This window comes from Clostridium sp. DFI.1.208 (assembly GCF_024463855.1).
In the GTDB taxonomy this organism is placed as follows: Bacteria; Bacillota_I; Bacilli_A; order Erysipelotrichales; family Erysipelotrichaceae; genus Clostridium_AQ.
This window is the reverse complement of record NZ_JANGCA010000006.1, coordinates 1-115,343: the sequence shown is the minus strand read 5'-3', so window position 1 is coordinate 115,343 and position 115,343 is coordinate 1. Positions and strand designations below refer to the sequence as shown.

The following is a 115,343-nucleotide window of genomic DNA, read 5'->3' as shown; positions in this document are numbered from 1 at the left end:
GGCAAGAAATAAACAATATCGCTTCTATGTACGAGTGGCGGCAGGAGACGGCTATGAAGCTGGAACATGGAGTCCGGCGGCAACAGCAACGACTCTGAAAACAAATGTGACAGGAAGTATCAGTCTGGGAAATGCAGTCAATAACGGTTCAGAATTGACCATGTCCATCGATAAACTGAACGGTCAGACAGGAACATGGAAAGTAGAAAGGCTTGACGCATCTACAGGAGAAGTAAAGGCGACCCCTGTCAGCACCACCACCAGTGCCAACTCCTACCGCTATACTCTGCAAACGGCAGATGTCGGTTCAAAGATACGCGTAACCTTTACAGGTTCCGGAGATTATCAAAATTACAAGACAGCAACAACCGCAGTCATCAAAAAATCATTAACTTCATTACCAGACAATCATGGTGAATTTACTGCAGTGACTACGACGGATACATCACTCACTGTCAAGACCCCTGATAAGCCAAGTGGAAAGATCGATGTGGGATATTCCAGTTCTGCTGGTGGAGACATCCAAAGCGTGAGTGCAACTGGAGGAATCACACCAGGATTGAATGTCACAGTGAGTGGTCTTGAGCGAAATAAGGAATACGACTTCTGCTATAGGATAGCGGAAACAGACGGTGCAGAAGCGAGTTCATGGAGCAAGCGTACCCGATTGACGACTGCACAGACGGCAGTGAAAGATGCGATAAATGTAACAGGGACACAGAAGGTGGATCAGACGATCGTATTCACATTGACGGATACCAACAAGCCAACCGGAACATGGGTACTGAGCAGTACGAAGAATGGAAAGACCATCACGATCTCCCCGGAACGCTATACCGTCGATACAACAAAAAATACACTGAGCTATACGGTACAGCCAAAGGATGCAGGGGGAATACTGACAGCGACTTTCAATGGTACAAAAGACTTCAAGGAAAGCGCAACGAAAGCTTCCACAACGATCGGTAACGCATCACAGGACATCACGACCGATATGCCGTCAGGGCTGAACGTGACAGAGGTCAGCGACAATTCCATGAAGATCAGTGCTAAAGATGGCGCAGTCAACTATCAGTTTGCCTATCGAAAGTCTGGTGAGGCATGGACCCCAGTCGAAGCATCGGTAACTTCCGGAACAGTGATCACGATGGAAGGACTGGATCGTAATACGACGTACGAGATAGGGATCAGAAAATCCGCAAAGATAGGCTATGATGCAAGTGGATATAGGCAGATGGCGACCGCACAGACAAAAAAGACAAGGCTGAACGGTCTTATCGATTATGTGAAAGTCGTCGATGGTGCGGATAAACCGCCGAAGATAGGTGTGGCAGAAGTCGATCAGACCTATAGGGCGACCTATCATAAGGGAAGCTATCCGCAGACAGCGGAAGATGATAAGGCAGGTCGCTGGCAGTGGTATTATGGCGATGCTCCGATCGAAGGAGCGACGACGGATACGTATAAGATCAGTGCACTGCTGGGAAACAAGGAGATATCCGTACGCTATATCGCAACCGATAGCTCAGATTTCACGAACGAGGTCATAGGGCGTGTCGGAACACTGACGAAGCCGGTATATGATGCGCCAGCTTCACTTCCGACAGTGACAGCACTAGATGAGGATGGAGAGATCAGAAGCAAGCTGAAGATCGAGAATACAGGAGACATCAAAGCAGTCTACTACTTCGTACAGAAGGCATCGGATCAGAAAGTACCGAATCGGATCCCTGCAGAAGATGCTGACAAGAATACTACACCGGTAGAAGGCAAATGGTTCAAGGCAACAGCAACTGTCACATTGACACTGGATGCCGATACAGACTATGTGGTGTATCTGGCTAAACTGGAGGATGGAAGCCATCAGGCCAGCGGTGTGGTCTCACAAAGAGCAGTGAGAACGAAGAAAGAGGATCTGAGCAAGATCCCTACCGCAAAGATCACAGAAACAAATAAAGATATCTGGAAGGTAGAGGAAACAAAAGAGATCCGTCTGACGAATCATAAGGAAGCGCCAACCGGTATCTGGCAGTATTATGTGAGTCCGGATAAAACAAAGGATGACAGCTGGATCAATATCACAGCACAGATCAAGGCAGCTGATACATCGAAGGACGGCAATACAGCGACGACCTTCTCTGTACCTGTGAAATACAATAAATACTATGTGAAAGCCGTATTCAGTGGGAGAGGAAACTATGAAGGAAGCCAGACGTATATTTCAGAAGAGCAGCTGATCGGAACCCAGATCAAAGGACACGCTGAAATCACGGACGGAGATACGAGTAAAGTTCTGGTACCTGTAGAAGTGAACTATGTTTTCGCAAAGGAAGAAGGCAAAGATGTCGTCGATGAAAAGAGCGGACAGTGGACATGGTATCGTGTAAAGGATGGAACGACGACTCCGATCGTGAATGAGGACGGGACGCTATATGGAAAGACCGGAATCAGTGACAGCTATACACCGGGGAAAGACGATGTCGGCGCTAAGCTGTATGCACGATATACGAGCGCAAGAAACGGCAGATATTCCGGCAGTGTCAATACAAGACAGCTGGCCCCGATAGCTCGTGCACCACAGAAAAAACCGGATGCACCGACAGTGAAACAGATCCGCGGTATCACGATACAGATGAATCTGCCGACGAATTACCGTGAGGATGGAACGACGATCCCAGAGACCGTTCTGAAATATCGAGTAAAGGAAACAAAAGAGTGGAAAGAGAATACAGTAGGCGACTCATGGATCGGAAGAGGATCCGAAAAGCTGAAGGCCAATACGATCTATGAAGTGTGTGCGATGTATAAAGTAACGAGTGAATATCTGCCAAGTGAAGACTCTGCTGTTACCGATGTGAAAACCGGAAGCATACCGTTAGAGGAGAAGAACCTGAGCATCACGCAGAGGGATGTTCTGGAAGCTGGTCAGACGATCACCGCGATCTACAGCGGAGACGGTTATGACGAAGGCGTCTTCACGATCGAGAGAAGTGATGGAACCACTCTAAAAACAGATCAGACAGGAACGACGATGGGGACAAGCACTTCGCTGCTGTATGAAAGTACGACAGCCGATATCGGACAGCGCATCGTTGTGAGATACAGTGCGAAAGCAGATGCCGCAAACTACGGCGGCAGTGTGGAAAAGAGCAGCTCTGAAGTCGTGAAGGCAAAAAACACAGGAACTGCAGTGAAGCCAGTCATGGAAACAGAACTGGATACGAATCTGTATGTGACGAATGTACAGGCTACGCAGGAATATATCCTGTTAGAAAGTGGAGAGAGCATTGCGGATAAGAAAGAAAGCGATTGGACGCCATTGAAAGCAGACAGTACAGGAAAGTATGAATTCACACATCTTGAGCGAGATACTTCCTATGTACTTTATACACGCCTAGCCGAAACGGAAACATATACTGCAGGAAATCCGAACGCATCAGCAGAGATTAAGACACTTCCATATAACGATGCAGGCAGTGTGGAAATCACCAATAAAAATGATGGATCAGCTTCTAGTAATGAAAGTGGTAAGATCACGATTCCTCATAGTCTGAAGAGAGGAAGCACAACGATCACTGCACTGAGTATTGCGAAAGACAGTACACCCCTTCATGTTCAGCCGGTCAGCGTGTTTGCGAACAGTGATGGGAAGGCAACGAAAGACACGATGGAAAAGGGAAGCAGATGGGCGAATGAGAATTTTGCTTTGCTTGTGAAGGTGTATGATGCATCAGGAAATCTGCGCGACAGTGGTGAAGCAGGTGAGACTATAACGGTGCCGACAGAGGCTGATCATATAACGATAGAAATCTATCGTGCCAATGCCGTATCCGATGGTGGAGCGTATACATGGAGCCTGATGCTGGAAGATAGTGAGAGGGAAACAGCCGTGTATCAGGGGGAAGTGACCATGATCACGCAGTTGAAGAGCCTGTCTCCTATCAAAATCGACCTGAATCTGGATGGACAGCAGATCAAGCAGAGTACGAACGATGCCAAGGTAAGCAATGAACTGAACTACATGCCGGTAACACTGAGTGTCGATCAGAAGGTCACAAAAGGAACTGACATGCCAAAGCTGATGGGAAGTATGGATATAGGTCTAGGTCAGATCAAGAACGATGAGGCCTATCTGAAACTGAGCAATGATGGCAGTGACTACAATAAGAATGCTGGCGTATGGTTCACGACAGATGGCATGTCAAAGACACAGCCGATCTATGATCTGGGATATAAGGGAAGCGGCGGCTTCTATATCAGTGGAGCCGTCAGCGATGAACAAAGCTGGCCATGGGACGCCGATGGAGCGAAGAAAACAGAACAGGCCTATCAGATCAGCTTCAAGACCGGAATCTCAGAGAACGATACGAAGCAGTATGAAGATCGAGCGAAGAAGTGAGGGATGAGATGACAGAGAAGAAACGGAAACAGCGGATCGGGATCATCCTCATCCTGATCGTACTTGCAGGAGCAGGCATTGGCTGGACATTCCTGCAGGATGACGGCTTTCACTTCGATGAGGCTGCGGAGGATGGCAGTCTGGATGGCATGAGTGAACAGGAGATCAAGGACATGCTGAAGGATAAGGTCGACAAGAGTATGCTGTCGATCTCGATCAATGCGAACCCGGTATTTGAAAACGGGAAGAGCAAGGGTACCTTACGGATCGAAAACCCACCGGGAAACAACTACAACATCCGGGTGAGGATCGTAAAGGATGAAGACCAGAAGGAGATCTACTACAGCGAAGGTATCAGACCGGGACAGGTGATCAAAGAAGATCATCTGGATGAGGCGCTGAAGAAAGGGAGCTATGCCTGTACAGCCATATTCGAGGCATACGATACAGAAACAGATAAAAAGGTAGGGGAAGCAAAAGCACAGCTCAACATCGTAGTAGAAAGATGAGTGACGTATCCCAGGAGGAGGAGCGGGGATGTAAAAGATACGCTGCCATGAGAAAAGGAAGGGTAAGGACATGAAAAGATTATTGGCGATGAGCATGGCTGTCATGATGATGCTAGGAGTAACGAGCGTAGTATCAGCGGCAGAAGATGGAGACACGAAGACGACAGGAACGACAGACACGGAATCAAACCAGAGTGGTGAAGTGTGGGCAACACTATCCGGGGAACCATTGAAGCAGATGAAGGTGACCGTACCGATCCGTATGGACTTTGCGGTATATCACAATGAAGGTGATGCAGATGATAAGAATATATTTGCAGCAGGAAACTACAAGATCAAGGTGGAAGCAGATTCTGAGGTGGGTGTGCAGCTGACAAAGATCCAGATCGAGAATGCGGAAGGTGGCGCATGGACACTGACGGATAGTGCTGGAATTGCAGCTACCAAAGGTCAAACAGATGTGGCGTCAATGAAGACGGTGGCATTGAACATCGCCGGTACGGATCTAAAATATGGATCTGGAGAAACGATCACAGACTTTAAGGTAGGCATCGGTGCAGAGAAATCGCTGAATGTGAAAGGGACACCTACATCCGCAGCACTGAGCGGTGAGGGAGAAGATGTGAAAGCAGCATTGAACGGGAATGCAGAGCGAGCATTCGATGTGGTCTATACGATCACGCAGGTAAAATAAAGCAAAGGAGCACGAGACATCGTGCTCCTGAACAAGGAAGAGAAGAACTCTCTTTCTTATTCAGAAGCATGAGACAGGAGACTATATGAAAGAGAACAGGAAGATAAAAACATATGGATCTCTGATAACGATCCTTCTGATCCTTATCGTGGCAGTCATCGGCTGGTCATTCAATGAAAAGGGAGGCTTACAGTTGGATCCGGATCAGGAGGAAGGCACTCTGGATGGCATGAGTGAGAAAGAGATCAGGGAGCTGATGGAAAAGAAAGCAGCCGAAGGAGAGTTCATCATCTCCATCAATCAGGAACCGAAGTTTCCAAATGGAAGCAGTGAAGGAAGTCTGCGTATCGAGAACAGCCCACAGAATCGCTATCTCATGGTCGTAGCGATCTATGAGCGCAAGAGTGATGGAACACCGGGGAAGAAGCTGTATGAGAGTGGTGCAATCAGACCCGGAAGTAAGATCGAAAAGGATACGCTGGATGTGAAACTGAAAAAGGGCAGCTATCCGGTACAGGCGGTGTTTTCCGCCTATGATGTGGAAACAAAAGACTATGTAGGAAAAGCGATCGGAGAACTGACGATCGTGGTTGAGGAATAACAGAATGAAGAAAAACAAGAAGAAGATAATCCTAATCATTTCCTTATTTCTGCTGGGAATGTCTCTGGTCATGTATAAGCTGAGCTGGAAATCAGAGGAAGGTCTAATCAGAGAAGGGGAAAAGGGAGAGCTTCCCGGCATGAGCGAAGAGGATATTCAGAATATGTTGAATGAAAAGGTGGAAGAAGGCAGCTTTCAGATCAATATCAATAGCGTGCTAAACTTTGAGAATGGAGCAGCAAAGGGAGATATGAGGATTTTGAATTCTCCGAACAATCACTATCTTCTAGTCGTAGAAATGTATCTGAAGAAGGATAACCAAAGAATCTATAAGAGTGGCGCTATCGAACCGGGATATTATATCGAGCAGGATGCACTGGATGTGAAGCTGGAAAAAGGGGATTATCCGGTCAGTATCCATTTTAAGAATTATGATGTCAAGAGTGAACAGTTCGTCGGCGAGGCAGTCGCAGAGAATGTTGTACATATAAAACACTAGGAGGTGTAGAGAATGAGAAAAAGGGTAAGCATTCTGATGATCCTGTTCATGATCGTCTGCATGAGCATGAGTTCGATCCACGCAGAAGATAAGGATCAGAAAAAAGATACTGATGAGGAATACTATGAAGAGGTGCAGTCGAATCTGCCATGGAAGCAGGAAGTCAATGGAGGTATGTATGGGTATATGCTGGGCGTGATCAAAAAACCAGAACCAGTGCATCCGGAAGACCCTGATCAGCCGCAGGAACCGGATAAGCCGGGAGATGATGATATCATCATCGTCGTCCCGACAGAACCGATCAATCCAGTAAAACCGGGAACAGGGAATGAAGCATCGAAGAAGGATCCATCATCAAATGCAGGCAAGGTTACCAATAAGCAGTCAGAAACAAATGAGGATAAATATACAGAAGCATATAAGCAGCAGGAACTGGAAAGAGTCGGTTATTACTGGAATGACAGGACAGGGGAGCTGACCATCAGCAGAACGCTGTTATCGAGGGCAAAGGCGGATAGACAGGATATCTATCTGTATGTAGAAGCACAACAACAGTATCGAATTCATATCGTATATAGTGATATCAAGAGTACAGAAAAGGATATCACGATCGATCTTGGTGAGTGCAGGCATTTGGAAAAGATACAGAAGATCGCAGGGAAGGATGTACTATGGATCCTGCAGTGTGAAAAAGAACCGATCGGGATGAGGGTGCATATCGCAGTCAAGGTGCCGGAAAGCTGGAAGGACAAGTATCTGTATCATTATATATACGAGGATGGGAAGTTCGTTCTAAAAAAGATGATGCTGAAAGCAGATGAAGATGGGTATGTAGAAGTCGTGTTAACACCGAAAACAGATCAGGTGATCACAGACAAGCCGATCATACAAACAGATTTCTGGGATTGGGTGAAGGGCCTTTTGGGACAGAATGAAAAGGTCGATCATACATATGCGGCTGTCGCTATCGGAAGCTTTACGATAGCATTGGGTGGATTGTCCTATGTGTTCCTAAAAAGAAGATGGGGAAAGAAGCATGACAGTCAGGATTCAGAAAAATAAAGAAAAGCAGAAAGAAATGAGATACGATCGATAGCGGACAAGATTGAAGGATATCACATGACGAAGTAGAAATGATAAGGCCTTCTAGTAGGAAGACCTACGGAAGCAGAAGATTCCTTGGGCAGTATCAGAATAGATAAGAATGGAGAAGACAGGATATGAATAAGTTTAAGAAAAGAAAGGCGATCAAAGAAGGAAAGATTATCGTAGATCACGGAGATAACGATATACGGATCTATCGAACACCGAAGGACTTAATCAATATGGGGCAGGAAAGTGAGGAGAAGGAGAAGACAAATCGCGAGCAGCGAACGTGAAAGAAGCAACAGGCGAATGGGACGCACATCAAAGGGGGAACAGCAGCAGATAAATAAAATAGGAGAGTGGAAACATGGATTCTAGGATAAGAATTGATATGGATTCTCTATGGGAACTGGGAAGGGATCTGACAGAGGTAAGGAGCGCATTACGCTATTATCAGAAAAAGCAAGCGATACTAACATTCGATGAAGAAGAGATAGAGCCGATATTCCTGCAGCAGTTTCTTGAGCATGTGCTGTCTTTACAGAAAGAGAAATTGAAAAAGTGCCAGCGAAAGGGGATCAATCTGGCATTGAAAAGAAAGTATGAGGGGAAAGGTACGTATGGGAGACCGAAAACGATCCTGCCGGAAGACTTTGATGAGCGAATAGAGGAGTGTCTCAAAAGAAACCTTTCATTGAGTGAGTATTGTGAAGAAATCGGGATGAAGAAATCAACGTTTTATAAATATGCAAAAAGAGTACAGGAGGGGAAGAAAAAGAAAGGAAAGGGAACAGATACATAGGGGGAAGACCAAAATATATAGCGGAAGATATGCGAGATAATAGAGGGGATGTCTTTTCTGGTAATCATGAAAAACAGCGAGTTATTCTTTTTTCTTCTTAGTATATAAACAAAAGCCACATTTAATTTAAATAATGTGGTAGTTTTAATGTACATAAGGTTAGTTGACAGTAAGCGTAGGTATTGTGCTAAGGAGCAGATGAACGAACTATGTAGATGTAAATAAATGTATTGCAGATGATTTTGTTTTAAAAAAACTTTTTAGTATAGGTCTAAGGGGCTTGCTGAAGAATTCAGTATTCATAGTGTAATAGCTGCCATTTTTGTTAGATTGAAAGCCTGTTAAAGGATAGTGACATTATAGATGTTTTAATATTCCGACACCTGTATATAAATATGCTGTTTCCAAGGCTGGTTCTCTTACTTTAGAGTGTTTGTGAAAAAGGGAATTCAATTTTTATTACTGAACACGATTGTTTTTGAATTCCCTATTTCAGGCTGTGCCCACAAGCGAGTAAGAGCCTTAATGCACATTTTAGATTTTATAATGAATCGAGTTAATACATTCAAACAACGGTTAAGTAAAAACTACAATGATATGGCTAGTAAAGGATTACAGCAGATTGCTATTGTATATCACGTTGTAAGCTATGTGTCCGTGGAAATATGCTATTCGATCACCATGTATATTTGAACAGGGTGTTTGTTTTGTGCGAAAGAGTGCGTAGCCTAATCAGTGCTGTATTTCGTTTTAACTATCAGCTAGGGTAAGGGATGGATAAACAAAAAAAACGTCCCGTATGGGACGTATACTATCAATGGCGGAGAGCATGAGATTCGAACTCACGGTAGCTTTCACTACGCCACCTTTCCAAGATGGTGCCTTAAACCGCTCGGCCAACTCTCCAAGGTTACCTCTATTATTTTACTTATTTTCAAAGAAATGTCAACAATAAATTGCATAATTTCCTATTTTTTTTGTGTGCTCAAAATATACAGGAGATAATCGACAATCTTACTTCTGCGCTGTTGTAATTCCTGTTCCATCATCAACTATCTTCTGCGTCCGCTGTTTTGTCTTAGGCCAGCACTGGAAATCACGATACGATAAGAGCATATATGCTGTATTACAGACCACGTTATCCTCCATGAAATTTCTCCATACCAGAGCTGGCTCATGCAAGCGGGCAAACCGAAGAAGTCTGTTCCCCGTAAAAAACAGAAGCTTATCAAAGCCTCTGTCAGTTATGGTCCTGGAGGAGATTGAGGTTTGCACTCAACAGCTTCTGCAGCGGCGCATTATCACTGCTCACCACCCAGACATCCTCTGTTTTTTTCAGCTGAATCTGTACCTCCGTAGTTTTCATGGTATCCGTTTTCTGCAAGCTTTCAAAGAGAACAGTTGCTATGGCAGCCTCGGTTTCCGCATCACTGACATCCTTTTTGCTAAGCTCCTGTACCTTCTTCTCCGCCTGTTCCATACCGGCTTTCAGACTATTTGAAAAATCATACTGCTTGATTTCCACGGTGACGCTTGCCTGATCACCCTGAATGGTTTCCTTGCCTTCCGTATGCTCAAAATGTGTCATTTTCTCATATGCCTGCTTCTGCAGCTCTTTGTCCACAGAATCCATATAATCACTGTCTTCCATCGTAAATGCTTTTATATTGAAATCCTCCCAGTCGCTGGAAGCTTTTACTGCATCACTGCTCTGATTCTGAATGCCGTTTAAAAAGGCAGCCGTTGTTTCCACAGGGGAACGCGGTGTTTCTTTTTCTGTACAGCCGGATAGAACACAAAGACAGGTCAGTGTTAGCAGTGCAATCCATTTTTTCATATTGGTACCTCCACATTCGTAATTGTACCACAGCTTTCCGCTTTTTTGACATCTGTGACGGGAAATGTGGAAAGATTTACATGAATTTGCGAATTTTTTAGGAGTTTTCCAATTTTAAATCGTATAGATATAGCGTAAGGAGGTGTTTTATCCTTTCCTGTCGAATGAGGTATGTGTCAAATGCAGCGGGCATATGGTTAGGGTGAGGTGATGCATGTGGAAAATAAACGGCTGATAATGCTGTTCGGCATTCTGTTTTCCGTGGTATTCTGTCTGATGTATTATGTGCTGTTTTCCTTTACGCTGGGGAAAACGAATGATGCTAAGCGCACGCTGTATATGAATCAGGTGGGCTTGTATGAGAAGGCGCAGAGCGTGCAGGATATGCAGGAAAAGCTGGAAAAGGAGGGGCTGAAAAGCTATACGATGAAGCAGGATAAGCTGACGGCTGTTGTCTGTGGTGTCAGCAGCGATGAAAAAGAAAGTCAGCAGGTCCAGCAGAAGCTGAAAGCATTAAAATACAGCTACATTCCGAAAAATGTAACCGTAGAGAATTCCGATGTGGTCAAACTGATCGATGAGCAGGCATATGACAAGGCACTGGAAAGGATTGGAAAATGAAAGTAAAGGAATTAAACAAGGAGGAGCGTCCACGAGAAAAGGCGCTGCAGTATGGGATTGCGGCGCTTTCCAATCGGGAGCTGCTGGCACTGGTTTTACGCAGCGGCACGCGTTCTCTGTCCGCACTGGAGCTGGCGGATGAGGTGCTGAGGCACTGGAGCTCCATGGGCGATTTAGGAAAGGCGAATATGCAGGAGCTGATGGGACTATCGGGAATCAAGGAGGCAAAGGCCATTTCTCTTTTGGCTGCATTCGAGCTGGGGCGCAGAATTGCCTTTGATGATGTGCTGCATGCGCCGGGAATTCACCATCCCCAGGATATTTTGGAATGGATCAATCAGCAGATCGGCTACGAACAGCAGGAGCATTTTCTCGTACTGTTTCTCAATCAGAAAAATCAGCTGATCAGCAGCCGTGTCATGTTTGTCGGTACACTGACCAATGCGAGTGTGCATCCCCGAGAAATCTTTCGGGAAGCGATGCAGCTTGGCTGTGCGAAAATCCTGTGTGTACACAACCATCCATCCGGTGATCCACAGCCTTCCTCGGCGGATATCACGTTGACCAGAAGCATTGAGGAATGCGGTATCATGACGGCAATTCCACTGATCGACCATATCATTGTCAGCCGCAATACATATTTCAGCTTTGCACAGAAGGGACTGCTGCAGCCGGGACTTTCCTAAAGTTTTCTTAAGATTTTGACAAAAACCAGATTGTCATTGAACTATTTTTCTTTCCCCTATATAATATATGAGAAACATTAAGAAATAGGTGAGAGCATGTCAAAATTGAATCGTTTTCAAAAAATAATCTTAGGCGTTATCGCGTTCTTTGTGATGATAGGAATCCTTTTAAGGAGCATGAGCGGCTCTGTAACGAGCAATATCGGCTATGATGTTGTCACGATGCTGAAATATGCACTGATTGATTATCCGACAGAAACTGTGAAAAATCTGTTCAGTGATTTTGCGAATTTATGGAGCGTGAATGAGGAAAATGACCGGCTGCGGTATGAGCTGAGTAAAAATCCTTCCTACAAGGCAAAGTATGTCGATGAGAAACAAAAAAATGCAGAGCTAGAGGAAGCATTGGGAATCAAAACGAGTGATGATACATATGAGCGCACGTGGGCGAAGGTTATTCTGCGTGATCAGGCTACCTGGAACAATGAAATCACCATTGATAAGGGCAGCAAGGAAGGCATTAAGGTCGGCATGGCAGTGGAAAGCACGAATGGCATGGTTGGAAAGATCAAGAGTGTTTCTGCCCATACCAGCGTTGTCAAGCTGCTGACCAGTGAAGATAAGCTGAATTCAGCGTCCATTAAGATTCTGCTGGATGAAAAGAAGAGCTCTCTGGGTGTTTTGCAGAGCTATGATGTCAAGCGCGGCTGCTATATCGTTCTGCTGTTTGATGACAGCAGCGAAATCAAAAAGGGAATGCAGGTTGTCACAAGCGGCAAGGGCGGCGGCTATCCAAGCGGCTTGCTGATCGGCACCGTAGACAGCGTGCAGGCGCTCTCCAACCAGACCGGACAAACTATTTATGTTCGGCCAATTGATGATTTTCAGACATTCTCTGTTGTCAGTGTCATCGTTGAAAAGGGAGATGAGTAGGCATGGCGCATATCGTCTTTGTCATCATCTGTTTTCTGATCGATGAAGTGCTGACCGTGATTTTCCCCAACAGCTATCTGATAAACGATCTGCTGTTCATACCGAATCTTGGCTTCTGTGCCATGGTGCTGACCATCCGTAAGTTCAGCTTTCTGGATTCCTGCCTGTTCGCCTTTGGCTGCGGCATGATTTATGATTTCTGTTTTGCGAACACGTTTCTGCTTTATGCGATAATCTTCACTGTCATTGCGTGTTTATTGCAGCTGTGGAGCAAGCATATGACAGAGACGCTGATTGAATCGCTGGTTCTCTGTATTGTGACAATTTTCGTCAAGGATCTTCTGATATACTGCTATATGAACTTTCAAAGAATTACCAGTATGTCGCTGATGCTGTGGGCGGAGCGTTATGAGCTGATGACACTGCTCGCCAATGCGATCCTTGTCATGGTTATCGTATTCCTCATTCGTATTAAGGACGACTATCTGGAAATGAAAGCACTCCGTATACGAAAAGGGGAGAAGGTCGAATGGTTCAGATTAAAATCAAAGGAATAAATGAAGCCTATCACATCTATGCGCAGTATGATGATGCATCTGCGTTTTTCCAGCAGCTGAAGGAAAGACTCAAATTCTGTCAGAATAAAAACGGACAGTATTTTGAGGCTTTTTTTCATATCGAGGGCTTGAAGCCGCAGCATCTAAAGCCGCTGTTTCAGCTTTGTGCGGACTGTCATACCCTAATTGCCGGCATCAATGAGCTGCCACAGGTTAAGCCAAGACGCATTCTGGAACAGGAGCTGCGAGGAGGCGAGCACTATCGCTTTCATGAGCCACTGCTTTTGCTGGGCAACATCCGTAAGCAGGCCTTTGTGACAAGCAGTGAATCGCTGTATGTACTGGGAAGTGTGCAGGGAAGTGTGGATTTGCTGCATGAGGATTGCGTGCTGGCGGCTTCGCATATGGATGGAAATGTGCGGATATGTGATACTCATTTCCAAAATATGACATCCTTTGCGCCCTGCAAAGTCTATTATGAGAACAGACATTTGGAAATGAAGGAATATAAGGAGGAGAGAATGTGGGAGAGGCAATAGCAATTACTTCCGGAAAAGGCGGCGTTGGAAAAAGCAGCGTTTGTATCAATATGGGCATGGTCCTGGCACAGAAGGGCTACCGGGTTTGTTTGATCGATGTGGATTTGGGATTGAAAAACCTGGATGTTATGCTGGGCCTGGAAAATCGTGTCATCTATGATTTAAAGGATGTGATGGAGGGTCGCTGTACGCTGGCAAATGCGATGATACGCGATAAGCGTCAGGATAATCTGTATCTGCTTCCGGCATGCAAAACCATACATATACAGTATTTTCACGGAGAGGATTTAAAAATCGTCGTGGAGGAGCTGAAAACCCAGTTTGACTATATACTGCTGGATACACCCGCAGGGATTGAAAGCGGCTTTGTACACTCGATCGCCTGTGTGAGCAGAGCAATCGTTGTAACGACTCTCGATGTGACGGCATTGCAGGATGCAGATCGCATTATCGGTATTCTCATGAAAGAGGGAATGGAGCATATTTCCTTTATCGTCAACCGCATGAACGTGCATCATATGGACAAGGGAATCAGCGTATCGCTGGAGGAGGCAAAGCAATGGCTGTCCATCGATTTTCTCGGCTACGTATTCGATGATGAGAATATGATGCGCTCCAACAATCATGGCAAGCCGATCGTATTGCAGCGGGAAACACAGACCTACAGCTGCTTTGACTGCATTGTCCGCCGTATGCTGGGACAGCGCTGTCCGCTGCCGAAATACCGGGAAAAGAAATTTTTGCAGAAGCTGTTTGGCTGAACGGCTGCGCGCGCACTGCAGAGCAGAGGCTTCTGACTTGCACACAAGGGGTGAGTCAGAATTTTTATTTGTCTTATAGAAAATATGCTTCTCTGGTTTTTTTCGCTTTGCCATGGTAGAATAGTAACGTGAAAGTATGGTGGCGTTATGTTAAAAAGGTTTCTGAAAAAAATAGATCAGAGGTTTTCTATTTATACCCTGTGCAAGGTGATCTGCGTTTTACTGATTCTGTTTCTGCTAATCAAGACACAGGTCGTATGGGGAAGCTGGTACAGAATGCTGCGATCCATTCTGCAGCCGTTTATCATCGGCTTTGTCCTTGCCTACGTTATGCATCCCCTTGTGGAATTTCTGGAAAAGAAGGGAATCCCGAAGAATTTTTCCATTATCGCCATATGGGTATGCGTGCTGGTTTTTCTGATCGTGATGCTTGTTATGCTGATGCCGGTTCTGTATGATAAAATCAATGAATTTATGACCAGCATGATTGATGGAGTTGTCTGGATTTCCAATAAGATCAAGACTCTGGGAAATATGAAGGATTTCTCACTGGTAAACAGCATTACCAATAATATTGTCAATATTCTGCAGTCCTATGATGACTGGGTCCCGCAGCTGGTATCCAGCCTGCCGGGACTGATGAATACGGTATTGAATGTAGTGACGAATGTCTTGTTTTCCATCATCATCGCGATTTATATGCTGTTTGATTTTGAACGCATCAAGCGTGGTCTGCGAAAATTTGTGCATCTGTTTTTCAAAAACAGTGATGTGTATCTTCATGAAATCGACCAAAATGTCACCGTTTATCTGAAATCCCTGATTATTCTGATGCTAATCAAATTCATCGAATACTCTGCCTTCTATTTTATGATTGGCCATCAGGACTGGCTGATTATCGGTTTACTGACATCGTTTGGTGTTATCATTCCCTATCTGGGTGGTACGATTGCCAACAGCATCGGTATTATCACTGCACTGACACTGCCGCCAAGCAACATTGTGGCATTGATTATCGGCATTATGATCTTATCCAATGTGGATGCCTATGTCATATCGCCGCTGGTTCATGAAAAGCGCAGTGCCATGGGGCCGCTGATCACGTTATTCGCTGTGTTCGCAGGTGGTGTGATCATGGGAGCCGTTGGAATCATGGTGAGTGTACCTGCTGCCATCGCCATCAAAACTGCAATCGAGGTGTATGAGCAGAAAACAGACCGCAAGCTGTACGATAATACAGAGGAGCCCAAGGCAGAAACATAAGTGCCGGGCTGCCTGCAGTCATCACAGAAATAAGAGGGTGCAATATACATATGAAAGCATAGACCTGTCAGTATGTACTGGCAGGTTTTTTTACATTGTGGCGATCATTTAGGGCAGTGCAGTTAGCGGCATGCGCAGGTCTTTTTGCGTCAATGCCTCACAGCTTCCTGTATCCCTTGCTTGCATCCGCAGCAGTATTCACATTTGTTTCCGTTATACATGCATCCGCAGAAACACAAGCTGGAAAGTGGCAGCGTACTTCTATTTCCAACCGTGTGCGCATATAGTGATAGCAGGAGGGATGATATGGACGATTTAAGAAGAGTAAGGAAACGAATCAGAGGCCGCAGATTTGACGGAGCAGGGGCGCAGGAACAGAAGCAGCGTCCGTTCATCCTGTTTCGTATGATTTATCATGTGGTCATGCTCATGATGTGCATCTGTGTTGTCGTACTGGCTCTGCTGCTTAATCAGAAGCTGAATCTAGTGAAAATGCCGGCGGTGATACAGCAGCTGAATCTGGAGGATCTGGGGAGCTGGCTGCCCTTTGAAAGCTGGTTTTCGCTCAAGGATGAAGCTGTTTCCACATCTCCTGTGTATACGCTGCTGAAGGATGATCATTATTCCAACGGTACCAATCAGGCACGCAACGGCTATGCCGGTATCGTGCTTCATGTGCAAAAGCAGGCTGATAAAAAAAGCAGCGTCACCATAAAGCAGGACAATGGTGTAGTGGTAACCTATGGAAACCTCAATGAGGTCAAGGTAAAGCAGGATGACCGCATACTCAAGGAGGCTGTTCTGGGGACGGCTGACAGCTATGTCACCATCAACGCATTAAAGGATAATGAGAAAATCAAGGTGAGCGATGCATTTTCATAAGGTGCGGATACGGATTTCTCTGCTTTGGCTGCCGTATCTGCTGTTGCTGCCTTACCTGCCTGTAGCCCGTCTGGTCGGATGGATTTTTATCATGCTTACCATTCATGAGATGGCACATATGTTATGTGCCATTCTCTTTCATTACCCGATTGAGCGAATCAATATCTATCCCTTCGGGCTGGCGGCAACCATACCGCATATCGGACACGGCTCTTTGATAAAGGAGATTCTGATCATTTCCGCAGGACCGCTGATGCATGTTCTGTTTCCTTCGCTGTTCCAATTCTGCGTTGTAAAGGGGATTCTGTCGCCATCCTTTGCCGTTTATCTGCATACGATCAATGCCTCCATCCTGCTGTTTAATCTGCTGCCGATCTATCCGCTGGACGGAGGCCGGCTTATGCAGACTTTTTTTCACTGCTTTTTACGCTTTCGTACAGCGGAGCATGCAACCCTGATGTGTTCGCTAATTTCCATTGCAGCTGTCTGTTACTTTCATCTGCTTCAGGGAGTGAGTGCGCTTATCGTACTGATCTTTCTAATCCTACAGATTTTCCTCTCCTGGCACTCGCTTCCCCTGACACAGCTGCAGTTTTTTCAATACCGCCGATTGCATCCGGTTGCCTACGCTCCCATCCTCAATGAATCCTTCGATTTATACCGTGGCCGCCGAAACTTCATAAAGTACGGCAGAGGCTGGATAGATGAGAGAGACTGGCTCAGGCAGCGCTTCAGCAGCGAGAAAAACAGTAGGCGCCCGTAAAGAAATGTGATATACTCAAGGGGGATGCGGTACCCTTGCGACACATGCTGCAAAGACTATTGTCGTGCAGGGGCATGTAATGGTATAATGGAACGCAAGGGAGGCAGGATCTATGAAGATAAAACTATTTCTTGTATCTGTACTGGCGCTGTTTCTTGTCAGTGGCTGTGAAGAGAAAAATCCAAGCATTGCCACAACCGTATATCCTGTACAGTATCTGGTGGAAAGAATCGGCGGTGATGATGTAACCGTGAGCAATATAACAGAAAATACGATGATTCAGCGTGCCCAGATCAAATCCAGCTTTCAGGATATTTTAAAGAACAGCGATGCTCTGTTTTATATCGGTGGCCTGGAGCCGTATATGGATTTGTATGTGGATGACATCCGGGATACCGGAGTGGATATGGTGGATCTTGCGACAAAGAGTGCGATTTATAAATTTGAACGCTATACCTCAACAACGATTGACGGCATAACGGCAGGAACGGAAGGTCCTTATTACGAAGGTGAGGAATTTGCCAATCTGGATACCTATGATGCAGACCCCATGCTTTGGATGGATCCTGTAGCAATGACCAGCATGGCGAGTGATATTCGTGACTATCTGGTACAGAAGTATCCACAGTATAAGGATATTTTCGATGAGAACTACGATGCTCTGGAATTGGATCTTGCCCGGCTGGAGGCAGACTTTCAGGCTATTCCGGATGGCAAGATGAACATTAGCTTTGTATCCATGACGCCATCCTTTGGAAACTGGCAGAAATCCTATGGCATTAAGGTATATCCGGTAACCTTGTCCAAATACGGAGCACTTCCGACAAGCGATCAGCTGGCGGCTATCAAAAAGCGTATCAAAAGCGATCATGTGCGATATATTGCAATCGAACAGAATCTGAGTGAGGATATGGAGAAGCTGCAGCAGCAGCTAATCGATGAGCTGGCACTGATACCAGTAAATTTGAACAATCTCTCCAGCATTTCAAGCGAAGATAAAAAGGCCAGCAAGGATTATCTGACGATTATGTACGATAACCTGAAGGCACTGGAATCCATAGCATCCTAAAGGTCATAACCGGACCTTTTTCTTTTGAGTTGGATAATTTATCAGGCATCCTTCTTCTAAGAAACAAAAACTGTGGTAAAATAAGAACGTATGGAGGAACCCCCAATGAAAAAACTTTTACTGATTGATGGAAATTCCATGCTGTTTCGTGCATACTACGCAACAGTATATGGAAGAATGATGAAAACGAGCAATGGTGTGCCGACCAATGCAGTATATGGCTTTATCACGATGATCAACAAGGCACTGTCCATGGTGGAGCCGGATGCGGTGCTGGTCGCATGGGATGCAGGCAAGCCGACCTTTCGGCATGAGACGTATACGGAATATAAGGGAACCAGAAAAGAACTGGATCAGGAGCTGATCGTACAGTTTCCGATTGCCCGTGAATACCTGGATGCCTATGGTATGAAGCGCTATGAATGCGAGGGAATCGAAGCGGATGATATCATCGGTAGTATGGCAAAGCAATATCCGGATGTGGAAATACATATCTTATCCAGTGACCGTGACCTCCTGCAGCTGATCGATCCGACAACGGATGTCTATCTGATGAAAAAGGGTATCACGGAAATGGAGGTCATGGATGAGGCAAAGCTGAAGGAAAGCATGGGAATTGTACCGTCACAGATTATTGATCTGAAGGCGCTGATGGGGGATACTGCGGATAACATACCGGGTGTGAAGGGCATTGGTGAGAAGACGGCACTGAAGCTTTTGAGTGAATATGAAACCGTGGATAACGTGTATGCGCATATCGATGAAATCAAGGGCAAGCTGAAGGAAAAGCTGGAAACGGATAAGGAAAAGGCATTTTTATCCAAGTATCTTGCGACCATCAAGGTGGATGCTGAAATTCCGCTGCCTTTTGCGGATATGATGCTGAAGGAGCCGGGGGAAGCGCTGCATGAGTTCTTCGTGAAATATGAAATGAAGAGCTTTGTGAAGGATACCATGGACACCAGAGAGGTGAAAAAGGAAGGCAGCCGCACGATCGTGAAGCAGATTTCGCCTGATCTTTTACAGGATGGGGCATTGGTGTATGCCAATGTGGATAATGAAAGCTATTATGATGCCCAGCTGTATGGCTTTGCCATCAGTCTGCAGGATCGCACGGAATACATAGAGCTGTCAGATGCCCTGCAGGACGCAGCCCTTTTGGGATGGCTGAAGGAAGAAAACGGTAAGGCGGTATATGATGCGAAAAACTTCTATCACGCTCTGCATAAAAATAAAATCCCCTTTGCGGATGTAACGTTTGATGTCATGATTGCGGCATTCCTCGTGGATGGAACACTGTCGGATTACGATAAGCTGGCAGAGAAATATCAGTTTGACCGCAGTCTGTTAAAGGATGATGTGTTTGGTAAAAAGGGCAAGGGAAAGCTGGTGGACAGTGAGGAGGCTGCCCGCTATGCCATGGTGCAGGCCGATCATTTGCAGGATTTAGTTGCTGAACTGGATTCAGCGTTACAGGAAATGGAAATGAAGGAGCTGTTTACTACCATTGAAATGCCGCTGACGCATGTGCTGTATGCGATGGAACAGGAGGGGGTTGTTACCAGCCTTTCCACTCTGGATGAAATCGCAAAAGCGACCAGTGATAAAATCGATGCCCTGAGTGCAAAGATATACGAGATTGCCGGTATGGAATTCAATATCAATTCCCCGAAGCAGCTCGCCGGTATTCTGTATGATGAGCTTGGCTTGAAGGCAGGCAAGAAGCGAAGCACGGCAGCGGATGTATTGGAAAAGCTGGCATCCCAGCATCCCATCATTCCACTTTTGCTGGAGCATCGCAAGTATCAGAAAATCTATTCGACCTATGCGGTAGGCTTGAGCAGACATGTTTTAAAGGATGGAAAGATTCATACAATATTCAATCAGATTCAGACACAGACCGGCCGTTTGTCCTCCTCGGAGCCAAACCTGCAGAATATCTCTGTGCGGGATGAGGAGGGAAAGGAAATTCGCAAGGCGTTTGTTGCCAGTGAGGGACATGTGCTGCTATCTGCGGATTACTCCCAGATTGAGCTTCGCATGCTGGCACATATGGCCAATGAAGAAGTGATGATCGATGCCTTTAACCATGGCATTGATATTCATACAAAAACGGCAATGCAGATATTTGATGTGGAACACGATGCAGTGGATGCCAATATGCGAAGAAGTGCAAAAACGGTAAACTTCGGTATTGTTTACGGACAGAGTGATTTCGGATTGAGTGAGCAGCTGGGTATTACCCGTAAGGAGGCACATGCCTTTATTGATAAGTATTTTGCATCCTATCCGAATATTAAAAGCTTTATGGATACGACGATAGCATTCTGTGAGGAGCATGGCTATGTGAAAACGCTGTTCAACCGCCGCCGCTATATCAAGGAAATCAGCGATAAGAATTATATGATGCGGGAATTCGGAAAGCGTGCGGCCATGAATGCACCGATTCAGGGGAGTGCTGCTGATTTGATCAAGCTTGCCATGATTCATATATATAAGCGGATGCAGGAGGAACAGGTGAAATCCCGTATGATTCTGCAGATTCACGATGAATTGATTTTTGATGTCTGGGAAGAGGAACTGGAACAGATGAGGACCATTGTCGAGGAGGGCATGCAGACAGCGATGAAGCTGCGTGTACCGCTGATTGCCGAGGCGAATATCGGCAAGACCTGGTATGATGCAAAGTAGGTGAAGAATATGCCGGAGCTTCCAGAGGTTGAAACGGTTGTCAGAACATTGGAGCACCAGCTGGATCACGTGATGATTACCGGCTGTGAGGTGTTCTGGAATAACATTATAGCTTATCCGGATGCAGCGACCTTCTGCAGGGATATTGCTGGAAAAACGATACAGGGATATCACCGCCATGGAAAATATATGCGCTTTGATTTGGGGGATATGGAATGGATCTGCCATATGCGTATGGAGGGGAAGTTTTATGTCCAGCAGCCGCAGGAGCCCTATGATAAGCATGTCCATGTGATCCTGCAGCTAAGTGATGGACGGCAGCTGCGTTATCATGATACAAGAAAATTCGGTAAGATGTATCTGTATGAAAAGCGTGCGGATGTTTCATCCTATCCATGCTTTAAAAATATCGGCTATGATGCCTTCGATGAGCGTATTACGGCAGAGTGGCTGTATCACACACTGCATAAGAAAAAGACCGCGCTGAAGGCTGTGCTGCTGGATCAGCGCTATATTGCCGGTATCGGCAATATCTATGCGGATGAAATCTGCTTTGCCATGCGTATGCATCCCCAAACTATGATCAGTCATTTGCGGAAAAAGGATTTTGAGGAGCTGATCTATCATATCCGCCGCATCCTAAGCGGTGCGATACGGGCCGGAGGAACAACGATTCGTTCGTATACCTCACAGCTTGGTGTGGATGGCCGCTTTCAGCTAAAGCTGAAGGTGCACGCAAAGAAAGGAGAGGCATGTCCGGTATGCAAAACGACAATTAAGAAAATTGTTGTCGCAACACGGGGAACCTGTTTCTGTCCGACATGCCAGCGCAGAAGATGAGAACAATTGGACTGACCGGTGTCATGGGTGCCGGAAAATCGAGTGTGATCCGGATATTGCAGGAGGAGGGCATTACGGTGCTGGATTGTGATGCCGTGAATGCACAGCTGCTGCAGAAGCAAGAGGAAGGCTATACAGCGCTGATCCAGATGTTTGGGTCCGATATTCTGGATGACGAGGGCAATATCATGCCCCAGCGGATGAGTGATCTGATCTTTTGTGATCCTGAGAAAAAAAGACAGGCAGAGGGGATTTTGCATCCACTGATAAAGAAACGTATTTTTGAAGAGCTTGCATTCCATGCGACGGAGGCACTAGTCGTTGTGGAGGTGCCGCTGCTCTTTGAGGTACACTGGGAGAATGCCTTTGATGAGGTCTGGGTTGTGGCCTGTGATGAGGAGCTGCTGTTATCCCGTTTAAAGCTGTATCGCCATATTTCCAAAGAGGAAGCGCTGCGCCGCTTACGGCATCAGCTGCCGCAGCAGGAAAAAATAAAGCGGGCGGATGTCGTTTTTTACAATAACAGCGATTCAGCAAGTCTGAAAAGACAGATTTGTGATATACTGAACATGAAGAGGCAGTTGAGGTGAGTGTGTGAACAGAAAAGAGGATAAATGTCGTATTGAGGTACAGGGCGAAATGACGGCGGAGCGCTATGCTTCCTTTACCATGCTGTATGTTCCCCTAATCGGCAGCGATGCAGCGGCACTGTATCATACGCTGGTCAGCATCGGTACGAGAAATCAGAAGATTCGCAATCATATCCTGATTCAGACAATCAGTAAGCTGAGCATGGAAAACATGGAGAAAAGCCGTCATGTGCTGGAGCAGTATCTGCTGGTGAAAACCTTTTATGATGCTGCGAAAAACAGCTACCTGTATCAGGTGTTCATGCCCAAGGACGGCAATGAATTTCTAAGACATGAGGTGTTTGGACGTCTGTATCTGAAGGAAATGGGGAAGGATGTATATGAGTTCAACAAGCTGAGCTTCGCCAAGCCCTATGAGGATAAGTCGGAGTATCAGGAAATTACTATCCCTTTTGTGAATGTTCTGAAGGAGGACTGGCAGGATGTGCAGGAGGAGGATTTCCGCAAGCTGAAGCCGCAGCAGGATCTACTGCACCACAACGATATCCCTTTAAGCTTCAATTATGATCGGTTTTTAACCGGTCTGCCGCAAATGGTGTTTCCCTCTTCGGCCCGCAATGAGAAAAATCTGCGAATCATTGGGGAGCTAGCGACGATTCACGGCATTGATGAGATTACCATGCGCAAGCTGGTTTCCCAGAGTATGAACCTGAAAACAAATGATCTCAATATAGAGCAGCTGAAAAAGAAGGTGCGCAGCTGTAAATCCGAATTTCACACGGAGGATAACCGCGATCCGTACCGTCTTCCACCGGTTCGCTTTCTGCAGAACCTGCAGCATGGTGTGGAGGTTAGCCGCAGCGATAAGTATCTGATTGAAGCGCTGATTTCCGATTTCAAAATGAAGCCGGAGGTTGTCAACGTATTGATTGAGTACGTGCTGAAAACGAAAAATCAGCAGTTTCCGAAGGCGTATGTCGAAAAGGTTGCCAGTACCTGGGTGCGTCTGGAAATCGATACGAGTGAAAAAGCGCTGGCGCAGATTCAAGGCGAGGCGGAAGAAAAGAGCAGCCGCCGTAAGCCGGCACAGAAAAAGGAGCTGCCGTCCTGGTATCATAATCAGGAGGAGATCAAGGTTGATGTAGAAGATTTCGATGAAGATGAGCTGCTGCAGAAAATGAAGAAACTGAGAGGTGAGTAAATGGAAAAATTATCATTTGCATTTACACTGAGCGAGGAACAGAAAAAGAAAAAAGAGGCACTTGTTGCGCAGCTGATGAAAAATGACCATGTACTTGCCTGGCTGAAACGCTATGGCTGCGATGAGGACTTTGTGTGGGATCACAGTGGAAAATTTGCGGATTGGACAGCTGTGATGGAAAAGTGTGAAAGCTGTTGCGGCTTGGATTTCTGCCGGCAGCCGGAAACGGGGACACGCATCGATCTGTATCTGGATGGAATGCTGATGAATCGAGTTGAGCATTGTACATATTATAAGGAACAGCAGAAGCAGTATGCACATCGTTGCTACTATAAGCAGATGGATATGCTGGAGGATTACCTGCTGGTGGATGTTCCGTGCCTGAGCCTGCAAAATGAGGCTGTTGAATATAAGACATCAGTTGCGAAGGTTATTGACCTGTTAATGAATGAACATCCGCAAAAGGGTCTATACTTATGGGGAAAGCCGGGTGCCGGAAAAAGCTGGCTGGCGGCCGGCATGTGCAACTATTATGCCAAGCAAAAGAAACGTGTGGCATTTGTCAATGTTCCCAAGCTGATTTCCGATTTGAAGCTTTTGTTTCATGATCCGGATGCTATGGAGGCAAGGCTTCGCAGCATTCGCAATGCTGAGGTTGTTGTGTTTGATGATATCGGCGGTGAGAGTGTCACAGCCTGGAGCCGGGATGACATTCTGCTTCCGCTGATGGATGCTCGTATGGAAAAACGGCGCCTGACGATCTTTACAAGCAATTATTCCATGGAGGAGCTGAAGCAGCGTCTGTGTGCGGCAGCAAGCAAAAGCAGTGAGCCAGTAGCGGCTGAGCGGCTGCTGGAACGCATCCGTGCATTGTCTTGTGAAATATTTATAAAAGGCGAAACAAGACGAAAATAATGCTAGTAAAAATTGTAATATAATGGTATCATAGTAACCGTGAATGGAGGAATTTTTATGGTAAAACGTATTGGTGTTCTTACTTCCGGTGGAGATGCACCTGGAATGAATGCTGCAATTCGCGCCGTCACAAGGGTTGCACTCAACAGTGGAATCGAAGTCTTTGGTATTTACGATGGATACAAAGGAATGGTGGAAGGCTATATTGAGCCTTTGACAAAAGCCAGCGTCGGTGAGATCATCGACCGCGGCGGAACGATTCTAGGGTCTGCCCGACTTCCCGAATTTAAGGATATTGAAGTGCGTAATAAAGCAGTTCAGCAGTTAAAAAAACGTGGAATTGAGGCTATCGTAGTCATTGGTGGTGATGGTTCTTATCGCGGTGCTCTAGCACTGACGGAAATGGGAATCAACTGTATCGGATTGCCGGGTACCATTGATAACGACATCACATGCACAGACTTTACGATAGGGTTTGATACAGCTCTGACGACAATCGTAGAGGCAGTCGATAAACTGAGAGATACATCAAGCTCTCATCATCGCTGTTCGATTGTAGAAGTTATGGGAAACCGCTGCGGGGATCTGGCGATCTGGTCAGGAATAGCATGCGGTGCTGAAATTGTTATTACATCCTCTACAGGCTTCGAGGAAGGTGAAGTGCTGGAGAGACTGCGTGATTTTGATTTAATCAAGAAAAAGCGTCATGCGATTGTAGTCATTTCAGAAAAAATTACAGATGTTCACCAATTTGCCAAAAAGGTAAGCTTAAATACTGGATTTTCAGGTAGAGCCACGGTGCTTGGACACGTTCAGCGTGGAGGGTCACCGACACCGACAGATCGAGTATTGGCATCCCGTATGGGAGAGAAAGCGGTGGATCTGCTGATGCAGGGTGTAGGAGGCCAGTGTGTCAGCATTAAGGACAACCAGATTGTATCAGTACCAATCGAAGAGGCGTTGAATATGCCAAGAGAATCACGCAAGAGATTGCAGAATTTATTCGACAGACTGGTATAGAAGGTTGCTTCTCGCAGTTTTTATTAGGTAATTAGGAAAGGAAATTAACATGCTAGCAAACAGAAAAACTAAGATTATTTGTACGATTGGCCCTGCTTCCGAAAGCAAGGAAATGATGACGAAGCTCGTCGAAAACGGAATGAACATCATCCGTTTGAATTTCTCCCACGGAGATTTTGAAGAACACGGAAACCGTATCAAGAACATCCGTGAGGTCGTTAAGGAAACAGGAAAAAATATCGCAATTCTGCTGGATACAAAGGGACCAGAGGTTCGTCTGGGCGAATTTGAGAACGGCGTGGAAACGTATGAGAAGGGCGATATGGTAACCATCGTTCGTGAAAAGATATTAGGAACACACGAGAAATTCCACATTCAGTGTCCGGAAATCTTCGACGATGTTGAAGTTGGCGGAACCATACTGATCGATGATGGAAAAATGCGTCTGACCATTCTGGAAAAGAAGGAAGGCGAGCTGAAGTGCCGTATTGAGAATCCGGGACAGCTGAAGAGCAAAAAGGGCTGTAACCTGCCAGGTGTGAAGCTGAGTATGCCATTCATCTCTCCGAAGGATGATGCAGACATCCGTTTCGGATGTCAGATGGGTGTCGATTACATCGCTGCATCCTTCACAAGAAGAAAAGAAGATATCCTGGCGATCCGTAAGATTTTAAGAGAAGAAGGAAAGCCGGATATTCAGATCATTCCAAAGATTGAAAACCAGGAAGGCTTTGACAATCTGGAAGAAATTCTGGAGGTAGCTGATGGTGTCATGGTAGCTCGTGGTGATCTTGGCGTTGACGTTTCCTTTGAGCTGGTACCAATCTATCAGAAAAAAATCATCAAAACAGCAAATGCAATGGGAAAACCTGTTGTTACTGCGACACATATGCTGGAGTCTATGCAGGGAAATCCAAGACCGACGCGTGCAGAGGCGAGTGATGTTGCCAACGCCGTGCTGGACGGAACGGATGCAATTATGCTGAGCGGAGAGTCTGCTGCAGGTCTGTATCCGATTGAGGCTGTACAGACAATGGATCGCATTGCGAAGGCAATGGAGCCAACCATTCCGTTTAGAGACCGTCTGAAGGCAAGTATTAAGACAAGCCAGAGAACAAAGAATGATGCCATCGCTATTTCCGTAGCAGATACAGCTATGGCATTGGATGTTGCGGCAGTTATTGCATTCACACAGAGCGGTACGACAGCAAGAAGAATTTCAAAATTCCGTCCGGAAGCACCAGTTATCGCCGTTACATTTGACGAAAAAACACAGCGTTCTCTTGCTATGAACTGGGGTGTTACGACTGTTCTTTCAGAAGTAGCGAACAACCAGAATAACGAGTGTGAGCTGGCTAGAGCGATTGCGAAGGAAATGGGTATCAAGGTTGGTGAAACCATTATTATCGTTGCCGGATATCCGGTCGGAAATGGCGCTACCAACACAATGAAGATTATCGAAGTAAAATAAGACATACCGGGCATGAGAGATCATGCTCTTTTTTTGCGTTGTATGTGCGTGTTTTTTGCTTGAAATTTGCGTGGGAGCTGCACGACATTCCATGGTATTATACTAATGTAAAGAACTGAAGGGAGCATGAGGGAAGCATGTTCCCTTTTTGGAAGGGAGGCTGTAGGAATAAAAGAGGTATTGCGTCTCGTGGAATCTATAGTATAATGGATACGTGGGAATGAAATGGAGGAAGAAGTTATGAAGAAGAGATTTTTTTCAGCAGGCTTGCTGACAACACTGTTGCTTATGGGCTGTTCATCCACGCCGGTATTAAAGAGCGGGGAGATTGAAGTACCTGTGCATAAGGAACTGGATTTGTCTGCGTCCTGCTTTTTTGATTCTGTTGACAAGAACGATAGGGTGACGGTAAAAAGCGGAAATCTGGATATTCAGAAGCTGGGAACCTATACTGTTACTATAGCTTATGGGAAAGAGGATTATAAGCTGAAGGTGAAGGTTGTGGATAAGGAGAAGCCTGTTTTAAAATGGAAGAAGAAACGTCTGGTTTTCAAGCTGGATACAAGGCTTGATAAAGTAAATGCTGCTATACGCGATAATGCCGTTATCACAGATAATTATGATAAACAGTTTCAGGCCTTTACTGGCCTCAAGAGCATTCCAAAATCTGAAAAGGAAGTCGTGTTTGATGTGCAGGTCAAGGACAGCAGTGGCAACGTGTCAGAGAAAAACAGTCTGCTAGTGCAGTTCACAAGTGATGGCAGAGAGAAAGCCGGGTTAAAGCAGGAGCATGCTTCCACAGAGATTTCCAGTGATACAGCAAACGCAGAGAAAAAGGAAACAAAGAAAGAAGCAAAGAAGAAGACTGAGAAGAAGGATAATAAAGAGAGTGGAAAGGCTTCCGAAAGCAAGGGGACAGAAAGCACGAATACAGAAGCAAAGGTGCAGCAGCCTGAGCAGGGTCAAGCATCGTCAGCTGTTTCAGGGAAGCAGGAAGGCAGTGGTGAGGTGAATAATGCAAAGCCAGAGCCGGATTCGCCAAAAGAACCAGCCGGTAATGCTGAGAAGAAGGAGCCTGTGTATCCGCCGGAAAAAGAAAAGCCAATTATGACTGTGAATAACTTCCCTAGCTATCATTTAGGTAATTCTGGTAAGGTTTTTTCCACTTATGAAGAAGCTTATAACTGGGCGAATGAACAAATTAAGTTAGAGGGAAGTCCTTGGTATGGCTGTCAAATGGAGCTCTCGTCTCCAAGTTCAGGTTCAGAGTTCGCTCCAAGCGATAATAATCCTTGGACAATCAATTTTTATTAGATAGTAAAACAGAAGTCATGCGACTTCTGTTTTCAGAAAAGGAATGATTTATGATAAACAAAAAAATTCAGGTTTGCACATATATTATATTTATGTGCTTTTTTGTATGCATGCAAGTTATGCGAATTGATGCATCTGTATTAAAATATGAAAGTTTTAAACCAAATAATGAAGAAGAAAGAGTTATAGACCATACAGCTATAGGAAGCTGGAATAATGGCGAATTTTTTGAGACAGTAACCTATCAAAGAGTGGGATTTGATGATGATTCTATGACAATGAAGTATAGATTTCGTTATTATATAACACATAAGGGAATCAAAGGCTCTTATATTTATCAAAAAGTTCCTGTTGGTATTTTTGTAAATGATAAAAAAATCGCTTCATTTTCTAGCTGGATAGGTAAAAATATTTCAAATAAGACTCAATTATGCGGAGAGAAAACAGTGACTATTCATCAAGGCAAGCATTTAGTTGAGTTAAAAGATATAAAAGATGGTGCAATAACTGTAGTAAATGTAAAAAAAATGATTGTTATCGCGATTCCTACCTACTCCGTAAAATTTTTGGATTCTGATGGAACAGTATTGAAAACACAAACAGTAGAGCGCTATAAAAGTGCGACAGCTCCAGCTGTATCGGATAAAACCGGGGCGAGCTTTACCGGCTGGGATAAGCCATTTAACAATGTACGTGAGGACCTTATAGTTACCGCCCAATATGCTGTAAATACCTATTCTGTGAATTTTCTGGATTGGGATGGGCGAATTTTGAAAACGCAGACAGTGCAGCATGGCGGCAATGCGTCACCTCCTTCCTCCCCCTCCAGAGAAGGGTATGTTTTTCAGGGATGGAAAGGTGATTATACAAATGTAACAGGAAACAGAACCATTACTGCTGCCTATAAGATTAAGACCTTCACAATCACCTTTGATTCCAATGGAGGGTCTTCCATAGCACCGCAGATCATCACCTATGGAGATAAAGCAGGAGTTCCGGCTATTCCGATAAAAAAGAATAACAAATTTATGGGCTGGCACACTGCTGCAGGTGTGCGATATGATTTTTCTCAATCGGTAAAGGAATCCATGACGCTGTATGCCTATTGGGATGAGGAACCGATAATCACGGCACAGGATATTCATATCTTTGAGGATTTGTATACAGAGCAGGATTGGAAGCGGATACGTCTGGAACGGGCAAAGGCGCTGGATAAGGAGGATGGTGATATCAGTGCGCATCTGACAATTCTCAAAGACACGACAAATCTGAAGAAGCAGGGAACCTATGAGCTGACCTATGAAGTAAAGGACAGCGCAGGTAATCGTGCAAAGAAGAGCATCAATGTTATCGTTTTGGATAAACGTGCGCAGGAGGATCGTTCCAGAAAATATATTCGATCCATATCAGAAAACCATATTCAAACTCTGCATCCAAACAGCTATTGGAGAATGACGGAGCGATTTCAAAGATTGACACAGTCCCTGCAGAAAACCACTGCGCAGGCTCGATACACCTGGCATCTTACAGGACAGGATATTGCGGAAATTCGCAGATTTAATGCGGAGCATGGGTATTCAGAACAGGAGAACAAGGCTTTTATGGAGAAATTTTCATATCTTAGGAGGTGAGTATGAAATCTGTTATTAAATATAGTATATTGTTCATTTGCTTTTCCATCACCATTCTGCTTATGATGGATATCAATTCTATATCACAGAGAAAAAGTGAGATGGAGGATGCTGTAGAAATCAGTATGCGCAATTCGCTTAAGGCAGTTGGCATCCATAAAATGTATCCTGTGGATGAAGCCGGTATGGAGGCTGAGCTTCTGCGTGAATTTGCATCCAATATCAATTCGGATACGGATTATACCCTGCGTATTATGGATATCAGCAGGGATGGATTACTGGATGTAGAGCTAGTCGCGGACTTTGCACATATGAATGGTGTCAGAGATCAGCGCACGCTGCGTAAAACAATGCTTATTGAAGCTTATGATCTTCCCTGATCACATACAGGTTATGTCTTCCTGTCAAAAAGCGCGCACATAAAAATGTGCTTTTTTTGTGGCAACCCCACTGAAAGGATAAAGAAAATGGAAAATGCACCTAAAATAGCTGTTCTTGTTGTATTGGCACTCGTTGTTGGAAGTATTTTTATCGCTACAAGTAAGGAATACTCAAAAAGTGTTTCTGATAAAACCGTAGAGCAGACGAATAATCTATTTAATTCAACAGGAGCAGGCAGCTAATATGGCCTTTGATTTTGGAATCCTGCAGCCATATGTGAACGATGCAATGATTACGGATATCGACAGCAATGGAAGAACCGTTTATACAACGCACGTGCAGAAAGGAAAAAGCAGAGCGGCGCTTTTGGAGCCAGGGTATCTGGAGCAGCTGCTGAACAGGCTTTGCAATGCCGGTGCCATCAATGATCAATTTAACTATGAGCATCCCAAGCTGGATGGTGAGATAGATGGCTTGCGCATACATGCGACACATCAGTCCTTTTCCACATCAGGCTTTACATTGAGCATACGAAAAAATCCGGTGGAGCTTGTGATTACACAAAAGACGGCAAAGAAAACGAAATACTGCAGCTCTGCCGTATTCGATTTTCTACAGGCCTGTGTAGCTGCAAGGATGAGTGTGATTTTCGGGGGTGAGGTTGGTACCGGAAAAACACAGCTTATGAAAACAATGCTGAGTATGTGTGATGAGCAGGCGAGTATCGTCCTGCTCAGCGACATCGATGAAATGCGCATGCTTGAGCTGTATCCGCACCGAAATTTCCGACAGTACATAGTAAATGATGTTATGTCGTATACTGCGGCAACTTCATGTATCCTGCGTGACAATGCAGATTATGTCTGCTTTCAGGAGGTGCGTGATGAGGCTGTGGATGATTTGTTTCTCGTACTGAGCAGCTCTGCAAGAGTAACGGCGACGCTGCATCTTAAGGATGCTTTGTTAATGCCGCAGCGCATGATACAGCTTTCTTCTAACAAGAATGATCATCATCTGCTCTCGACCATACACGACTATATTCAGGTATGTATTGCCCCCTGCAGAGTAATGAAGAATGGAAGACTGCGCCGTTTTATCGGGCAGATTGCCCTGTTTTGGAATGATGCAGACAGAGTGCCGCAAAAATGTCTTCTCTATGAGCAACGTGAGGAACAGGCGATTCATTATGCGATGCCGGATTATTTTAAAAAGTATTTTGCGAATCAGAATATTCAACTGAATTGGAGGGAAGGAATTGAAAACCTATAGCTTATCGAAGAAGCCGTTAATAGAAACCTACGGCTGTGATTACTCCAAAAGGGATCTTGTGCTGACCATCAGCGGATCCTGTCTTTGTGTGGCTGCAATTTGCTATATGCAAAAGCTGCAGCTGTTGTATACATGTGTTGTCATCGTAACATTGATCCTGCTGCTCCCGGCAGTGATCTCGTCCTATTTTATCTATCAGAGCGAAAAAAAACGCTTTGAGGAATACTGTCATTACTTTGAAGGGATGCGAATGTATTTTAAGGTATACGGAAAATTGAATACCGCACTTAAAGAGACATGCAATATGTTTGCGGAGGGCTCGCAAATGGCAGCGTGCATCCGCCGTGCTGTTGTGGAAATCGAAGACAGCGGAGATTATGCCAAGGCACTTGGCTGCATTGAGGAATCCTACGAAAACACCTATTTAAAGCGACTGCACTCGTTACTTATCACCGGAGAGAAGCAGGGGGGAGATTCTGTATACTACAATTTGGATTTGATTGATTATGATGGCTGGAAAAACAGTATGCTGCTGTTTCAGAAAAAGAAGAGGTCTGCGAAATATATGTTTTATCTCATGACAGTACTATCCTTCGCCATCAGCGTATATTCCGTATTTGCCTATCAGGATGCGCAGGTACAGGCAGGCATCATAGAGAATGCACAGTATCAGCTTTTTACATTTCTTGAGCTTGAGATACTAATGCTTTTATTTCTTGTGGTTTATATGTCACTGGTAAATAAGAAATGGCTGAGGAGGGATGAATAAATGAATCAGGTTTTGCAATGGATGACGCATGACACAACGCGATACGGCTATCTGCTTGCACATAAAGAGGAATGGCGTTATTCACTCATACGCTTTGCTTTTATGCTTATCATGGGATGGACGGGAGTGCTGCTGACTGTTCTTGGCCGCTCCTCGCTGCCTGTTTGCATATTTTGCGCGGTCGGATTCACCTATGGCGGCTACAAGCTTCCCTGGCTGTGGCTCAGACTTCGCCATAATCAGCGCTGTAGACAGATCAGTGACGCAGTCATCCTCTGGGTTAATACGATATACGCGTTGATTGGAGAAAACAATATCTATAATGCAATCGCACTCTCCTATACCTCTGCACCGGAAATCCTTAAACCGGATCTGGAGTGCTTTCTACAGCAGATTACGCTGGATCATTCCGATAAGGATGCTTATTTGAATTTTCTTTCCATGTATGAAATCGACGGATTTCAGGATATCATGATGAAGCTGTATGAATACCGCGGACTCTCGAAGGATAAATTGAAATATGAGATTGCGGCACTGACGAAAGCTCTTTCGAGAATTGAAAGGGATAAGCGTGAGCGACGTTATCGCAGCGAGCTGTTTACAGCCGATACGCTGACAATGATTATGATGAGTGTGCCCTGTATGTATATGTTCTTTGTGTCTCTGATATTATCCCAGCTGATTATGAGCTGATGGAACATGCAGCGGAAACGGCCGTTGAGGTCGTAGTGATGTTGATTTGTGCAAGTGCCATGCTTACTGTATTCTTTTATCTGTTTACGTCCATGCCACAGCTGGGAGTATAAGATGGACACGACAGTAAAAGAAAGCGTGGAGCTGATTGTGGAGCTGCTATGTGCCTTGTCTGTTATGGCGATGCTTTCCATAGCAATGTACACAAACGTTATCAGCGGACTGCTGGAAAGGTTGTTTTGATGGAAAATGCAATCAGAATCAGTGTGCCTGTCTGGATCACGATGTTAATCCTGACGGTAATCCTTTCTGTATTCGGTGGATGGAGCCTGAGCGCAAGGACCTATATGGAACAGGAAAGTGAACAGATGGAAAATACGCAGCTGCACATCAATCAGAATCTGCTGGAGCATTCCTTTCCGCAGATAATTGCACAGAATCAGCGCATACAGCAGGGGAGCAGCTATCAGATCAAAGAACATGTCAGAGCGATCGATCATCTCGACGGAGATATCAGTGACAAGCTGGAATTTTACGGACAGGTAAACCCGACGAAAAAAGGAGTGTATACGGTTCGCTGTGTTGTCCGTAATTCCTTCGGTATGAAGAGCGTGAAGCATATTCAGGTGCTGGTGGATTAAGGAGGCGTTATGAAAATAAGTATAACAAGTGCTATATCGATGATATTTTTAACCTTTGTTTGTGTTTTGTTTATCAATGTGATGTCTGCACAGATGCAGATTGCCAAGCTGAATGATTTTCATTATGGAGTGGTGCATGAATTGGAAAGCAGTGATTTTTCACCTGCTGTTATCGATCAGATGACACATGCAGCAAATTACGATGTTCGTGTTGAAAACAGGGGGGTGAAGGATGATTTGCGAATTTATCAGGTCATAACCTCCGGAAGTGTCCGTATGCCGCTTTTTCATTATGAGAAAACCTATGTGAAGGAGAGTAGTGCACGCTGAGAAATTTGTTATATTTAAGGAAAAGCTCTTTCAGATATGATACAATATAGACAAGTCTTAAAGGAGGAGTTTTTTTATGAAAACGTATATTGGTGTTGATTTGGGCGGTACGAATGTCAGAGTGGCAAAAGTCGATGAAACAGGTGCCATTTTGCAGATTGTAAAGGAACCGACTGAAATCGGCAAAGGTGTGGAGCAGGTTGTCAGTAAAATCATATCCATGATCGAACGTATCGAGGGATATGAAGCAGTTGCCGGTATCGGAATGGGGGTACCGGGACCTGTGGATACGAAAAACGGTAAGATGATTCTGGCTACCAATCTGCCTGGTTTTGAGGGATATCCGATAGCTTCGAGAATCGAGGAGCATTTCCATGTGCCGACATTCCTGGATAATGATGTGAATGTTGCCGGTATGGGGGAAGCCCTGCAGGGAGCTGGAAAAGGGAAAGATATCGTTTACTATGTTACGATTTCCACTGGCATCGGCGGTGCGCTGGTTGTGAATGAGAAGGTGATTGCCGGCAGAAACGGACATGCTGGTGAAATTGCCAATTTGATTATTGACAGAAACCGTGAGAAGGTAAATTATCTGAATGTCGGTGCTGTGGAAAATGAAGCAAGCGGTACGGCGATTACCCGAAAGGGGAAAGCAGTGTTTGGTGATGATGCTGTTCAGCATGCTGGCGATGTATTTGATCTGGCACGCAAGGGGAATGCTAAGGCGTTGGAAATTTGTGATGCGGTGGCATATGATCTGGCAGTGATGTTTTCACAAATTGCGCATGTTGTGGATCCGGAGGTCTTCGTCGTCGGTGGTGGCGTCATGAAGGGCAAGGATGTGTTCTTCGCTAAGATGGAGAACTATTTCCGCAATATGATTCATAAGGGAATGCAAACTGTGGTATTTATGGAGGCTGAGCTGGATGAACCGGGTATCATCGGTGCTGCCATGCTGCCAATGGCATACGTGAAGGAGTGAGACAATGGATGCACGTTTACAGAAGTACGCAAAGCTTGCTATTCGCAAGGGGGTCAACCTGCAAAAGGGACAGACGCTGATTATCAACACCTCCGTAGAAGCACTGGACATGACACGTGCCTGCGTGGAAGAGGCATATCAGGCAGGAGCAAAGGAAGTTATCGTTTTCTATAAGGATGATTACATTTCCAAGCATCATTATCAGTACCAGGATGAGGAAACCCTGTGTACGGTACGTCCCTGGCAGATTGACAGTAAGCTGGATTATATGAAAGAGGGAGCCTGCATTCTTCACATTATCAGTGATATTCCCGGTATTTTAAAGGATGCAGATGCAGAAAAAATCAGCAAGGCGCGTCTTGCCATGGCGAAGGCAGGAAAAGCATTGCAGTCTTATACCATGATGAATAAAACACAGTGGTGCATCGTGGCGGCCCCGAATAAGGAATGGGCGGATTTGGTGTTCCCTGAATTTGAAGGGGAGGAAGGTGCTGTAGAGGAGCTGTGGAACCGGATTCTGAACGCCGTACATGTAGAAGCAGATAATGATCCTATTCAGGAGTGGACTAATCTGCAGGAAAATTTTGCACGCAGAGAGCAGATTTTAAATACGCACCGATTCCAGAAGCTGCATTTTGAAAATGAGCAGGGTACAGATTTATGGGTTGAGCTTGTTAAAAATCATCTGTGGGCCGGAGGAAGCGAGAAAACGGTAGCCGGTGTAGAATTTAATCCGAATATGCCGACAGAGGAGATATTCACCATGCCGAAGAAAACCGGTGTAAATGGCAAGGTATTTGCCACAAAGCCGCTGGATTATAACGGAACACTAATTGAGAACTTCTGGTTCCTCTTCCAGGATGGAAAGGTTGTTGATTTTGGTGCTGAGCAGGGATATGACACATTATCCTCACTCGTTCATTTTGATGAAGGCAGCTGCTATCTCGGTGAGGTTGCTTTGGTGCCCTACGAATCACCAATCAGTAAAAGCGGTATTCTGTTTCTGAATACGCTGTTTGATGAAAATGCCTCTTGTCATCTTGCTTTGGGGGATGCATATCCAATGAATGTTGCAGGTGGCGTCGATATGAATGAGGAACAGCTGAAAGAAGCAGGGGCAAATCACTCGATGACTCATGTGGATTTCATGTTTGGCAGCCCGGATATGAAAATAACCGGTGTCTGTGAAGACGGGGCAGAGGTAGCAGTGTTTGAGCAGGGAAATTTTGTATTCTAGACCGAAGCTTTCGGTCTTTCTTTTATCTATGCATAGTATATGAATAAGCAGAATTTCAAATCGAATTCTGCTGTCTGAAAAAGAATTTCTGGTGAACCCCTGTCTTCTATGATATAATCTAGCTAATAAAAGGAGGGAATATCTATGATAATGATTATTATTGCTATTGTAGTCGTGCTTATTCTGGTATGGGTTATCACAACCTATAATAAATTCGTAAAGCTGCAAAATAAAGTAGAAGAGGCATTCTCTACAATGGATGTATATCTGAAAAAGCGTTATGATCTGATTCCGAACCTGGTGGAAACCATTAAAGGCTATGCAAAGCATGAATCAGAGACACTGGAAAGGGTTATCAGTGCACGTAATCTTGCTGTGAATGCGCAGTCCTTGGATGAAAAAATAAAATCTGAGAAAAACTTTCAGTCCATGCTGGGGCCTTTGTACGCAATCAGTGAGCAGTATCCGAATCTGAAGGCGGATCAGCATTTTGCGCAGCTGCAGACCGAGCTGCAAAATATCGAGTCTGAAATTGCAAATTCACGTAAATACTATAATGCGGTATGTGTGAAATTCAATAATCTTGTGGAAATGTTTCCAAGCAATCTGCTTGCCGGCATGTTTCATAAGACCAAGAAGCCGCTATATGAAATCGATGATGCTGCCCAGCGTGAAAACGTAAAGGTACAGTTCTAAAGGGATAGCACAGCTATTCCTTTTTACCCTTTGGGAGATATGGAAGAATTCGCAATATCTGTAAAGCGGGTAGAAGGAAACGCTGTATTTGGAAAGCGGCATAACGGCGCTTGGAAAACATGCTACGACATGTTCTTGTGAGGGAAACAAAATGAAGAAAATAAAACGATGGATTGCGGTCTGCTGTTTGCTGTTTGCGGCAACGCTGGTGCCGGTTGATGCGCAGGAGGCTTTCATTATTGACGATCTGCATGTGTCTATGGAGGTGCATGAGGATGGTGGTATTGATATCACAGAAACCTATGTGCTGGATTTTACAGAAGCAAAGCATGGCTTTTTTCGTAATATTCCTACCTCCTATGATATGGAATGGTCTGTAGATGGCAAGCTGGAGAAGAAGAGCTATTATTTTCCGGTCAGTGAAGTAACCTGTAACAGGACCTGTTCACTGGAGGGCAACGCCGATGCAGTAGTAGTCAAGCTTGGTGATCCGAATAAAACGGTATTTGGAAAACAGAAATATGAAATTTCTTATCATGTGAAGACAAAGGATCTGGATTTAAGCAATCATGCACAGGCATTGTATTGGAATCTTGCATCCGGTTTTGATACCCAGATTCGTCATTTATCCTATGATATTAAAATGCCGAAGGATTTTGATGAGAATGCGGTGTTTACCTACAGTGGGGCATTCGGTGAAACAACAACAAATCTTTCTCATGAGGTGGAGCAGTTGCACATCAAGGGCGAAACAAGCAGATTTCTGCTTTCCAATGAAAGTGCAACCATAAAGGTAAATCTGCCGAATGGATATTTTATTTATCCAAAGCCGAAGGATTATTCCGTGCCGGTGAGTATCGCATCCGGTATACTGCTGCTGGTGGCTCTTCTTCTGTTCTGGAAATACGGACGGGATGATGAGGTGATCGCAACTGTTGAATTTAAGGCACCGGATGGTTTGGATAGCGCCGGTGTGGGATATGTGATAGATAATACAGTAGAAAACAAGGATATACTCTCTTTGATTATTGACTGGGCTAATCGCGGCTTTATCAAAATATATGATCAGAAGGATGGATTTCAGCTGGAGAAGCTGCAGGATATGACAAAAGAGAATAGCCATGCCTATGAGCGGGCATTCTTCGATTCAATTTTCCTTACGGAAACGGTAGTCCGGGAAGAGGGAATGAAAAATGAGGATGTGCGCAAAGGACTTGCCAGTGCCAAAAGCATGCTGCGGAATTATTTTAACAGAGATCCTAAGAAACGAATCTTTACGAATACCTCTGTGGTGCTGCAGGTCATTATGATTGTATTGATTGCCCTTCCGGGTCTGCTGCTGTCTTTCTTCTGTGCGAAGGCTAAATATGAAATGAATCTGTTTGCGATACCATATGTCATTCCATCCCTGCTTTTGATGGTTTCCTGTATTCCATGGATTATTATCATGCGCAAGCGTTATGTGATGAAGAAGCCTACATTTATTCTGGTTTTGTGCCTTATGGTCTTTATCAATGGGATTATGATTGCCGTGAATGCTGTATTGCAGCTGCTTGTTGGCGGCAGCCTATGGGCGGTGCTGCTTCATGCCGCTATTTCCATTTTTCTGATTCTGATCATGATTTTTATGGATAAACGAAGTGAGCAGGGAACCCGCTGGCTGGGACAGATTCTTGGACTAAAAGAATTCATCCTCACCTGTGAGAAGGATCGTCTGGAGCTTCTTGCAAAGGATGATCCCTATGCGTTTTTCTCCATTCTTCCTTATGCATATGTATTGGGAATCAGTGATGTATGGGTGAAGAAATTTGAATCCATTGCGGTGGCGGCACCGGATTGGTATCAGGGCTATGATTCTACTGGTGTCTTTACCACGATGCTGTGGTGGAATCATTTCCATTACTGCTTCCATGATATTTCGGCTGCAGCTACCTACGTTCCTGCTCCAAAAGGCGGAAGCGGCGGGGGAAGCTTTGGCGGTTTTGGCGGCGGTGGCTTCTCGGGAGGCGGTTTCTCCGGCGGTGGCTTTGGCGGCGGAGGCGGCGGAAGCTGGTAAATAATTATAAAAAACAAGTCCCTACGGTTTATGGACTTGTTTTTTTATCCCTTTTACCAGATGTGCATTATCGTGATGTCTCGGAATTCAGCTTGCCGTCCTCCAGCTCCTTGACCTTCTTATAGAAGGTTGAATATTTCAAGCCGGAAATAGCGATTGCTTCCTTGCTTTGCAGCTCCCCCTGCTGCCATAAATAAACAATCTCCTCAAAATCCTCCGGCAATGCGATTTTGGGCCGGCCAAAACGCACACCCCGCATTTTTGCTGCACGGATTCCCTCTGCCTGCCGCTGATGGATGTTAACACGCTCATTCTCCGCAACAAAGCTGAGCAGCTGCAATACGATATCCCCAATCAGCGTTCCGATCAGATCCTTTTTCTGATCGGTGTCAAGAAGCGGCATGTCCAGAATCTTAATATCCACCTTTTTGTCCTTGGTTATGTATTTCCATTCCTGCAGAATCTCATTGTAGTTTCTGCCGAGACGGTCAATACTTTTTACGACAAGCAGATCCCCCTGTTTCAGTTTCTTATAGACAAGCTTATGATACGCAGGCCGATTAAAATCTTTACCACTCAGTTTATCCATGTAAATATACTTTTTGTCAATTCCCATGTCCAATAATTCCAGATACTGTCTAGCTTCATTTTGGTCCTGACTGGAAACGCGGACATAACCATAAGTTTTTCTCATGTACATACTCCTTTCCATGCATGTGAAAATTATACTAGACTTCAGTAGAAATTAAACTGTTAAAATTTACCAATTTGTAAGCGTACTACATAAATGCTGTAAAATGCGGAATTTTCTGAAAGTGTGTTTACAATTCATGGATACTATGACGATTATGTTTTTATGGGAGAAGTATTTGACATATTGTCTGGAATGGTGTATAAAATAGACAGGAGTTAAATACGAGGAAGAGGATACGGGATCTTTATTCTGATGCAGAGAGAAGGACGGCTGGTGAAAGTCCTTTGAAGGAATGCTGATCTTACTACCTTGGAGTAGCACCCGAAAGGGAAAGCCGCATGCCTGCGTTACGGGTTTGAGTGCATATGAGTCATCATATGAACAAAGGTGGTACCGCGTGTAAGACTGAACGTCCTTTGGATGCAGTCTTTTTTTGTTGAAGGAGATGATGATATGCAGCTTGTATTGGCGCAGCTTTCTGATGCTGAAGCCTTGCAGCGCTATGAAAATGCCTGTAAGGCTGCACAGGAAACAGATGTTCTGCCGTTTCGCCTGCAGTATGCGGATATGTCTGCTTTTCTAAAGGCACAATCGGATTGGCATACAGGTACCAATCTGCCAAAGGGTATTGTATCCAGCAGCTTGTACGTTATCAAACAAAATGATGAAATCGTTGCCACACTTGTATTGCGGCATGAACTCAATGCATACCTGAGAAAATATATCGGACACATCGGCTACCGTGTACATCCGGCGTATCGCAGACAGGGAATTGCTACTGAGATGCTGAAGCAGGCAGTTGTGCTTGCAAAACAAGAATTTGGACTGCGTGCGGTTATGGTCAGCTGCCGCGATGATAATATCGCGTCGAAAAAAACAATACTGCGTGCTGGTGGATGCTGGGAATCAAGCTATTGCATACCTGAAACAAATGAATGCTATGATATATTCTGGATAGGAGGAAATGAATATGATTGATATTAAAGAACATGAGGAATTAAGCAGGTTAAATCATTCCTGTGCACATATGATGGCACAGGCGGTGAAGCGTTTGTATCCGCAGGCAAAATTCTGGGTAGGGCCGGTAATCAGTGAAGGCTTCTATTATGATATTGACCTGGGGGATGAAGTAATCAAGGAAGAGGATCTTGCGAAAATTGAGAAGGAAATGAAAAAAATTGCCAAGGACGGCAAGCGTATTGTACGGAAGGAGATTTCCAAGACGGAGGCTCTGGAAATGTTCCATGACGATCCATACAAGATTGATTTGATCAGTGATTTGGAGGATGGAACAATTACCTGTTATCAGCAGGGAGAATTCATTGACCTGTGCCGTGGTCCGCATGTGGATACGCTTAAGCAGTTGAAAAACTTCAAGTTGCTGAAGCATTCTGGTGCCTATTGGAAGGGAGATGCCAGCAATAAGATGCTACAGAGAATCTATGGTATCTGTTTTCCTACAGCGGAAGAGCTGCAGGAGCATCTGCACCTGCTGGAGGAAGCGAAAAAGCGAGACCATAAGAAGCTTGGAAGAGAGCTGGGGCTGTTCATGATGAGCGAATTTGCTCCAGGTATGCCATTTTTCCTGCCAAACGGAATGATTATCCGCAATCTGCTGGAAAACTTTTGGTATGAAGAGCACACAAAGGAAAATTATCAGTTTATCAAAACACCAATCATGATGAGCAAAGAGCTGTGGGAAGTGAGTGGTCACTGGGAAAATTATAAAGAGAACATGTATACTACAATGGTGGATGATCGTGAATTTGCAATCAAACCGATGAATTGTCCGGGTTCTCTGCTGGTGTTTAAAAACGGTCTGCACTCCTATAAGGATCTCCCGTTGCGAATGGGAGAGCTTGGACAGGTACACCGTCATGAGGCAAGCGGAGCATTAAATGGATTGTTCCGTGTCCGTACATTTACACAGGATGATGCACATATCTTTATGCGTCCGGATCAGATTGAAAGTGAAGTTATGCAGCTGATCCAGTTTATTGACCGTGTATATTCCGTCTTTGGATTGAGTTATCGCATTGAGCTTTCTACACGTCCGGAAAAGAAATACATTGGAGATCTAGCAATATGGGAACAAAGTGAAAAAGCATTGGCAGATGCCTGTGTTCATGCAGGAAAGGATTATAAGGTAAATCCGGGAGACGGAGCATTCTATGGTCCGAAGCTGGATTTCCATATCAAGGATTCTCTGGGAAGAGAATGGCAGTGTGGTACCATTCAGCTGGATATGAATCTGCCGGAGCGTTTTGATTTGACCTATGTTGAAAAAGACGGCTCCAAGGTACGTCCGGTCATGCTGCATCGGGTAATCTTTGGTTCCATAGAACGCTTTATCGGTATCCTGATTGAGCATTTTGCAGGACATTTCCCGGTATGGCTGGCACCGCAGCAGGTCAGTGTGGTTCCGGTACATCATGAGAAGCATCTGGAATATGCAAATGAGATACATGAGAAATTATGTGCGCTTGGCTTCCGCAGTAAGCTTGATGCAAGGAATGAAAAGCTGGGATACCGTATTCGTGAAGCTCAGCTTTCCAAAATACCGTTCCAGCTTGTGATTGGTGACGGGGAAATTGAAAACCGAAGTGTTACCCTGCGCCGTGCACAAAGCAAGGAATCTATGACAATGTCACTGGAGGACTTCATCACGATGATGGAGGAAGCAGTGAAGGAGAAAAAACTGTAATGAAGCTGATTAAGGGGGGGCTTGCAGTATTGATGGCTGTATCCTTGACAGCCTGCAGCACACAGAGCGGCAAGCCTGAAGAGAAAGAGACGAAAAAGGAAGAGCCTATTAAAATTCTGGCACCTATGGGAGCACCATCGTTATCCATGCTCGGGCTTTACGGCAATGAACATGTAACCATTGATACGGTTGATGGAACAGATGTATTGCGGGCACAGCTTGCGAAAAAGGATGGCGAATATGATGCAATCATTGCACCAATCAATCTGGGAGCAGCGCTGTTGTCCAAGGATAAGAGCGAGTATCTCCTGGATTCTGTAGTCACATGGGGAAATCTCTACATTATAGGGAGTGATGAAGCGGCTTTACAGAAAGAGGGAATGTTTGCGGCCTTTGGTGAACAGGCTGTTCCACAAAAGGTATTAGAAAGCAGTATAGAGCTGTCTACACTTACGCCTGAAATCCGCTATTTCAATTCTGCAAATGAAGTGCAGGCGCAGCTGCTGAGTAAAAAGGCTGCTGTTGGTCTTTTGGCGGAGCCTGCCGCTACAGCCACCATTGCAAAGGCGAAGGAAAAAGGAATCGAGCTCAAGGTTTTGAAGGATTTGCAGAAGGAATATAAGGAAGCAAACAAGATGGAGCAAAGCGGATATCCACAGGCTGCATTATTCATTAAAAAGGGCAGTGAGGATAAGGTTGCTGCATACAAAAAAGAGGCAGAGGAATTTGTGAAAAAAGCAGATGATGCTTCTATTGCCAAGGCTGTTGAAACAGCAACCGTTGAAAAGCTGGGTATTCCAAGTGTACAGATAGCACAAAAAACCTGGGAACGCCAAAATATTCGCTTTGAAAAGGCGAGGGATGTGCAAAAGGATATTGCACTATTCCTGAAGCAGTTTGCAATCACATTAAAGGAAGCTGCCTATACTAAGTAACCCCATGATTGGCTTTATCACCATTACCTTCGTTCAAACAGCAGGGGGTTGATGGCATGGGGTGTAAATAACATGTAGAAGTAGAAATCGTTATTTGTAAAAAGCAAAGAGGTAAATTTCAAGTGAAAGAATCCGTTATGCGAGACGGATTCTTTTGCATATACAGGGCGGCTCTAGCATAGAATAGTGCGAATAAGCCTTGTAAGAGGCTTACAGAATTTACCGAAATGCTGTAAAATTCCAGCATCCGGAATTTGCAATAAAAATTTTCTCATCTTTTTTTAGCAATCCTCTTGCCAAAGTGCTAAATTTGAGTATAATAGTATGTGTTAGCAGTTAACAACTGCGAGTGCTAAAAGACAAGGAGGTATTTTTATATGTTGAAACCATTACACGATAACGTCATTTTGAAGAAAGAAAAGGCAGAGAAGGAAACGACGACAGCGAGCGGAATTATCCTGACTGACAACGCAAAAAATGTACCAAGCTACGCAACGGTGGTAGCAATCGGTCCTGAAAGCAAGGCTGATATCAAAGAGAATGACAAGGTGGTATATAAAGAGTACTCTGGTACGAATGTAAAGCTGGACGAAGAAGAATACATTATTATTGAAGCAGAAGATATCTTAGCAGTATTAGCATAAAACATAACAGGAGGTAAGGAACATGGCAAAAGAAGTACGTTTTTCAAAGGATGCAAGAACAGCAATGCTGAATGGTGTGAATGTACTGGCAGATGCAGTACGTGTAACACTTGGACCAAAGGGACGTAATGTCGTTTTGGAGAAAGAATACGGATCACCGCTGATTACCAATGACGGTGTCAGCATCGCAAAGGAAATCGAGTTGGAAGACAAGTTTGAGAATATGGGTGCTAAGCTGGTATATGAGGTTGCGAATAAAACCAACGATACTGCCGGTGATGGTACAACCACAGCAACAATTCTGGCACAGAGCATGATTAGCAACGGTCTTCGTCAGGTGGAAAAGGGAGCAAACCCAGTCCTGATGAGAGAGGGTATTGAATATGCAAGCAAGGAAGCAGCAAAGCATATCCTGGAAAAATCCCGTAAGGTGGAAACAAGCAATGATATTGCAAGCGTTGCAGCTATTTCCAGCGGAAGCAAGGAAGTCGGTAAAATCATCGCTGAGTCAATGGAAAAGGTTGGACGCAATGGTGTGATTTCCGTTGATGAATCCAATGGATTTGATACGGAGCTGGAAATCAGCGAAGGTATGCAGTATGACAAGGGCTATGTATCTCCATACATGGTAAGCGATCATGAAAAAATGCAGGCTGAGCTGGAAAATGCATATGTATTGATTACTGATCAGAAAATCAATAATGTACAGGAAATTCTACCGGTTCTGGAGCAGGTAGTACAGACAAACAAACCGCTGCTGCTGATTGCAGATGATATTGAAAATGAAGTTACTTCCACATTGGTTGTAAACAAGCTGCGTGGTACCTTCAATGTGGTAGCTACCAAGGCACCTGGCTTCGGTGACAACCAGAAGGAAATTCTGAAGGACATTGCAATTCTGACAGGAGCAAACTTCTACTCCAAGGATTTAAACATGGATCTGAAGGAAATGAAGCTGGAAGATTTGGGTACTGTTAAGAAGGTAGTTGTAACAAAAGACAACACAACGATGATTGGCGGTAACGGCTCCAAAGATGCTATTGATGCACGTGTAAAAGAAATCAGTGCACAGATGGAAAACTGCAAGAGCGATTATGACAAGAAGCGTTATGCAGAGCGTCTTGGTAAGCTGAGCAATGGTGTTGCCATTATTAAGGTTGGGGCAACAACAGAAAGCGAGCTGAAGGAAAAGAAGCTGCGTATCGAGGATGCGTTAAATGCAACGCGTGCTGCGGTTGCGGAAGGTATCGTAATCGGCGGTGGTGCTGCTTTGGTTGAAGCTTATATCGCATTAAAGGATGAGCTGAAATCTGACGTTGTGGATGTACAGAAGGGTATCAAGGTTGTTATGGATGCATTGCTGGCACCTATTGCACAGATTGCAGAAAATGCTGGATACAATGCAGAGGAAATCGTTGAACAGCAGAAGACTGCAAAGGAAAACATCGGTTTCGATGCGAAGAACGGAAACTGGGTAGATATGTTCAAGGAAGGTATCATTGACCCTACAAAGGTAACAAGAAGCGCACTTCTTAATTCTGCAAGTATTTCCGCTCTGTTCCTGACGACAGAGGCTGGTGTTGCGGCTATTAAAGAAAAAGAGGCACCGGTACCTCCAATGCCTGCCGGACCAATGTACTAAGAACTAGTATCGTATGATGAAACTGCTACGGATGCATATTCGCAGCAGTTTTTTTTCATTGCTCATGCAGCAGCTTTTGAAAAATTCTTTCAAAAAGGGATGTGTGATATGCAAGGGGCGAAAGGAGAAAGGCATAAAATATAGAATCTTTTCTTTTGCATCATGCACATCAATAGAATATAAGGGATAGCAATGCATTTCTCTTATATTTATAAAAGGTAAGTATTTCGTCATTTCTTTAGAAAATCTTTTGTTTTTTTTACCGGGTTCCTTAAACTTCGTTATATATAATGCAAATAGGGGGAAAAGGAGGTTTTATGGAACAAGAAAAAAAGGAACGAGGGCAGTATATGTTTCATCCGCTGCAGGATATCGGACAGCTGTTTCTATGTCTGTATAATGGTATGAAAAAAGGAGTGCACGGTATAGGGATGCTCATTTCTTTCATGAAGCAGAATGTATGCGATCGACTAGAGGATCGCCAGCTACGCCAGAGGAATCAAAGAGACAGAAAACAGATTCTGCGGATGGAGGATGAGCAGAGTCAGCAGGTGAGGGATATTTTATTTCCCAGAAACGCAAGAACAGGGCAGCATGCAACGATGATTATATTGTTTGCCACCTTTGCACTGCAGCTGATATCGCTGACAACCACCTATCGCGGCGCTCGCTATTATCTGCTGGACCTCAATCCGCTGGCACCGTTTTTATTTGCACTGGTCGTTCAGATTCTGCTGTTTTACTTCAGTAAGCAGGCTGGTCAGCATGCACATATGAAGCCGACACGCTACATGATATTCCTGGTGATTGTCTGTATTTCCGTACTTACATCCTATGTCGGTATAATCAATAATACGATATCACCGCTGAATGACTATAAAAATCAGTATAAGGAATATCAGAGCAGCTTTGCGGCAGCCAAGGATGAGCTGCGCACCCTATACGGGGATTACGTGTCCTATGAGCGGGCATTGAATTCCTTGCAGAATCAGGCGAATCAGCTGATACAGGTCACGAACAGCTCGATTGCCTCCATTCAGAAAAAATCAGGAACCTTGCAGACTATCCAGCCCTCCACCTCTGTGACGACATCACAGCAGAGCGATGGAGGAAGCAGTGTTACACAGACTACGGATCAAAAGGAGCTGGCAAGGGCGCTGGAGAAGATTGCAGATAATGAGGAAAAGGTAGAAAAACTGAAAGCAGCCATCAAGCAGCTGCAATCCGCAAGCAGTGCAGCTGGTATGAAGCATATGAAAAAAGAGCTGGAGGAGCTGTCCGCCGGTACTCGTCAGCAGCCTTCTCAAAAGGTATATACCGAATTTCAGAATCTGACGCTGTCCTATAATCATCTGCTGGATACCCTGAATTCCTTTCTGAAGGAAGCAGGGGCACAGGGGATGCAGGATGTAAAGCCACTGGAGGTAACTCTGGATCAGATGATTCAAATGGTGGATCAGTACCGTGAATTTCAAAAGCTTACTCTGACAGATATCCAAAAGCTGCAGCAGAAGCACAATATTCTAGGTGTTAATCAGCAGGAGCAGGAATCAACGTTATCCAATCTGCTGAGTGCCTTTCTTCCATTTCGCAATATGCATCAGGAGGAATATCAGAAATTCCGCATTGATTTGGAGCTTCAGATATCAGACAGCTATTTTGCGTTAAAGGAGCATGCCAAGGTGTTGCAGGCTCTGGATAAAGAGGCGGTAGCTAAGATTATGAAAACACTGGATGAAAGCTATCAGAAGCATCGCTCTTTTACGGATATAACGGTTATTGCATTCTCACGCTTTACACAGTCGCAGGCAGCACGCAATACAGCGTTGATTTGCTTTCTGATCGCATCACTGGTTGATGTCATATCAGCGATTCTACCGTTTTTCTGGATCAATCGCTATACCTCTGCACTGCATGGCAGAAAAAAATACGGTGGTGACCCAGAAGAGGAACTGCTGGAACAGCTGTATTATGCCGCAGCCTCTCAGCTTACGGTACAGCATAAGGATATTCGCAGCTACGTATGTGATGTTCTTACCTATGTAAACACCTATATTCAGCTTTATCAGGAGGTACCTTTTGCAAAGGAAGACGGCTATGTGATGATGGCTACGCGCCAAAGCGTAGAGCAGCCGGGCTATCATGCAATCAATGCTGTTCTGCTGACCCTGCATCAGCTGAATACCATATCCATACAGGATTTGAATCAGATGAAAATACAGTATTACAGCTTTCAGGAGGAAGTAGGGCTAATGCAGGAGGACTATGTATACATTATGAGCAGTGACCTGCTGCTATGGCTACAGCAGCATCTTCTGGCAGTGCTGCATCAGCAGAGACTGCTGCTGGATACGGAAGGAGGGACAGTGAAATGCAAACCTTGAGTATTGCCGCATTCCTTCTGACAGGAAGTGCCGGAATCGTCTTACTACTGATGAAAAAACATCGCCTGCTCTTTTCACAAATGCCGGCGCTGCTGGTATTTCTGTTGCTGGATTTGCCGCTTTATGGCATTCTGCTCTATTTGCATGCAGATACCCCAAAGGAGCTGCTTCGCATAGCATGCCTGGGAAGTGGCTTTGCAGTCCTATGCTTTGCATTTGCCATCCTTCTTCAAAAACGAAAGAAAGCATCGCTTTACTCCTGTGGTGAGCTTGCCTCCGTGACTGCATCACTTCAACTGTTCACCATGGTGTATATAGGAGCAGCTTTACTCTATCTGAATAATGTACAGGAACATGTTCTAACCAGAGATATTTGCTTGATTATCATGGAACATCTTCTCCTATTCTCCATGATTTCCTGTATTCTATGCCTGCAGGGGCTTTGGCACCAGCATCAGGAGCGCAGTGAAGCTGTACGGCAGCTCAACAGAAGTCTGGTACGCATACGGCAAAGGAAATAAGAAATCGACAAAGTGACCACAGGCATGTAGATTTCTTAGCAGTGCAGGAAAGCTGTTGAAGCACTATCCGTAAAAAGCAGGCGAAAATGAAGCCTGCTTTTTCGTCCTGCTTATGCTGAGCCCGTATGTATTTTGTAAATATGCAGAGTGCCGGATATGCTTTTTCATTCATGAAAGTAATAGAGAAAGGTGATATTCCTCTGGAAGGCTCGTATTGGATAAAAAGGCGATGATGAAGCTGTAAAAAAGAAAGAAGAAATAAATTTCCTGTATGTGATCGAAATTTACTTCTTCTTTTTTGGTTATTTATGCTTACTCTCAAAGCAGGCAATATTCCTTTGAGAAGGATGCTGCTTCATAATCGTTTCGTAACTGCTTAATCCTATTACGAAAGCAGGCTGCAGAATACTAGTCCTGTCTGCCCTCCTTTAGATACTGCAATATATCGGAAGCGTTATTGGCCGGACTGGCCTTTTCAAAGGTTTTGATGATGATCCCCGCCTCGTCAATGATATAGGTGGAACGACTTACCCCCATATAGGTTTTTCCATACAGCTTTTTTTCCTTCCAAACATCATAGGCCTGAATGACGCTCAATTCTGTATCCGATAACAGCAGGAAGGGAAGCTCGTACTTTTCCTTGAATTTCACATGGGAAGCACTGGAATCCTTACTAATTCCAATCACAACGATATCCTCACGTTTGAATTCCTCATAGGCTGCCTTAAATGCGCATGCCTGTTTGGTGCACCCCGGTGTATTATCCTTTGGATAAAAATACAAAACAACCTTCTTTCCCTTGAAATCATGTAATGCAACCGGATTGCCATGTTCATCCGGCAATGTAAAATCAATGGCTCTGCTGCCAGTTTCCAGCATATTGATCAACTCCTGTCTTTTCTTTATTCTAGCACGATTTTCATTGTGAAGAAAGTCGAATGCATGGTAAAATAAACAGGTATGTGAAAGGGAGGGTATTTTATGATAAAACTTGTAGCATGTGATTTGGACGGCACGCTGCTCGATGAAAATCATCAGCTGTCTCAGCGCAATATTCAGGCTATACACGGACTTCATAAGGCTGGCATCACCTTTATGGCGGCAACTGGACGGAATTATAAAAGTGTCGCGCCGATGTTTAAAAAAGAGGGGATTCACTGCGACTGCCTGTTGCTGAATGGTGCCTTGATTACGGATGCGCATGGAAAGCGGCTCTCTCATACACCTCTTCCGCTGGAACACGCTGCATCAGCATTGCGAATCCTGGAGGAAAGCACATTGCCTTACCATATGTATACCAGCGAGGGAATTGTCAGCAGCACGCCGGAAAAGGGCAGAGCGATGTTTATCCAGCATATGCGTAAGCAGGGCATGCAGGATAAAGAAATCCGTGAGCTTATGGAAGCGTCCTCCTTTGGAAGCTATGACAGAGAAATTGAGGATGCATTTGTGTATCTGAAGGAGGAGCCGATCATCTATAAGCTGGAGGCCTTCGGAGATGATGCTCAGCGGCTGAAGACGGTGCGAGCTCGGCTTTCACAGGTGAAGCAGACAGCGGTAACAAATTCTGTGGCTGACAATATAGAAATAACAGCAAGTGATGCGCAGAAGGGACTGGCGTTAAAAAAGCTATGTGCGTTACAGGGACTGCAGCCGGATGAGGTAATGGTGTTCGGCGACAGCCTGAATGATCTGTCCATGATGCAGGAATTCCGATACAGCTTCGCAATGGCAAATGCTGCAGATGTCATAAAGGAGGCCGCCAGCTATCAGACACTCAGCAATGCAGCGCATGGCGTTGCCCATGTGCTGGAACAGCTTCTGGAGGCTGCTTCTGAAAAAAGGGTTTCCAAATTATAGAAAATAAGGTAAAATAAAACTATATGACTCATGGAAAGGATGTTCGAAGTATGAAAAAAGCTACTATTGCGGACGTTGCTGAGCTTGCCGGTGTTTCCAAAGCAACCGTATCCCGCTATCTCAAACAGGAAAATGTACGGGAGGAAATAGCAGAGAAGATACGTGCTGCCATCGAAGAAACCGGTTATGTTGCCAGAGGAAGTAAAACAGAAAAAGCAAATGAAAAGACGACTGAGACAAAAGGTGAAAAGACGAAGCAGCCAGTGAGGGTGAAACAGAAAAATTACCGGTTTGGCCTGCTGGTTAAGGATATCGCGCTGCCTCGCACAAGAAATATGATTCATGCTTTAAAGGATGTATTGAAGGAGCAGAACATCACATTCTCAATTTGTGTGACCGATGGGATGGAAGAGCTGGAGGAGAAATACCTTACCTCCTATATCGTACAAAATGTGAACGGCATCATCATCGAGAGCTGTTCCAGTGCAGAGTTTATTCAGAAGCAGATGCGTACGACCTCGATACCGGTTCTATTCCTGAACGAGGATAAAGAACAGCTGAATTGCTGCTGTTTACAAGAGGTACAGGCCGGAGAGGTATTGGGAGCCTATATGCTGGAAAAGCGCCAGCTGGTTGTCCGCTATCTTGGGGTTGACCAGACGCTTGCTGATCAGCGGCTGCAGGGTATCCGCAACAGCTATCATGAGAAAAGACAGCCTATCGATCTCAAGGTGACTCTCTGCAATGGCAGCTATGCGGACATCTATGAGAAAATAAAAGAAATCTTTACTGAGAAAATTGATCTTCTTTTGCTGGAACGTGATGAAATGGCAATTCCGCTTACCAAGTTCGCAAGGGAATATCATATAGCGATTCCGCAGAATGCATCGGTAATCAGCTTTGGAGGACATGAGGTGTGCCGCGTGATGTCACCTGCCCTTCATGCACTCGCATATGATTACTCGGCTTATGCCAGAGATATTGTAGCACATATGAATGCACTGATTGAAAAAACTGCTGTGAAAGAACAGACCGCAGCCTTCTCGATTTTAGAAGGGGAAAGTGTACGTTAGCTGATATTCGGATATCAGCTTTTTTTGAAAAAAAACAGATGTTATTGCAAATTTCTATGTAACCATTTACAATTACTATGTAAAAGTTAGGGAGTGAACATATGATACGGGCTGAAGTGAAAAATCTATGTAAATCCTTCGGGAAGCATGAGGTTTTGAAAAATGTGAGCTTTACGATTCACGATCATGAAATTGTAGGTTTTATCGGACCAAACGGAGCAGGAAAATCAACTACGATGAAATGCATGGCATCCTTGGTTTATCCAAGCAGCGGGCAGATCATCATCGAGGGTCATGATCTCGCAAAGGAGCGGGAGCTCGCTTTGCAGTATGTGTCAGCGATGATTGAGGCGCCGGGGCTGTTCCCGACGCTGAGCGGCTATGAGAATCTGCAGTATTTCGCAAGGCTGAAGCATGTCGATCAGAAACGGATCGATGAGGTCGCCGCCTATACCCGCCTGCATAAGAATTTGGAAAAGCGGGCAGGGCAATATTCCATGGGGATGAAGCAGCGTCTGGGGCTTGGGATTGCCTTGCTAGGGCATCCGAAATTTCTGATTCTGGATGAGCCGACAAACGGGTTGGATCCAAGAGGAATCATGGAGCTTCGACAGGAACTGCGGCAGTTGGCGGATGAAGAGGATGTGTCGATTCTTATATCCTCGCATCAGCTTGGCGAAATAGAAAAAGTGGCAGATCGCATTATCTGTATCAATCAGGGGGAGATTGTGGAAACACCGTCAGCTGTACACAATGCATACAGCTATACCTTTTATATGCAGGAAAAGGATTTGGAGGCAGCGGCAGCGATGCAGCTGGAGGATGCTCAGATTGAAAGGGAAAAGCTGGGAATCAAGGCGCGCTTTCGCAATGAAAAGGGGATGAGCATGTATCTTCAAAAGCTGCTGCAGCAGCATATCGAAGTCATAGATATCGTTAAGGAAACTGTAGACATTGAATCCATCTACCGGGAAGTATATGGTGATGATTCATGAAGGATATGATTCTGGCAGAATTTAGAAAAAGCTGGAGGGAAAAACGGATACTTGCGGCTTTTGCGGCCTTTCTCTGCTTCTTCTCTGTTGTCTATGTAAACTGCCTGCAAAAGGGGAAAACATATGAGGACGATTTGATCATGCAGCTGCATGATGAGAATGCAATTGTAAGTACAAGGTGTGGAGAGCTGATGTATACCTTGCAGAATACCCCTGCTGCAAAGGAAAAACCGGGGCAGCGGGAAGAAGCATATGGCTGGTGCAATGTCACGGATGCTGTATCCAGCTGGGCGTATCTTCGGCAGGCACCGGAATATTTTGACTGGCATAATACGAATGCCTATGCCATAGGCCGTGCTGAATATCTTCTTGAGCTGATGGATCGCGGCTATTACCACGATGAGCTGAAGAGCTATGGAATTACAAGGAAAACGCTGGAAACGGACAGGGCGTATTACCAGTATTTCAAGACACAGGATTTACAGCCATACACAACACCGTATGAACCCAATGTATTAAATTTTATTCTTCAGATGTTTCAGCATGACACCATGCTGCTGCTCATGGTTGTTGTATCCCTGCTCATGGCGGATCAGATTTGCCATGACTATGAAAGCGGAACCTATAAAACTATATACAGTCAGCCGATATCTAGAGAAAAGCTTCTGATTGCAAAGGTGATGAGTGCCGCAGCGGTAATTCTGATATCCTTTCTGGCTGCATTTGCTATGTTTTCCGTTATACCGTTGTCCACTTATGGAATGGGGAGCAGTGCATACCCGTACATTGTACATACCTACGATGTCGTAACCTGGTCATGGCTGCTGCAGCGTGTCCTGCCGTTCACCTTTCTGGTGATCCTGTTTTATATGTTTGTAGCGGCATTGCTGGCCTCCTGGCAGAAAACGATATCCAATACGATGCTGTGTGTCGGTACTTTGCTGATTTTGATTTACTTCCTCATTCGTATTTTCGGATTCACCATTCCGCTGTTTTCCTGGATTCCGTTCTTTTACATATATCCCATAGAAATCGCTGCACATGAGTTTGTGCTGAAATTGCTTCCATGTAGTCTGCTCTGCATAATTTCCATCCTTGTGTTCTTCCTGCTGCATATCTGTATCATAAAAAAGCAGGATCTGGAAGGTGGCATACGCTCATGAAAACGCAATTTTATGTGCAGGCTCAGGCTGCTTTATGAGAGCGCTGCTGTATGCCGAAATCCGGAAAAGCTGGAAAGCAAAGCGGTTTCTGGCAGCCGTTCTCGGATTTCTGTGTTTCTTTGCGGTAGTATATGCTATCTCAGCACAGAAGGGAAAGGCATATGAGGATGCTTTGATTATGCAGCTGCACTACGAAAACCCCGTCGCAGATAATCGCTGTCAGATGCTGATGCATATTCTGCAATATACGGCGAAAAAGGATGAAACTCCTACGCAAAAGGAGGAGGCATATTTGTGGTGCGATATTCAGGATGCGACATCCGCATGGACCAATATGCGGCAGTCTAGGGATTATTTTGACTGGCACGATACCGTTCGCTATGCGAATGAGCGGGCGCTTGGATACCAGAAGCTGCAAAAGCTCGGGCAGTCCATGGATGTGGTGAAGGAGCTTGGTATAACGAAGGATACGCTGCGGCGGGATCATGCCTATTATACGTATTTTCTCGATCATGACATACAGCCGTATACCAGTCCCTATGAGCCGACATTGTTGAATTTTCTTTTCCAGATATTTCAACAGGATACCATGCTGTTGCTGCTGCTTGTTGTAAGCGTATTGATGGCGGATCAAATCTGTCACGACTATGAGAGCGGTACGTATAAGCTCATATACAGCATGCCGATATCCAGAAGCACTCTGATGATTGCAAAAATGCTGACAGCATCTTTTGTGATTGTGCTTTCTTTTACAATCGCACTGCTGCTATTTTCCATCCTGCCGCTTGTGCAGCACGGATTGGGGAGCATGCAGTATCCATATATTGTACGAGAGTATGAGCTGGCTTCATGGTCCTCTATCATGAGCAAAGCGGTGCCGCTTTCCATGCTTGTAGTGCTGTGCTATATGTGTGCGGCAGCATGGCTGGCATCGTGGCAAAAGACGGTAGCCAATACACTGCTGTGCATTGGCTCCCTGCTGATCATCATATATTTTATCATGCGTATGTTTGGAAATTCGTTCTTTCTGTTTTCCTGGATCCCGTTTTTCTACTTGTATCCGCTGGAAATCGCTGCACAGGAATATGCAGCAAGCAGCACGCAGTGCTTGATAATCTGTGCGTTGTGGCTGCCGCTTTTATTTATTGGCAGCGTACACCGAATCAATCGATTCGACTTGGAAGGAGGTATACGATAATGCTGGAATTAAAAAAATTGCTGCGCAAGCGAAAGCTTTGGATCGCCATGGTCTGTGTGCTGCTTTGCGGCGTGCTGAGTGCAGTGGATTTGAATGAGAGAGCTGCAACCGAGCACAGAGCACTCTATGTTGATGCATTAGAGGCGGAAAACAAAGTGAAAAATCAGCTGTTCATGCTGATGACGGATGATAATGCCGCTTATTTTAAAACATTGACCCAAAAGAGCGAGAATTTAAAAACAGCCATTCAGAAAAAGGACTGGAGGGCTGTGAATAAAAACTATGCCGAAGTGAATCTGCTGCATGCAAGACGTGTTTCCGCTCTGTATTCGACACGGAATTTTGATTTGTATTATCGTGAATATATTACTGAGGAGGATACGCTGGAGGCATTGCGCAGGGAACGAAAGCTGCCGGAATTTTCAGATCGTGAAATCTCAGAGGACTGGGCAAACAGCTATATGGATAATGATGAAACCCAGATGTTTCCGTATTATCAGTTTACCGCCCGCTTTTATGATCAGCTTGAAAAGCAGGGGATTGCCAATCTGACCTATTCCACAACGGACAGCGCTACGCTGATTGTGCAGTTCATGCGCTCCTTGTTTCCAATCCTGCCGGTTATTCTGATCACGCTTCTGTGCTTTGACTCCATTCATGAGGACCGCGACAGCGGAGTCATCAAAACGCTGCTGTCACAGCCGCGCAAGCGCATTCGCTATCTGCACCAGAAAATGCGCAGCAATATGGCGGCTCTGTGTGCCATCTTCTTCATACCGCTTCTGCTGCTTTCCCTGTGCTTTGGCATGGTTGACCATTATGAACGCATACAGGCGCCGGTTTTATCCAATGTGCAGGGACTGACCTCTCTGGAACAGATGGAAAATACGCTCAGGGAAACGGAAGAAAATAATGCAATGACGTATACACTTGGAATTACGCGGTATTTTTCCATTCCGTATCAGGTACAGAGCCCGAATTCCAAATTTGATTTTCTGCCGATGTGGCAGTTTACAGGCCTGTGCGTCTTGCTGGGGCTGCTTGTCATCCTCTTCTGTATGCTGTTGAATATGCTGTTCAATGCCATATGCAGAAATAAGATGACTTCTCTGCTTCTGACACTTGCCATTCTGCTGCTAGGTATGGGGATTGCCCAGCCGGCCAATACCGGTGCAGGGTATGCATGGCTTGCGTTCACCTATTTTAATCCCGTGGACATTCTCAGTGGCTATACCTCATATACCTATCTGAATGGTCTTCTGACATTGGGGATTTCCTGCAGTCTGCTTTATTTTATAACACGTTGGATTTTCCAGAAAAAGGATGCAGCCTAAAGAAAAAAACCGATCACCTGCAGCAAACCAGAATATCTCCAGCGTATGCACAGCATTGCTTGTATACGTTGAAGAACTCTGGCAGAGCCAGTATCAGGTATTCGGATTTTTTCTTTTTAAGGCCTCGTATTTATCACGGGCAATCGCACGGTATACGCTCTCGTGTCGACTTTCCCACATCATCATTGCCCAGCTGCACCATAACAGATTCTGAAAATTTTCCCATATGTCCAAATGTCGGCGCACCGTGTCATCTATTTCATCGAAATAAACGGCATAGAAGCGTTCCCGCAGGGTAGAATCCTCAATCTGATTTTCGCTCAGAAAGGACATGACATCAAACAGCGGATCATTGTTTGCGGCATATTCATAATCGATCAGATAGGTCTTATCCTTTGTGAACAGGATATTGCCATCCACCCAGTCGTTATGGCAAAGAATCTGGGGATTGTTTAAATGATAAACCTCCTGTACAGCATCCTCATACGGCGTCAGATCATACAGCGGCTGCTTGATCCGGCTGCGATAGCTTTGCAGCAGGCGGATCGGTTCAAAATCAGCATCCACACGCTTTTGCAGGGAATGGAACCGTTTCATTAGGGCAGCCGTTCGCTCAAGCTTGCAGGGATCTTCACATTCCCTGTAGGTTTTGGCATCCGGCAGATACCGCGTTACCTTATAGCCGCTCGCTTCATCATAATAAATCGTTTCCACATCGATGTCCGCATCCCGTATGGCCTCCAGCGCCATTGTTTCGTGATGCCGGTTCACAATATGTTCACAGTCTGCGCGCGGAATGCGCAGTACATAAGTTTCCTGATTCATTTTCAGAAGAAAGTTCTGATTGGTCAGCCCCTTATGCATATCACGCAAGGTGAGGTCAGGGTCGAAAAACAGAGTATCCAGAAAATCCATTGCTTTCATTCATATCACCTGTTTAATCATAGCATATTTAAGTAAAATTTGTTAGAATAAATAGCGAGAAGGTGAAGAAGTGAAAAAAGTTCTGTTGACAACATGCAATGCCAAATATATACATAAGAATCTTGCACTGCGCTGGCTGTATACGACAGCACCGCACAAGGAATGTGTCACCATACAGGAATATACGATAAAAGAGCATGAGGAACAGATTGCAAAGGATATTTTATCCAGACAGCCGGAGGTGGTATGCTTCAGCTGCTATATATGGAATATCCAGCTGATCCGAAGAGTCATTCTCCTGCTGAAGCAGCAAAAAAGCGATTTGCATATACTGGTTGGCGGTCCGGAGGTCAGCTATGAGTCCTTCGATCTGCTCGATGCGGGAGTGGATGCCATTAGTATCGGAGAAGGGGAACAGAGTGTGTGGGAATACATTTCCATGCTTGATCAGGCACAGGCGTATGAGATTGCAGGAATTTATACCAGACAGTTCCCCAATACGGAATATCGTAAAACAGAGCTGGCATGGCTGGAGCGCTTTGAAGCACCATACTTTATGGAAATGGATGCACCGGGTATGGATCGACAGTATTTTTATCTGGAGACAAGCAGAGGCTGTCCATATGGCTGTACCTACTGCCTGTCCTCAGCTGATCGAGAGGTTCGTATGTTTTCCATTGAATATATCATGGGAATATTAGAGCGGTTGAAGGATAGCAGGGTAACCCAGGTAAAGCTTCTGGATCGCACCTTTAACGCGGATCCCAAACGGGCGTTGCAGATTGCACGCTATATGAATGAGCATTGTACGCATCAGATATTTCAATTTGAAATTGTTGCGGAAACACTCAGCGAGGAGCTGCTGCAGTTTTTCTGTGAAGAGGCGGTTCCCGGCCGTTTCCGCTTTGAAATCGGTGTGCAGTCCTTTCATACACAAACGCTGCACTCCGTCGGGCGTATCCAGAACAACGAGCGACTCAAAGAGGTCATTCAGCGTCTGAAGGCAAGCGGAGCGCTTATGCATGTGGATTTGATTGCCGGACTGCCCTATGAGGATCTGTCTTCCTTTCAGACGTCCTTTGACTCCCTATTTTCCCTGCAGGCCAGTGAGCTGCAGCTGGGAATTCTCAAGCTGTTAAAGGGAACGAAGCTGCGAAGTCAGCGGGAACGCTACCACTTCGTGTTTCAAGAAACTGCCCCCTATGATGTCACAGCCAGCGCATGGCTGAAAAAGGAGGAGATGAGGCGGATTCATGCCTGTGCAGAGGCGGTTGAAAAATTCTGGAACAGTGCAGCCTGCCGCAGTGTGATTACTGCAATACTGGAGCTGCACTGGTACGAGAGCGCTTTTGCATTGTTTATGGATTTGGGACAGGAATATGAAAAGCTGCCGCGCCCCTATCAGCCCTATGAGCTGTTTCGCTGCTTTTATCCATTGCTGAATAAGCAGGATGAGCGTCTGGTGGATGCAATTTTGCTGACGCAGTATTACCGTAATTTCAAACAGAAGCCGCATCGCTTCGCCCGGCCATGGGTAACCCTGGAGAAAAAAAAGGAGCTGCTTGCCTTTGCCCTAAAGCAGGGAATTGCGAATCAGGATATCCTGTTTCGCTATGGCGTGGCAGATATCGGCTATCACAAGGAAGCGGGCTATCAGCTGGTGCTTTACAATCGGAACCAGCAGTACCCACGGCAATGGTTTATCAATGAGGAAATGACTGAAATCAAGGAGATGACACGATGAAAGAAATCATGCTTGCTACCGGCAACGCACATAAGGCAGCGGAATTTGCAGAAATGCTCAAGCCGCTTGGATATACAGTGAAAACATTACGCGATCTGAACGAGGATATTGAAATTGAGGAAACAGGGACAACCTTTGAAGAAAACGCCCTGATCAAGGCAAGGGCGATACATGAACGTCTGGGAATTGAGGTGATTGCAGATGACAGCGGACTTGCCGTCAATGCACTGGATGGTGCGCCGGGAATTTATTCCGCACGCTTTATGGGAAGGGATACCTCCTATGCTGTGAAAAATCAGTATCTGATTGATCAATGCAGGCAGGCGAAGGATAAGGGCTGTCAGTTTATCTGTGCAATCGCCTATGTGAAAGCAGACGGCAGCGAGCACGTCTTTACCGGCGTTGTGGAGGGAATTGTGGCTGATCACATCGAGGGTGAAAAGGGCTTTGGCTATGATCCAATCTTTTATTATCCGCCCTATGGAACCACGCTGGCAAATGTGAGTGAAGAACAAAAAAACCGTGTTTCCCATCGCGGACGCGCACTGGACAAGCTGGTGGACTTTATGGAAAAGGAGAATTGATATGCTGCACCTGGTACTATATGAACCGGAAATCCCCCAGAATACCGGAAACATGATGCGAACCTGTATGGCAACCAATACCCGCCTGCATCTGATACAGCCGCTGGGCTTTTCACTGGATGAACAGCATCTGAAAAGAGCGGGGATGGACTATGTGAAGGAGCTGGATTATACCATCTATCAAAACTGGGAGGATTTTATCCTGCATAATCCCAGCGAAAATTATTACTATATGACGAGATATGGAAAGAAAGCACCGTCGCACTTTGACTTTACCAAATGTGAGGGAGATATCTATTTTATTCTTGGTAAGGAAAGCACGGGAATTCCCAAGACGATTCTTGCAAAGCAGCTGGACCATTGTATGCGCCTTCCCATGGTTGCCAATGCACGCTCCTTAAACCTGAGCAACTGTGCGGCGATCATACTTTATGAGGCCTTGCGCCAGCTGGATTATCCGGGGCTTTCCGATGTTGAGGTCATCAAGGGAGAGGATTGGCTGACAACATGATCGAGTGGCTTGACCAATTCGTCGATACGCGATCAAAGCGACGGCATCTTCTCTATCTGATTACTTTAATCGCGTGTATTCTGCTTATCCTGCCCTATCTTTTTCTCGGTGTACGATTGCTGCAGCTATCCGATTATCCCTCAGTATTTGCATTGCTGAAGGAGCCGCTGATCTCACAGACCTATGTTTCACGCATTATTCTGGACACCATTTCCCTTGCATCCTTTTCTTTTATGAGGACGATGAGCGTGCTGTTGAAGGAGCTGCGTCCGTTTGAGGTATTTACAGCACTGCTGTTTCTGCTTGTCTTTCCGGTTGTAGAGAAAAAGCGGAGTACGACCGTTATTTTGCTTGCCGCCCTGCTTGCGGCAGGCGGTATCTTTTTTTGTACCTGGCAGGGGCTATCCAGTACATCGCTGGCACAGGCTGTTGTCTATATTCGCTGTATCGGCGGTATTCTTTGTGCTTTGGGAAGCTTCCTTTTATGTTTTTTATTATATTATACACGCAGACAGCTGAAATCCTATTATCTGTCCTTACAGATACGGGTGGAAGAAATTGAAGAGAGGGAAACAGGTGATGCATATGATTAAGACAAAACGGCTGTGTATACAGCCCTTCAAGGAAGCAGATCGATTGGACATGGTGAATCTGCTGTGCAATGACGATATAAAGAAAACCTTTATGATTCCGGATTTTGCGACAATTCAGGAGGCAGAGCGTTTGTTTTACAGCTTTATGAAATGGTCACAGGAGGAAGCGCGATATGAGCGGGGAATATATCTGGCAAATCAGCTGATTGGATTTGTAAATACTGTGGGAATTGAAAAAAGCTGTATAGAGCTTGGCTATGTGATCCATCCAGAGCACCAAAATCAAGGATATGCCACAGAGGTTTTGCAGGCGGTAATTGCGGACTTATTTACAAAGGGCTATCGTGAAATTTGTGCAGGTGCCTTTCAGGAAAATACAGCAAGCTGCCGTGTTATGGAACGCTGTGGTATGCGGCGGATACAGAAAACAGCCGAGGTGGACTATCGCGGTTACCGCCATTCCTGCATCTACTACAGCATACACAAAAATGAAGCTGTAATAAGTGAGGATACGCTGTGATAAAAAACGGTGGCAGATACAGTCTGTTACATAAAAAAGAACATGTGCGAATGCCGAAACTGGCTGCACATGTTCTTCTTTTTGTACGCGTTTCTTAGAACTCTTTCAGGTTACGCAGGTTTGTGGATTCGTCTCCATCGTTAATTCCACGAATGTGACGAGCTCCGTCACGTCCTGTGAATGGAAGAGCGTTTTCGATCATACCCTGTTCAACAGCCTCTAAAGCCTGTTCGTAGTCGTAAGTCTTTCCATTGTTGTCCTTGAACTCGCTTAATGTACCATCACTGTTACGACGAGCTGCAACGAAACGTGTCTTTTTGCTTGTTTTTTCTTTTTTCATTTTTTCTTACCTCCTGACATTATTGTGAACACCAATCGCATATTTATACATAGGAGGGATACTGTGAAATTTTGGAAATTGAAAATGAATGACAGGGATTATCTACTGGTGAGTGTGCGAAGAGAGCATATGCGGGATGTTACGCTTTGCAGTGAACAGATGCAGCAGGAGCATCAAAGCTTTGTGGGGAGTATCGAAAAGGAGGATATCCGCTTTCAGATTGTTGAGGATGCAGCACCTGCCGGTATTTGCAGTCTGGAGGCGGTCTGCTGTCTGGGGTTCTGGTATATGAAGCAGTTTGAAAAGGATACGTGCAGGATTCGCCTGCAGGAGCAGGCGTGCCGTATGAAGTGCTTTCGCAATCTGGTAACACTGGAAATCCGGGAGCATGATACGTATTGTATGCCACAGGCCTATGAGATACAGGACGCAATGCATTTCAGCACACCGGAAGGCTTTGAATCGCTGATTCCGATCTATCGCAAGGCATATCATGAGGATTTACTGCACAAAATAGCAGTAGGCGTATCCCGCGGCGGAAAAAGCCTTCTGCGCTGGTCCAACAACAAAATCTACCTTTCTGCACCGGTATATATGGATTATGAGGGCATTGTAAGGAAAATGTGATGGGTTAGGTGAAGATTGAAGAAGAATATAGTCGTTTCCATTGAAATTTTCCAATTTTCGTTTATAATATTGTCTATGGTGAAGAGTCTTTAACCATCTTTTTCTAAACGGACATACGGTAGGGAGTGGTAATTCTTGGATGGATCGCAAATATGTCTTCTCATCGTTTTACTTATACTGGTAGCTTTCAGTGCACTGTTTTCGTCAACAGAAACGGCATATTCCTCAGTGAATATGATCCGCCTGAAGCAAATGGCGAAGAACGGAGATAAGCGTGCCCGCACAGCATACAGCATTTCTAAAAACTTTACGGCTGCGATCACAACAATACTGATTGGAAACAACGTGGTGAATATTCTGGCAACCTCCATAGCAACAGAGCTGTTTACACAGATGTTCGGGAGTGCCGGTGTGGCAGTTGCCACAGGAATCATGACGGTTCTGATTCTGACGTTTGGAGAGATTACTCCGAAAATTGTTGCGAAAGCAAAAGCGGAATCCGTAGCTTTGTTTATGGCTAAGCCGCTTTCCATCATGGTGCTGCTGTTTCGTCCGATTTCTTTTGTTGTGGAATCGATCGAAGCGCACTGGGAAAAGAAAATGGAAATTGAAAATGTTACGGCAACAGAGGACGAGCTTCTGGAAATCGTTTCAACGATTGAGCAGGAGGGAGTTCTGGAACAGGAGGAGCGCGAGCTGATTGAAAGCGTCATAGAATTTGATGATAAGAATGTACGCGATATCATGGTTCCCAAGGATCAGGTAGTCTTTCTGTACGACAATGCTACCTACGAGCAGATGAAGCAGGTTCTGCATGATCACAAGCTGTCTCGTCTTCCGGTAATTTCCTATCAGACAACCGAGGTTGTCGGTATCCTGCGTGTGCGCGATGTTTTGGATGCCCTGCTGGAGGATAAGGAAATCGTTATCTCTGAAATGATGCAGGAGCCGGTATTTGTTACACAGCGAAAGAAGCTGCCTGCAGTTCTGGAGGACATTCAGAAATCCAGAGAGCATATGGCGATTGTCGAGGAATCTCTGACATCTCATGTTTTTGTCGGAATTGTAACGCTGGAGGATGTATTGGAAGAGCTGGTAGGAGAAATCTATGATGAATATGATCCTCTTCCCAATCATGTCGTTGAAATCGGACATCATACCTTTACGATTGACGGGAATGTGTCGCTTGTCGATTTCTTCGATACATATGTAGAAGATCAGGATGCGCCGAAAACAAAGGCGAGAACCTTTGCAGCCTGGATCTTTGAGCTGAATAACCATCGCAAGGTCCGCAAAGGCCGTGAAATAGAATTTGAAAACTTTGAAATCAAGGTTCTGGATACCAAGGATGGTATGGCAGCCAGAATCGAAATGCAGATCTTGTCACAAATGGATGACGATTTAGACTAGGAGGATACTATGAACGTATTTTTAAAAGCAGTAAAGCCTGCAAATGCACCAAAGGCGCTGGGGCCTTATTCTCCGGCAGTTAAGCTGGGGGACTTTGTGTACCTGAGCGGACAGATTCCTTTGAATCCGGAAACAGGAGAGGTAGAAGGAACGACAATCGAGGAACAGACACACCAGGTCATGAAAAACATCAAGGCAGTTCTTGCGGACATGGGACTTGATTACAAGCATATCGTTAAGACAACGATTTTTGTCAGTGATTTGAATGACTTTGACAAGCTGAATGAAGTATATGGCAGCTATCTGGAGGAACCGTATCCGGCAAGAAGCTGTGTACAGGTGGCTCGTCTGCCAAAGGATGTCAAGGTGGAAATCGAATGCATCGTGATCGATACACTGGTATATGAACAGCAGATGGCAGCACAGGAAAGTGGATGCTCCGGCTGTGGCGGTGGATGCGACGGAGGCTGCTGCTAAGAGATACCATATGGGAACGGAGTGAATCTGTTCCTTTTTTTATATGGATTTCTCCCGTATTTGATAACTTTTTAAGCATTTTCTGATTTTTGTGATATAACGTTAGGAGAATGCTTTGGGAGGCGGGGAAATGGTATATTATTTGCAAAGAATCGATGAGAGAAGCTGTTTGATGGTACAGGAGAATCAGCAGCAGGCGCGGCTGCAGGAACCGGTTCTTGTGATCCTGCAAAGGCTGTGTCTGCGACATGGCTCCACCTTTGAGGGAAGAAGAACAGCGGCAGCAGCCAATCTGGATATTCATCAAAAGGTGCCGATTCTACTTTCGGAGATGTACAGGGACGTATTATTTCCAACAAAAGCAATTCGCAATCCCGATTGTATCTGGATCAATTACCGTGCAGTAGATGAGGTGCACCGTCTTGAAAAGGGCTGTGTGGTGCAGTTTCATGATGAAAGTGAATTGTCTTTAACAGTCGATATCCGCTGTATCCGCAGAAGCCTGCGCCTGTGTGAACGTTATTTGTCTTTTCTGAATACCTGAGGAGGATGTATGGTATAATGATATCCGCAAGGAGAGATTACGATGGAACTTTACGTATTGATATTTTTAATTTTGTGTGTTGTACTGCTGTTTATCTTTCTGTTTCTGCAGCTGCGTCCGGCAAAGTCTGCGGACAGTGAACGTGTGCTGCGGGAGCTGAGTGCACAGCGTGAGGATATGGCCGCCATGCAGCAGCAGTGGAACAATCAGCTGATGATGCTGCAGACGCAGATTTCCCAGCTGATGAAAACAGACCTGCAGTCTCTGCATGAAAATGTGGAACAGCGTATGAGCCATCTGGAGCTTACTCTGAATGAAAATCTGCATCATGGCTATCAGACCACAACGCAGGTGTTCGGCAAGGTACTGCAGCAGATGGGGAAGCTGGATGAAAGCCAGCAAAGCATCAAAGAGGTATCCGCATCCATATTGCAGCTGCAAAATATTCTGAATGACAAAAAGACCAGAGGAATCTTTGGTGAAATTGAATTATACAGCCTTTTGGAAACGGCGATGGGAACGGATGAGCATCGCTATCAGAAGCAGTATAAGCTGAGCAATGGAACGATTGCTGATGCTGTTCTGTTCGCCAGTGAACCGCTACGTATGATCTGTATTGATTCCAAATTTCCTTTGGAGAACTATAACCGCCTCATGCATGCGGATACGGCGCAGGAGAAGGCAAAAGCGCATGCCCAGTTTGTGCAGGATGTGAAAAAGCATGTGCGTTCCATCGCGTCGAAGTATATACTGCCGCAGGAAACAGCGGAGTTCGCCTGCATGTTTCTTCCTGCCGAAGCGGTATTCTCTTATATTTATGCGAGCTGTGATGAAGTGGTACAGTATTCCTATGAGGAAAAGGTGTATATGGTGTCTCCGACAACGCTGATGGCATATTTGACGGCGATTCGTGCTATTTATCTAGGCGTGCAGCGCAATGAGCATGTGGAACAGATTCAGCAGGAGCTGAAGCATCTGCAGGTGGAATTTGAACGATTTCACAAGCGTTATCAGACAGTCGGCAGTGATTTTGAACGTACTTATCAGGATATGCGGCAGCTGCAGATCACGGCTGGAAAGATCGTGAAGCGTTTTGAAGAGATTCAGGAGGTGCAGCTGGATAAAAAGGAAAATACTGCAGAATAATTCTCAAAAAAGAATGAAAAAGAAGAAAAACAGGGTAAGCATCCTGCAATAGGGATGCAGATATGTATATGGGAGGATATCCAGTCGTATGGCTCTTTACCGCTCAGGAAGAATGTATTTATAGGACTTTGTTTCCTTTATAAATTATATATATCCTTTTGACTACCTCTTTATTTATCTTCAATGTTCAAAAAGCCTTATTTTATTGGCTCCACGGTTTTTTCTATCTTTACATATTTTCCCTGTTGATCATGGCGGATATGATAGGAAATGCTTTTGTGCAGTTAGACACAGAATCACTGATTTTGCAGTATCTATGGACGCATGAGCATACAAATTCATTTACTGCCAGCCAGAATCAAACAAAGGACTTTAATTTCCTCTTGAATGAAACAAACCGTAAACAAAAAGCCCAGGAAAGAGTGTGAAGAACTACCAATAATATTAAGGCTTTTAACAGGGGTTTTCTTTTCTGAGTATGGTAATTAAGAGGATATATCAAAAAAAGTTGATTTGACTATTGACAAATTCCGTTGTTATATTTATGATATACATATCAAATAAAATTGATGTGAGGGTGATAACGATGACGGATTTTTCCAAAGACGCAAAGATCTTTAAGGCTTTTTGTGATACAAAGAGGCTAATTATTTTAGATTGCTTAAAGAGTGGAGAAAAATGTGCATGTGTTCTGATTGAGAACATGCACATAGGACAGTCAGCTTTATCTTATCACATGAAAATACTTTGTGACTCTGGTATTGTTAATGCAAGGCAAGACGGTAAATGGACGCATTACAGCCTTAGTAAAAGTGGCAGTGAATATGCGTCAAAACGATTATCGGAATTAACAACACCAAATCTGGAAAATCAATCAAGTTGTTGCAAATAGAGGTCATCGAAAGGTGGCTTTTATAAAACTTTAACACATCAAAAAAAATTGATATGTTATTGAAAGGAGGGGATTTTGTGAAAGTAGTGAGTTCGATATGGTTGTTTTTTCAAGACCAATTACTTGGTATGAAATGGTTAAATGGCTTCATTGGTAATGGACTATCACTGTTGGGATTAGACATGGACAGTCGTTTAGGTGGAAGTGTTCAATTCTTTTTATATGATGTTATTAAAATCACAATTCTTTTATGTTTACTAATTTTCTTAATTTCGTATATTCAAAGTTATTTTCCGCCTGAAAGAAGCAAGAAAATTTTAGGGCATTTTCACGGTTTCGGAGCAAATATCATATCCGCATTGCTAGGAACGGTTACACCATTTTGCTCATGTTCTTCTATCCCGTTATTTATAGGTTTTACAAGCGCAGGTTTACCACTAGGCGTAACTTTTTCCTTTTTGATTTCTTCTCCTATGGTTGATTTGGGAAGTCTTGTATTGCTAATGAGTATTTTCGGTGTTAAAGTAGCCTTTGCTTATGTGATTGTTGGTTTGATAATCGCTGTATTGGCGGTACTTTAATTGAAAAATTGCGCATGGAAAAATATGTCGAGGATTTCGTCAAAAATGCAGGGAGTGTTGATATTAGTTCTCCTACCTTAACCAAAAAGGATAGAGTTCGTTATGCAAAAGAACAAGTTGTAGGAACATTCAAAAAAGTATTCCCATATATTCTGATTGGTGTTGGTATCGGAGCTATTATTCATAACTGGATACCTGAAATATGGGTTGAAAGGATTTTGGGAAGTGACAACCCATTAGGTGTTATTTTGGCCACTCTTATCGGTGTTCCTATGTATGCTGATGTTTTTGGAACAATTCCAGTTGCGGAGGCATTACTTGCAAAGGGAGCACAATTAGGTACAATTTTATCCTTTATGATGGCAGTAACAACGTTAAGTTTACCATCTTTAATTATGTTGAAAAAGGCAGTAAAGCCTAAATTATTGACTTTATTTATCACCATTTGTACGTTGGGCATTATCGCTGTAGGTTATCTTTTTAATACTTTTAGTACACTATTTATTTGAAAGGAGCGAATATGTAATGAAATTGTTCATAAAGAAAAAAGAAACAAAATCATGCTGCTGTGGTGGCAATTGCACATCAGAAACAATGCAAAATGCAGAAAATAAGAAACAAGAGCAAGGCATCAAAATACTGGGGACGGGCTGTGCAAAATGTTTTGAATTAGAAAAGTCAACTAGAACAGCGATATCTGATCTTCGATTAGATTACGAAATTGAACATGTTACAGATTTTGCAGAAATTGCCAGTTATGGAGTATTATCTACACCTGCGCTAGTGCTTAATGGCAAAGTTATATCCTATGGAAAAGTATTGACAGTGAAAGAAGTGAAAGCACTATTGACAAAGTAATAATACAACGAAAGGTCGGGAATTTGTTTATGAAGAAACCGAAAGTAGCTTTTGTTTGTGTTCATAATTCCTGTCGCAGTCAAATTGCGGAAGCATTGGGAAATTATCTTTCTTCAAATATTTTTGAAAGTTATTCTGCTGGAACAGAAGCAAAGCCACAAATCAATCAGGATGCAGCTCGTTTAATGAAAGAAATGTACCAGATAGATATGGAAAAAACACACTATTCCAAACTGTTATCAGAAATACCACAAGTAGATATCGTGATTACAATGGGGTGCAATGTGAAGTGTCCTACAATACCATGCAAATATAGAGAGGATTGGGGATTGAATGACCCTACTGGAAAAAACGATGTTGAGTTATCAAAAACAATTCACTTAATCCATACGAAAATAGTTGAATTGACAGAGAGAATAAAAAAAATGAGTTGATTTCACATGGAGAAATTAAATAAACATATCAACAAAAGCATTATCAAAAATTATTTAAGCATACGATTAAGCAATCTGAAAACTTGTATAGACTATATGTTTTGTTCGGACTTCTTTTTACCTCTTTTTATCTGCGTATGGGAATGGTCCCTATTGGAGCTTCTGCTATAAATAGATAATGCTGGAGTAGGATGCTTTATGAAGTATATGTCATCGTATCATAGCACTGCTTCATAACCTATGTGCGTAGAGGTTGATAATACGATTCAGGTGATGAACCAAACTGTAACAAGCTGCCTGTATTGATTGTGAAATTGAATGCTTCTTTGTTACAAACACGATCATCGAATATGCATACAGGAAGGTGTTGCTTAGTAGGAAATGTGGAATTGCTGGAAAAGAGGAAGTGGTTCCTTTCTTTGTTTTATCACAAATATGTAAATTATAGATTGACAAAAGCTGAATTTCACCATATGCTAAATTTGAAGAAATAGAATACAGGAATAATGATATATCATTGACTGCTTCTTTCGCAAATGCAGAGAAACTTATCCATTCAAATGGAAAAAGGAGACAGCTTATGGAACTACAGGAAGCAATTACTGCAAGATACAGCTGCCGCAGCTTTACAGAGCACACGATTGATTCAGCACTGCTGAAAACATGCGTGGAAACCGCGGGACAGGCACCATCCGCATGCAACTCGCAGCCCTGGAAATTTCACATCATCCAAGACCCGGCCATGGTAGCCCTGACGCAGTCCTTCACAAAGCATGCTGCTTTCATCGTTGTTGAGGAACAAAAGCCAGTACTTTCTGAGCGTATTGTGAATCGCATGAAGAAACAGGAATACCATCAGGTGGACATCGGTATCGCGTGCGCATACCTGTGCCTGCAGGCTGCTGAACTTGGCTTGGATACGTGCATGATCGGATACTTTCAAGAAAAGAAAATCAAAGAGCTACTTCAGATACCGGATAACAAACGAATCCGGCTTGTGATAGCTATTGGGTACGGCAGTCAAAAGAAACAACTGAGCAAAAGAAAGGCATTAAAGGACATTCTTACCATACACGAATTGCTATAGGAAAAAGCGTCTTATCATGCAAAAGGCGTGTATATGAAAGGGAGGATGAAGATGGATATACTTGCTTACTGCGCTGTGATCAGTGCCTTGCTTCTGCTTGCTTCCATTGTTGATTTGCTGAAAAGCTGTCTGAAGGAATTGCGGCAGATTCGGGAAATGCTGAGAACAAGCCAGCTGGTAGAGCTTCAGAAGGTCATGGAGGATGCTGAGGTGGAAAATGAAAAAGCGGCAGAATAGCTCTGTCGCTTTTCTTATACATCCTATTTTTCAATCGTGATATGCTTCGTGATGATCCAGCGGTCAATCTGATACAGATAGGCAAGCAGCTGTGGACCACTCATCAGCTGGCCATACCATGGCAGCTGAAAGCTTTCCCCCTTTGTATCAATCAGCTCTTTTAATTTCACGTCATCAAACAACTGATGCAATGGACTGTCTGGATCATCATAACGCTCCTGCAGACGTTTGCTGATCAGCTCGGCGTAACGGGGATTGTGTGTCTTCGGAAACGGGTTCTTTTTCCGATGGGCAACACTTTCTGGCAGCTCATTTTCAAACGCCTTTCGCAGAATACCCTTTTCCTCCTGCTGCAGAAATTTCATATCCCATGGGATATTATAAACATATTCCAGCAGCTTAACATTGGCAAACGGGGCACGGATATTCAAATGAGCGGCATCCCCCATGCAGACCTGACGGGTAACCAGCGTCTGCATGAACCAGTGCAGACATAAAACGGTATGAATACGAGCACGGCGATCCTCCTCGCTGTCCGTATCCAGATATTCGATATCCTGAATGCTCTGGGCATAGCGCTTGGCGATATACTCCTCATAGGGAAGAGATTGCAAATCAGGGTGAAGCAAAGAGATTCTCTCTTTCGTAGAGCGCAGCCATGGAAATGTATCCAAATCCTTTAGCTCGTCCCGATAAAACCACGGATAGCCGCCAAAAATCTCATCTGAGCACTCTCCGCTCAATATGACCTGTTCCTTTTTTGCAACCTGCTGACACAGCCACAATAGGCTGGAATCCACATCTGCCATACCCGGAGCTTCTCTTGCCTCCATGGCAGCCTCCAGCAGATCGCAGAGCGTTTGCTGGGACAGCATAAGCGGTGTATGTGCGCATGCACAAAACGCACACATATCCTGAATAAAGGAAGCATCCAGAGAAACCTGATACATATTTCCCTTAAAATTTTCCTTGTTTCCTTCATAATCCAGAGAATAGGTACGCCATTGCGAATCCTGCTTAGCGGCAACGCTGGTAATCAGACTGGAATCCAGCCCACCGGATAAAAAGCTTGCCTGTGCCCCGGATGCCTGTGCATGGATGGAGGCACTCATCAAGTCATGCACCTTTTGGATCGTTTCCTGTAAAGAATCCGTATGCGGACGTGCAGAAAGCTTATAATATGTTTTGATTTCCAGCTTACCGGCAGATATGCGAAGCAGGGAGCCCATCGGCAACGCAAAGACGTCCTTGTACAGGGTCTGATTCTCGCTGATGCTGGGACCAAAGGCGAACAGCTCCAAAAGACCGTTGCGATCCAGAACTGCCGGAGTATTTGAGGCATCCAGCAGGGGCTGAATGCGGCTGCTGATCCAGATACGGTTGTCCCTGATCAGATAATAGATCGGACGAAGACCGAGCGGGTCCTTGGCACAGAAAAGGGAATCCCCCTTCCATATGATAAAGGAATATGCACCCTCCATATGCTTCATCGCGTTCTCGCCCCAGAGAAGATAGGCAAACAGTACGGTTTCCTCCATACAGGAAGGCTTTGGAAAATCAGCCGCCTGCAATTCCTCGTGCAATTCCTCAAGCTGATACAGCTCACCATCAAACAAAACAGAAAATTCCATATTTTCATGCTGTACGCTCTGGAAGCCCTCTGTATATATTCGGGCATCCTCACGGATACCGCAATGCTTTCCGGCTGCCTCTTGCAGGGCAGCTACGGCTAAAAATTGTTTCATAACAACTCTCCTTCCATATGCATTGTATGAATATGAAGAGCACAATAGTATCGGTTCAGCTAAAAAACAGCTGTAAGTGCTTGCGGGAAATCGTGTAAGGTCTGCTATGGGAAGATGAAAATTTACATAGGAAAAAGTAAATGGGTATCATCCGTAAAACAGTTGCATGTAGAAAAAAAGATAGTATAATTATGCATGACCAGAGGAAAAAGGGAGTAGAAGAATGAGATTAAAACCAAGTGTCAGAGATTTGATTACGGTAGGCTGTGTTATCATCGGATCACTTCTCTGCGCCATCAATATCAATACCTTCATCAATGCCGGAGGCTTGTTTCCAGGCGGCTTTACCGGACTGACGGTATTCATTCAGCGCTTTGCTGAAAAATACATGGATATGCAGGTGCCGTATTCTGCCGTAAACTTTGCATTGAATGCCATACCGGCCTACATCGGCTATAAAACCGTAGGAAAGAAATTTACCTTGTATTCCTGTGTGATGATCGTTTTAACCGGTGTGTTTGTTGAAATCCTGCCTGTTACCAATATCACAGAGGATATTCTGCTGATTACCATTTTCGGTGGTATTTTGCAGGGAGTTGCTTTGGGAATCGCCTTGCGCGGAAATGCCAGCAGTGGCGGAACGGATTTTATCGCTATGTGGATTTCACAGAAAACCAATCAGCCTGCCTGGAATTACATCCTTGCGATGAATGCTGTTATGCTGGTGGCTGCCGGCTATCTGTTTGGATGGAATGCTGCCCTGTATTCCATTATCTTTCAGTTCTGTTCCACACAGGTAATCAATTTTGTGCATACCCGCTACAAGCGCATGACGCTTTTTATCGTAACGAGCAATCCGGATATCGTGATTGAAGAAATTCAGAATTCCACACATCACGGAGTAACGCGTCTGGAGGGGATCGGTACCTATTACGGGCGGCCGAGAACTATGCTGTACACCGTTGTGGATTCACAAAACGTCAAGGGATTAGTAACCCGCATTCGGGAAATTGATCAGACCAGCTTTGTCAATGTGACAAAGACGGAAAGCGTCGAGGGAAAATTTTATCAGCGGCCGATTGAATAGATTTAACGGATTTTAATCATATCAGTAACCATGTATAGACAGCTATGAAAGAAGGAATGAATTCCTGTCATCAACTTCAGGAGCTTTCTGTCGTTTGCTTTATCACAGCATTATCACTTACCGTCAGTAAGGAGAAACTTGAAAAACACCCGAGGGTGTTTTCTTTTGCTCTTCATGAGCTGTTCACAGCATTATCACATACTTTCTGTATACTGTAGCTGTGAAAGGAGAATACCCATGTACATTGTTAAAAATGCATTGCGGAATATAACCAGGGCAAAGGGCAGAAATATACTGATAGGCTGCATTGCCTTTGTGATCGGTCTGTCCGCATGTCTCGCATTATCCATTCAGGAGGCAGCCGACAGGGAACGGGAAAGCGGCTTATCCAATCTGAATATCACTGCTTCCATCCGTGTGGACCGACAATCCATGATGGAGGATATGCGGCAGAATACAGAGGGAAATGAGGAATCGGATGGCAGTCGTATGAAGGACAAGCTATCCGCGATGAAGGAGCTGTCACTGGAGGAACTAAAAACCTATGCAAAGGCGGAATCCGTTCAGGATTTCTATTATACGGAAAGTGTTTCCCTGAATGCATCCTCCATAGAAGCGGTTTCTACTGCCTCGAATGCATCTTCGACAGATGCAGCTAAAGAAGGCGGTCAGCCATCCTTTGGCAAAGGGATGGGCGGTATGCAAAATCAGGGTGATTTTACGGTTACCGGCTACAGCAGCAAAGCGGCGATGACTGCCTTCGCAGATGGAAGTGCTGAGCTGCGTGAGGGAGCCGGCTTCACGGATGGTGATGATGCGCTTACCTGTATCATCCATCAGGAGCTTGCTACTCTGAATGATCTCTCTGTTGGAGATACGATCACCTTTACCAATCCCTTGAATGAAAAGGAAACATATAGCATCGAGGTTGTCGGTATCTATACCTCTACAGAAACCACGGATTCCTTTATGGGAATGAATATGATGGATCCTGCCAATCAGGTCTATATGTCCTATGCGGCATTGCATTCGCTCGTTGACAAGAGTGCAGCTGCGGCTGCGGATACTGCCCTTCGTGCACAGCTGCTAGGTACCTATGTATTTGAGAATGTTGCAGCATATGACAAATTTGAAGCACAGGCACGAAAGCTGGGGCTAAGTGATACGTATACCGTTTCCTCCAGTGATGTGGCGGCCTATGAACAAAGCCTTGCCCCATTGGAAAATCTGAGCACGTATGCCGGCTATTTTCTTGCAGTCGTATTGCTAGTCGGAGGTGTGATTCTCGTAGTGCTCAATATCTATCACATACGGGAGCGGAAATATGAAATCGGCGTATTGGCGGCAATCGGCATGAACAAGCGCAGGATTGCCCTGCAATTCGTTTGTGAAATCTTCGTGGTAACATTGCTGGCTATCCTGCTGGGCTGTGGCATCGGTGCTGCGGGCAGTGTATCGCTGACCAATACACTGCTGAAAACACAGGCCGTGCAAACTGCTGATCAGGATACTGGCTTTTCGAAGAATGGCGGTCCACAAATGGAGCTTCTGGATAGGGGCAAGGACACGGTCAGACAGAATGTATCCTATATCGAGGAAATCAGCAGTGCTGCCAACGGAAGGGTTCTGCTGGAGCTGGGCGGTATTGCAATTTTACTGACACTATTGTCCTCCGGTATTGCAGTCTTGCATATTCTGCGCTATGAACCACTGAAGATATTATCAAACAGAGAATAGGAGGAAGAATTATGCAGCTGGAATTACAGGATATCGGCTATAGCTATAATGGAAGGGATGCAGTGCTCAGTCATGTGAATACCCGCTTTGAAGGCGGCAGAATCTATGCTATCACCGGGCGCTCCGGCGCAGGCAAAACAACCTTGCTGTCACTGCTATCACAGCTTACAAAACCGACAGAGGGAAGGATTCTTTATAATGGGAAGGATGTCAGTGAGGTGGATCAGTATGTATACAGGAGTCGCTATGTGGGTGTGGTTTTTCAAAGCTTTAACCTGCTGATGCATCTGAGTGCCGTTGAAAATGTACTGCTTTCCATGGATATCGCCGGTGTGAAAAAGGACAATAACCGCGCATATGCAATGAAGCTGCTGGAAAAGGTGGGGCTTTGTGAGGCTGAGGCCCAACGCCGTATCTTAAAGCTTTCCGGCGGGCAGCAGCAGCGTGTTGCCATCGCCCGTGCACTATCCTATGATCCCGCAATCCTGTTGGCGGATGAACCGACTGGAAATCTGGATGAGGATACACAGGATGAAATCATGGATATCTTCAAGAGTCTTGCATATGAGGAAGAGAAATGTATCATCCTTGTCACACATTCACCCGTGGTTGCGGCGCAGGCGGACGATGTTTATGCATTAACCGATACAAAAAAGAGCAAAAGAAGACAAAAAGGTGTGTAATACGCCTTTTTCTTTTAAAAAATTTACCTTTCTCTATGGATATCCTGTATAATATAAGATATATGGACATTGAGGTGAGATCATGAAACAAAAGGGAATACTTGCATGCTGTATTCTTTTGCTGATGCTTTTGCTGTCAGCCGTACCGTCTGTGCAGGCAGAAGAAAACAAACGTGTCATCCGTGTGGGATTTCCTCTGCAGCCTGGTCTTACGGTAAAAAATGAGGATGGAACCTACGGGGGCTATACCTATGATTATTTGAAGGAAATCTCGCAATATACAGGCTGGACCTATGAGTTTGTAGAAATTGAGGGCGATTTGAACGAACAGCTGATGACCTATCTGGATATGCTGAAAAAGGGTGAAATCGATCTGCTGGGAGCGATGAGCTATAATGACAGTCTTGCAAAGCTGTATGATTATCCGACAGAGAATTATGGAAATGCGTACAGTGTGATCGCTGTTTTAAATAATGATGAACGATATGATGAATACAATCTGACAGAGAGCAAGGAGTTTCGGATCGCATTGAATAAAACTGCGGAAAACCGAAATACGATATTCAGGCAGTATGCTGAATTGAATGGGATGAGCTATAAAATTATCTGGTGCAAGGACGGGTTGGAACAGATTGACGCTGTTCGGGAAGGAAAGGCAGACGGGCTGGTTACCGTCGATTTATCGCTGGAATCGGACTTTCGCTCGATTGCCAAATTTTCTCCGACACCGTTTTATTTTGCGACTACGAAGGGGAACAGTGAGCTGATTTCCGAGCTGAACCGAGCCATCGTTACCATCAGTGAGGTAAATCCGACCCTGCAATCCACCCTATACACAAAATACTTTACCAAAGCCAGCGATCAGCTGCTGCTGAATCATAAGGAAAAGGCCTATATCAAGGAGCATCCGACATTAAAGGTGTTGGTGCAGGATGGGTTTGGTCCGCTTCAGTATTATAATGAGAAACGGGAAATTCGCGGTGTTGCGAACGATCTTTTGCGAAGCATCTGTAAAAAAGCAGGCTGGAAGCTGGAATATATCTACACCAACAGCTATACAGAATTTGAGAAAAAGCTGAAAAGCAAGGAAGCTGATATTGTTTTGAACATTCAATACGACTATGATCTCATGAGTCACAGCTCCCTGCTTCTCAGTACACCATATCTGGAAACAGAGCGTGTGCTTGTGGCTGGAACGGATGTGGATGTCACGACCATGAAGGGGAAAAAGGCTGCTATTTATAAGGGGAATGTGACAGAAAAATATGAGGATACAAAGAATGCCAGGTTTTATGATTCCATCGAAGAGGCGCTGCGTGCGGTGGATGAGGGGGTATGCGACTATACGTATACGGACAGCTATGCCGCATCCTTTTATCAGTATCGGGATGACTTCACACATTATATCATCTACCCACAGGCGAATTCCTCTGCTATGAAATATAGTATGGGCGTGATCGACAGCAGTGAAAATATGCTGGCGACCATTTTGAATAAGGGAATCCGAACCATTGATACCAGTGAGCTGGAAGGTTATATCTATGAAAATGCACAGCAGCAGAAGCCGTTTACGCTGATGACCTATATTCAGGATAATCCCCTGCAGTTTCTGACACTGATTGTTTCCGCTGCCGCCCTGCTGTTGCTGCTTGGCTATGTGTATTACCGGAATCAGATGCGGATGAAAAAACAGATTGAGCTGGAGAATACGCGATATCGCTACCTGTCGGAAATTATGAAGGAAGTAATCTTTGAATACGACTTTACAAGTGATACTCTGCGCCTTACCAGTGAGGCTGTGGAGATATTTCAGGTACCGGAGGTTATTGAGCATTTTTCGGCATATAAATCCGATATTCTTGTCGCAGACAGTACAGGAAACAATCCGCTTTATGAGCAGCTGATGAAGCAGGTGGATACGGATGCCGATGTGCAACTGAGTATGCAGGGGAAATCCCTATGGTATCACATTTATATCAAGGTGATTTACGATGGGACGCAGGCTGTTTCCGCCATCGGTCGTGTACAGAACATCCATGCTGAGAAGATGGAAAAGGAGCAGCTGCGCAAAAAAAGCATGCTGGATTCCCTTACGGATATTTTGAATGCCGCTTCTGTGAAAAAGCAGATCCAGGAGGTATTGGAAGCAGAAAGTACGCCGCATGCACTATACATTATGGACTTGGATGATTTCAAAGAGGTAAATGATGTGCATGGACACTATATGGGGGATCAGGTGCTGATTCAGACAGCCACTGCTCTACGAGAGGTTTTTCGTGATTCTGCTATCGTCGGACGCTTAGGCGGAGATGAGTTTGTTGTCTTCATGAAGCACATCAGCAGCAGGGAACAGGTGATGGAGAGGTGTCAGCTTCTGACAGAGAATCTGCGTTATAAAAGGGAAAGTGCCGGACTGCCGATTCCTACCATCAGCATAGGGGTGTCGCTGAGTCGTGCGGGGGATGATTTCGTCAGTCTGTATCAGCGTGCAGATATCGCATTATACGATGTGAAGCATCAGGGCAAGGATAATTATGTCATCGATAAAGAATAACACAGCAGGCAGGATCATTATGGTGATTCTGCTTTCTGTACAGCTGCAGGGCTGCCGGCCCGGGGAAAAGGCAGAGGTGCCGAGGAAGACGGAGCAGCTGGCAGAGCAGATCAGTCGTACGCGAAAGACGAAAAGCTATGCAATAGCGGATATGCCCAAGGAGCAATCCAGTCTGCAGGATTATTGGAACGCATTGGACTATGCTCTGGAAAATCAGCATGCAGCTTCTCCTTCCCAAACGCTGAGCCGACAGGAAGCACGGGAGGATACGCAGGCACTGTTTGCCATGCTGAAGGAGCTGTATGGCTGCTATGCTTATTTTGATCAGGATAATGCGTTTGCAAAGGCTGAGGAGGCAATACTGCGGGATATTGTGCAGCTTCAAAAGCTGGATTATACAGCCTATCGCTCCAGTATCCGAACGCATCTGCAATTTCTTGAGGATCAGCATTTCCTGATCGATCAGACGCCGCTGAAGCGTGCGATGGTAACCTTCACCATGCAGGAGCCCTTTGAGAGGAAGGCGGATGGGTTTTATTTCAAAAGCAAAAGGGTGCTGGGAATCGATGCAGAAACGAATTTGGAAGCTGTTCTGAAGGCGGATGCTCTGCATGCAGATCGCTATGTATACTATCAGAAAACAGATGAGCAGAAAACAGATATCACACTTCATTTCGCAAACAAAAAGACACAGCGGCAAAGGGTGATACCTCTGGCGACGCATCCTGCGGAGAAAGCCATTCTTGAAACAGATATTCACGGCGTTCCCTATGTTCACACCGCACGGATGTTTTATGCGGAAAGTGAGAAGGAGAAGGCGGATGCTTTCTTGGAAACAGCAGAGAAATTCAAAGAAAGCAAAGCAGCGGTTTTGGATTTGCGCGGAAACAGCGGCGGTGATCTGCTGGTGGCAGAGGGCTGGTATCGCATCTTCGCAAATACAGCAGCAGGCGGTCATCTGCAGACCTTGTTAAAGCTTCCCTTAAAGGAACCGTTGCTGGAGGAGAAATTTCAATCACAAACAACTGGTCAGTCCTTATCGGCCTTGCGCAAGGGAGAGGATTGGAAGCAGCAGGATGCGCTGCATTATATGGTAGAGCGAGGGGGTACAGAACAGAAAAAGAACGATACGCTGCTGTTTGTCCTACAGGATGATCAGACGGCATCGGCAGCAGAGCATTTGATTGACCGGCTGCACAGTCTTGATCATGTGGTATTTATCGGTACACCTACAGCAGGTATGCTGCGCGGCTCCTCCTTTTTGACTGTATATTTAAAGCATTCCAGTCTGGCTGTCAGCTTTGGCAATATGCTGACACAGTTTCCGGATGCCTATGCAAAGGAATATTATGGTATAGAACCTGATATCTGGACAGGGGATGCCCCCGCTCTTGTTGAACAGCTGCTGCAATAAGACAGCAATACAGGAGAAGGGATTGTATCAGGAAGCAAACAGCATAAAGAAACCTGCGCACATTCGCTGCGCAGGTTTTTATGGTCTATACAGAAACGGTGAAGCTGCTCTAACCAATCGCAGAATTACGTTTCCAGACTTGCCCGTCCAGACAGATAATTGATAAGCTGCTGTGCGGCCCGTCCGCTATTTCCACCATGACCAAGTCCCCATTTTCTAGCCTCGGCCTGTAGCTCCTCTTCGCTGAGCTTGATTTCCGGATAATGCTTGGCAAGCTCTGAAACAATTTCAAAATAAGTTTTCTGATTTGGCCGTTCATAACAGATGCTCAAACCGAAGCGTGCCACAAGCGACAGCTTCTCCTGCATGGTATCGGAATGATGCAGCTCGTCATCATCACGGATATCGTTGCGGTCCTTCCACGTCTCCCGAACCAGATGACGCCGGTTGCTGGTGGCATAGATCAAAACATTGTCCGGCTTTGTTTCCACACCGCCCTCGATAACCGCCTTTAAAAATTTGTATTCAATTTCAAATTCCTCAAAGGACAGATCATCCATATAAATGATAAAGCGGTAATTACGATTCTTGATATGAGAGATGATCGTGGAGAGATCCTTGAACTGATGCTTGTAAATCTCAATCATGCGCAGACCATCCTTATAATACTCATTGACAATGGCCTTGATACTGGTGGACTTCCCGGTACCGCTGTCTCCGTACAGCAGTGCATTGTTGGCGTTGCGCCCCTCGACGAAGGCCTGCGTATTCTCTCTAAGCATATCCTTCTGCATCTGGTAGCCGATCAGATCATCTAACACAACACTGTCCATATTGTTGATGGGGAGAAATTCCACATCCCCGTTTTCACAGGAGCGGATGCGAAACGCTTTGTTTAAGCCAAACATGCCAACGCCGTATTCCTGATAAAAGGTGGTGATGATGTGAAAGATTTCCTCCTCATCGGCGGCAGCCTCGATGCTGCGTGAGATACTTTGTACCATCGCAGATACATTCTTATTATACATGCGCTCCTTTTTCGCAATGGCCTTATAGGAGCTGATGGTTGAAAAGCAGTCAATGCCGAGCGCCTTCTCGATGGGATGAAAGTCAAAATCGAACAGCTGCTTGAATACCTTAAAATCATTCTTGGCAAAATGATGGACACTGCCCTGCTGCACCGGGCTTTTTTCACTGACGAGACTGAAGGAATTTTCATTCATCAGCAGTAAAAAGGTCAGATAATTGTGCCATAGATTTTCATCGAAGCCATAGCTGGTCGCCAGATCGAGCAGAGCCTTGATTTGCGCATAAATACGTTCGATAAGCTCTGCATTACTAGCAGCTCCGCTATCAAAATCGCGGAATATCTGAGAAAGCTCTGATAAAATACTGTGTTCACCAAAGCTGCGGTATAAAACGAGTTTTGCTGTTTCCTTATACATAGGGATACCTCCGTTGTCTATGACTTATATTATAATGAAGGAACGACGGAATGAAAAGAGTTTTGTGAAAATAAATATTCGTTTTCCATGATGTATGTAACAGAATTGTAAAATAAATGAAAATATAACTGAAAACTATTGACAAAAGTGTGAAAAAGTTTTATTCTAATACCATCACAAGTTGGAAAGGAAGTGGACAAGTGATGGCACTATACATTATCGTCATTATTATTATTCTCATAGTCCTAAGCAAGTCTGTTTTTCTTTCTAGTGAATCTCCTGCGTGAGATTCCCATAACAGAACACTTTCGTTGTATAAACACAAAGGTGTGAGGATAGAAAGAAAAGCAGCTTATCATATGATATGCTGCTTTTTTACGAAATAGGAGGAAGAGGAATGGAATGTAAAGATGTAGAGCAGGCGGCCGCCAGACTGCAGGGACAGATTCACAATGTGAAGGTGACCAGCTCGCGGACATTTTCGGAAATGAGCAATTGTCAGCTGTTTCTGAAATGTGAGAATCGGCAGAAGACAGGGTCCTTTAAGGTGCGGGGCGCCTTCAACAAGCTGGCGAAGCTGAAGGAAGAGGGGAAAACGAGTGAGGTCATTGCCAGCAGTGCCGGCAACCATGCACAGGGCGTCAGCTATGCCGCAAGCAAGCTGGGCATGCATGCGACCATCGTGATGCCCAAGAGTACACCGATCGCCAAGGTTCTGGCAACCAAGGGCTATGGAGCCGATGTCGTGCTGGCGGGAGATAATTATGATGAGTGCTATCAGGAGGCACTTCGTCTGCAGGAGGAAAAAGGGGCAACCTTTATTCATCCCTTTGATGATGAGGATGTCATAGCCGGTCAGGGAACAATCGCCTATGAGATCTGTCATGATCTGCCAAATGTGGATATGATCGTCGTACCGGCCGGAGGAGGTGGACTCCTATCCGGTATCAGCTTCTATGCCAAACAGATCAACCCGCGTATCAGGGTGGTTGGTGTTCAGGCAGAAGGAGCCAATGCCATCGTTCAGAGCTTTCAGAAGCAGAAGCACTGTGCAACCAGACATGTGAATACCATTGCGGATGGAATCGCGGTGATGAATCCGGGGAAAACCACGGTAAAGCTCATTCAGGAAAATGTGGATGAAATGGTGAGCGTGAGTGACAGTGAAATTGCAGCGACGATTCTGCTGCTGCTGGAGCGGGAAAAGCAGGTTGTGGAGCCGGCAGGGGCAGCAAGTCTGGCAGCTGTGCTCAACGGGAAAATCGATGTGGCAGGTAAACGTGTCGTCTGTGTGCTGTCCGGAGGAAATATTGATGTTTCCTTTATTCACAAGGTTGTTGAAAAGGGACTGGTCAGCCGGGGCAGAAACATGAAATTTAAAACACTGATGCTGGATGTGCCGGGGGCACTGGAGCATTTTACACACATCCTGTGCGAACAGAATGCAAATATTATCGAAATACAGTATGACCGCATCCAGGCCGATTTGAATCTGAATGAAACCATACTCCATCTGGCTGTTGAAGTCAGCAGCAAGGAACATGGCGAAGCACTGATTCGGGTGTTAAAAGAAAAGGGTTATGAAATAACGATGGAATAGGGAGGCTATGTTATGAAAATGAATGGTTCGCAGATACTGATCCAGTCACTGATCGACCAGGGTGTGGATACCATCTTCGGGTATCCCGGCGGCTCGGTGCTGAATATCTATGATGCGTTATACGAGCGAAGTGAGGATATTCGTCATATCATTACCTCGCATGAGCAGGGAGCTTCCCATGCGGCAGACGGCTATGCGAGAAGTACCGGAAAATGCGGTGTCTGTCTGGCAACCAGCGGACCGGGCGCAACCAATCTGGTCACCGGTATTGCGACGGCCTATATGGACTCTATTCCCATGGTGGCCATTACCGGCAATGTTCCCAACGATCTGCTGGGCCGTGATTCCTTTCAGGAGGTGAATATCACGGGCATCACCATGCCGATCACCAAGCATAATTTTATTGTTCAGAAGGTTGAGGATCTGGCAGCTGTGGTACGCAAGGCGTTTGTTATCGCCAATTCCGGAAGAAAGGGACCGGTTCTGATCGATATACCGAAGGATGTCACCGCAGCAGTTACCGAATATGTTAAGCTGCCGCGTTATCGCATCCGCAAGCTGCCAAAGGTGGATGATGTTGTATTTGAACAGGCGCTGGAGGTCATCCGCAAGGCGGAGCGCCCGATGATCTATGCCGGAGGAGGAATCATTTCCTCCAATGCGACTCGGGAGCTGATGAATTTCTCCAAGCATATGGATATTCCCATCTGCTGTTCCATGATGGGGCTGGGCAGTGTGCCGTATGATTACGATCTGTATCTGGGAATGCTTGGAATGCATGGGACACCGGTTTCCAATTATGCGACTTTGAATACCGATCTGATCATTGCGATCGGCTCACGGTTCTCCGATCGTGTTGCCGGAAATCGAGAGGAATTTGGCAGAGAGGCGAAAATCATTCACTTCGATATCGACGCTTCGGAAATTTCCAAGAATGTAGCCAGTGATATCTCCATTGTCGGAGATGCCCGCTATATTTTGAAGAAAATGATACAGCGTATGCCGGAGACCAAGCATGAGGACTGGACCGGTACATTGAAGGATTTTAAAACCAAGCTGGGTCTTCCAAAGCCAAAGCCCGGAGAGAATGTTGATCCAAGAGATCTGGCTTTGACACTGCATGAAATCGTTGGAGAGGATGCGATCATCGTCACGGATGTCGGACAGCATCAGATGATCATGGCACAATATTATCAATTCTCACGTCCGCGCAGTTGGATCAGCTCCTGTGGTCTGGGAACGATGGGCTATGGCATGGGAGCGGCGATGGGAGCCAAGGTTGCCAATCCGCAGCGGCCTGTTATTCTGGTGACAGGAGATGGCAGCTTCCATATGAATATGAATGAGATGGCAGCGGCCGTCAGCGCCAATATCCCCATTGTCGTGCTAGTCTTTAACAATCATGTTCTGGGCATGGTGCGGCAGTGGCAGACGCTGTTCTACGATCATCGCTATTCCCATACGACAATCGATCGTCAGACGGATTTTGTGAAGCTGGCGGAGGCGTTTGGCGGAAAGGGATTGCGAATCAAAACGCGGCATGACATCGAAGGTGTCATGAAAGAGGCACTGTCCAGCAAGGTTCCATGCATTGTGGACTGCTGGATTGACAAGGATGACTGTGTCTATCCGATCATACCACCGGGAAAAAGCGGTAAGGATATTATCTTATATGGCAACTAGGGAGATGAGATTATGAATCGAGCGGTATTATCCATTCTGGTATCCAATCACTTCGGGGTGCTGACAAGAGTGACGAATCTGTTTTCCCAAAGGGGATTCAACATAGATTCTCTGGCTGTAGGGGAAACGGAAAATGAAAATTATTCGCGTATCACGATCACGACGAGCGGGGATGCCGCAAGTGTCAATCAGATCAAGCTGCAGCTGGATAAGCTGGAGGATGTAAAAATCGTGCAGGAAATACCGGATGAACAGCTGTTTATCCGGGAGGTTATGCTCGTTAAGGTGGCTCCGCGCGCCAATCAGATGGAAGCATTTGAAAAATGTGTGGAGGATTTTAACGGACGGACGCAGATCATCGAGGATGGCTGCTGTATCGTAGAGCTGACAGATACGCCGGCTTCTGTGAATTATTTTCTGGAGGAGCTGCGGGAGTATCACATTAAGGAAATCAGCCGCACGGGCGGAGCTGCCTTGCAGCTGAGTACGGAAACTGTTTATTAAACGTAAGCACTTACGTTTTGATAGAACTGGAATTACCAAAAACATAAGGAGGAAAACGAAAATGGTAAAGGTTTATTATGATGCAGATTGCAATATGGATCTTCTGAAAGGAAAGACAGTGGCAATCATCGGTTATGGAAGTCAGGGACATGCACATGCATTGAATCTGAAGGACAGCGGAGTCAATGTGGTTGTTGGTCTACGTCCGGGCTCCAAGAGCCGTGCAAAGGCAGAGGAAGCCGGATTGACCGTACTGGATACGGCAGAGGCCGCAAAGGCCGGTGATGTGATTATGATTCTGACACCGGATCAGGATCAGCCGGATATTTATAAGAAGGATATCGAGCCAAACCTGGAAGAGGGAAACATGCTGATGTTTGCCCATGGCTTCTCCATCCACTTCAATCAGATCGTAGCACCGGCTGGTGTTGATGTTACGATGTGTGCACCAAAGGGTCCCGGTCATACGGTACGCAGCCAGTATCAGGAAGGCAGAGGTGTACCATCCCTGATCGCCGTACATCAGGATGCAAGCGGAAAAGCACATGATTATGCATTGGCGTATGCCGGAGGAATCGGTGCCGGACGTGCCGGCATCATTGAAACAACCTTTAAGGAGGAAACGGAAACCGATCTGTTCGGTGAGCAGGCTGTTTTATGCGGTGGTGTCTGCGAGCTGATGCAGGCTGGCTTTGATACCCTGGTGGAAGCAGGCTATGAGCCGGAAATGGCATATTTTGAATGTATCCATGAAATGAAGCTGATTGTCGATCTGATCAACAGCGGTGGCTTCGCAATGATGCGTTACTCTATCTCTGATACGGCAGAATACGGTGATTACGTAACCGGAAAGCGTTTGATCACAGAAGAAACACGCAAAGAGATGAAGAAGGTTTTAACAGAGATTCAGGATGGAACCTTTGCCGGAAACTGGATTACGGAAAACAAGGCCGCAGGACGCTCTCACTTCCTGGCAATGCGTCGTGTTCATGCAGCGCACCCATCGGAAAAGGTTGGCGAAAAGCTGCGTAAAATGATGAGCTGGCTGAAAAAATAAGGAGGCATTGATATGGGTAGACCAAGTGATTCTGTCGTTCGAGGAGATGCCTGTGCACCGCAGCGTTCGCTGTTCTATGCACTGGGACTGACAGAAGAAGAATTGAATCGGCCGCTGATCGGTGTGGTCAGCGCCTATTCCGAGATTGTTCCAGGGCATCTGCATCTGGATAAGATCACAGAAGCGGTCAAGGCGGGTATCCGCATGGCCGGTGGTACCCCGATCATGGTGCCTTCCATCGGTGTGTGCGATGGTATCGCCATGGGACATATCGGTATGAAATATTCTCTGGCATCCCGTGAGCTGATTGCGGACAGTGTGGAAACGATGGCCAAGGCACATGGCTTTGACGGTCTTGTGCTGGTGCCTAACTGTGATAAGATCGTTCCGGGTATGCTGATGGGAGCATTGCGTGTCAATGTACCAAGCGTTGTCATGAGCGGCGGTGCCATGCTGCCGGGGAATGACAGAGGAAAGGCGATGAGTCTTTCTACCATGTTTGAGGCAGTCGGTGCCAAGAAAGCCGGACTGATTGATCAGGCAGAGCTGACGCACATCGAGCAGAATGCCTGTCCGGGCTGCGGCTCCTGTTCCGGTATGTTTACTGCCAATTCCATGAACTGTCTGTGTGAGGTACTGGGAATCGCATTGCCTGGCAATGGAACGATTCCTGCAGTGTATTCCGCACGGACCCAGCTGGCGAAGAAGGCCGGTATGGCGGTCATGGATATGGTGGAAAAGGATATCCGTCCAAGGGATATCGTAAACGAAAAGTCTTTGCGCAATGGTCTTGCCTGTGATATGGCACTGGGCTGTTCCTCCAATACCGTGCTGCATCTTTTGGCGATTGCCAAGGAAGCAAAGGTAGAACTGGATTTGGATATGATCAATGAGGTTTCCTTGAAAACGCCGAATCTGTGCAAGCTGGCTCCTGCCGGTCCGGATCACATCGTTGATCTGTATAATGCGGGCGGTGTACAGGCAGTCATGAAGGAGCTGTCAAGAAAGCAGCTGATTGACACCACGCTGATGACAGTAACGGGTAAGACAGTCGCAGAGAACATTGCGAATGCTGTGAATATGGATACCAATATCATTAAGGATATCGAGCATCCTAATTCTGCCACCGGCGGTATTGCCGTGCTGTTTGGTAATATCGCACCCAAGGGCTGCGTTGTAAAGCGCTCTGCGGTTGATCCAAGCATGATGACACATACCGGACCTGCCCGTGTGTTTGACAGCGAAGAGGATGCCATTGAGGCAATCTATGCCGGCAGTATTGTAAAGGGAGATGTTGTCGTGATACGCTACGAGGGACCAAAGGGTGGTCCTGGTATGCGGGAAATGCTGAATCCGACAAGTGCGCTTGCCGGTATGCAACTGGATAAGGATGTGGCATTGATTACAGACGGACGCTTCTCCGGGGCAACCCGCGGTGCTGCCATCGGACATGTTTCACCGGAAGCCGCAGCGCAGGGGCCGATTGCTATTATACAGGAAGGGGATTCCATCACGATTGATATTCCCAACGGCAGTATCTGCTTGCATGTGGACGCGGCGGAAATTGAGCAGCGCCTGCAGGCATGGGAAAAGCCGGAGCCGAAAATCAAAGAGGGATGGCTGTATCGGTATTCCCGTCTTGTTGCCAGTGCAGATGAAGGCGCTGTGCTGAAATAAGGATAGTAGCCGTTATAATGATGAAAGAAAAGATACGATTGAACAAGATCCTGTTCCTCGTATCTTTTTTGTCTTCCAAAGCAGTGTGCAAGAAGCGGCGGTATGCCATCAAATGAAGAGCCTTTGGTATGCAGTCTGGACAGGGCACTGCTTGTCTGCAAAAGGAATATGCTCTTTATCGTTATTGTTGCTTCACACCACTTCCTGCTCAATCATACGCTCATAGCAAACAGGCTCCTCAAAGCCGGATACAAGTGTTCCATTTGCATAGCATGCTTCTATGACGGTATAATGGTCACGATACAGCTTCATAACGACATGTAGTGTGATTCCCGGAGCGATTTCACTACTTCCTTCACTCGTAAAAACATCGTTTTCAAACGTATACAGGATAGGGGCAAAGGACTGCTTTACGGTAAGCTCGTTGTACGACAGCTGTTGTACATGCTGCCTGTCAAATTTCTGTGCAAGGGATTCGGAGGGAAGCTCATAGGATATTAGTGCGATACTGCCATCTGAGTGTGCATGATAACGGTAAAGGTGATGCAGCTCCATCATATGATCTTCATAGCGGTAATAGGTCTCATCAATAACAAAAACATCGTCAAAATTCTTGGGCAGATTGTTGATACGCTCATTCACCGGTGTGGTGATATGGATCGCCTGCGGCAGTGAGGTGTGCTCCGTGTGCTGCGCTCTATTTGAATAAGCTCCCTTGATACGGTTTAAGAATATATCCAGTGTATACATGCAAAATACCTCTTTTCTCATACTCCAAGTATAGCGTATTTCCGGTGACTCCGGATACTGATCTGCTCAGATTTTGCAATGGGTGTCAAAGATATTGTGGTTGTTTTTATTACCGCTATTCCGATACAGTATCATAATTTTTATGAAAGCAAATCCCTTCTGTATATACAAACGGTCTGCTATATTACCTGCTTCCACAATTTTCAATGTAACCGTTGACAAACACGATTCCCATCTGCTATACTTTGGATAAAGTAAGGATAGTTATTGTGAAAACAAGCTCGACCTGCTAATCAATAGATCACGGAATTCGTGTTTTTTGATGTGCAGGTCTTTTCTTATGAGGGAGGCGAGGAGTATGATTTTTAAAAAGCGGCTGAATAACAACGTGGTCATTGCTCTGGATGAAAACGGACAGGAGAAAATTTTATGCGGGAAAGGCCTTGGCTTTCAGATGAAGGAACAGGAAAGCGTGGAGGAGAGCCGTGTTGAAAAGGTTTTTGCATTAACGGATCAGGTGATGAACCGACGGCTGCAGGAGCTGTTGGAAACAATTCCCATGGAGCATTTGGAGCTGGCGGAGGAAATCATGAACTACGCCAGAATACACATAGATGAAACTGTGAGTGAAAACGTAATTGTGGCACTTTGTGACCATATGTACATGGCGGTGGAGCGGAAAAAGCAAGGGATAGAAGTAAAAAATGTATTGCTTTGGGATATTCAGAAATTTTATCGGGATGAGTATAAGGTAGGACTGTATGCGATCAAGCTGATCCGGCAGCGCTTCGGTGTGGAGCTGAGCGAGGATGAGGCAGGCTTTATTGCATTGCATATCGTCAATGGACAACTGCATCTGGAAACAAAATCCGTCAAGGAAATCACGACCCTGATGCAACAGATTGAAACGATTGTCCGCATGCGCTTCGCGATTTCACTGGACGCTGATTCCGTATATTATTATCGGTTCATCACACATTTGAAATTCTTTGCAGAACGGATTTTTTCAGAAAAGCAAATTCCAACAAAGGATACAGACGGACTATTGGAGCTGATCAAGGGAAAATATCCGCAGGATGTAGCATGTGTATTGGATATAGCTGCTTTTTTGAAGCAGCGCTACGGCTATACGCTGTGTGAAGAGGAAATTCTTTATCTCAGTATTCATATTTCCAGGATACACCAGGTATCTGTGAAGGGTGGTGAGGCCGTATAACAGGACGTTGATGAGCTTTAAAAAACAGGAGAAAGGATAGTTACATTTAGTTGGCTTGACCTTTGTTTCACGTATGCATAAGCATCAGAAATGGAGGACGAAAACATGACTGTTTATGAAACATTAGCAAAAGAAATACTGAACTCTGTAGGTGGAAGGGATAATGTAAACTCCCTGACACACTGCATTACACGGCTTCGCTTCAAATTAAAGGATGAATCCAAGGCACAGGATGAGGTGCTGAAAAGCATGGAGGGTGTTGTCACGGTTATGAAGAGTGCCGGACAATATCAGGTGGTCATCGGCAATCAGGTACAGGATGTATATGAACAAATCGTACCATTGTTACATGCAGAGCAGTCGCAGACGGTGCAGAGTGCTGAGAAAGAGAAGCTGCTGGATCGCTTTGTGGATATCATATCCGGTATTTTTCAGCCGATATTAGGGATCATGGCTGCGTGTGGTATGATTAAGGGAGTGAACATGCTGTTTATGACGCTGGGTCTGTATGCGGAAACCAGCGGCGGCTATAGGATCATCAATGCGATAGGCGATGCCTTATTTACCTTCCTTCCACTCTTTCTGGGATACACCTCTGCCAAGAAGTTTGGTTTAAAGCCGATGGTGGGACTGGTTATCGGCGGAATCATGTGTTATCCGGGTATTCAAAGCAGTGCACTGTCCGGAAGTCTGGAACCGCTGTATACCATGTTTGAAGGAACGATGTTTGCATCTCCGGTATATATTGACTTCTTCGGTATTCCTGTGATATCCATGGACTACACCAGCACCGTAATTCCTGTGATCTTTATTGTATATTTTGCCAGCAAATGCGAAAAGCTGTTTTCAAAAATCGTACCGGATTTGGTGAAGTTCTTTTTCGTTCCCATGCTGACGCTGCTCGTGGCGCTTCCCATCGGCTTCCTGTTGATCGGACCTGTCGCAACCTTCGGCTCGAAAATAATTGCGGAAACCATCATCAGCATACGGAATGTATCCCCGATGCTGGCTGGCGGTCTGGTTGGTTTAACTTGGCAGATTCTGGTGATTTTCGGACTTCACTGGGGCTTTATTCCTGTCTATATCAACAATATTGTGACAAACGGCTATGATAATGTCATGATGCCGTTCTTCGCCTGTACCTTTGCGACCTCAGCGGTGATTCTGGTCATCATGATGAAAACCAAAGACCGTAAAATGAAGGAGCTGTGTCTGCCGAATTTCATTTCCGGTATCTTCGGTGTGACAGAGCCCGGTATCTATGGGATTTTGCTGCCCTTGAAAAAACCATTCATCATCAGCTGTATAGCCGGGGGAATCGGCGGGGCATTCTACGGCTTCTGTAATTTCCGTAAATTCAGCATGGGCGGTATGGGAATCTTTGAATTTCCTGCCATGATGGAACCAGACGGTTCCTGGGGAAACCTGCTGGTGGCAGGCTCCGGTGTTCTTTTAACTATGCTTGTGGCGGTCATCTTAATGCTTTTGTTTTATAAGGAGAAGGATTGTGGGGAATCAAACAGAGCGATTATTGATACTGACAAAGATGCGGCTTCCATGAAGAATGAGACTACACTGCTGGAAGTCATTGCGGTATGGTCACCAGTAAAGGGGGAGGTTCTGGAGCTTCAGCAGGTAGAGGACGCTGCGTTTTCTGCCGGTATTCTTGGGAAGGGCTGTGCAATCGTACCTACTGAGGGTGAGATTTATGCACCGGTTGACGGTGTGCTGACGACTCTGTTTCCCACGAAGCACGCACTTGGCATCACCTCGGATGACGGTGTGGAAGTATTGATCCACATCGGGTTGAATACCGTGCAGCTGAACGGAGAGGGCTTTACAGCTCATGTTCAGCAGGGAGCTCGTGTAAGCCGGGGACAGCATCTGTTAAGCTTTGATCTGGCTGATGTAAAGAGCAAGGGCTATTGTCTTCAGACACCGGTTATCATTACAAATACGAAGGACTATCTGGAAATACTAAGCACCATGCAGAAAGAGGTCGTGCCGGATGATGTGCTGCTGCATGTCATGAATTCCTAGGAGGCTCGCGAATATGAAATTTCCTGAAAATTTTTTATGGGGAGGAGCACTTGCTGCGAATCAGTGTGAGGGGGCCTGGCAGACAGGGGGAAGAGGGCTGTCCAATGTGGATGTGTGTCCGCGCGGTGATCGACGCAGTGCGGTTATCACTGGAAGAGAAAAAAGGATGAGCTGCTTTCCTGATGAGATATATCCATCTCATGAGGGAGTGGATTTCTACCATCATTATAAGGAGGACATCGCTCTCTTTGCGGAAATGGGCTTTAAAATGCTTCGCTTGAGCATTTCCTGGACACGTATCTTTCCAAAGGGAGATGAGCCGAAGCCAAACGCTGCAGGTCTGCAGTTCTATGACGATGTGATTACAGAATGTGAGCGGTATGGAATCGAGGTAATGATAACGATTGCACACTTTGACTGCCCTATGCATCTGATTGAAACGCTGGGTGGCTGGAGAAGCCGCGCTATGATTGCGCATTATCTACGTTTGTGCAAAACCCTGTTCCTGCACTATAAGGGACGTGTTCGCTGCTGGCTGCCGTTTAATGAAATTAACATGATTCTGCACGCGCCCTTTCTCGGTGCGGGTATCTGCTTTGAAGCGGGAGAAAAAAAGGAGCAGGTCACCTATCAGGCTGCACATCATGAATTGATCGCAAGTGCACTCGCAACAAAGCTGGCACATGAAATTGATGCGGAAAACCAGGTTGGCTGCATGTTCGCTGCCGGCAGTGTATATCCTTACAGCTGTCATCCGCAGGATGTGTGGCAGGCACGTAGGGAGGATCGCAAAAGCTATCTGTTCTGTGATGTTCAGGTGCGGGGTGCCTATCCTTCCTATTTCCAGCAGCTGCTGAAAGAAAAACAAATCGTATTGCAGATGGAAGAGGATGATGTGGAGATTTTGAAGAATACCGTAGATTTTATTTCCTTTTCCTATTACAATAGCCGTTGTGTTTCATCACAGCAGGAGGCGAAAAAGCAAAACAAGGGAAATCTGTTTGCTTCCGTAAAAAATCCATATCTGACATGCAGTGACTGGGGATGGCCGATTGATCCACTTGGACTGCGCATTACTATGAATGATATATATGAACGCTATCAGAAGCCGCTGTTCATTGTTGAGAATGGCTTGGGAATGGCGGATGAAATAGAAGAGGACGGAAGCATTTGTGATGATGAGCGGATTGCTTATCTGCACGATCATATCAAGGCGATGCAGCAGGCGGTATGTGAGGATGGAATCGAGCTGCTTGGCTACCTTGCATGGAGTCCAATCGATCAGGTAAGTGCCTCCAGTGGAGAAATGAAAAAACGCTATGGGTTTATCTACGTTGACCGACAGGATGATGGTAGCGGCAGCTTTGTACGCAAAAGAAAGAAATCCTTTTCCTGGTATGCCCATGTGATAGATACGAATGCTGTTGAACCATAGGGTACCTGCCATGCATCCATGTGATTATTCGCATACCGGTACAGGTTGGAGGACATTGTGTACATTCATTAAAAACACAAGGAGGCAGGAGAGCGAATTTCGAGGTAAGCGGCAGGTTTGCGAACTGTTTTCTGGTAGCCTTCCATTTACGAAAAGTCATTATTCTAAATAATTATCATTTCCTATGGCACCTTCTAACGCAAATAACACGTTCATCTCATCATATTGCAGGAAAATTTATGAAGCGGGATACGCGCGAAGGCAAGAAAGATTCGTGTACAGCTTATATAGATAAGATGGTAGCATTTATCAAGCAAGGCAGGGAATACAGGTTCTCTGCTTTTCTTGCGCTGACCTACCTTGCATAATCAGCAGGATCAGACAAATTGCTTTGCTTAAACAGCAGTTGTATACCGTTTCCTTGTTAGCAGTGCTAACAGAAAGCTAAAAAAGAATGAACATTGTTCATTGACTGCTGCGGAAAACCTGGTATACTTTACATGAAGGTGATGCTATGGGACACAAAATACGGACGAGGGTTGTGAAGGACCCTGCAGAAAGAAAACGGGAAATACTGGATGCAGCGATGGGGCTGTTTGCTGAAAATGGCTATGAGCAGACATCCATGCGTGATATCGCACGTCATCTCGATATTTCACTGGGCCTTTGCTATCGCTATTATGATAGCAAGCAGAAGCTTTTTCAAGAGGCGATGCAGCAGTACGTAGAGGAGATATGTGCTGTCTATCTGGTCACACTCCATGATGAAACCAAGGATTTGAAGGAAAAGCTTGATCTGCTATTTCACATGCTGGAAGAGGAGGAGCAGCAGATGCGCTATCACGACTTCTTCCATCGACCGGAGAATATCGGCTTTCATGAAGAGCTGGCAGTGAAGCTGTGCAAGTACATGCAGCCACACCTGCAGCAGGAGCTGCACCGGTATGTAAAAAAGCATCATCTGAAGGTGCGGCATGAGGAATTGCTGCTCAGCTTTCTGACCTATGGACAGATCGGTATCCATGCATCCATGCGCTCACCGGATCCACAGCTGCTCCACCAGCTGCGTGTGTATATCGATCTGCTGCTGAAACAGGAATGTATCCCTGATAACACCATTTGATCAGGGATTGCTTTTTGAGAAATGAATGAACATCGTTCATTAAAGGAGGAGCTACTATGAATAAAACAGAACAATCACGAATTGCATTTGATAAACAGGCAGATACCTATGATACCGCCTGCAGCGGAAAACATGCAAGGGAGCTGTATCCGTTCATGCTGGAGATGATGATACAGCTTCCTGTGCGGGATGTATTGGATCTGGGATGTGGTACCTGTGCGCTGATGAAGCAGCTGTATGATGAGGATAGCGGGCGCCGGTTTACGGGAATTGATCTGAGTAAAAACATGCTGCGTATGGGAAAGCAGGTGATGAAGGGGCGAGCAAAGCTGCTGTTGGGTGATGCGGCAAAGCTGCCTTTTCCCGATGCGAGCTTTGATCTGGTATACTGCAACGATTCCTTTCATCATTATTCTGATCCCTGCAGGGTATTGCAGGAAGTGGGGAGGGTATTGCGATATGGCGGCTTTTTTGTAATTGGTGATTGTACACAGGGGGCAGTATCTCGAAGAATCATGAATCTGTATTTCCGTTTTCAAAGGGAGGGGGATGTACATATGTACAGTGAAAAGGAGATTCGTATGCTGCTGCAGAAGCAGCTGCATGATGTACATGTGCAAAGAGTCAATGAGCGCAGCTTAATTGCATGGGGTGTGAAATGATGCTGACAGCCTCACAGCAGAAATATCTGCAGGTCATCGATATACTGGAGCAGGAACAGAGGGTGGTACGTCAGATTGATATCGCTGTCTATCTTGGATATTCCCGGGCCAGTGTCTGCCGTGCAATCAAACGTCTGGAAGCAAAGGGACTGCTTTTGCAAAGGGAGCATGCCATCAGGCTGAATGCATCTGGCAAAGCACTTGGCAGATATCTAAATGCCGTAAGAATCCGTATGCAGGAGGCACTGAGCGCTTACGGATTTCACGAGGGGCTGGATGCAGTGACTGCTTTACAGCTTCCCATTTGCTTACAGAAGGAATTGATGAGGAATGCTGGTCATATACCGGCTGCCTCTGGTATAATAAAGCAAAGGAAATGAGGATGAAAAGATGGAGAAAAAACGCTGTTTCTGGGCAGAAAACGTGCCTGAAATTTATGTTCGCTATCATGATGAGGAGTGGGGAAGAGAGGTGCATGACGACCATAAGCTGTTTGAGATGCTGCTTCTGGAATCGTTTCAGGCTGGACTGTCATGGCTTACGATTTTGAAAAAGCGGGAGGCATTTCGGGAAGCCTTTGATGGCTTTGATGTCGCAAGGGTCGCAGGCTATAGCGAGGAAAAACAGAAGGAGCTCTTGCAGAACCCCGGTATTATCCGAAATCGTCTGAAGATCAAGGCTGCTGTGAAAAATGCTGCTGTCTTTCAGCAAATACAAAAGGAATACGGTAGCTTTTCCGCCTATTTATGGGGCTTCAGCGAGGGAAGGGTGATGTATCGAACACAGAAGGAGCTGCCAACACACACCGCGCTTTCCGATGAAATCAGCGCAGATCTGTACAAACGCGGTATGCGGTTTGTCGGAAGTGTGATTATCTATTCCTATCTGCAGGCTGTCGGCATTGTGAATGATCACGAGCCGGACTGTTTTCTGCACAGCAGCGCAAGCATATGCAAATAGCAGCAAATCAGATTTGCAGACTGTCGGTATTGTGAATGTTCACGCATCGAACTGTTTTTCTGTACCGCAACGCCAACACATGCAAATAGCATCAGCTGCGAATCAGAATATGCATTAGTCCTCGGCTTCTGAATATAGTGGACTGCATTGTCTGCTACAATCTTACTCGCTTTCGGCTATCATTTAAAAGCTGCATAAGAAAAGGGGCGCTTTGGCGCTTTGCTTTTCATGATGATCGATTTGATCCATTCCTCTGTAATTCTGTGGCAGTGCATGCTTTTTATTCACTAGAAGCACTCCATTGACGTAATACGGCTCAACCAATGCGGCTGCCTGCGTATTTTTCTGTACTGCTTTCATGGAAGTATAAGAAAAAGGGCATGGAGCTGACAGGGCAAGATTGATGACGCAGGAGTACAGGAAACCTGCTATACTTTTCCAGAAAGTTAGGAGGTAATGCCATGAATGAAAAACAGGAGCTTGTCATAAGGACGCTTTCTTATCTGGAGGAGCATTTGCAGGAACCGGTTTCCCTGCAGACAGTAGCGCAGCATATGCAGTATTCGCCCTATTATGTGCATCGCAGCTTTACCCAGCTGTGCGGTATGCGGATGCACGATTATGTGAAGCGAAGAAGAATAAGTGAAGCGGCACGATGTCTGTGTGAAACAGATGCATCTGTGCTGGAAATTGCCGTATCCTATGGCTATGAAAGCTCACAGGCCTTTTCCAAGGCATTTAAACAGCTATACAAGATGACCTGTACACAGTTTCGCAAGGAGCAGCGTTATTATGCGCTTCAGCATCCCCTGCAGCTGCACGAGCTGAATCGTACAGAGTCTGCAATGCGTGAGCTGCAGGTGCAACACGCAACTCCAAAGGATTTGGACACTTGGATGAAGCTGATGCGACAGGCGGTGGATTTTTTTCCCTTCCTTGAGGAGGCAGCATATGAACAGCAGCTGCTGGACTGTATGAAGCAGAAGGAAGCATTTCTGGTTTCCTTTGACAAGACGGTGTTTGCGGCGATTCAGCTACAGCTGCAAAGCGGACAAATCGATGTACTGGCCATTCATCCGCAGCTGCGCAGTCCGGATGTCATGGAACAGCTGGTGGAATGGATGCTATGTACCTGTGCCGCACATACCGATTTGGCGATTACCTGCTTCCGCTCTACCGATAGAGCCGATACCGGATATCGCAGACTTTTGCTGGAAGCCGGTTTTGTATGCGGAGAAGAGCTGGTGGAGTTTGGTTATCCGCTACAGCGGCTGTATTACAGGAGAACACAGGATGCGTGAGAATACACTGGGTGCGACTCGTACGCTGCCGCAGCTGCTTCGCTTTGTGGCACCTTCCATCGTTATGATGCTGGCGATGGGAATTTACACGATAACAGATACCCTGTTTGTCTCGCGTCTGGTGAATACAGATGCACTTTCCGCAATCAATATCGTCTGTCCCATGATCAATCTGATCATTGGTTTATCCTCGATGCTGGCAAGCGGAGGCGTTGCTGTGCTGTGCCGCGATATGGGGGCAGGTCTTTTGGAAAAGGTTCGGCAAAATGCCGCTCTGCTTTGTGTCTGTACGATTGGAATCGGCTGTGTCCTTGCTCTTGCAGCTTCGCTGTTCCTTGATGAGCTGCTGCAGCTGTTGCATGCCAAGGGACGAATATTGCCCTATGCAAGAGGATATCTGTCCATGCTTCTTCTTTTTACTCCCTTCTGTATGCTGCAGGTATTGTATCAAAGCATGCTGGTAGCAGCGGGACGTCCGCTGCTGGGCATGGTGCTGGCAATTTGTGCCGGGGGAGTCAATGTTGTTTTGGATGTCGTCTTTATGGCTGGCTTTCCTATGGGAATTGAAGGCAGTGCCCTGGCAACCGGAATCGGCTATATGGTGCCGGCGGTATACGGAACGCTGTTTTTCCTGCAAAGGAAGCAAAAGGAGCTGTATTTTTCACGACCGGTTTGGGATATTGAAATGCTGAAGGAAAGCTGTCTAAACGGCTCCAGTGAGATGGTGAGTCAGCTGGCGGCTGCACTTACAACACTGCTTTTAAACACGATTCTATTTCGGCTTCATCAAGAGGCTGGCGTTGCCGCAGGAACAATTATTGTTTTTACGCAGTTTCTGCTCACCAGTCTGTACATCGGCTTTTCCATGGGGGCTGCGCCATTGATCAGCTATCAATATGGGAGGAAGGATACAACGCGTTTATTGCAGCTTTTACGTAAATGCATAAAAATCGTAGTGATTAGCTCCCTAATCATCTTCTTCACAACCATCCTGTTTCAAAGACCTCTTGTTGCCCTATTTACCGACATCAACACCGACGTATATGCGATTGCCCTGCAGGGCTTTGTCATATTTGCCTTTAGCTTGCTGTTCAGCGGCTTCAATATCTTCTCTTCGGCAATGTTTACTGCATTGTCACAGGGCAGATTGTCCGCCCTGATCTCATTTTCCAGAACCTTTGGCTTTTATCTGCTGTTTCTGCTGCTTCTTCCAGTCTGGCTGGGGAGCAAAGGGGTATGGCTGGCGATTGTGCTGGCAGAGGGATGTTCCCTGCTAGTATCTCTGGTATGTATACAACGGCATACGCTTACCTGTCACCTGGCAGATAGAAAAAAGAACCGTCTGTATTAGACGGCCCCATGATGCATATCCGGATGCCTGTGCATCCTTTTTTGCAAAAGAGGATAGGCTGCCAGTGCAATGACATAGCCTGCTGCAGCCTGTATCAGATTACCCGGAATACCGGTCAGTGAAAGCTGCCAGCTTTGATTGATATAGGCATCCGCAAGAAAATATCCGCCAATCATCAGCAATCCACCCAGTATATAGGCAACATAGCGAAATGAGGAACGTCCCCTGCAGACAAGCCAGGAAGCGAGAACAGCCTCCATTCCTTTGATAAGCAGGGTGAATATTGCATACATGCCATACCCGCCGCTAAGATCAGCCAGCGCACTGCCGACACCGCCAACCATAAAGGCGAGAAAGGGATTCAGTACAGAGGCGAACAGCAGGAGAAAACCGTCGCCCAGATTGAAATATCCCTGTATGCCGTTTGGCACCTTGAACAGCCACGTCGCCAGAAATACAAGAGCAATTCCTAGTGCGGCTGTTACGATATCTTTTACATCCATTGCTTTCATATGTGCTACTCCCTTCGTTTCTGCCGTTATTCTATCAGCTTTCTGTTCATTTAAAAATATACAGATTTATGATAAATTTAAGGTACAGTATGCTATACTGAAGATGGTGATAACAATGAAATTGAAAACGATAAATTTTGAACGAACCACAGGGAAGGCATTGTACCTGCAAATTTATGAAAAGCTGCGCGCGGATATTCTCTGCGGCTATCTGGTAAAAGGCGATCAGCTGCCTAGCATACGGAAATGTGAGGTGCTGATGAAGGTATCCAAGACGAGCATTGAGCGCGCCTATGAAAAGCTGCTGGAGGAGGGCTATATCCTGTCAATTCCGCAGAAGGGTTTTTTTGTGGATGTCGAGCCGGAGAACGTTCAGCTGCGCAAGGCGGTAACAGAGCAGGGGACAGCACTGCAGGATGAAAAAATCCGCTATGATTTCCGCTCGCAGACAATGGATGTCAGCTCTTTTGATCTGGCTTTGTGGAAGAAGTATCTCAAGGAGGTCCTGGACGGTCATTATGAAATAGCGACATACGGAGAGGCAAGAGGAGAACTGCGGCTTCGCATGGCACTACAGAAATATGCCTATACTGTGCGTGGTGTATTGTGTACAAGCGATCAGCTTCTCATTGGATCAAGCTTTCAATCACTGCTGTATGTGCTATGCGGACTGCTGGATAAACCCGTCGTGATCGGATTGGAGGAGAGTGGGTTTCCACAGGCAGAAACCGTCTTTTCCGATTACGCATTTCCTGTGCGCAGGCTGCGCAGAGAAGCAGACGGTATCTGCATGCAGGAGCTAACGGCAAGTGATGTCAATCTGCTGTATGTAAACAGTGCGTCTGCGGGATACAATCATCAGCCTTTGAATAAGAAAAAACGCAAGGAGCTGCTTGCCTGGGCGGCAGAAAGAAACGCCATGATCATTGAGGATGACCATAACGGGGAGCTGTGCTATCATACGCGTATGACGCCTGCCATGCAGGGCTTTGATACCGGGGGTCATGTCGTTTACATCGGATCCTTTTCAAAAATTCTGTTGCCGTCTCTGCGAATCAGCTATATGGTGATTCCGCAGGCTTTGCAATACCGCTATGACCAGCGTGCAAACAGCTATTCGCCAACCTCCAGCAAAATCGAACAGCTGGCTTTGGCAAGATATATTGCGGACGGGCATCTGGAGCGACATGTACGGCGGCTGCGCAGGCACTATGAACACAAGAGCAGTCATATGCGCACATTGCTGGAACAGTGGTTTCCACAAGCGGATATATTGCTGGAGGAGGCTGCATTGCAGTTTATTCTGCGATTTCCGTATGTGCTCTCGCTGGAATCGGTTATTCAGGAAGCCAGAAAGCATAGTATGATGCTGCAGAGAAATGCACAGGGAGAGCTTGTTCTTTCATTTGCGGCAATCAAAATGGAGGATATGGAGGAGGCTGTGCGCCTGCTGCATGCACTACTGGAAGCTGCGAAAGAAAAGGAATCACGAGAACCGAAAGCTGCGCCGTAAGAAGATTGTAAGGTCAGCATAAGATTTCTTAAGATTCTGTATACCGTGTGGATGATATACTGGGGGTGTAAACGGCTACAGTCGGAAGGGGGCTAACTTATGAAAAAGAAAATTGGCATTGTAATTATCTTCATTTGCGGTATCCTCGCTTTCTTTGTACCGTACTTCTTTTCCAATTCATGGAGGAATGTCGCATGCAAACGGGGAGAGATACATTCTGATATCTATGAAAGGGAGGATGTTGAACATGCTATGACACTGGTGGAGCAGACATTTCCTCAGGAGCTGCTGGATTGTAAAATGACAAAGCTCAGCTATGATGAATCAGCATACAGGCAGTTTGCGGACAGCTTCAGGAAACAGAAGTCCGATGAGGTGATCGTTGTTTATACGGATTTTATTACGGTGTTCAATGCATTCCATACCAAGGATCATACACTGGAGCCCAATGCGGAATATACAGCGTATCCATGGGTATTGCGACGCTCCTGCGGGCAGAAGGAGTGGGACATCATCGGTTCGGGATATGGTTTTTTGTATACCGGAGAGGTATCAAAGGATCGACGTTGATAAAGCCTTTCATTTGCCGTTTTTCTTCCGTCAGCATATACGATTATCAGAAGGTGTTGTATAATATAAAGAAGGGATACAGAAGAAAGAAGATGGTAATATGATGAATATCATGCAGCTGGAAACACAGATGGAATTTCTTGTTCGGATCCTGCTTGCGGGAATCTGTGGAGGTATTATCGGCTATGAACGGAAAAGCCGCAATAAGGAGGCTGGCATTCGTACGCACCTGATCGTTGCCAGTGGTGCTGCTTTGATCATGATCGTATCCAAGTATGGTTTCTCTGATATTCTGGGAGATAAGGGGATCGCACTGGATCCCTCCCGTATTGCGGCACAGATTGTGACCGGAGTCGGCTTTCTTGGGGCCGGTATGATTTTTATTCATAAAAAAGAGTAAAAATCGAATTATCCGCATAAACACAGGGATTTTAAGCAATATGAAACAAAAAATAAAAGAATTTTACCACTAATTTACTACGAATGAAAGAACCTTGATACGACAGAGAAAACAGCATAAATAAAGGCAAAATTGGCATTTCATACAGAATATGAGATGTCTTTTTTGTTGCTGTAATACAGTATAACTATTCTTTTTCTGCTTGATTATTAATCATTTTTTAGGACATGAATTGTCAAGAGCTTGTTGCGTAGCAATGTTTACACTCTTGATAATTTATGGAATAAAAAATATTCTGACAGATACTAGAAAAGTGATGACTACTCAATTTTCTAATGATATAATATGATAAATAATAATAGATAAACTTGAAGTGATTAAGGAAGTGTATGCCATGAAAAAATTTTTGAAAATAATGTTAATCATAATTGGAGCGATTTCTTTGATTTTTGTAGCTCTGATAGGGATTGGGTTATTTGTTGATGTTGAATATGATGACCATATTGAAAATGGTCGTTATACTTATGTTCCGGAAGAAGAAAATAAAGATAATGAATACGTGGAATTTACGATAAATGATTATGATAAAAATAATGCCAAGCTTGTATATTATGACACGATTGAAGAAGCTATTCAACTTTCCACTTTGAATGCTGAAAATGAGGAACTTTCGGTTCCTGCTGATTTTCTTAATCATGTTGATGAAACCTTGCATATATGGCAAGGCAAAAAATATGATACGATTTTCTATCGGGCTGGAAATGATAACGATGATATTCAAGGCTTAGTAATGGCTCGTTGTAAAAAGCAGATACAGAATGGGCATACACAATACGCATTTATAAATGCTACACCGGTTACAACGAAACGAGATAGAATTTTGTTAGATGATATTACAGAGCTTATTCACTCTTCTTTGAAATTAAGTGATTTCCAACAAGACTTAAACCCCGATTATCCAAGCAAGCGTTTTGTTTACGGCTATGCACATGATAAAGAAATCTATTCATTGGAAGTAGAAGGACAAAAACCGGACGGTGTAATTGAAATCAATGTATATGACAGAGTCATGTATCTATGGTATTACAATGACTTACAAAGTAACAAAAGAGGTGACTGTTTAAGCTATTCGGTAGATGTACCTAAATAAAATGACATTTTTACATAATACTATATTATTAGTTAGGCAGACGGAGTGATCCAGACACGGTGGCAGGAAAATCTTTCAGATTTTTCTGCCATGTCTTGCAAGTGGCTGGTTTACTTCGTCTGTGAGCGAGCCTGTGGCGAGCGAAGATTAAGCCCCCGTTATCTAACAAGGGGGGCACAAAAAACAAAAGACACTATACACTAACAGGCGGAAAACGCTGTATTTACAAGGCAAAACCGCATTTTATAAGATGTGATATAAAAAGTATCTATTTCACAAAAGAAAAACAATAAATTTAAACATTATAATATTTTAATTTTTGTGGTAATGATATGCAAACTTTTTAGGAGGGAAGATATGGATTGTAAAATGACTGATATTATTGCTATTATTTCAAGTATCATTGCTATTGGTTATTCAATTTATTCCATAATTACTAAAAGTTATATTCGTCAATACAACCTTGAAAAATTTGAACATTTTTCTTTAAATCAGAAGAAAGTTTGTATTGTTTTCAATTTTATTATGACACTTATAATTGGGATAAGTGGGGTGTATATATTGCTATTATACTTATTCTAATGGGATTGAAAGCATTTATGTAGCAAATAGCAAAATTTTATAAGTGAAACGAGGTACTCTATGGAAAAAAAGGAACTTATCAAACTATATTTACAAAATGTGGATAAAATGTTTGGATATGCCAACATGAACGCATATATTGATGAGCGATTAAAGAAGTATACGAAATACTGTCAAAGTAAAAAGCCAGAAGAACAGATTATTATATGGCTGAAATTATTGCATGAAAATTTCGGAAAAAAGATTGTTTATTTAGGAAGTTACTTAGCATTACAAGAAAAGGATATGAGCTATTTAAATAATGCGTTCAATTCGGCAGTAACATGGGGACAACTCACAATAACAAACAGCGGTTGCGACCATTCCATTCACGCTTGGAATATTTTACCACATATATTCTGTGCAAACCGCTTTCGTGACATTGAAAAAATATTTCCAAAAGAAAACGGACTTAGTAAGAATGGGTTAAAGTCTGCATGCAGTATCACAAATTTAGTGATGTATCTGTATTATCAAGAACCTATGTGGAAACAATATGTGATTGATGAAAGTAAAGAATTTCTTCAAAATAAACATACAGCAGAAGAAAAAGCTGTGATAAACGGTTTCCTTGCACTAATAGAAAAAAATTGGGAAAAATTCTCATTGGAATTGGCTAATCTCTGTAAAGCACATAGAAAATCAAAAGATTATGGAGAAAATCCATTTACAAGAAAAATTTCCTTTTTTGCATTTGGATTGTATAACTTTGCAAGATACTTGTATAGAGAAGAAGTTAAAAATATTACACTTCCTCAAAATGAATTTTTATTTGAGGATTTTAGAATTTATCAAGAAAGCACTAGTTGTCAAATAGGACAACCGTTTTGCATTTTTGAAGAACCGTTATTATTGTTGAATGATTTTGAAAAAATTGATTTACCGATTATGTATTTAACAGCAGGTAAAAAAAGAGTTTTGGATATTGAAAATTATAGGCAAGAAGTGGTAAAGAAAATACAAGCACTTCATAGCAATCAGAGCAGTTAGTCTTAGGATTGACTGCTTTTTCTATACGGATTTTTAATGATAGGCAATTATCAGTAAATGGTAGTTGCCTTTTTTGATTGGAGGAATTAAAGAATGAATGATAAAAACTTTATTGAAGAATTAAGACAAAAGCGTGAGGAATACGGAGTAACACAAACAAGGCTTGCTGTTGCTTGTGGTATCAGCCGTGAATATTACAACCGCATTGAAAAAGGGAAACAGCCATTGAATGACGAATTAAAAGGAGTCATAGAAAAACAGATTGAGCGTTTCAATCCACAAGAACCACTATTCCTGTTGATTGATTACTTCCGTGTTCGCTTTCCTACTACGGACGCATTGGCGATTATCCGTGATGTATTACAACTAAAACCCGATTATATGCTTTATGAAGATTATGGAAAATACGGATATGAAAGCAAATATGTTTTAGGCGACATCAATGTCATGTGTTCCATGCAAGAGCATTTAGGTGTTTTATTGGAACTGAAAGGCAGAGGCTGTCGTCAAATGGAAAGTTATCTATTGGCACAGGAACGCTCATGGTATGACTTCATGCTTGATTGTTTAACGGCAGGTGGTAAGATGAAACGGCTTGACTTGGCAATCAATGATAAAGCAGGAATATTGGATATTCCAAAGTTAAAGGAAAAATACAAGGCTGGCGAATGTATCTCCTACTTTCGTATGCAGAAAGATTACAGCGGTACGGAAAAATGTGGTAGCGATTTACCAAAGAATACAGGAGAAACCTTATATCTCGGTTCAACAAGCAGTGAATTATATATGTGTGCTTATCAGAAAAATTATGAGCAGTATGTCAAGAATAGCATAGAAGTTGAAGATACGGAGATTAAGAACCGCTTTGAAATACGCATGAAGAATGAACGAGCCTATTATGCGGTTGTAGATTTACTGACTTATCGGGACGCTGAACGCACTGCTTTTTCTATCATCAATCATTATGTCCGCTTTGTTGACAGAGAGGACGACAAGCCAAAAAATCAATGGAAAACAAATGATGATTGGGCATGGTTTGTAGGGGAAAACAGAGAACCGATACGCTTAACTACAAAGCCAGAACCTTATACTTTACAAAAAGCGTTGCATTGGTTACAAAGACAGGTTGCACCAACCATAAAAATGGTACAGGCATTAGACAGAGAAAATCATACAACGATACTAAAAGATATGATTGAACAGGCAGAACTTAAAGACAAGCATAAACACTTATTACAATTAGAAAAATCAACCATAGAAGAACGAATAGATACCGCTATTCCACAAGAGAATGACGATGTTTTAGAAAAGCAATAATTTATTTTATGGAGAAAGTTAAAGACAAGTTTAAAGCTAAATGCTACAATGTAAATATAGGTTATATAGATATAAAATATTTAAGTATTAAATGAGGTATAAATAATATGAAACAAATAATATTTATTTTTTGTATGATATTGATGTTAAGTTTCTGTGGGTGTACGAATGTTGGCTCAAATAGAAATGAGTATATGTCTAATTGGTTTAAATCGGAACAAGAAATATCAGATAATATGATGAAACAAATTATAGATTTATACAATGAAGGCAATGTAAAAGAATTTGAAAAATTGTTTTCACAAAACAGTAAAAAAGACATAGAGGATATAAATAAACAAATTTCTTCTTTCTTCGAATTTATTGATGGAGATATACAAGAATATTCTGGTGATTGTGCATCATCTAGTGAAAATAATAATGGAAATAAACGAATTGAATTAGACGGAATGTATCATATATCAACTTCTAAAAATGAATATTATTTGAATTTTTATATGGTCTATAAAGCTGATGATGTTCCCTCAGATATAGGACTATCCAAAATTGAAATTGCGACTGAACAAACTGTAAACAGGGAAAACTTTATGTGGGATACATCAGAAAACGGAATATTTGTCGTGCGGGAATAAACATAGAATGATATGTTTGAAAGATAAACCAAAACAAAGTTGTGACACATACTTCCTCCTACTTTTTGTTTTTTAGCCATTTAGTTTAATCTGTTTTAATGAGTTATAAATAGAGATACCGTTATTTAAAAGAAAGAATAACGGTATTTTTTAATGCAATGGAAATTTTCAGATTTAGTCAACAAAGAGCTTTTTTCATTCCCTATGTTTATTAAAAGAAGAAAAACAAATTTTTTACAGAAATCTGCAACAAAACAGCTACTTGCGTACAGATATGGTGCGAGAAAAGGAAATCTAACTATTTTTGAAATGGGGTCATAAAATTTTTACTCGGTGTACAGACACGAAGATTAAAAAGAAATTGAAATTATTTTGAAAAATCTGCAACAAAACAAGGTTTCTATTCCTTATATGGAGTGAAGTTGAGGAAATCTAAACTTTTTTTGAAAATAGGTCATTAAATTTTGGCTTGCTGTCCCTATATGAAGTGAAAGACGAAAAAAGTTTTGAAAAAAATGTCGGAAAATCGAGTTAAGCGGACAGTATTATGCAGAAAGAGGAAATCACACTTTATTTCTTGATTTGTATTCAAACAGGCATTAGCTGTTGAGTGTTGATGCGGAAAGAGAAAATTATTTTATCCTCAACTTAACAATTTAAGGTTTCCGTTCCCTATATGGCGTAGAAAGAAAAAAGTTTAAGAAATGTGATACAAATAACGCTATTCTGTCCTGATATGGAGTGAAGAAAATATTTCATTCTATTGTTGGCAGTAACAGTATGGTTTGGGTAGTTAGGGTGTGAAAAGAAAAATAATCTTTTTTCATCACCAGCTTAACAAATGGACGTTTGCTATACAGATAGTAGTGAAAAAAGAAAAAATGTTTGAATTTTGGTTACATTTCCTCTCTTTTCCAACGCGGTATATAGGAGAGATGATTTTCTTCTTTCGTGTTCTTTGACAACTGAATAAAGCAGTCTGATACATTAGACAGACAGCGAGCCGTTGGAGCTGATACGCCATGACCTTTTCCCTTTAAAGCGAGCGGAAACTGTCAGCGTCCATGTAAAAGATTTATCCTCTTTTATCGCCATGACCTGTCCTGTCTGATAATGATACTCCCGTACAGCCACAGCTTGAGCGTTCAGAGCGTCGCACGCAATGGGTACGGCTACATAAGAACTATGCAGAGGTGGAACTCCTGTGGGCTATGATAAAAGCCGTCAGACTGTTTAAAAATCAAAAAAGAAAGGAGGTGCAGTTTTATGTATGATTTAAATACACCATTATGGGAACGCTACCTTATGACGATTGAGGAAGCGTCCAGTTATTTCCGTATCGGAGAGAACAAACTCCGCCGTATTGCAAGTGAATATAAAGACGAGTGTGTTGTGATGAACGGAAACCGTATGCTGATTAAGAAAAAGAAATTTGAACATATGATTGATAAATTGGAAGAAATCTAATGCAAAAGAGCTTTGTGCATGATATGATACTTATATGTCGTAACAAGGCTCTTTCAGTTTTGAAAGGAGTTTTGAAAGATGTCAGAAAAAAGACGGGATAACAAAGGTCGCATTTTAAGGACTGGAGAGAGCCAAAGGGCAGACGGCAGATATATGTATAAATATGTTAATCGTGCAGGCGAAACAAAGGTTGTGTATTCATGGAAACTGGTGGCTACGGACAGAGTACCGAAAGGAAAGCGTGATGATTTATCTCTTAGGGAAAAGGAACGGGAGATACAGCGTGATTTAGAGGACGGAATAGACACCAAAGGAAAGAAAATGACATTGTGTGAACTATATGCCAAAAAGACGGCACAGAGAATCAATGTCAAGAAGAATACACTAGCAGGGCGAAAATATCTCATGGACGCATTGAAACAGGACAAGCTGGGTTCACGAAGCATAGACAGCATTAAACCGTCAGACGCAAAAGAATGGGCGGTCAGAATGAAAGAAAAGGGCTACGGCTTCAAAACCATTAGTAACTATAAGCGTTCCTTAAAGGCTTCTTTCTATATGGCAATCGAGGACGATTATGTAAGGAAGAACCCTTTTGATTTTCAGTTAAGCGAGGTTATTGATGATGACAGCGAAAGCAGACAGGCATTGAGTGAGGAACAGGAAGAAAAACTGCTGTCCTTTCTCCAGTATGATACGGTGTATCAGAAATATTATGATGATGTGCTGATACTGTTAAAAACAGGCTTACGAATATCTGAATTGTGTGGACTTACTGTACAGGACTTAGATTTTGAAAATCATACACTCAATATCAACCACCAGTTATTACGCAATCAAGAGGGATATTATATAGAAACGCCAAAAACAAAGTGTGGCATACGAAAAGTTCCTATGAGCGAAGAAGCAGGAAAAGCATTTCAAAGAGTGTTGAAACGCAAAAAAACTGGAAAAGGGATTGTAATTGACGGTTACCGCAATTTCCTGTTTCTTAATCAGAAAGGTATGCCTATGACAGCTTGTTACTATACTTCTACATTGAGAAATATAGTAAAGAAATACAATAAGTACCATGATGAACCCTTACCGAAGATAACCCCGCATATATTAAGACATACGTTTTGTACACGATTAGCACAGAAAAACATGAACCCAAAGAACCTGCAATACATTATGGGACATTCCAGCATAATGATAACGCTGAACCTGTACGCCCATGCTTCACAGACAGGAGCAAACATGGAAATGCGAAGTCTGATAGCCTAGTAATTTACTACGAAATTTACTACGATAAAAAGACAAGATATGCAGATTTATGAGTGGTTATAAGAAGTATCTGCCAAAAAGAAAACACCGATAAAGCCTGTAAAATAGGGATATATCGGTGTTATAAGAACTTATGAAAAGATAATTAGAAATTTATTTTATGTTTATGCGTAAAAATACGATCAGTGGACTGACGACGGCGGCAGGCATATGGGCAACAAGTGCAATCGGTATGGCGATTGGCAGCGGCCTGTATGTGCTTGGGATTCTTACAGCAGTGCTGATTGTATTTGTGCAGATCATCCTTCACCGGAATCACCGCTGGCTGCGGGAGTCGTATAAGGAGGAGCTGTCCTTTGTCATTGACCAGAATAAGGAGGCTTTGCAGGATTTGCAGGAACGCTTGAAGCGCATGCAGATTGAGATACTGAATGTGAGTCTGACACAGGAGCATAGCTGTTATCAGGTGGATTTGATCGTTGTTCTGCCGGATACGTATCAGGCTGCCAGGCTGCTGGAACTGTTTCATGATGTGGCATATATTCATGAAATTGATGCATAGGGTATTGCCAAATCACGATTTTTATATTAGAATGATGACAACAACCAAATAGGTTTGAATAACCTCCATTTTTTCTATTTTCATGTTTCCAAAATAGATGAATGGAGGTTTTTTGTGAGAAGAGGAGGTTTGTCATGCAAACAATTGAACAAAACAAAATGGGTTATAAGCCTGTTTTACCATTGCTGATGTCAATGGCTTTTCCTCCGATGCTGTCCATGCTGATACAGTCGCTGTACAACATTGTAGACAGTATGTTTGTGGCTCAGATTGGAGAAGATGCACTTACGGCTGTTTCCTTGGCTTTTCCGATACAGACACTGATTGTAGCCTGTTCCGTGGGAATCGGTGTTGGGGTGAATTCCTATATAGCAAGAAAGCTTGGTGAGCAAAATCAGAAGGAAGCGAACAGTGCGGTGGCGCATGGTCTGCTGCTGTCGCTGATCGGATATCTGCTGTTTGTCGCAATCGGCAGCTTTACGATTCGCCCGTTTTTTGAGATGTTTACAGATTCTGCGGCAATACTGGATGATGCCTGCATGTATACGTATGTCTGTGTATTTCTGTGCTTTGGCTGTTTCTTCCATATTTTAATTGAGAAGGTATTCCAATCGATGGGGAAAATGATTTTCCCTATGGCGATACAGGCGGCAGGAGCAATCACAAATATTATCCTGGACCCTATCATGATTTTCGGGCTGTTGGGCTTTCCGGCAATGGGGGTAAAGGGAGCGGCAATCGCAACGGTAATCGGACAAATTTTCGCTATGTCGCTATCGCTGTTTATATTCCTGACAAGAAAATTCGATGTGAAGCTGGATTTGAAGCAGTTTCATTTCTCCTGGGATACCATTCGCCGCATTCTTTCAGTGGGGATTCCCAATGCCTGCATGAATGCACTGGGCAGTGTTCTTGTGATTGGTTTAAATTCCATTTTGATTCAGTTCTCCAATACGGCTGTTTCCGTATATGGTATTTATTATAAGCTGCAGACCTTTGTATTCATGCCGGCGAGCGGGCTGACGCAGGGGGCGATGCCAATCATGGGCTACAATTATGGAGCAGGCAGTCATGAACGTCTCTTGCAGACATTGAAGTATGCCATCATGGTGACGCTCGCTATCATGGTTTGCGGCTGTGCGATTTTCCTGCTGTTTCCAACACAGCTGCTGATGCTGTTTCATGCCAGTGAGGATATGCTGCGTATCGGTGTTCCGGCCTTGCGTATCATCAGTATCAGCTTCCTTCCGGCAGCCCTTGGGTTTATTCTGCCAACATTATTTCAGGCGATGGGGCTTGGCTTGCAATCCCTGATTGTTTTCCTGCTTCGACAGCTTTGTATCACCCTGCCGTTATCCTGGCTGTTTGCGGCCTGGTTTGGTCTGGATGGTATATGGTATTCCTTCCTGATTGCAGAAAGCATCGCTGCCGGTGTGGCGGTTCTGCTATTTATACGCATTCGCAAGAAGGATAAGGTACTGTCCAGTACAGTAGTACAGCAGCCATCCGCTTCACAGGAAGCTGTGTGCTGAAAAAGACACCGCAGTTTGTAAAAATTGCGGAGTTTTCTTTCTGCGTGCAATTTTGTGCGGCTTTTGGCTAATATTTTCCATTTTTTTATGTTACTGGACAATGAAATATGGTACACTTGATTTGGACAAAAAGAGTAGAGGAGATTAGCGTATGAAACAAGATATGATTGTTATTCTGGATCTAGGCAGCAGTGAGAATACAACACTTGCCAGAGAAATTCGTGCATTGGGTGTATACAGCGAGATTTATCCGCATGATATCACAAAAGCGGAGCTGCAGAAGCTGCCGAATGTAAAGGGTATCATCTTAAACGGTGGGGAACACCGCTTTGTCGATGGTAAGGATATCGATGTCTTGCCGGAAGTTTATGAAGCTGGATATCCGGTAATTGCGATTGACCATGCACCGGCATTATGTGAGCAGAAGCTGGAGGAATGGCCGACAGAGGAAGTGTTAAAAACGTTTGTTTTCACTGTCTGCAAGGCAGAGGCAAACTGGAATATGAAGAATTTTGTGGCGGATCAGGTGGAGCTGATTCGCGAGCAGGTGAAGGACCGCAAGGTGCTGCTGGCATTGTCCGGCGGCGTGGACAGCTCTGTAGTGGCAGCATTGCTGTTAAAGGCAATCGGCAAGCAGCTGTATTGTGTACATGTCAATCATGGGCTGATGCGCAAAGGGGAGTCGGAAAGCGTAATTGAAGTATTTAAGAATCAGATGGATGCGAATCTGATTTATGTGGATGCAAGTGAACGGTTTCTTGGAAAGCTGAAGGATGTGGCAGAGCCGGAGCAGAAGCGTAAGATTATCGGTGCGGAGTTTATCCGTGTGTTTGAGGAAGAGGCTCGTAAGCTGGAGGGTATAGATTTTCTGGCACAGGGGACCATCTATCCGGATATCGTGGAGAGCGGCACCAAGACGGCAAAGGTAGTAAAATCGCATCACAATGTCGGTGGATTGCCGGATGATCTGGCGTTTGAGCTGGTAGAGCCATTGCGTCAGCTGTTTAAGGATGAAGTGCGTGCGTGTGGGCTGGAGCTGGGATTGCCTCATGATATGGTGTTCCGTCAGCCGTTCCCAGGACCTGGTCTGGGTGTGCGTTGTCTTGGAGCTATTACGAAGGATCGCCTGGAGGCGGTGCGTGAGTCGGATGCGATTTTACGCGAAGAGTTTGCGGCAGCAGGTCTGGATCAGAAGGTTTGGCAGTATTTCACCATCGTTCCGGATTTCAAGTCTGTCGGTGTGAAGAATAACGCGAGAAGCTTTGAGTATCCGGTAATTCTGCGTGCGGTGAATACGATTGATGCAATGACGGCGTCGATTGAGGATATTGACTGGCCGGTGCTGCATAGGATTACGGATCGTATTTTGAAGGAAGTTGCGAATGTGAATCGTGTGTGCTATGATTTGACACCGAAACCGTGCGGAACGATTGAGTGGGAATAGTTGTAAATTGATATAATATAAATTCTGATGGCAAGCAATCTTTATGGTTGAATGCCATCTTTTTATTTTTCCTGTTTTTTAGTAAATAACTATATTTTATTGTTAAAACTATTGTCAGCCCTTACTATTGATATAAATAATGGAAAATTATATGTATGAAATTATATTTAAAGTTCTTTTTTGTACTTACTGCATTGTTATTGCATAAATTTCTTTGTTTCATTTAACATAAATTAACTGGAATTAGAAAAGTTCAATTATTTCTTTACTGAGTTTTATCTATAATTGTTTATTTAAGAATGTTATAATGGGTTAATAATATTAGCAATTTATAAAAGGAAAAAAATTAAGATTATTACTATTTAAGGAGGAATATAAAATGCCATTAGAGAAAGAAGTAAGAGAATCTGTTCAAAATTATTGCACTAAGGATTTACCTGGGGATTTAGAGTGGCACATAAAAAAATTTGATTTTATAGACAATGATAATGAACTGAAAGATCGTCTTGGCAGAGCATTTTATTCAGCAAGATACATGGCTAAACTTATGGAAGCTCTTTATGTCAGCGGTAATGAGTTACATCCTTTTGTTAAGTTTCAAATAATACAATATGCCTCTATTTATGAAGCGGTTATTACATATTTACTCTGGAATAAATTTAAAGATGATTCAGAAGTAGTTGCACTTGGAACGCATAAAGCGTATAAGCCAGTTAGCGCTCTAGGAAAATTAGTGAATATGGAGTTCCAAAATGAAAAAATTTATACTTGCGTCTATCGGGATGAAAAGACTAATAGAAATAGTATAGCATTTAGTGATAAGGTTGATTGCGGCGTCCGTATAGGCTTTATTAAAGTAGATTATGCAGAGGAAATAAAGTATATATATAAATTACGTAATCTTGCACATATTGAGGCAGAAGCAAAAAGTCAAATTGAAGTTGAGATTAGTAATGCTAAACTTAGTTATTGGCGAATGCAACCATTTTTAGAAGATATCTCTTTGTTTTTAAGTAATACATAGAAAAAATTATTTGTTAAACAGTGATAAGTGATTTCGAATTGTTATAGAAAAGTTTATTTATCAAAATTGAATGTGTGATAATAGGAATTGAGATGACTAAATATTAAGGTATGATTTTAGTGTTTGTAGTTTTATTAGTTATAAAGGTAATAAAAAGGAACGATAAAATTGATTATAAGAGAAGATATAAAAAAATATTTACATATCGACTCTATCTCGACATTTGATAAAAACAAAGGGTTTACACTTTAGAAAATGATGGAATAGACGAATTTTATAAAGTAATAGCAAATTTCAACGAAATAATATCTCATACATATATTAAAGATCGGATTATGCTCTATGTTATTAATAATCATTTAATAATATTTGAATATAAATTTTCAGAAATAAAGAGGTTATATGATAATTCTGTAGAAAAAGAACTAAAAAAATATTCAGAATTATTTAGGAGATTTCTCCGACTGGTGCTTTCTGAAACACACTCAAGAGTTCCACCACCTATCGATTATTATTCGCTAATAAAAGAGTTTAACTCAATTAGTAAAACTTTCTTATATTAGACCAATCGATAAATCACAATTAGAGGAAACTCTTAACAATCTTGATGCATTTATTATATTAGTAGATAATTCGTTATAGTAGTATATAAATGGCTACAACTTCCATATGGGCAGTTAAGACACGTTTAGATCATTTAGTGAAGTATGTATCCAATAAAGATAAAACAACGCTCATGAAGTCTGTAATTGATTACACTACCAATGAAGAAAAGACTATGGAACAACAATTTGTATCCTGTATCAATTGTATGCAAAATGACCCGTATACTTCTATGGTAAATACAAAGACATTATTTCATGATGAAAAAGATATTTTATGTTATCACGGATATCAATCATTTATGGAGGGAGAAGTTACTCCTGAACTAGCGCATGAAATAGGTGTCAAACTAGCAAATGAAATATGGGGTAATCGTTTTGAAGTAATTGTATCTACACACTTAAATACAGAGAACATACATAACCACTTTCTTGTAAATGCAACTGCATGTATGGATGGAAAACGATATTGTAATACAAAACATGATCGCTATATGATGATGCATACATCAAATGAATTATGTCGCCAATATAATTTGACGGTCATAGATGAAAAAACACGGAATACAAAGAGTAGAGGGCAGTTTCGTAATGAGCAATCATTACGAGAGAAAATTAAAACCGATATTGATGAAATTATAAGAACAAGTTTGACGGTCACCCAACTTTTCAACAGTTGGAATTTGAGGGCTATGATATTAAGATAACCAATAACAACGTATCATTGCGACATCCACAGCATAAGAAGTTCATACGTTTATCTTCACTTGGTGCAGATTACCATAGTGATGTAATAAAGAAGAGGTTACTGAAAAACGAAATGCACCCATCAGAGAAAAAAACGATATATGATACAAAAGGGGTTAATATACAAATTGTATTATCAAAAGTACAAGAGTAACTCCCTTACTGGCTTACAAAGATTATATTTGCATTATTAATATAAGTTAGGTATCATCCGAAAAGCAGTAATACAAAACCTCATTATTCTATGGAGTTGCGTCAAGCGATACGAAATCTTGATGAGATGTCTAATCAAACTATTATATTATGCAAAAATAATATTGAAACACTAGAGCAGTTGCATCAATATCAAGCGTCTTTACTAGAACAACAAAGCACTCTTATGAATAAACGACAGCATTGCTACTATAAAATAAGAAGATGTAAAAATAACGATGAAAGGAATAATCTAAAACTAGAAGCAAAAAGTCATACGCCGCGAATTAGAATGTTGCGTAAAGAAAACAAATCATGTGATGGTATTGAAGAACGCTCCGTTATAATACAGAACATAGATTTTAGACAACTAGATCATCGAAGAAACTGCTAAGAAGAAATAGCATGAAAATAGAATATACTATAATAGGGGATTATGAATTTCCTAATCTAGTTGAAATATCAAAATATGGCAGAATGAAATAACGTTATTTGAAGGAGCATGATTATGGATTATATTTTAAATTACTAACGAATAGAGAATTGACAGAATATCTCTTAGACGTTGATAAGCATGCCTATGATTTATATGATAAATTATTACTTGATTTCAAAAAGAAGAGAAATATAACTGAAGAGCTTAAAGTATCAAATTAAATGCGTTGGATACAGGAAATGATTAACATTGATGCCTGTAAAGATGAAATAATACGTGATACATTTATTTGCAATTAAACAACCTGTATACTAAAAAATGACTTGCAATTGAGAGCGTTTCAAAGTTTGTGTAAACTCAAGAAACTGATATAAGACCATAAGAATTAACGATATGGGCGGAGCTGATTTAATAGGCTTCGCCCTTTGTCTGCATTATACAGCAGTATTTATACATGT

Annotated in this window: 110 protein-coding genes, 1 tRNA gene and 1 pseudogene (1 of these 112 running past the window's edge); 101 read left to right on the top strand and 11 right to left on the bottom strand. The window is 44.2% G+C overall.

Features of this window, described 5'->3' with window-relative positions; all coding sequences use genetic code 11:
* The 8 genes from NE665_RS04935 to NE665_RS04900 all read left to right on the top strand — a co-directional run.
* Window positions 1–4,399, top strand: partial view of a fibronectin type III domain-containing protein gene (locus tag NE665_RS04935; protein WP_117442375.1) — the final stretch only. The gene continues 6,959 nt to the left of window position 1, outside the view; only the last 4,399 of its 11,358 coding nucleotides appear in the window; its start codon lies off the left edge, out of view; it ends in the stop codon at window positions 4,397–4,399.
* Between the two features lie 8 nt (window positions 4,400–4,407).
* Window positions 4,408–4,908, top strand: a complete 501-nt coding sequence (locus NE665_RS04930; RefSeq protein ID WP_117442374.1) for a hypothetical protein — start codon at window positions 4,408–4,410, stop codon at window positions 4,906–4,908.
* Window positions 4,909–4,978: 70 nt separating this feature from the next.
* Window positions 4,979–5,602, top strand: coding sequence for a hypothetical protein (locus tag NE665_RS04925; RefSeq protein WP_117442373.1), 624 nt, complete (start codon window positions 4,979–4,981; stop codon window positions 5,600–5,602).
* An 85-nt stretch (window positions 5,603–5,687) separates the two neighbouring features.
* Complete coding sequence (locus NE665_RS04920; RefSeq protein ID WP_117442372.1) at window positions 5,688–6,203, top strand: hypothetical protein; 516 nt, start codon at window positions 5,688–5,690, stop codon at window positions 6,201–6,203.
* 4 nt (window positions 6,204–6,207) lie between these two features.
* Window positions 6,208–6,702: a hypothetical protein gene (locus NE665_RS04915; protein WP_117442371.1), complete on the top strand. Its 495-nt coding sequence runs from the start codon at window positions 6,208–6,210 to the stop codon at window positions 6,700–6,702.
* 12 nt (window positions 6,703–6,714) lie between these two features.
* On the top strand, window positions 6,715–7,764 hold the full coding sequence (locus NE665_RS04910) for a hypothetical protein (RefSeq protein ID WP_117442370.1): 1,050 nt from the start codon (window positions 6,715–6,717) through the stop codon (window positions 7,762–7,764).
* A gap of 158 nt (window positions 7,765–7,922) precedes the next feature.
* Entirely contained in the window at window positions 7,923–8,081 is a 159-nt protein-coding gene (locus NE665_RS04905) for a hypothetical protein (protein ID WP_178760026.1), read from the top strand.
* Window positions 8,082–8,155: 74 nt separating this feature from the next.
* Complete coding sequence (locus NE665_RS04900) at window positions 8,156–8,590, top strand: recombinase family protein (RefSeq protein ID WP_117442369.1); 435 nt, start codon at window positions 8,156–8,158, stop codon at window positions 8,588–8,590.
* 818 nt (window positions 8,591–9,408) lie between these two features.
* On the opposite strand, the gene NE665_RS04895 is transcribed toward NE665_RS04900, so the two are convergent.
* The 3 genes from NE665_RS04895 to NE665_RS04885 all read right to left on the bottom strand — a co-directional run bounded on the left by NE665_RS04895 (window position 9,409) and on the right by NE665_RS04885 (window position 10,427).
* Window positions 9,409–9,496: transfer RNA gene (locus tag NE665_RS04895), tRNA-Ser, on the bottom strand.
* A 108-nt stretch (window positions 9,497–9,604) separates the two neighbouring features.
* Window positions 9,605–9,739 (bottom strand): hypothetical protein, encoded by a 135-nt coding sequence (locus NE665_RS04890; RefSeq protein WP_256302467.1) that lies wholly within the window; start codon window positions 9,737–9,739, stop codon window positions 9,605–9,607.
* A gap of 91 nt (window positions 9,740–9,830) precedes the next feature.
* Window positions 9,831–10,427, bottom strand: coding sequence for a hypothetical protein (locus tag NE665_RS04885; RefSeq protein ID WP_117442368.1), 597 nt, complete (start codon window positions 10,425–10,427; stop codon window positions 9,831–9,833).
* A 216-nt stretch (window positions 10,428–10,643) separates the two neighbouring features.
* On the opposite strand from NE665_RS04885, the gene NE665_RS04880 reads away from it, so the two are divergent.
* The 31 genes from NE665_RS04880 (at window position 10,644) to NE665_RS04730 (ending at window position 39,228) form a co-directional block, all read left to right on the top strand.
* Window positions 10,644–11,048 (top strand): SPOR domain-containing protein, encoded by a 405-nt coding sequence (locus NE665_RS04880; RefSeq protein ID WP_256302466.1) that lies wholly within the window; start codon window positions 10,644–10,646, stop codon window positions 11,046–11,048.
* Window positions 11,045–11,734, top strand: coding sequence for a DNA repair protein RadC (gene radC / locus NE665_RS04875; protein ID WP_117442366.1), 690 nt, complete (start codon window positions 11,045–11,047; stop codon window positions 11,732–11,734). The genes NE665_RS04880 and radC overlap by 4 nt, the downstream gene beginning before the upstream one ends.
* Before the next feature lie 96 nt (window positions 11,735–11,830).
* Window positions 11,831–12,667 (top strand): rod shape-determining protein MreC, encoded by an 837-nt coding sequence (gene mreC / locus NE665_RS04870; protein ID WP_117442365.1) that lies wholly within the window; start codon window positions 11,831–11,833, stop codon window positions 12,665–12,667.
* A gap of 2 nt (window positions 12,668–12,669) precedes the next feature.
* Window positions 12,670–13,224 carry a rod shape-determining protein MreD gene (locus NE665_RS04865; RefSeq protein ID WP_117442364.1) on the top strand — a complete coding sequence of 185 codons (555 nt, stop codon included), beginning with the start codon at window positions 12,670–12,672 and terminating at the stop codon, window positions 13,222–13,224.
* Complete coding sequence (locus NE665_RS04860; RefSeq protein WP_117442363.1) at window positions 13,197–13,763, top strand: hypothetical protein; 567 nt, start codon at window positions 13,197–13,199, stop codon at window positions 13,761–13,763. Before NE665_RS04865 ends, NE665_RS04860 begins: the two co-directional genes overlap by 28 nt.
* Window positions 13,748–14,524, top strand: coding sequence for a septum site-determining protein MinD (minD, locus tag NE665_RS04855; protein WP_117442362.1), 777 nt, complete (start codon window positions 13,748–13,750; stop codon window positions 14,522–14,524). Before NE665_RS04860 ends, minD begins: the two co-directional genes overlap by 16 nt.
* A gap of 147 nt (window positions 14,525–14,671) precedes the next feature.
* Complete coding sequence (locus NE665_RS04850) at window positions 14,672–15,787, top strand: AI-2E family transporter (RefSeq protein WP_117442361.1); 1,116 nt, start codon at window positions 14,672–14,674, stop codon at window positions 15,785–15,787.
* A gap of 306 nt (window positions 15,788–16,093) precedes the next feature.
* Window positions 16,094–16,669, top strand: a complete 576-nt coding sequence (locus NE665_RS04845; RefSeq protein WP_117442360.1) for a M23 family metallopeptidase — start codon at window positions 16,094–16,096, stop codon at window positions 16,667–16,669.
* The gene (locus NE665_RS04840; protein WP_117442359.1) at window positions 16,656–17,432 is read left to right on the top strand and encodes a site-2 protease family protein; all 777 of its coding nucleotides are present in this window, start codon (window positions 16,656–16,658) and stop codon (window positions 17,430–17,432) included. The genes NE665_RS04845 and NE665_RS04840 overlap by 14 nt, the downstream gene beginning before the upstream one ends.
* 112 nt (window positions 17,433–17,544) lie before the next feature.
* A complete protein-coding gene (locus NE665_RS04835; protein WP_118654602.1) occupies window positions 17,545–18,501 on the top strand; it encodes a zinc ABC transporter substrate-binding protein in 957 nt (318 codons plus the stop codon).
* A gap of 105 nt (window positions 18,502–18,606) precedes the next feature.
* The gene (gene polA / locus NE665_RS04830) at window positions 18,607–21,192 is read left to right on the top strand and encodes a DNA polymerase I (protein WP_117442357.1); all 2,586 of its coding nucleotides are present in this window, start codon (window positions 18,607–18,609) and stop codon (window positions 21,190–21,192) included.
* 9 nt (window positions 21,193–21,201) lie between these two features.
* Window positions 21,202–22,032 (top strand): DNA-formamidopyrimidine glycosylase, encoded by an 831-nt coding sequence (gene mutM, locus NE665_RS04825; protein WP_117442356.1) that lies wholly within the window; start codon window positions 21,202–21,204, stop codon window positions 22,030–22,032.
* Window positions 22,029–22,622 carry a dephospho-CoA kinase gene (coaE, locus tag NE665_RS04820; RefSeq protein ID WP_117442404.1) on the top strand — a complete coding sequence of 198 codons (594 nt, stop codon included), beginning with the start codon at window positions 22,029–22,031 and terminating at the stop codon, window positions 22,620–22,622. The genes mutM and coaE overlap by 4 nt, the downstream gene beginning before the upstream one ends.
* A 4-nt stretch (window positions 22,623–22,626) precedes the next feature.
* Window positions 22,627–23,823, top strand: a complete 1,197-nt coding sequence (locus NE665_RS04815; protein ID WP_117442355.1) for a DnaD domain protein — start codon at window positions 22,627–22,629, stop codon at window positions 23,821–23,823.
* Window positions 23,824–24,738 carry an AFG1/ZapE family ATPase gene (gene zapE, locus NE665_RS04810; protein WP_117442354.1) on the top strand — a complete coding sequence of 305 codons (915 nt, stop codon included), beginning with the start codon at window positions 23,824–23,826 and terminating at the stop codon, window positions 24,736–24,738. It abuts the gene before it with no gap.
* A gap of 57 nt (window positions 24,739–24,795) precedes the next feature.
* Entirely contained in the window at window positions 24,796–25,758 is a 963-nt protein-coding gene (gene pfkA / locus NE665_RS04805; RefSeq protein ID WP_002608651.1) for a 6-phosphofructokinase, read from the top strand.
* Between the two features lie 49 nt (window positions 25,759–25,807).
* Window positions 25,808–27,229: a pyruvate kinase gene (gene pyk / locus NE665_RS04800; RefSeq protein ID WP_117442353.1), complete on the top strand. Its 1,422-nt coding sequence runs from the start codon at window positions 25,808–25,810 to the stop codon at window positions 27,227–27,229.
* A gap of 240 nt (window positions 27,230–27,469) precedes the next feature.
* Window positions 27,470–28,543: a hypothetical protein gene (locus tag NE665_RS04795; protein ID WP_233104530.1), complete on the top strand. Its 1,074-nt coding sequence runs from the start codon at window positions 27,470–27,472 to the stop codon at window positions 28,541–28,543.
* A gap of 446 nt (window positions 28,544–28,989) precedes the next feature.
* Window positions 28,990–30,174, top strand: coding sequence for an InlB B-repeat-containing protein (locus NE665_RS04790; RefSeq protein ID WP_233104531.1), 1,185 nt, complete (start codon window positions 28,990–28,992; stop codon window positions 30,172–30,174).
* A gap of 2 nt (window positions 30,175–30,176) precedes the next feature.
* Window positions 30,177–30,554 carry a hypothetical protein gene (locus NE665_RS04785; protein WP_117442351.1) on the top strand — a complete coding sequence of 126 codons (378 nt, stop codon included), beginning with the start codon at window positions 30,177–30,179 and terminating at the stop codon, window positions 30,552–30,554.
* A gap of 87 nt (window positions 30,555–30,641) precedes the next feature.
* Entirely contained in the window at window positions 30,642–30,797 is a 156-nt protein-coding gene (locus NE665_RS04780; RefSeq protein WP_002608656.1) for a hypothetical protein, read from the top strand.
* Between the two features lies 1 nt (window position 30,798).
* Entirely contained in the window at window positions 30,799–31,824 is a 1,026-nt protein-coding gene (locus tag NE665_RS04775) for an ATPase, T2SS/T4P/T4SS family (protein ID WP_117442350.1), read from the top strand.
* On the top strand, window positions 31,811–32,593 hold the full coding sequence (locus NE665_RS04770; protein WP_117442349.1) for a hypothetical protein: 783 nt from the start codon (window positions 31,811–31,813) through the stop codon (window positions 32,591–32,593). The genes NE665_RS04775 and NE665_RS04770 overlap by 14 nt, the downstream gene beginning before the upstream one ends.
* On the top strand, window positions 32,594–33,286 hold the full coding sequence (locus NE665_RS04765) for a hypothetical protein (protein ID WP_117442348.1): 693 nt from the start codon (window positions 32,594–32,596) through the stop codon (window positions 33,284–33,286).
* A 114-nt stretch (window positions 33,287–33,400) separates the two neighbouring features.
* Window positions 33,401–33,529: a hypothetical protein gene (locus NE665_RS04760; RefSeq protein WP_256302465.1), complete on the top strand. Its 129-nt coding sequence runs from the start codon at window positions 33,401–33,403 to the stop codon at window positions 33,527–33,529.
* A complete protein-coding gene (locus NE665_RS04755; RefSeq protein WP_117442347.1) occupies window positions 33,529–33,927 on the top strand; it encodes an immunoglobulin-like domain-containing protein in 399 nt (132 codons plus the stop codon). Before NE665_RS04760 ends, NE665_RS04755 begins: the two co-directional genes overlap by 1 nt.
* Window positions 33,928–33,936: 9 nt before the next feature.
* Window positions 33,937–34,257 carry a hypothetical protein gene (locus NE665_RS04750; RefSeq protein ID WP_117442346.1) on the top strand — a complete coding sequence of 107 codons (321 nt, stop codon included), beginning with the start codon at window positions 33,937–33,939 and terminating at the stop codon, window positions 34,255–34,257.
* Window positions 34,258–34,333: 76 nt separating this feature from the next.
* The gene (locus NE665_RS04745; RefSeq protein ID WP_117442345.1) at window positions 34,334–35,239 is read left to right on the top strand and encodes an ROK family protein; all 906 of its coding nucleotides are present in this window, start codon (window positions 34,334–34,336) and stop codon (window positions 35,237–35,239) included.
* A 4-nt stretch (window positions 35,240–35,243) separates the two neighbouring features.
* Window positions 35,244–36,476 (top strand): aminopeptidase, encoded by a 1,233-nt coding sequence (locus NE665_RS04740; RefSeq protein WP_117442344.1) that lies wholly within the window; start codon window positions 35,244–35,246, stop codon window positions 36,474–36,476.
* Window positions 36,477–36,620: 144 nt separating this feature from the next.
* Entirely contained in the window at window positions 36,621–37,172 is a 552-nt protein-coding gene (locus tag NE665_RS04735) for a LemA family protein (protein ID WP_117442343.1), read from the top strand.
* A gap of 151 nt (window positions 37,173–37,323) precedes the next feature.
* Window positions 37,324–39,228, top strand: a complete 1,905-nt coding sequence (locus tag NE665_RS04730) for a DUF2207 domain-containing protein (protein ID WP_117442403.1) — start codon at window positions 37,324–37,326, stop codon at window positions 39,226–39,228.
* 67 nt (window positions 39,229–39,295) lie between these two features.
* Here the strand turns inward: NE665_RS04730 and NE665_RS04725 are convergent, their stop codons facing one another.
* Entirely contained in the window at window positions 39,296–39,922 is a 627-nt protein-coding gene (locus NE665_RS04725; protein ID WP_008727571.1) for a recombinase family protein, read from the bottom strand.
* Window positions 39,923–40,375: 453 nt separating this feature from the next.
* Between NE665_RS04725 and NE665_RS04720 the strand changes: the two genes are divergently transcribed.
* The 7 genes from NE665_RS04720 to NE665_RS04690 all read left to right on the top strand — a co-directional run bounded on the left by NE665_RS04720 (window position 40,376) and on the right by NE665_RS04690 (window position 48,752).
* The gene (locus tag NE665_RS04720) at window positions 40,376–40,900 is read left to right on the top strand and encodes a GNAT family N-acetyltransferase (protein ID WP_117442402.1); all 525 of its coding nucleotides are present in this window, start codon (window positions 40,376–40,378) and stop codon (window positions 40,898–40,900) included.
* The gene (gene thrS, locus NE665_RS04715; RefSeq protein WP_117442342.1) at window positions 40,893–42,626 is read left to right on the top strand and encodes a threonine--tRNA ligase; all 1,734 of its coding nucleotides are present in this window, start codon (window positions 40,893–40,895) and stop codon (window positions 42,624–42,626) included. Before NE665_RS04720 ends, thrS begins: the two co-directional genes overlap by 8 nt.
* On the top strand, window positions 42,626–43,561 hold the full coding sequence (locus NE665_RS04710; protein ID WP_117442341.1) for a hypothetical protein: 936 nt from the start codon (window positions 42,626–42,628) through the stop codon (window positions 43,559–43,561). The genes thrS and NE665_RS04710 overlap by 1 nt, the downstream gene beginning before the upstream one ends.
* Before the next feature lie 377 nt (window positions 43,562–43,938).
* On the top strand, window positions 43,939–44,205 hold the full coding sequence (locus NE665_RS04705; protein WP_117442340.1) for a co-chaperone GroES: 267 nt from the start codon (window positions 43,939–43,941) through the stop codon (window positions 44,203–44,205).
* Between the two features lie 22 nt (window positions 44,206–44,227).
* Window positions 44,228–45,847 carry a chaperonin GroEL gene (gene groL / locus NE665_RS04700; protein ID WP_117442339.1) on the top strand — a complete coding sequence of 540 codons (1,620 nt, stop codon included), beginning with the start codon at window positions 44,228–44,230 and terminating at the stop codon, window positions 45,845–45,847.
* A 317-nt stretch (window positions 45,848–46,164) separates the two neighbouring features.
* Window positions 46,165–48,231, top strand: coding sequence for a hypothetical protein (locus tag NE665_RS04695; protein ID WP_117442337.1), 2,067 nt, complete (start codon window positions 46,165–46,167; stop codon window positions 48,229–48,231).
* Window positions 48,219–48,752, top strand: coding sequence for a hypothetical protein (locus NE665_RS04690; RefSeq protein ID WP_117442336.1), 534 nt, complete (start codon window positions 48,219–48,221; stop codon window positions 48,750–48,752). Before NE665_RS04695 ends, NE665_RS04690 begins: the two co-directional genes overlap by 13 nt.
* 408 nt (window positions 48,753–49,160) lie before the next feature.
* Here NE665_RS04690 and bcp read toward each other — a convergent pair whose 3' ends face one another.
* Window positions 49,161–49,631, bottom strand: a complete 471-nt coding sequence (gene bcp, locus NE665_RS04685) for a thioredoxin-dependent thiol peroxidase (RefSeq protein WP_117442335.1) — start codon at window positions 49,629–49,631, stop codon at window positions 49,161–49,163.
* 102 nt (window positions 49,632–49,733) lie between these two features.
* On the opposite strand from bcp, the gene NE665_RS04680 reads away from it, so the two are divergent.
* The 6 genes from NE665_RS04680 to NE665_RS04655 all read left to right on the top strand — a co-directional run bounded on the left by NE665_RS04680 (window position 49,734) and on the right by NE665_RS04655 (window position 56,375).
* A complete protein-coding gene (locus tag NE665_RS04680) occupies window positions 49,734–50,612 on the top strand; it encodes an HAD family hydrolase (RefSeq protein WP_117442334.1) in 879 nt (292 codons plus the stop codon).
* 50 nt (window positions 50,613–50,662) lie between these two features.
* Window positions 50,663–51,685, top strand: a complete 1,023-nt coding sequence (locus NE665_RS04675) for a LacI family DNA-binding transcriptional regulator (RefSeq protein WP_117442333.1) — start codon at window positions 50,663–50,665, stop codon at window positions 51,683–51,685.
* Window positions 51,686–51,786: 101 nt separating this feature from the next.
* Window positions 51,787–52,680, top strand: a complete 894-nt coding sequence (locus tag NE665_RS04670) for an ABC transporter ATP-binding protein (RefSeq protein ID WP_117442332.1) — start codon at window positions 51,787–51,789, stop codon at window positions 52,678–52,680.
* Complete coding sequence (locus NE665_RS04665) at window positions 52,677–53,843, top strand: ABC transporter permease subunit (protein WP_117442331.1); 1,167 nt, start codon at window positions 52,677–52,679, stop codon at window positions 53,841–53,843. The genes NE665_RS04670 and NE665_RS04665 overlap by 4 nt, the downstream gene beginning before the upstream one ends.
* The gene (locus NE665_RS04660) at window positions 53,827–55,041 is read left to right on the top strand and encodes an ABC transporter permease subunit (RefSeq protein WP_117442330.1); all 1,215 of its coding nucleotides are present in this window, start codon (window positions 53,827–53,829) and stop codon (window positions 55,039–55,041) included. Before NE665_RS04665 ends, NE665_RS04660 begins: the two co-directional genes overlap by 17 nt.
* The gene (locus NE665_RS04655) at window positions 55,041–56,375 is read left to right on the top strand and encodes an ABC transporter permease subunit (RefSeq protein WP_117442329.1); all 1,335 of its coding nucleotides are present in this window, start codon (window positions 55,041–55,043) and stop codon (window positions 56,373–56,375) included. The genes NE665_RS04660 and NE665_RS04655 overlap by 1 nt, the downstream gene beginning before the upstream one ends.
* 93 nt (window positions 56,376–56,468) lie before the next feature.
* Here the strand turns inward: NE665_RS04655 and NE665_RS04650 are convergent, their stop codons facing one another.
* Window positions 56,469–57,299: a choline/ethanolamine kinase family protein gene (locus tag NE665_RS04650; protein WP_117442328.1), complete on the bottom strand. Its 831-nt coding sequence runs from the start codon at window positions 57,297–57,299 to the stop codon at window positions 56,469–56,471.
* 70 nt (window positions 57,300–57,369) lie between these two features.
* Here NE665_RS04650 and NE665_RS04645 point away from each other — a divergent pair, with 70 nt between their 5' ends.
* Genes NE665_RS04645 through NE665_RS04625 form a run of 5 tightly spaced genes read left to right on the top strand, consistent with a single transcriptional unit; the run spans window position 57,370 to window position 61,251 of the window.
* Window positions 57,370–59,043, top strand: a complete 1,674-nt coding sequence (locus NE665_RS04645) for a DUF4080 domain-containing protein (protein WP_117442327.1) — start codon at window positions 57,370–57,372, stop codon at window positions 59,041–59,043.
* Entirely contained in the window at window positions 59,040–59,627 is a 588-nt protein-coding gene (rdgB, locus tag NE665_RS04640; RefSeq protein ID WP_117442326.1) for an RdgB/HAM1 family non-canonical purine NTP pyrophosphatase, read from the top strand. The genes NE665_RS04645 and rdgB overlap by 4 nt, the downstream gene beginning before the upstream one ends.
* 1 nt (window position 59,628) lies before the next feature.
* A complete protein-coding gene (locus tag NE665_RS04635; protein WP_117442325.1) occupies window positions 59,629–60,138 on the top strand; it encodes a tRNA (cytidine(34)-2'-O)-methyltransferase in 510 nt (169 codons plus the stop codon).
* A complete protein-coding gene (locus NE665_RS04630) occupies window positions 60,135–60,731 on the top strand; it encodes a hypothetical protein (protein WP_117442324.1) in 597 nt (198 codons plus the stop codon). The genes NE665_RS04635 and NE665_RS04630 overlap by 4 nt, the downstream gene beginning before the upstream one ends.
* Window positions 60,724–61,251 (top strand): GNAT family N-acetyltransferase, encoded by a 528-nt coding sequence (locus tag NE665_RS04625; RefSeq protein WP_117442323.1) that lies wholly within the window; start codon window positions 60,724–60,726, stop codon window positions 61,249–61,251. Before NE665_RS04630 ends, NE665_RS04625 begins: the two co-directional genes overlap by 8 nt.
* A gap of 94 nt (window positions 61,252–61,345) precedes the next feature.
* Here the strand turns inward: NE665_RS04625 and NE665_RS04620 are convergent, their stop codons facing one another.
* Window positions 61,346–61,591, bottom strand: coding sequence for a DUF3892 domain-containing protein (locus NE665_RS04620; RefSeq protein WP_002608689.1), 246 nt, complete (start codon window positions 61,589–61,591; stop codon window positions 61,346–61,348).
* A 63-nt stretch (window positions 61,592–61,654) separates the two neighbouring features.
* Here NE665_RS04620 and NE665_RS04615 point away from each other — a divergent pair, with 63 nt between their 5' ends.
* The 11 genes and pseudogenes from NE665_RS04615 to NE665_RS04565 all read left to right on the top strand — a co-directional run bounded on the left by NE665_RS04615 (window position 61,655) and on the right by NE665_RS04565 (window position 69,884).
* Complete coding sequence (locus tag NE665_RS04615) at window positions 61,655–62,218, top strand: hypothetical protein (protein WP_117442322.1); 564 nt, start codon at window positions 61,655–61,657, stop codon at window positions 62,216–62,218.
* Window positions 62,219–62,353: 135 nt separating this feature from the next.
* Entirely contained in the window at window positions 62,354–63,628 is a 1,275-nt protein-coding gene (locus NE665_RS04610; RefSeq protein ID WP_002608691.1) for a hemolysin family protein, read from the top strand.
* A 9-nt stretch (window positions 63,629–63,637) separates the two neighbouring features.
* Window positions 63,638–64,105 (top strand): RidA family protein, encoded by a 468-nt coding sequence (locus NE665_RS04605; RefSeq protein ID WP_002608692.1) that lies wholly within the window; start codon window positions 63,638–63,640, stop codon window positions 64,103–64,105.
* A 130-nt stretch (window positions 64,106–64,235) separates the two neighbouring features.
* Window positions 64,236–64,649 (top strand): competence protein ComK, encoded by a 414-nt coding sequence (locus tag NE665_RS04600; protein ID WP_117442321.1) that lies wholly within the window; start codon window positions 64,236–64,238, stop codon window positions 64,647–64,649.
* A gap of 42 nt (window positions 64,650–64,691) precedes the next feature.
* Window positions 64,692–65,795 carry a DNA recombination protein RmuC gene (locus NE665_RS04595; RefSeq protein WP_117442320.1) on the top strand — a complete coding sequence of 368 codons (1,104 nt, stop codon included), beginning with the start codon at window positions 64,692–64,694 and terminating at the stop codon, window positions 65,793–65,795.
* Between the two features lie 586 nt (window positions 65,796–66,381).
* The gene (locus NE665_RS04590; protein ID WP_117442319.1) at window positions 66,382–66,687 is read left to right on the top strand and encodes a metalloregulator ArsR/SmtB family transcription factor; all 306 of its coding nucleotides are present in this window, start codon (window positions 66,382–66,384) and stop codon (window positions 66,685–66,687) included.
* Window positions 66,688–66,764: 77 nt separating this feature from the next.
* Window positions 66,765–67,777: pseudogene (locus NE665_RS04585) on the top strand (permease).
* Between the two features lie 16 nt (window positions 67,778–67,793).
* Complete coding sequence (locus tag NE665_RS04580) at window positions 67,794–68,126, top strand: thioredoxin family protein (RefSeq protein ID WP_117442318.1); 333 nt, start codon at window positions 67,794–67,796, stop codon at window positions 68,124–68,126.
* 29 nt (window positions 68,127–68,155) lie between these two features.
* A complete protein-coding gene (locus NE665_RS04575) occupies window positions 68,156–68,560 on the top strand; it encodes an arsenate reductase ArsC (RefSeq protein ID WP_117442317.1) in 405 nt (134 codons plus the stop codon).
* A gap of 580 nt (window positions 68,561–69,140) precedes the next feature.
* Complete coding sequence (locus tag NE665_RS04570; protein ID WP_117442316.1) at window positions 69,141–69,647, top strand: nitroreductase family protein; 507 nt, start codon at window positions 69,141–69,143, stop codon at window positions 69,645–69,647.
* A 51-nt stretch (window positions 69,648–69,698) separates the two neighbouring features.
* Complete coding sequence (locus NE665_RS04565; RefSeq protein WP_117442315.1) at window positions 69,699–69,884, top strand: hypothetical protein; 186 nt, start codon at window positions 69,699–69,701, stop codon at window positions 69,882–69,884.
* 23 nt (window positions 69,885–69,907) lie between these two features.
* Here the strand turns inward: NE665_RS04565 and asnB are convergent, their stop codons facing one another.
* Window positions 69,908–71,629, bottom strand: a complete 1,722-nt coding sequence (gene asnB / locus NE665_RS04560) for an asparagine synthase (glutamine-hydrolyzing) (protein WP_117442314.1) — start codon at window positions 71,627–71,629, stop codon at window positions 69,908–69,910.
* Between the two features lie 223 nt (window positions 71,630–71,852).
* Here asnB and NE665_RS04555 point away from each other — a divergent pair, with 223 nt between their 5' ends.
* The 5 genes from NE665_RS04555 (at window position 71,853) to NE665_RS04535 (ending at window position 79,104) form a co-directional block, all read left to right on the top strand.
* Entirely contained in the window at window positions 71,853–72,716 is an 864-nt protein-coding gene (locus NE665_RS04555; protein ID WP_117442313.1) for a YitT family protein, read from the top strand.
* A gap of 237 nt (window positions 72,717–72,953) precedes the next feature.
* A complete protein-coding gene (locus NE665_RS04550) occupies window positions 72,954–74,453 on the top strand; it encodes an ABC transporter permease (protein ID WP_117442312.1) in 1,500 nt (499 codons plus the stop codon).
* An 11-nt stretch (window positions 74,454–74,464) separates the two neighbouring features.
* Complete coding sequence (locus NE665_RS04545) at window positions 74,465–75,136, top strand: ABC transporter ATP-binding protein (RefSeq protein ID WP_117442311.1); 672 nt, start codon at window positions 74,465–74,467, stop codon at window positions 75,134–75,136.
* A gap of 82 nt (window positions 75,137–75,218) precedes the next feature.
* Window positions 75,219–77,690, top strand: coding sequence for a GGDEF domain-containing protein (locus NE665_RS04540; protein WP_117442310.1), 2,472 nt, complete (start codon window positions 75,219–75,221; stop codon window positions 77,688–77,690).
* Window positions 77,671–79,104 carry a S41 family peptidase gene (locus NE665_RS04535; RefSeq protein WP_233104532.1) on the top strand — a complete coding sequence of 478 codons (1,434 nt, stop codon included), beginning with the start codon at window positions 77,671–77,673 and terminating at the stop codon, window positions 79,102–79,104. The genes NE665_RS04540 and NE665_RS04535 overlap by 20 nt, the downstream gene beginning before the upstream one ends.
* Window positions 79,105–79,229: 125 nt before the next feature.
* On the opposite strand, the gene NE665_RS04530 is transcribed toward NE665_RS04535, so the two are convergent.
* A complete protein-coding gene (locus NE665_RS04530; RefSeq protein WP_117442308.1) occupies window positions 79,230–80,549 on the bottom strand; it encodes an ATP-binding protein in 1,320 nt (439 codons plus the stop codon).
* Between the two features lie 397 nt (window positions 80,550–80,946).
* Here NE665_RS04530 and ilvA point away from each other — a divergent pair, with 397 nt between their 5' ends.
* From ilvA to ilvD, 5 genes are all read left to right on the top strand, one after another.
* Window positions 80,947–82,149 carry a threonine ammonia-lyase gene (gene ilvA, locus NE665_RS04525; RefSeq protein ID WP_117442307.1) on the top strand — a complete coding sequence of 401 codons (1,203 nt, stop codon included), beginning with the start codon at window positions 80,947–80,949 and terminating at the stop codon, window positions 82,147–82,149.
* A 12-nt stretch (window positions 82,150–82,161) separates the two neighbouring features.
* Window positions 82,162–83,832, top strand: a complete 1,671-nt coding sequence (gene ilvB / locus NE665_RS04520) for a biosynthetic-type acetolactate synthase large subunit (RefSeq protein ID WP_117442306.1) — start codon at window positions 82,162–82,164, stop codon at window positions 83,830–83,832.
* Window positions 83,833–83,844: 12 nt separating this feature from the next.
* Window positions 83,845–84,336, top strand: coding sequence for an acetolactate synthase small subunit (ilvN, locus tag NE665_RS04515; protein ID WP_117442305.1), 492 nt, complete (start codon window positions 83,845–83,847; stop codon window positions 84,334–84,336).
* A 61-nt stretch (window positions 84,337–84,397) separates the two neighbouring features.
* A complete protein-coding gene (gene ilvC / locus NE665_RS04510) occupies window positions 84,398–85,393 on the top strand; it encodes a ketol-acid reductoisomerase (RefSeq protein ID WP_002608709.1) in 996 nt (331 codons plus the stop codon).
* 12 nt (window positions 85,394–85,405) lie between these two features.
* Window positions 85,406–87,070 carry a dihydroxy-acid dehydratase gene (gene ilvD, locus NE665_RS04505; RefSeq protein ID WP_117442304.1) on the top strand — a complete coding sequence of 555 codons (1,665 nt, stop codon included), beginning with the start codon at window positions 85,406–85,408 and terminating at the stop codon, window positions 87,068–87,070.
* A gap of 192 nt (window positions 87,071–87,262) precedes the next feature.
* Here ilvD and NE665_RS04500 read toward each other — a convergent pair whose 3' ends face one another.
* Window positions 87,263–87,820, bottom strand: a complete 558-nt coding sequence (locus tag NE665_RS04500; RefSeq protein ID WP_117442303.1) for a hypothetical protein — start codon at window positions 87,818–87,820, stop codon at window positions 87,263–87,265.
* Between the two features lie 358 nt (window positions 87,821–88,178).
* Between NE665_RS04500 and NE665_RS04495 the strand changes: the two genes are divergently transcribed.
* The 9 genes from NE665_RS04495 to NE665_RS04455 all read left to right on the top strand — a co-directional run bounded on the left by NE665_RS04495 (window position 88,179) and on the right by NE665_RS04455 (window position 97,908).
* Window positions 88,179–89,036 carry a PRD domain-containing protein gene (locus NE665_RS04495; protein ID WP_117442302.1) on the top strand — a complete coding sequence of 286 codons (858 nt, stop codon included), beginning with the start codon at window positions 88,179–88,181 and terminating at the stop codon, window positions 89,034–89,036.
* A gap of 105 nt (window positions 89,037–89,141) precedes the next feature.
* Window positions 89,142–91,076, top strand: coding sequence for a beta-glucoside-specific PTS transporter subunit IIABC (locus NE665_RS04490; RefSeq protein WP_117442301.1), 1,935 nt, complete (start codon window positions 89,142–89,144; stop codon window positions 91,074–91,076).
* Window positions 91,077–91,089: 13 nt separating this feature from the next.
* Entirely contained in the window at window positions 91,090–92,511 is a 1,422-nt protein-coding gene (locus NE665_RS04485; RefSeq protein WP_117442300.1) for a 6-phospho-beta-glucosidase, read from the top strand.
* 514 nt (window positions 92,512–93,025) lie between these two features.
* Window positions 93,026–93,634 (top strand): TetR/AcrR family transcriptional regulator, encoded by a 609-nt coding sequence (locus tag NE665_RS04480; protein ID WP_117442299.1) that lies wholly within the window; start codon window positions 93,026–93,028, stop codon window positions 93,632–93,634.
* Between the two features lie 56 nt (window positions 93,635–93,690).
* Entirely contained in the window at window positions 93,691–94,296 is a 606-nt protein-coding gene (locus NE665_RS04475; RefSeq protein ID WP_117442298.1) for a class I SAM-dependent methyltransferase, read from the top strand.
* Window positions 94,293–94,676 carry a MarR family transcriptional regulator gene (locus tag NE665_RS04470; protein WP_117442297.1) on the top strand — a complete coding sequence of 128 codons (384 nt, stop codon included), beginning with the start codon at window positions 94,293–94,295 and terminating at the stop codon, window positions 94,674–94,676. Before NE665_RS04475 ends, NE665_RS04470 begins: the two co-directional genes overlap by 4 nt.
* Before the next feature lie 10 nt (window positions 94,677–94,686).
* The gene (locus NE665_RS04465) at window positions 94,687–95,256 is read left to right on the top strand and encodes a DNA-3-methyladenine glycosylase I (RefSeq protein ID WP_117442296.1); all 570 of its coding nucleotides are present in this window, start codon (window positions 94,687–94,689) and stop codon (window positions 95,254–95,256) included.
* A 461-nt stretch (window positions 95,257–95,717) separates the two neighbouring features.
* A complete protein-coding gene (locus NE665_RS04460; protein WP_117442295.1) occupies window positions 95,718–96,557 on the top strand; it encodes an AraC family transcriptional regulator in 840 nt (279 codons plus the stop codon).
* The gene (locus tag NE665_RS04455) at window positions 96,550–97,908 is read left to right on the top strand and encodes an MATE family efflux transporter (protein ID WP_117442294.1); all 1,359 of its coding nucleotides are present in this window, start codon (window positions 96,550–96,552) and stop codon (window positions 97,906–97,908) included. Before NE665_RS04460 ends, NE665_RS04455 begins: the two co-directional genes overlap by 8 nt.
* On the opposite strand, the gene NE665_RS04450 is transcribed toward NE665_RS04455, so the two are convergent.
* Window positions 97,905–98,420 (bottom strand): ECF transporter S component, encoded by a 516-nt coding sequence (locus NE665_RS04450; protein WP_117442293.1) that lies wholly within the window; start codon window positions 98,418–98,420, stop codon window positions 97,905–97,907. The two genes, NE665_RS04455 and NE665_RS04450, sit on opposite strands and share 4 nt — an antisense overlap.
* Before the next feature lie 115 nt (window positions 98,421–98,535).
* Here NE665_RS04450 and NE665_RS04445 point away from each other — a divergent pair, with 115 nt between their 5' ends.
* From NE665_RS04445 to NE665_RS04380, 14 genes are all read left to right on the top strand, one after another.
* Window positions 98,536–99,933: a PLP-dependent aminotransferase family protein gene (locus NE665_RS04445; RefSeq protein WP_117442292.1), complete on the top strand. Its 1,398-nt coding sequence runs from the start codon at window positions 98,536–98,538 to the stop codon at window positions 99,931–99,933.
* 99 nt (window positions 99,934–100,032) lie between these two features.
* Window positions 100,033–100,503: a hypothetical protein gene (locus NE665_RS04440; protein ID WP_117442291.1), complete on the top strand. Its 471-nt coding sequence runs from the start codon at window positions 100,033–100,035 to the stop codon at window positions 100,501–100,503.
* Window positions 100,504–100,603: 100 nt separating this feature from the next.
* Window positions 100,604–100,903, top strand: a complete 300-nt coding sequence (locus NE665_RS04435) for an MgtC/SapB family protein (RefSeq protein ID WP_233104533.1) — start codon at window positions 100,604–100,606, stop codon at window positions 100,901–100,903.
* Between the two features lie 394 nt (window positions 100,904–101,297).
* Window positions 101,298–102,053 carry a hypothetical protein gene (locus tag NE665_RS04430; RefSeq protein WP_040015611.1) on the top strand — a complete coding sequence of 252 codons (756 nt, stop codon included), beginning with the start codon at window positions 101,298–101,300 and terminating at the stop codon, window positions 102,051–102,053.
* Between the two features lie 642 nt (window positions 102,054–102,695).
* The gene (locus tag NE665_RS04425; RefSeq protein ID WP_055065838.1) at window positions 102,696–103,664 is read left to right on the top strand and encodes a hypothetical protein; all 969 of its coding nucleotides are present in this window, start codon (window positions 102,696–102,698) and stop codon (window positions 103,662–103,664) included.
* Window positions 103,665–103,757: 93 nt separating this feature from the next.
* Entirely contained in the window at window positions 103,758–104,981 is a 1,224-nt protein-coding gene (locus NE665_RS04420) for an XRE family transcriptional regulator (protein WP_117459757.1), read from the top strand.
* 107 nt (window positions 104,982–105,088) lie between these two features.
* Window positions 105,089–105,613, top strand: a complete 525-nt coding sequence (locus NE665_RS04415; protein ID WP_055065934.1) for a DUF5104 domain-containing protein — start codon at window positions 105,089–105,091, stop codon at window positions 105,611–105,613.
* 1,266 nt (window positions 105,614–106,879) lie between these two features.
* Complete coding sequence (locus NE665_RS04410; protein ID WP_055065933.1) at window positions 106,880–107,080, top strand: excisionase; 201 nt, start codon at window positions 106,880–106,882, stop codon at window positions 107,078–107,080.
* A 78-nt stretch (window positions 107,081–107,158) separates the two neighbouring features.
* A complete protein-coding gene (locus NE665_RS04405; RefSeq protein WP_117865373.1) occupies window positions 107,159–108,346 on the top strand; it encodes a site-specific integrase in 1,188 nt (395 codons plus the stop codon).
* Window positions 108,347–108,506: 160 nt separating this feature from the next.
* A complete protein-coding gene (locus NE665_RS04400; RefSeq protein WP_233104535.1) occupies window positions 108,507–108,908 on the top strand; it encodes an MgtC/SapB family protein in 402 nt (133 codons plus the stop codon).
* 134 nt (window positions 108,909–109,042) lie between these two features.
* Window positions 109,043–110,440 (top strand): MATE family efflux transporter, encoded by a 1,398-nt coding sequence (locus tag NE665_RS04395; RefSeq protein WP_117442289.1) that lies wholly within the window; start codon window positions 109,043–109,045, stop codon window positions 110,438–110,440.
* A 151-nt stretch (window positions 110,441–110,591) separates the two neighbouring features.
* Window positions 110,592–111,884, top strand: a complete 1,293-nt coding sequence (guaA, locus tag NE665_RS04390) for a glutamine-hydrolyzing GMP synthase (protein WP_117442288.1) — start codon at window positions 110,592–110,594, stop codon at window positions 111,882–111,884.
* Window positions 111,885–112,263: 379 nt separating this feature from the next.
* The gene (locus tag NE665_RS04385; RefSeq protein ID WP_117442287.1) at window positions 112,264–112,908 is read left to right on the top strand and encodes a hypothetical protein; all 645 of its coding nucleotides are present in this window, start codon (window positions 112,264–112,266) and stop codon (window positions 112,906–112,908) included.
* 652 nt (window positions 112,909–113,560) lie between these two features.
* A complete protein-coding gene (locus tag NE665_RS04380; protein WP_256302464.1) occupies window positions 113,561–114,217 on the top strand; it encodes a relaxase/mobilization nuclease domain-containing protein in 657 nt (218 codons plus the stop codon).
* Window positions 114,218–115,343: the final 1,126 nt, after the last annotated feature.

Bases quoted from the DNA above. Each gene is read 5' to 3' on its own strand.
- NE665_RS04470 (WP_117442297.1), top strand. From the start codon at position 94,293: ATGATGCTGACAGCCTCACAGCAGAAATATCTGCAGGTCATCGATATA.
- NE665_RS04760 (WP_256302465.1), top strand. From the start codon at position 33,401: ATGGACACGACAGTAAAAGAAAGCGTGGAGCTGATTGTGGAGCTGCTA.
- NE665_RS04500 (WP_117442303.1), bottom strand. From the start codon at position 87,820: ATGTATACACTGGATATATTCTTAAACCGTATCAAGGGAGCTTATTCA.
- NE665_RS04485 (WP_117442300.1), top strand. From the start codon at position 91,090: ATGAAATTTCCTGAAAATTTTTTATGGGGAGGAGCACTTGCTGCGAAT.
- mreC (WP_117442365.1), top strand. From the start codon at position 11,831: ATGTCAAAATTGAATCGTTTTCAAAAAATAATCTTAGGCGTTATCGCG.
- NE665_RS04575 (WP_117442317.1), top strand. From the start codon at position 68,156: ATGAAGAAACCGAAAGTAGCTTTTGTTTGTGTTCATAATTCCTGTCGC.
- NE665_RS04750 (WP_117442346.1), top strand. From the start codon at position 33,937: ATGAAAATAAGTATAACAAGTGCTATATCGATGATATTTTTAACCTTT.
- asnB (WP_117442314.1), bottom strand. From the start codon at position 71,629: ATGAAACAATTTTTAGCCGTAGCTGCCCTGCAAGAGGCAGCCGGAAAG.
- NE665_RS04550 (WP_117442312.1), top strand. From the start codon at position 72,954: ATGTACATTGTTAAAAATGCATTGCGGAATATAACCAGGGCAAAGGGC.
- NE665_RS04630 (WP_117442324.1), top strand. From the start codon at position 60,135: ATGATCGAGTGGCTTGACCAATTCGTCGATACGCGATCAAAGCGACGG.
- NE665_RS04900 (WP_117442369.1), top strand. From the start codon at position 8,156: ATGGATTCTAGGATAAGAATTGATATGGATTCTCTATGGGAACTGGGA.
- NE665_RS04480 (WP_117442299.1), top strand. From the start codon at position 93,026: ATGGGACACAAAATACGGACGAGGGTTGTGAAGGACCCTGCAGAAAGA.
- mutM (WP_117442356.1), top strand. From the start codon at position 21,202: ATGCCGGAGCTTCCAGAGGTTGAAACGGTTGTCAGAACATTGGAGCAC.
- NE665_RS04420 (WP_117459757.1), top strand. From the start codon at position 103,758: ATGAATGATAAAAACTTTATTGAAGAATTAAGACAAAAGCGTGAGGAA.
- NE665_RS04460 (WP_117442295.1), top strand. From the start codon at position 95,718: ATGAATGAAAAACAGGAGCTTGTCATAAGGACGCTTTCTTATCTGGAG.
- ilvB (WP_117442306.1), top strand. From the start codon at position 82,162: ATGAAAATGAATGGTTCGCAGATACTGATCCAGTCACTGATCGACCAG.
- NE665_RS04925 (WP_117442373.1), top strand. From the start codon at position 4,979: ATGAAAAGATTATTGGCGATGAGCATGGCTGTCATGATGATGCTAGGA.
- NE665_RS04745 (WP_117442345.1), top strand. From the start codon at position 34,334: ATGAAAACGTATATTGGTGTTGATTTGGGCGGTACGAATGTCAGAGTG.
- NE665_RS04670 (WP_117442332.1), top strand. From the start codon at position 51,787: ATGATACGGGCTGAAGTGAAAAATCTATGTAAATCCTTCGGGAAGCAT.
- NE665_RS04425 (WP_055065838.1), top strand. From the start codon at position 102,696: ATGGAAAAAAAGGAACTTATCAAACTATATTTACAAAATGTGGATAAA.
- NE665_RS04655 (WP_117442329.1), top strand. From the start codon at position 55,041: ATGCTGGAATTAAAAAAATTGCTGCGCAAGCGAAAGCTTTGGATCGCC.
- NE665_RS04415 (WP_055065934.1), top strand. From the start codon at position 105,089: ATGAAACAAATAATATTTATTTTTTGTATGATATTGATGTTAAGTTTC.
- NE665_RS04675 (WP_117442333.1), top strand. From the start codon at position 50,663: ATGAAAAAAGCTACTATTGCGGACGTTGCTGAGCTTGCCGGTGTTTCC.
- NE665_RS04765 (WP_117442348.1), top strand. From the start codon at position 32,594: ATGAATCAGGTTTTGCAATGGATGACGCATGACACAACGCGATACGGC.
- NE665_RS04405 (WP_117865373.1), top strand. From the start codon at position 107,159: ATGTCAGAAAAAAGACGGGATAACAAAGGTCGCATTTTAAGGACTGGA.
- guaA (WP_117442288.1), top strand. From the start codon at position 110,592: ATGAAACAAGATATGATTGTTATTCTGGATCTAGGCAGCAGTGAGAAT.
- NE665_RS04690 (WP_117442336.1), top strand. From the start codon at position 48,219: ATGCAAACCTTGAGTATTGCCGCATTCCTTCTGACAGGAAGTGCCGGA.
- NE665_RS04540 (WP_117442310.1), top strand. From the start codon at position 75,219: ATGAAACAAAAGGGAATACTTGCATGCTGTATTCTTTTGCTGATGCTT.
- rdgB (WP_117442326.1), top strand. From the start codon at position 59,040: ATGAAAGAAATCATGCTTGCTACCGGCAACGCACATAAGGCAGCGGAA.
- NE665_RS04530 (WP_117442308.1), bottom strand. From the start codon at position 80,549: ATGTATAAGGAAACAGCAAAACTCGTTTTATACCGCAGCTTTGGTGAA.
- NE665_RS04905 (WP_178760026.1), top strand. From the start codon at position 7,923: ATGAATAAGTTTAAGAAAAGAAAGGCGATCAAAGAAGGAAAGATTATC.
- NE665_RS04885 (WP_117442368.1), bottom strand. From the start codon at position 10,427: ATGAAAAAATGGATTGCACTGCTAACACTGACCTGTCTTTGTGTTCTA.
- NE665_RS04840 (WP_117442359.1), top strand. From the start codon at position 16,656: ATGCATTTTCATAAGGTGCGGATACGGATTTCTCTGCTTTGGCTGCCG.
- NE665_RS04725 (WP_008727571.1), bottom strand. From the start codon at position 39,922: ATGAGAAAAACTTATGGTTATGTCCGCGTTTCCAGTCAGGACCAAAAT.
- NE665_RS04570 (WP_117442316.1), top strand. From the start codon at position 69,141: ATGGAACTACAGGAAGCAATTACTGCAAGATACAGCTGCCGCAGCTTT.
- NE665_RS04910 (WP_117442370.1), top strand. From the start codon at position 6,715: ATGAGAAAAAGGGTAAGCATTCTGATGATCCTGTTCATGATCGTCTGC.
- NE665_RS04600 (WP_117442321.1), top strand. From the start codon at position 64,236: ATGGTATATTATTTGCAAAGAATCGATGAGAGAAGCTGTTTGATGGTA.
- NE665_RS04735 (WP_117442343.1), top strand. From the start codon at position 36,621: ATGATAATGATTATTATTGCTATTGTAGTCGTGCTTATTCTGGTATGG.
- NE665_RS04535 (WP_233104532.1), top strand. From the start codon at position 77,671: ATGTCATCGATAAAGAATAACACAGCAGGCAGGATCATTATGGTGATT.
- NE665_RS04620 (WP_002608689.1), bottom strand. From the start codon at position 61,591: ATGAAAAAAGAAAAAACAAGCAAAAAGACACGTTTCGTTGCAGCTCGT.
- NE665_RS04395 (WP_117442289.1), top strand. From the start codon at position 109,043: ATGCAAACAATTGAACAAAACAAAATGGGTTATAAGCCTGTTTTACCA.
- NE665_RS04775 (WP_117442350.1), top strand. From the start codon at position 30,799: ATGGCCTTTGATTTTGGAATCCTGCAGCCATATGTGAACGATGCAATG.
- NE665_RS04860 (WP_117442363.1), top strand. From the start codon at position 13,197: ATGGTTCAGATTAAAATCAAAGGAATAAATGAAGCCTATCACATCTAT.
- NE665_RS04720 (WP_117442402.1), top strand. From the start codon at position 40,376: ATGCAGCTTGTATTGGCGCAGCTTTCTGATGCTGAAGCCTTGCAGCGC.
- NE665_RS04740 (WP_117442344.1), top strand. From the start codon at position 35,244: ATGGATGCACGTTTACAGAAGTACGCAAAGCTTGCTATTCGCAAGGGG.
- NE665_RS04835 (WP_118654602.1), top strand. From the start codon at position 17,545: ATGAAGATAAAACTATTTCTTGTATCTGTACTGGCGCTGTTTCTTGTC.
- NE665_RS04595 (WP_117442320.1), top strand. From the start codon at position 64,692: ATGGAACTTTACGTATTGATATTTTTAATTTTGTGTGTTGTACTGCTG.
- groL (WP_117442339.1), top strand. From the start codon at position 44,228: ATGGCAAAAGAAGTACGTTTTTCAAAGGATGCAAGAACAGCAATGCTG.
- NE665_RS04435 (WP_233104533.1), top strand. From the start codon at position 100,604: ATGATGAATATCATGCAGCTGGAAACACAGATGGAATTTCTTGTTCGG.
- bcp (WP_117442335.1), bottom strand. From the start codon at position 49,631: ATGCTGGAAACTGGCAGCAGAGCCATTGATTTTACATTGCCGGATGAA.
- NE665_RS04380 (WP_256302464.1), top strand. From the start codon at position 113,561: ATGGCTACAACTTCCATATGGGCAGTTAAGACACGTTTAGATCATTTA.
- NE665_RS04680 (WP_117442334.1), top strand. From the start codon at position 49,734: ATGATAAAACTTGTAGCATGTGATTTGGACGGCACGCTGCTCGATGAA.
- NE665_RS04475 (WP_117442298.1), top strand. From the start codon at position 93,691: ATGAATAAAACAGAACAATCACGAATTGCATTTGATAAACAGGCAGAT.
- NE665_RS04845 (WP_117442360.1), top strand. From the start codon at position 16,094: ATGGACGATTTAAGAAGAGTAAGGAAACGAATCAGAGGCCGCAGATTT.
- pfkA (WP_002608651.1), top strand. From the start codon at position 24,796: ATGGTAAAACGTATTGGTGTTCTTACTTCCGGTGGAGATGCACCTGGA.
- NE665_RS04755 (WP_117442347.1), top strand. From the start codon at position 33,529: ATGGAAAATGCAATCAGAATCAGTGTGCCTGTCTGGATCACGATGTTA.
- ilvA (WP_117442307.1), top strand. From the start codon at position 80,947: ATGGAATGTAAAGATGTAGAGCAGGCGGCCGCCAGACTGCAGGGACAG.
- zapE (WP_117442354.1), top strand. From the start codon at position 23,824: ATGGAAAAATTATCATTTGCATTTACACTGAGCGAGGAACAGAAAAAG.
- NE665_RS04930 (WP_117442374.1), top strand. From the start codon at position 4,408: ATGACAGAGAAGAAACGGAAACAGCGGATCGGGATCATCCTCATCCTG.
- NE665_RS04710 (WP_117442341.1), top strand. From the start codon at position 42,626: ATGAAGCTGATTAAGGGGGGGCTTGCAGTATTGATGGCTGTATCCTTG.
- NE665_RS04890 (WP_256302467.1), bottom strand. From the start codon at position 9,739: ATGGAGGATAACGTGGTCTGTAATACAGCATATATGCTCTTATCGTAT.
- coaE (WP_117442404.1), top strand. From the start codon at position 22,029: ATGAGAACAATTGGACTGACCGGTGTCATGGGTGCCGGAAAATCGAGT.
- NE665_RS04410 (WP_055065933.1), top strand. From the start codon at position 106,880: ATGTATGATTTAAATACACCATTATGGGAACGCTACCTTATGACGATT.
- ilvC (WP_002608709.1), top strand. From the start codon at position 84,398: ATGGTAAAGGTTTATTATGATGCAGATTGCAATATGGATCTTCTGAAA.
- thrS (WP_117442342.1), top strand. From the start codon at position 40,893: ATGATTGATATTAAAGAACATGAGGAATTAAGCAGGTTAAATCATTCC.
- radC (WP_117442366.1), top strand. From the start codon at position 11,045: ATGAAAGTAAAGGAATTAAACAAGGAGGAGCGTCCACGAGAAAAGGCG.
- NE665_RS04785 (WP_117442351.1), top strand. From the start codon at position 30,177: ATGAAATCTGTTATTAAATATAGTATATTGTTCATTTGCTTTTCCATC.
- NE665_RS04590 (WP_117442319.1), top strand. From the start codon at position 66,382: ATGACGGATTTTTCCAAAGACGCAAAGATCTTTAAGGCTTTTTGTGAT.
- NE665_RS04780 (WP_002608656.1), top strand. From the start codon at position 30,642: ATGGAAAATGCACCTAAAATAGCTGTTCTTGTTGTATTGGCACTCGTT.
- polA (WP_117442357.1), top strand. From the start codon at position 18,607: ATGAAAAAACTTTTACTGATTGATGGAAATTCCATGCTGTTTCGTGCA.
- NE665_RS04565 (WP_117442315.1), top strand. From the start codon at position 69,699: ATGGATATACTTGCTTACTGCGCTGTGATCAGTGCCTTGCTTCTGCTT.
- NE665_RS04665 (WP_117442331.1), top strand. From the start codon at position 52,677: ATGAAGGATATGATTCTGGCAGAATTTAGAAAAAGCTGGAGGGAAAAA.
- NE665_RS04490 (WP_117442301.1), top strand. From the start codon at position 89,142: ATGACTGTTTATGAAACATTAGCAAAAGAAATACTGAACTCTGTAGGT.
- NE665_RS04920 (WP_117442372.1), top strand. From the start codon at position 5,688: ATGAAAGAGAACAGGAAGATAAAAACATATGGATCTCTGATAACGATC.
- NE665_RS04495 (WP_117442302.1), top strand. From the start codon at position 88,179: ATGATTTTTAAAAAGCGGCTGAATAACAACGTGGTCATTGCTCTGGAT.
- NE665_RS04440 (WP_117442291.1), top strand. From the start codon at position 100,033: ATGAAAAAGAAAATTGGCATTGTAATTATCTTCATTTGCGGTATCCTC.
- NE665_RS04635 (WP_117442325.1), top strand. From the start codon at position 59,629: ATGCTGCACCTGGTACTATATGAACCGGAAATCCCCCAGAATACCGGA.
- NE665_RS04795 (WP_233104530.1), top strand. From the start codon at position 27,470: ATGAAGAAGAGATTTTTTTCAGCAGGCTTGCTGACAACACTGTTGCTT.
- ilvD (WP_117442304.1), top strand. From the start codon at position 85,406: ATGGGTAGACCAAGTGATTCTGTCGTTCGAGGAGATGCCTGTGCACCG.
- NE665_RS04650 (WP_117442328.1), bottom strand. From the start codon at position 57,299: ATGAAAGCAATGGATTTTCTGGATACTCTGTTTTTCGACCCTGACCTC.
- NE665_RS04865 (WP_117442364.1), top strand. From the start codon at position 12,670: ATGGCGCATATCGTCTTTGTCATCATCTGTTTTCTGATCGATGAAGTG.
- NE665_RS04625 (WP_117442323.1), top strand. From the start codon at position 60,724: ATGATTAAGACAAAACGGCTGTGTATACAGCCCTTCAAGGAAGCAGAT.
- NE665_RS04730 (WP_117442403.1), top strand. From the start codon at position 37,324: ATGAAGAAAATAAAACGATGGATTGCGGTCTGCTGTTTGCTGTTTGCG.
- NE665_RS04545 (WP_117442311.1), top strand. From the start codon at position 74,465: ATGCAGCTGGAATTACAGGATATCGGCTATAGCTATAATGGAAGGGAT.
- NE665_RS04450 (WP_117442293.1), bottom strand. From the start codon at position 98,420: ATGAAAGCAATGGATGTAAAAGATATCGTAACAGCCGCACTAGGAATT.
- NE665_RS04915 (WP_117442371.1), top strand. From the start codon at position 6,208: ATGAAGAAAAACAAGAAGAAGATAATCCTAATCATTTCCTTATTTCTG.
- NE665_RS04605 (WP_002608692.1), top strand. From the start codon at position 63,638: ATGAACGTATTTTTAAAAGCAGTAAAGCCTGCAAATGCACCAAAGGCG.
- NE665_RS04430 (WP_040015611.1), top strand. From the start codon at position 101,298: ATGAAAAAATTTTTGAAAATAATGTTAATCATAATTGGAGCGATTTCT.
- NE665_RS04455 (WP_117442294.1), top strand. From the start codon at position 96,550: ATGCGTGAGAATACACTGGGTGCGACTCGTACGCTGCCGCAGCTGCTT.
- NE665_RS04695 (WP_117442337.1), top strand. From the start codon at position 46,165: ATGGAACAAGAAAAAAAGGAACGAGGGCAGTATATGTTTCATCCGCTG.
- NE665_RS04705 (WP_117442340.1), top strand. From the start codon at position 43,939: ATGTTGAAACCATTACACGATAACGTCATTTTGAAGAAAGAAAAGGCA.
- NE665_RS04850 (WP_117442361.1), top strand. From the start codon at position 14,672: ATGTTAAAAAGGTTTCTGAAAAAAATAGATCAGAGGTTTTCTATTTAT.
- pyk (WP_117442353.1), top strand. From the start codon at position 25,808: ATGCTAGCAAACAGAAAAACTAAGATTATTTGTACGATTGGCCCTGCT.
- ilvN (WP_117442305.1), top strand. From the start codon at position 83,845: ATGAATCGAGCGGTATTATCCATTCTGGTATCCAATCACTTCGGGGTG.
- NE665_RS04400 (WP_233104535.1), top strand. From the start codon at position 108,507: ATGTTTATGCGTAAAAATACGATCAGTGGACTGACGACGGCGGCAGGC.
- NE665_RS04385 (WP_117442287.1), top strand. From the start codon at position 112,264: ATGCCATTAGAGAAAGAAGTAAGAGAATCTGTTCAAAATTATTGCACT.
- NE665_RS04445 (WP_117442292.1), top strand. From the start codon at position 98,536: ATGAAATTGAAAACGATAAATTTTGAACGAACCACAGGGAAGGCATTG.
- NE665_RS04555 (WP_117442313.1), top strand. From the start codon at position 71,853: ATGAGATTAAAACCAAGTGTCAGAGATTTGATTACGGTAGGCTGTGTT.
- NE665_RS04580 (WP_117442318.1), top strand. From the start codon at position 67,794: ATGAAATTGTTCATAAAGAAAAAAGAAACAAAATCATGCTGCTGTGGT.
- NE665_RS04465 (WP_117442296.1), top strand. From the start codon at position 94,687: ATGGAGAAAAAACGCTGTTTCTGGGCAGAAAACGTGCCTGAAATTTAT.